Origin of the sequence: Arthrobacter sp. NQ7 (assembly GCF_029581595.2) — a bacterium.
Taxonomy (GTDB): Bacteria; Actinomycetota; Actinomycetes; order Actinomycetales; family Micrococcaceae; genus Arthrobacter; species Arthrobacter phenanthrenivorans_B.
Genome location: NZ_JARFXU020000010.1, coordinates 55,905 through 146,834, shown reverse-complemented (window position 1 = coordinate 146,834; position 90,930 = coordinate 55,905). Strand labels below are relative to the sequence as shown.

The 90,930-nt window shown below is 64.1% G+C and carries 85 protein-coding genes and 3 pseudogenes; 38 read left to right on the top strand and 50 right to left on the bottom strand.

What is annotated here, in order from left to right:
• Positions 1-575: 575 nt before the first annotated feature.
• Complete coding sequence (locus PUN71_RS23175) at positions 576-764, bottom strand: SDR family NAD(P)-dependent oxidoreductase (RefSeq protein WP_502860623.1); 189 nt, start codon at positions 762-764, stop codon at positions 576-578.
• Positions 765-1,256: 492 nt separating this feature from the next.
• A complete protein-coding gene (locus PUN71_RS12675) occupies positions 1,257-2,075 on the bottom strand; it encodes an SDR family oxidoreductase (protein WP_277798707.1) in 819 nt (272 codons plus the stop codon).
• Between the two features lie 334 nt (positions 2,076-2,409).
• Here PUN71_RS12675 and PUN71_RS12670 point away from each other — a divergent pair, with 334 nt between their 5' ends.
• From PUN71_RS12670 to PUN71_RS12655, 4 genes are all read left to right on the top strand, one after another.
• A complete protein-coding gene (locus tag PUN71_RS12670) occupies positions 2,410-2,877 on the top strand; it encodes an SRPBCC domain-containing protein (protein WP_277798706.1) in 468 nt (155 codons plus the stop codon).
• 76 nt (positions 2,878-2,953) lie between these two features.
• On the top strand, positions 2,954-3,691 hold the full coding sequence (locus PUN71_RS12665) for an alpha/beta fold hydrolase (RefSeq protein ID WP_277798705.1): 738 nt from the start codon (positions 2,954-2,956) through the stop codon (positions 3,689-3,691).
• Positions 3,692-3,775: 84 nt separating this feature from the next.
• Positions 3,776-3,904: a hypothetical protein gene (locus tag PUN71_RS12660; RefSeq protein WP_277798704.1), complete on the top strand. Its 129-nt coding sequence runs from the start codon at positions 3,776-3,778 to the stop codon at positions 3,902-3,904.
• Positions 3,904-4,062, top strand: coding sequence for a hypothetical protein (locus PUN71_RS12655; RefSeq protein ID WP_277798703.1), 159 nt, complete (start codon positions 3,904-3,906; stop codon positions 4,060-4,062). Before PUN71_RS12660 ends, PUN71_RS12655 begins: the two co-directional genes overlap by 1 nt.
• 241 nt (positions 4,063-4,303) lie before the next feature.
• Here the strand turns inward: PUN71_RS12655 and PUN71_RS12650 are convergent.
• Positions 4,304-5,451, bottom strand: a protein-coding gene (locus PUN71_RS12650) for an IS3 family transposase (protein ID WP_277798702.1) whose coding sequence is annotated in 2 segments (ribosomal slippage) — positions 4,304-5,190 and positions 5,190-5,451 — 1,149 coding nt in all. Because the reading frame shifts where the segments join, the coding sequence is not laid out codon by codon here.
• A gap of 5 nt (positions 5,452-5,456) precedes the next feature.
• Here PUN71_RS12650 and PUN71_RS12645 point away from each other — a divergent pair.
• Positions 5,457-6,086 carry an Abi family protein gene (locus PUN71_RS12645; protein ID WP_277798701.1) on the top strand — a complete coding sequence of 210 codons (630 nt, stop codon included), beginning with the start codon at positions 5,457-5,459 and terminating at the stop codon, positions 6,084-6,086.
• Positions 6,087-6,345: 259 nt separating this feature from the next.
• On the opposite strand, the gene PUN71_RS12640 is transcribed toward PUN71_RS12645, so the two are convergent.
• From PUN71_RS12640 to PUN71_RS12625, 4 genes are all read right to left on the bottom strand, one after another.
• Complete coding sequence (locus PUN71_RS12640) at positions 6,346-6,654, bottom strand: alpha/beta hydrolase (RefSeq protein ID WP_277798700.1); 309 nt, start codon at positions 6,652-6,654, stop codon at positions 6,346-6,348.
• Positions 6,655-7,241: 587 nt separating this feature from the next.
• Positions 7,242-8,159: a hydroxymethylglutaryl-CoA lyase gene (locus PUN71_RS12635; protein ID WP_277798698.1), complete on the bottom strand. Its 918-nt coding sequence runs from the start codon at positions 8,157-8,159 to the stop codon at positions 7,242-7,244.
• Positions 8,159-9,478 carry a CaiB/BaiF CoA transferase family protein gene (locus PUN71_RS12630; protein ID WP_277798697.1) on the bottom strand — a complete coding sequence of 440 codons (1,320 nt, stop codon included), beginning with the start codon at positions 9,476-9,478 and terminating at the stop codon, positions 8,159-8,161. The genes PUN71_RS12635 and PUN71_RS12630 overlap by 1 nt, the downstream gene beginning before the upstream one ends.
• Positions 9,479-9,599: 121 nt before the next feature.
• The gene (locus tag PUN71_RS12625) at positions 9,600-10,391 is read right to left on the bottom strand and encodes an IclR family transcriptional regulator (RefSeq protein ID WP_277798696.1); all 792 of its coding nucleotides are present in this window, start codon (positions 10,389-10,391) and stop codon (positions 9,600-9,602) included.
• Positions 10,392-10,530: 139 nt separating this feature from the next.
• On the opposite strand from PUN71_RS12625, the gene PUN71_RS12620 reads away from it, so the two are divergent.
• The 5 genes from PUN71_RS12620 to PUN71_RS12600 all read left to right on the top strand — a co-directional run bounded on the left by PUN71_RS12620 (position 10,531) and on the right by PUN71_RS12600 (position 16,625).
• The gene (locus PUN71_RS12620) at positions 10,531-11,376 is read left to right on the top strand and encodes an ABC transporter ATP-binding protein (RefSeq protein WP_277798695.1); all 846 of its coding nucleotides are present in this window, start codon (positions 10,531-10,533) and stop codon (positions 11,374-11,376) included.
• The gene (locus PUN71_RS12615) at positions 11,373-12,236 is read left to right on the top strand and encodes an ABC transporter permease (RefSeq protein WP_277798694.1); all 864 of its coding nucleotides are present in this window, start codon (positions 11,373-11,375) and stop codon (positions 12,234-12,236) included. The genes PUN71_RS12620 and PUN71_RS12615 overlap by 4 nt, the downstream gene beginning before the upstream one ends.
• Positions 12,237-12,268: 32 nt before the next feature.
• Positions 12,269-13,348, top strand: coding sequence for an ABC transporter substrate-binding protein (locus PUN71_RS12610; RefSeq protein ID WP_277798693.1), 1,080 nt, complete (start codon positions 12,269-12,271; stop codon positions 13,346-13,348).
• Between the two features lie 71 nt (positions 13,349-13,419).
• Positions 13,420-15,417 carry an aconitate hydratase gene (locus PUN71_RS12605; protein WP_277798692.1) on the top strand — a complete coding sequence of 666 codons (1,998 nt, stop codon included), beginning with the start codon at positions 13,420-13,422 and terminating at the stop codon, positions 15,415-15,417.
• A gap of 20 nt (positions 15,418-15,437) precedes the next feature.
• Positions 15,438-16,625 carry an MFS transporter gene (locus tag PUN71_RS12600; protein WP_277798691.1) on the top strand — a complete coding sequence of 396 codons (1,188 nt, stop codon included), beginning with the start codon at positions 15,438-15,440 and terminating at the stop codon, positions 16,623-16,625.
• A 4-nt stretch (positions 16,626-16,629) separates the two neighbouring features.
• On the opposite strand, the gene PUN71_RS12595 is transcribed toward PUN71_RS12600, so the two are convergent.
• Complete coding sequence (locus PUN71_RS12595; protein WP_277798690.1) at positions 16,630-17,682, bottom strand: isocitrate/isopropylmalate family dehydrogenase; 1,053 nt, start codon at positions 17,680-17,682, stop codon at positions 16,630-16,632.
• Between the two features lie 147 nt (positions 17,683-17,829).
• Here PUN71_RS12595 and PUN71_RS12590 point away from each other — a divergent pair.
• Positions 17,830-17,983 (top strand): annotated as a pseudogene (locus PUN71_RS12590) (CsbD family protein).
• Positions 17,984-18,454: 471 nt separating this feature from the next.
• On the opposite strand, the gene PUN71_RS12585 reads toward PUN71_RS12590, so the two are convergent.
• Positions 18,455-19,096 carry a biotin transporter BioY gene (locus PUN71_RS12585; protein WP_277798689.1) on the bottom strand — a complete coding sequence of 214 codons (642 nt, stop codon included), beginning with the start codon at positions 19,094-19,096 and terminating at the stop codon, positions 18,455-18,457.
• 164 nt (positions 19,097-19,260) lie between these two features.
• On the opposite strand from PUN71_RS12585, the gene PUN71_RS12580 reads away from it, so the two are divergent.
• Positions 19,261-19,641 carry a YbhB/YbcL family Raf kinase inhibitor-like protein gene (locus PUN71_RS12580; RefSeq protein ID WP_349361811.1) on the top strand — a complete coding sequence of 127 codons (381 nt, stop codon included), beginning with the start codon at positions 19,261-19,263 and terminating at the stop codon, positions 19,639-19,641.
• Positions 19,642-19,797: 156 nt separating this feature from the next.
• Here PUN71_RS12580 and PUN71_RS12575 read toward each other — a convergent pair whose 3' ends face one another.
• Both PUN71_RS12575 and PUN71_RS12570 read right to left on the bottom strand, forming a co-directional pair.
• Positions 19,798-20,010 carry a YbdD/YjiX family protein gene (locus tag PUN71_RS12575; RefSeq protein WP_277798688.1) on the bottom strand — a complete coding sequence of 71 codons (213 nt, stop codon included), beginning with the start codon at positions 20,008-20,010 and terminating at the stop codon, positions 19,798-19,800.
• Positions 20,010-22,295: a carbon starvation CstA family protein gene (locus PUN71_RS12570; protein WP_277798687.1), complete on the bottom strand. Its 2,286-nt coding sequence runs from the start codon at positions 22,293-22,295 to the stop codon at positions 20,010-20,012. Before PUN71_RS12570 ends, PUN71_RS12575 begins: the two co-directional genes overlap by 1 nt.
• Before the next feature lie 184 nt (positions 22,296-22,479).
• Between PUN71_RS12570 and PUN71_RS12565 the strand changes: the two genes are divergently transcribed.
• The 4 genes from PUN71_RS12565 (at position 22,480) to PUN71_RS12550 (ending at position 28,379) form a co-directional block, all read left to right on the top strand.
• Complete coding sequence (locus tag PUN71_RS12565) at positions 22,480-24,225, top strand: L-lactate permease (protein ID WP_277798686.1); 1,746 nt, start codon at positions 22,480-22,482, stop codon at positions 24,223-24,225.
• A 51-nt stretch (positions 24,226-24,276) separates the two neighbouring features.
• Positions 24,277-25,677: an FAD-binding oxidoreductase gene (locus PUN71_RS12560; RefSeq protein WP_277798685.1), complete on the top strand. Its 1,401-nt coding sequence runs from the start codon at positions 24,277-24,279 to the stop codon at positions 25,675-25,677.
• A 93-nt stretch (positions 25,678-25,770) separates the two neighbouring features.
• On the top strand, positions 25,771-27,954 hold the full coding sequence (locus tag PUN71_RS12555) for a malate synthase G (protein WP_277798684.1): 2,184 nt from the start codon (positions 25,771-25,773) through the stop codon (positions 27,952-27,954).
• Entirely contained in the window at positions 27,951-28,379 is a 429-nt protein-coding gene (locus PUN71_RS12550) for a GlcG/HbpS family heme-binding protein (RefSeq protein WP_277798683.1), read from the top strand. Before PUN71_RS12555 ends, PUN71_RS12550 begins: the two co-directional genes overlap by 4 nt.
• 69 nt (positions 28,380-28,448) lie before the next feature.
• On the opposite strand, the gene PUN71_RS12545 is transcribed toward PUN71_RS12550, so the two are convergent.
• Positions 28,449-29,153, bottom strand: a complete 705-nt coding sequence (locus tag PUN71_RS12545; RefSeq protein WP_277798682.1) for a FadR/GntR family transcriptional regulator — start codon at positions 29,151-29,153, stop codon at positions 28,449-28,451.
• 458 nt (positions 29,154-29,611) lie between these two features.
• Positions 29,612-30,133 (bottom strand): annotated as a pseudogene (locus PUN71_RS12540) (acetyl-CoA hydrolase/transferase C-terminal domain-containing protein); the annotation flags it as partial.
• On the opposite strand from PUN71_RS12540, the gene PUN71_RS12535 reads away from it, so the two are divergent.
• Together PUN71_RS12535 and PUN71_RS12530 are read left to right on the top strand one after the other, a co-directional pair.
• On the top strand, positions 30,057-30,746 hold the full coding sequence (locus PUN71_RS12535; protein ID WP_277798710.1) for an alpha/beta hydrolase family protein: 690 nt from the start codon (positions 30,057-30,059) through the stop codon (positions 30,744-30,746). The pseudogene PUN71_RS12540 and the gene PUN71_RS12535 overlap by 77 nt on opposite strands.
• 168 nt (positions 30,747-30,914) lie before the next feature.
• On the top strand, positions 30,915-31,793 hold the full coding sequence (locus tag PUN71_RS12530) for an alcohol dehydrogenase catalytic domain-containing protein (RefSeq protein ID WP_277798681.1): 879 nt from the start codon (positions 30,915-30,917) through the stop codon (positions 31,791-31,793).
• A gap of 452 nt (positions 31,794-32,245) precedes the next feature.
• On the opposite strand, the gene PUN71_RS12525 is transcribed toward PUN71_RS12530, so the two are convergent.
• From PUN71_RS12525 to PUN71_RS12505, 5 genes are all read right to left on the bottom strand, one after another.
• Positions 32,246-33,727 carry an NAD-dependent succinate-semialdehyde dehydrogenase gene (locus PUN71_RS12525; protein ID WP_277798680.1) on the bottom strand — a complete coding sequence of 494 codons (1,482 nt, stop codon included), beginning with the start codon at positions 33,725-33,727 and terminating at the stop codon, positions 32,246-32,248.
• Between the two features lie 47 nt (positions 33,728-33,774).
• A complete protein-coding gene (locus PUN71_RS12520; RefSeq protein WP_277798679.1) occupies positions 33,775-34,092 on the bottom strand; it encodes an NIPSNAP family protein in 318 nt (105 codons plus the stop codon).
• Between the two features lie 109 nt (positions 34,093-34,201).
• A complete protein-coding gene (locus PUN71_RS12515) occupies positions 34,202-35,329 on the bottom strand; it encodes an alcohol dehydrogenase catalytic domain-containing protein (RefSeq protein ID WP_277798678.1) in 1,128 nt (375 codons plus the stop codon).
• Positions 35,326-35,775 carry an FmdB family zinc ribbon protein gene (locus PUN71_RS12510; RefSeq protein ID WP_277798677.1) on the bottom strand — a complete coding sequence of 150 codons (450 nt, stop codon included), beginning with the start codon at positions 35,773-35,775 and terminating at the stop codon, positions 35,326-35,328. Before PUN71_RS12510 ends, PUN71_RS12515 begins: the two co-directional genes overlap by 4 nt.
• Before the next feature lie 9 nt (positions 35,776-35,784).
• Entirely contained in the window at positions 35,785-36,600 is an 816-nt protein-coding gene (locus tag PUN71_RS12505) for an N-acyl homoserine lactonase family protein (protein ID WP_277798676.1), read from the bottom strand.
• Positions 36,601-36,747: 147 nt separating this feature from the next.
• Here PUN71_RS12505 and PUN71_RS12500 point away from each other — a divergent pair, with 147 nt between their 5' ends.
• Entirely contained in the window at positions 36,748-38,664 is a 1,917-nt protein-coding gene (locus tag PUN71_RS12500) for a helix-turn-helix domain-containing protein (protein WP_277798675.1), read from the top strand.
• 282 nt (positions 38,665-38,946) lie between these two features.
• Here the strand turns inward: PUN71_RS12500 and PUN71_RS12495 are convergent, their stop codons facing one another.
• On the bottom strand, positions 38,947-40,008 hold the full coding sequence (locus tag PUN71_RS12495; protein WP_277798674.1) for a substrate-binding domain-containing protein: 1,062 nt from the start codon (positions 40,006-40,008) through the stop codon (positions 38,947-38,949).
• Positions 40,009-40,117: 109 nt separating this feature from the next.
• On the opposite strand from PUN71_RS12495, the gene PUN71_RS12490 reads away from it, so the two are divergent.
• The 5 genes from PUN71_RS12490 (at position 40,118) to acs (ending at position 47,053) form a co-directional block, all read left to right on the top strand.
• A complete protein-coding gene (locus PUN71_RS12490; protein ID WP_277798673.1) occupies positions 40,118-40,504 on the top strand; it encodes a MarR family transcriptional regulator in 387 nt (128 codons plus the stop codon).
• A 467-nt stretch (positions 40,505-40,971) separates the two neighbouring features.
• The gene (locus tag PUN71_RS12485) at positions 40,972-42,642 is read left to right on the top strand and encodes a purine-cytosine permease family protein (RefSeq protein WP_277798672.1); all 1,671 of its coding nucleotides are present in this window, start codon (positions 40,972-40,974) and stop codon (positions 42,640-42,642) included.
• Between the two features lie 78 nt (positions 42,643-42,720).
• Entirely contained in the window at positions 42,721-43,758 is a 1,038-nt protein-coding gene (locus PUN71_RS12480; protein ID WP_277798671.1) for an aliphatic amidase, read from the top strand.
• A 23-nt stretch (positions 43,759-43,781) separates the two neighbouring features.
• Positions 43,782-44,927, top strand: coding sequence for an AAA family ATPase (locus PUN71_RS12475; protein ID WP_277798670.1), 1,146 nt, complete (start codon positions 43,782-43,784; stop codon positions 44,925-44,927).
• A 104-nt stretch (positions 44,928-45,031) separates the two neighbouring features.
• On the top strand, positions 45,032-47,053 hold the full coding sequence (gene acs, locus PUN71_RS12470) for an acetate--CoA ligase (RefSeq protein WP_277798669.1): 2,022 nt from the start codon (positions 45,032-45,034) through the stop codon (positions 47,051-47,053).
• Between the two features lie 77 nt (positions 47,054-47,130).
• Here acs and PUN71_RS12465 read toward each other — a convergent pair whose 3' ends face one another.
• Complete coding sequence (locus PUN71_RS12465) at positions 47,131-47,991, bottom strand: alpha/beta fold hydrolase (protein ID WP_277798668.1); 861 nt, start codon at positions 47,989-47,991, stop codon at positions 47,131-47,133.
• Positions 47,992-48,009: 18 nt separating this feature from the next.
• On the bottom strand, positions 48,010-48,417 hold the full coding sequence (locus PUN71_RS12460) for a hypothetical protein (RefSeq protein WP_277798667.1): 408 nt from the start codon (positions 48,415-48,417) through the stop codon (positions 48,010-48,012).
• Positions 48,418-48,635: 218 nt separating this feature from the next.
• Between PUN71_RS12460 and PUN71_RS12455 the strand changes: the two genes are divergently transcribed.
• Positions 48,636-49,598, top strand: a complete 963-nt coding sequence (locus PUN71_RS12455; protein ID WP_277798666.1) for a LysR family transcriptional regulator — start codon at positions 48,636-48,638, stop codon at positions 49,596-49,598.
• A gap of 451 nt (positions 49,599-50,049) precedes the next feature.
• Positions 50,050-51,144 carry an ATP-binding protein gene (locus tag PUN71_RS12450; RefSeq protein WP_277798665.1) on the top strand — a complete coding sequence of 365 codons (1,095 nt, stop codon included), beginning with the start codon at positions 50,050-50,052 and terminating at the stop codon, positions 51,142-51,144.
• A 210-nt stretch (positions 51,145-51,354) separates the two neighbouring features.
• On the opposite strand, the gene PUN71_RS12445 is transcribed toward PUN71_RS12450, so the two are convergent.
• On the bottom strand, positions 51,355-51,636 hold the full coding sequence (locus PUN71_RS12445; RefSeq protein WP_277798664.1) for a hypothetical protein: 282 nt from the start codon (positions 51,634-51,636) through the stop codon (positions 51,355-51,357).
• A 248-nt stretch (positions 51,637-51,884) separates the two neighbouring features.
• Here PUN71_RS12445 and PUN71_RS12440 point away from each other — a divergent pair, with 248 nt between their 5' ends.
• Positions 51,885-52,028, top strand: coding sequence for a hypothetical protein (locus PUN71_RS12440; RefSeq protein ID WP_277798663.1), 144 nt, complete (start codon positions 51,885-51,887; stop codon positions 52,026-52,028).
• Between the two features lie 138 nt (positions 52,029-52,166).
• On the opposite strand, the gene PUN71_RS12435 is transcribed toward PUN71_RS12440, so the two are convergent.
• The 14 genes from PUN71_RS12435 to PUN71_RS12370 all read right to left on the bottom strand — a co-directional run bounded on the left by PUN71_RS12435 (position 52,167) and on the right by PUN71_RS12370 (position 63,249).
• A complete protein-coding gene (locus PUN71_RS12435) occupies positions 52,167-52,919 on the bottom strand; it encodes a DUF427 domain-containing protein (protein ID WP_277798662.1) in 753 nt (250 codons plus the stop codon).
• Positions 52,920-53,170: 251 nt separating this feature from the next.
• Positions 53,171-53,497, bottom strand: coding sequence for a thioredoxin (trxA, locus tag PUN71_RS12430; RefSeq protein WP_277798661.1), 327 nt, complete (start codon positions 53,495-53,497; stop codon positions 53,171-53,173).
• Between the two features lie 61 nt (positions 53,498-53,558).
• The gene (locus PUN71_RS12425; protein ID WP_277798660.1) at positions 53,559-54,107 is read right to left on the bottom strand and encodes a carboxymuconolactone decarboxylase family protein; all 549 of its coding nucleotides are present in this window, start codon (positions 54,105-54,107) and stop codon (positions 53,559-53,561) included.
• Between the two features lie 97 nt (positions 54,108-54,204).
• Positions 54,205-54,495: an antibiotic biosynthesis monooxygenase family protein gene (locus tag PUN71_RS12420; protein WP_277798659.1), complete on the bottom strand. Its 291-nt coding sequence runs from the start codon at positions 54,493-54,495 to the stop codon at positions 54,205-54,207.
• 242 nt (positions 54,496-54,737) lie between these two features.
• Positions 54,738-55,730, bottom strand: a complete 993-nt coding sequence (egtD, locus tag PUN71_RS12415; protein WP_277798658.1) for an L-histidine N(alpha)-methyltransferase — start codon at positions 55,728-55,730, stop codon at positions 54,738-54,740.
• Complete coding sequence (gene egtC / locus PUN71_RS12410; RefSeq protein ID WP_277798657.1) at positions 55,727-56,485, bottom strand: ergothioneine biosynthesis protein EgtC; 759 nt, start codon at positions 56,483-56,485, stop codon at positions 55,727-55,729. Before egtC ends, egtD begins: the two co-directional genes overlap by 4 nt.
• A 2-nt stretch (positions 56,486-56,487) precedes the next feature.
• The gene (gene egtB, locus PUN71_RS12405) at positions 56,488-57,846 is read right to left on the bottom strand and encodes an ergothioneine biosynthesis protein EgtB (RefSeq protein ID WP_277798656.1); all 1,359 of its coding nucleotides are present in this window, start codon (positions 57,844-57,846) and stop codon (positions 56,488-56,490) included.
• Positions 57,843-59,216 (bottom strand): ergothioneine biosynthesis glutamate--cysteine ligase EgtA, encoded by a 1,374-nt coding sequence (gene egtA / locus PUN71_RS12400; RefSeq protein WP_277798655.1) that lies wholly within the window; start codon positions 59,214-59,216, stop codon positions 57,843-57,845. Before egtA ends, egtB begins: the two co-directional genes overlap by 4 nt.
• A gap of 204 nt (positions 59,217-59,420) precedes the next feature.
• Positions 59,421-59,738, bottom strand: coding sequence for an NIPSNAP family protein (locus tag PUN71_RS12395; RefSeq protein ID WP_277798654.1), 318 nt, complete (start codon positions 59,736-59,738; stop codon positions 59,421-59,423).
• 72 nt (positions 59,739-59,810) lie between these two features.
• Positions 59,811-60,752, bottom strand: coding sequence for an ABC transporter substrate-binding protein (locus PUN71_RS12390; protein ID WP_277798653.1), 942 nt, complete (start codon positions 60,750-60,752; stop codon positions 59,811-59,813).
• Between the two features lie 129 nt (positions 60,753-60,881).
• Positions 60,882-61,430, bottom strand: a complete 549-nt coding sequence (locus PUN71_RS12385) for a carboxymuconolactone decarboxylase family protein (protein ID WP_277798652.1) — start codon at positions 61,428-61,430, stop codon at positions 60,882-60,884.
• A 216-nt stretch (positions 61,431-61,646) separates the two neighbouring features.
• Entirely contained in the window at positions 61,647-62,003 is a 357-nt protein-coding gene (locus PUN71_RS12380; protein ID WP_277798651.1) for a DUF427 domain-containing protein, read from the bottom strand.
• The gene (locus PUN71_RS12375; RefSeq protein WP_277798650.1) at positions 62,000-62,794 is read right to left on the bottom strand and encodes a Crp/Fnr family transcriptional regulator; all 795 of its coding nucleotides are present in this window, start codon (positions 62,792-62,794) and stop codon (positions 62,000-62,002) included. The genes PUN71_RS12380 and PUN71_RS12375 overlap by 4 nt, the downstream gene beginning before the upstream one ends.
• Positions 62,791-63,249, bottom strand: coding sequence for a hypothetical protein (locus PUN71_RS12370; protein WP_277798649.1), 459 nt, complete (start codon positions 63,247-63,249; stop codon positions 62,791-62,793). The genes PUN71_RS12375 and PUN71_RS12370 overlap by 4 nt, the downstream gene beginning before the upstream one ends.
• 685 nt (positions 63,250-63,934) lie before the next feature.
• On the opposite strand from PUN71_RS12370, the gene PUN71_RS12365 reads away from it, so the two are divergent.
• Positions 63,935-64,135: a YegP family protein gene (locus tag PUN71_RS12365; protein WP_277798648.1), complete on the top strand. Its 201-nt coding sequence runs from the start codon at positions 63,935-63,937 to the stop codon at positions 64,133-64,135.
• A 16-nt stretch (positions 64,136-64,151) separates the two neighbouring features.
• Here PUN71_RS12365 and PUN71_RS12360 read toward each other — a convergent pair whose 3' ends face one another.
• Entirely contained in the window at positions 64,152-65,522 is a 1,371-nt protein-coding gene (locus tag PUN71_RS12360) for an FAD-dependent oxidoreductase (protein ID WP_277798647.1), read from the bottom strand.
• A gap of 125 nt (positions 65,523-65,647) precedes the next feature.
• Between PUN71_RS12360 and PUN71_RS12355 the strand changes: the two genes are divergently transcribed.
• The gene (locus PUN71_RS12355; protein ID WP_277798646.1) at positions 65,648-66,382 is read left to right on the top strand and encodes a mycothiol-dependent nitroreductase Rv2466c family protein; all 735 of its coding nucleotides are present in this window, start codon (positions 65,648-65,650) and stop codon (positions 66,380-66,382) included.
• A gap of 51 nt (positions 66,383-66,433) precedes the next feature.
• Positions 66,434-67,599: pseudogene (locus PUN71_RS23170) on the top strand (aminotransferase class V-fold PLP-dependent enzyme).
• A gap of 11 nt (positions 67,600-67,610) precedes the next feature.
• Here PUN71_RS23170 and PUN71_RS12340 read toward each other — a convergent pair.
• Positions 67,611-68,423 carry an alpha/beta fold hydrolase gene (locus PUN71_RS12340; protein ID WP_277798644.1) on the bottom strand — a complete coding sequence of 271 codons (813 nt, stop codon included), beginning with the start codon at positions 68,421-68,423 and terminating at the stop codon, positions 67,611-67,613.
• Between the two features lie 117 nt (positions 68,424-68,540).
• Here PUN71_RS12340 and PUN71_RS12335 point away from each other — a divergent pair, with 117 nt between their 5' ends.
• The 5 genes from PUN71_RS12335 to PUN71_RS12315 all read left to right on the top strand — a co-directional run bounded on the left by PUN71_RS12335 (position 68,541) and on the right by PUN71_RS12315 (position 73,588).
• Positions 68,541-68,948, top strand: a complete 408-nt coding sequence (locus PUN71_RS12335) for a DUF427 domain-containing protein (protein ID WP_277798643.1) — start codon at positions 68,541-68,543, stop codon at positions 68,946-68,948.
• 216 nt (positions 68,949-69,164) lie between these two features.
• Positions 69,165-70,610, top strand: coding sequence for a mercury(II) reductase (merA, locus tag PUN71_RS12330; protein WP_277798642.1), 1,446 nt, complete (start codon positions 69,165-69,167; stop codon positions 70,608-70,610).
• 45 nt (positions 70,611-70,655) lie between these two features.
• A complete protein-coding gene (locus PUN71_RS12325; protein ID WP_277798641.1) occupies positions 70,656-72,017 on the top strand; it encodes a dihydrolipoyl dehydrogenase family protein in 1,362 nt (453 codons plus the stop codon).
• 46 nt (positions 72,018-72,063) lie between these two features.
• On the top strand, positions 72,064-72,732 hold the full coding sequence (locus tag PUN71_RS12320; RefSeq protein WP_277798640.1) for a haloacid dehalogenase type II: 669 nt from the start codon (positions 72,064-72,066) through the stop codon (positions 72,730-72,732).
• A gap of 37 nt (positions 72,733-72,769) precedes the next feature.
• Positions 72,770-73,588: an alpha/beta fold hydrolase gene (locus tag PUN71_RS12315; protein ID WP_277798639.1), complete on the top strand. Its 819-nt coding sequence runs from the start codon at positions 72,770-72,772 to the stop codon at positions 73,586-73,588.
• Between the two features lie 78 nt (positions 73,589-73,666).
• Here the strand turns inward: PUN71_RS12315 and PUN71_RS12310 are convergent, their stop codons facing one another.
• From PUN71_RS12310 to PUN71_RS12285, 6 genes are all read right to left on the bottom strand, one after another.
• Positions 73,667-74,761 carry an ABC transporter ATP-binding protein gene (locus tag PUN71_RS12310; RefSeq protein ID WP_277798638.1) on the bottom strand — a complete coding sequence of 365 codons (1,095 nt, stop codon included), beginning with the start codon at positions 74,759-74,761 and terminating at the stop codon, positions 73,667-73,669.
• Positions 74,758-75,624, bottom strand: coding sequence for an ABC transporter permease (locus PUN71_RS12305; RefSeq protein ID WP_277798637.1), 867 nt, complete (start codon positions 75,622-75,624; stop codon positions 74,758-74,760). Before PUN71_RS12305 ends, PUN71_RS12310 begins: the two co-directional genes overlap by 4 nt.
• Positions 75,615-76,430: an ABC transporter permease gene (locus PUN71_RS12300; RefSeq protein WP_283532404.1), complete on the bottom strand. Its 816-nt coding sequence runs from the start codon at positions 76,428-76,430 to the stop codon at positions 75,615-75,617. Before PUN71_RS12300 ends, PUN71_RS12305 begins: the two co-directional genes overlap by 10 nt.
• Before the next feature lie 67 nt (positions 76,431-76,497).
• Positions 76,498-77,709 (bottom strand): ABC transporter substrate-binding protein, encoded by a 1,212-nt coding sequence (locus PUN71_RS12295; RefSeq protein WP_277798635.1) that lies wholly within the window; start codon positions 77,707-77,709, stop codon positions 76,498-76,500.
• 35 nt (positions 77,710-77,744) lie between these two features.
• Positions 77,745-79,202, bottom strand: a complete 1,458-nt coding sequence (locus PUN71_RS12290; RefSeq protein ID WP_277798634.1) for a hypothetical protein — start codon at positions 79,200-79,202, stop codon at positions 77,745-77,747.
• A gap of 605 nt (positions 79,203-79,807) precedes the next feature.
• Positions 79,808-80,557, bottom strand: coding sequence for a class I SAM-dependent methyltransferase (locus PUN71_RS12285; protein WP_277798633.1), 750 nt, complete (start codon positions 80,555-80,557; stop codon positions 79,808-79,810).
• Position 80,558: 1 nt separating this feature from the next.
• Between PUN71_RS12285 and PUN71_RS12280 the strand changes: the two genes are divergently transcribed.
• On the top strand, positions 80,559-82,007 hold the full coding sequence (locus PUN71_RS12280) for a dihydrolipoyl dehydrogenase family protein (RefSeq protein WP_277798632.1): 1,449 nt from the start codon (positions 80,559-80,561) through the stop codon (positions 82,005-82,007).
• On the opposite strand, the gene PUN71_RS12275 is transcribed toward PUN71_RS12280, so the two are convergent.
• The 4 genes from PUN71_RS12275 to PUN71_RS12260 form a co-directional block, all read right to left on the bottom strand.
• The gene (locus tag PUN71_RS12275) at positions 81,961-82,587 is read right to left on the bottom strand and encodes a CDP-alcohol phosphatidyltransferase family protein (RefSeq protein WP_277798631.1); all 627 of its coding nucleotides are present in this window, start codon (positions 82,585-82,587) and stop codon (positions 81,961-81,963) included. The two genes, PUN71_RS12280 and PUN71_RS12275, sit on opposite strands and share 47 nt — an antisense overlap.
• Positions 82,580-83,050: a TVP38/TMEM64 family protein gene (locus PUN71_RS12270; protein ID WP_283532403.1), complete on the bottom strand. Its 471-nt coding sequence runs from the start codon at positions 83,048-83,050 to the stop codon at positions 82,580-82,582. The genes PUN71_RS12275 and PUN71_RS12270 overlap by 8 nt, the downstream gene beginning before the upstream one ends.
• A gap of 198 nt (positions 83,051-83,248) precedes the next feature.
• Positions 83,249-85,102, bottom strand: coding sequence for a glycoside hydrolase family 15 protein (locus PUN71_RS12265; protein WP_277798629.1), 1,854 nt, complete (start codon positions 85,100-85,102; stop codon positions 83,249-83,251).
• Between the two features lie 73 nt (positions 85,103-85,175).
• Positions 85,176-85,832: an isochorismatase family protein gene (locus PUN71_RS12260; protein ID WP_277798628.1), complete on the bottom strand. Its 657-nt coding sequence runs from the start codon at positions 85,830-85,832 to the stop codon at positions 85,176-85,178.
• Between the two features lie 1,278 nt (positions 85,833-87,110).
• On the opposite strand from PUN71_RS12260, the gene PUN71_RS12255 reads away from it, so the two are divergent.
• Entirely contained in the window at positions 87,111-87,689 is a 579-nt protein-coding gene (locus tag PUN71_RS12255; RefSeq protein WP_277798627.1) for an NADPH-dependent FMN reductase, read from the top strand.
• A gap of 255 nt (positions 87,690-87,944) precedes the next feature.
• Here the strand turns inward: PUN71_RS12255 and PUN71_RS12250 are convergent, their stop codons facing one another.
• Together PUN71_RS12250 and merT are read right to left on the bottom strand one after the other, a co-directional pair.
• A complete protein-coding gene (locus tag PUN71_RS12250) occupies positions 87,945-88,217 on the bottom strand; it encodes a hypothetical protein (protein ID WP_277798626.1) in 273 nt (90 codons plus the stop codon).
• Between the two features lie 314 nt (positions 88,218-88,531).
• The gene (gene merT / locus PUN71_RS12245) at positions 88,532-88,921 is read right to left on the bottom strand and encodes a mercuric ion transporter MerT (RefSeq protein WP_277798625.1); all 390 of its coding nucleotides are present in this window, start codon (positions 88,919-88,921) and stop codon (positions 88,532-88,534) included.
• Positions 88,922-89,408: 487 nt separating this feature from the next.
• On the opposite strand from merT, the gene PUN71_RS12240 reads away from it, so the two are divergent.
• Positions 89,409-90,467: a sulfite exporter TauE/SafE family protein gene (locus PUN71_RS12240; protein ID WP_277798624.1), complete on the top strand. Its 1,059-nt coding sequence runs from the start codon at positions 89,409-89,411 to the stop codon at positions 90,465-90,467.
• Positions 90,468-90,930: the final 463 nt, after the last annotated feature.

Below are 90,930 nucleotides of genomic sequence, written 5' to 3'. Positions count from 1 at the left end.
GTGGTTCCCGCCTCTCGGGGTCCATCCCCACTTACAAAGTGCAGAGAAGTAGGAGACGCAAGGGGCCGCGAACGAAGCCATCGCATTGCACGACGGGTTGCGGAGCGTTTGGGTGTGGCCCCGGCTCAAGTGGCCTTGGGCTGGGTCAGCGCCCGGGGCGAACGTTTGGGGTTCCTGTCGTCCCGATTCCCGGCACGAAGCGGGTCCGCTGGCTGGAGCAAAGCGTGGCAGTCCTTGACGTGGTTCTCGATCCGGAAGCCTTCGCTGAGCTTGACCCCGTCGGCGAGAAGCTTTCAGGCGTTCCTGGCGCCACGCTTCGAAGCCAGTGGCGACAACTCGCCCATTGTGTCCGTCTGCAGCTTCTTCCGAGGCCAACCACTCCACCGGTGCCGCCATGACCTCCGGGTCAAGCAGCTGCAATGACACAGGCTCCGTTCCGGAGGGCACCATCCCTGTCCTGGTGGCCCGGCCGGTTAAAAGCATGTTGACTCTGACTCCCGTGCCGGCCAGATCCGCGGCCATGATCCGGGAGAGGCTTCAGCCCCGGCCCGGGAATTGAATGAAACCCCTGCCGTTCATCGTGGAAGGTTCATCGAAATATTTACGATCCGCCCGCGCCCGGCGGCCGACATCCTCGGCGTAATTTCCCGTGCCATTAGAAAATAACCAGTGAGATTCGTGTCAACTACCGCACGGAACCCATCCACCGGTACATCCCAGAAACCTTGAGGACGTGTCTTGAACTCAGTGCTGACTGTCTTCATACCGAGCCCGGCGCGTTGTTGACCAGCATGTCGACGCCGCCGAAAGTGATCCCCACGGAATCGACAAGCCCGGTTACGGAAGCCTGATCAGGGACGTCGGCAACAAAACCAGTTGCCCCCCGGAATCCCTGAAGCCACCTCCCTGACCCTGTCCGCCGACCTGCCGGTCAAAACAACAGTGGCGCCGGCGCCCGCCAACGCCCTGACCATAGCTAGTCCCAAACCACTCGTACCACCGTGACAAGCACCCGCACGCCCGCCAAAACTGTAATCCACCGCCACCATCGGTCCTCCAAACCCTCCCATCGGCACAACACCCAGCCCAGCCACTCCAGGGCCTTGGCGCCTGCAGTCGGTGTTCTATGCATGGTGCATGGCCCGGCACGTCTCCATACGGGAACAATCGAGTCCATACGCGAACAATCGAGCGGCGCCCGGCGAGAACCGGGCGCCGCTCATCGATTTCTGGGGGCTGGACTCTGGCTTAGAGACTTAGTTGCCGTGGGCTTCGATTGACACCGGCTGCCATTCGTTCCACGTGGCCAGCCGGGACTCGTAATCCTTCGTGGCGATGTCCAGGGGCGCGTTGCCGAAAAAAATGCGCAGGGGCGGGTTCTCGGCGTCCACCACCTTGAGGATTGCGCCTCGGGTGGCCGCGGGGTTGCCCTTGTTGTTTGCAGAGGGCCGGCTTGCTGCGGCCTTGCGGACCTCGGCATACACGTCCATCTGCTCACTGTGCGAGGCGGACGGCCCTGACCAGTCGGTCGAGAAACCGCCGGGTTCCACGAGCGTCACCTTGATGTTGAAGCCCGCGACTTCCTGGGCGAGTGACTGGGAGAAGCCCTCCAGGGCCCATTTCGACGCATGGTAGGCGCCGACCGTTGGGAAGGCGCTGATTCCACCGATGCTTGATACCTGGATGATGTGCCCCGAGCCTTGTTTCCGCATGATGGGAAGTGCCGCCTGGGTGACCCACAGCGCACCGAACAGGTTCGTCTCCAGTTGCGCCCGGACTTCGTTTTCGGCGAGTTCTTCAATCATGCCGAAATGTCCGTAGCCGGCGTTGTTCACAACGACGTCGAGCCGCCCGAAGTGCTCTGCGGCTTTCTGGACGGCCGCGATGTCGCCAGCCCGTTCGGTGACGTCGAGCTGGATTGGCAGGAAGGTGTCCCGATACTTCCCGGCGAGGTCGTCAAGCGTCCCGGGCTTCCGCGCGCTGCCTGCCACGTTGTCCCCGCGCTCCAGGGCAGCTTCGGCCCACTCGCGGCCAAAACCCTTGGACGCGCCGGTGATAAACCAGGTCTTACTCATGAGTACGTTCCTTTCGATCGTGTACACGGACAACTAACGCCCAGCGGCCGCAAACCCTTCCCCAAGGCATAATCCACCGGTATGACGGCACCCGGCGGCGCCGGTTCCTGGGCTTGCTGGGCCCGGACCTGGATAATGACCTTCTCGAGAAAGTCGTGAATGTAGCGAGCTGGGCGGTGACGGTCCGGTTAATGAAGACGACCGAGGATGGCGCCGAGCGATAGCAGCGGCTCTCTACAATATAAGTGAACTCTAATGACTAGGAGAGCCCTCACCCCTGGACGACAGGGAGCGACCAGGAATCATTCAATCAACTAAAAAGAAAGCAAATGAGATGAGCGACGAACTCAGCCACAGCTATTCGGTCTTCATCAGGGCAACACCACAGCAGGTCTGGGAGGCCTTGACCGACCCTGACTTGACCGTCCAGTACAACTTCGGCTCAGCGGCGAAGAGCGATTGGCGAACAGGCTCCCACTACGCCATGACAAGTGCCGACGGATCTTCCGTAATGTACGACGGCAGGGTTCTCCTGTCCAACGAGCCGCGACAGCTTGTCCAGACCGTCAACATCAAGTTCGACCGGGCCCACATCGGCCACAAGGAAATGACTATCAGCTGGGACATCGAGCAGTTCGGCGAAACGTGCCAGGTGACCATTAGCCATCGAGGCCCGGACTCTGAGGCCCAGCTATTCGAAGTGCTCACCAGCCACTGCCCGAATCTCATGTCCGGCCTAAAGACCCTCCTCGAGACAGGAAAACCACTCCACATCGGCCAGTCCGCAACGGCCCTAGCCTGAGGGCGATGCAGCCCTGGCCTCGGACCTGCCCGCCGCAGGCGATATTCGGTTCTTCCGGAAACACTGGGAGGTAGTAGTGACCACTTTCTTATTGGTCCATCCAGCCTGGTTCGGAGGCTGGTGCTGGAACAAACTGGCGCCGCAACTCCGTGCCCATGGACACCAAGTCCACACGCCGACGCTAACCGGACTATCGGAGCGCGCCCACCTGGCCAGCCTCAACGTGGGCTTGGCGACCCACGTCGAGGACATCACCGCCGTCGTGCTCTTCGATGACCTGCGCGACGTGGTGCTGGTCGGATCCAGTTCCTCCGGCACGGTCATCACCGGTGTGGCGGCTCGTATACCCGACCGAATTGCCTCGCTCGTCTACTTGGACGCCTTCGTCCCGGCCGATGGCCAGTGTACCCGCGACCTGCTCCCGCTCGAACGACGAGCGGCCCTCGACTCGCTCGTGGAGACCGAAGGCGACCGCTGGCTGCTGCCACGTTTTGCAGCGCCTCCCTGGCTCACAATCGTGCGCGACATGTGGGAAATCACCGATGAGGTCGATATCGAACGGGTTTTGCCCCGGCTGCGGCCGACGCCGTACCGGCATTTCACAGACCCCGTACAGCTTGGCGGCACCAACCTTGAGGGCATTGACCGGCTCTACGTTCGGTGCCCCCGCCAACCGGCGCCTTTCGACGCCTTCGCCGAGGCGGCGCGCTCGAGCAGGGCGTGGAGATACGAGGAGCTGGACACTCCACACCTGCCGTTCATCACTCACCCGGACCTGGTCACTGCCCTACTCCTCGACACCGCGTCGCGGTAAGAGCCCTGCCACCCTACCCGGAGATTGCCGACCGCGGACCAATCAAGGATATCCCGGCCGAATACCAGCACCTACAAAATCCCCGTGGACAAGAGCCACGACATTTTTGCTAAGTCCGGCACCACCGATGGAAACACCATGACCTGGACCGTCGGGGACTCGGCGAACTCCACCGCGTCCTGGTTCGGCAGCTACCAAGGCATCGGCGCCTAATGGGAAACCAGAACATCACGATCAACGGCAAGTTCTATCCCGGCCTGGACGGAGCCGACATCGCCGGCAACCAATGGGCCCGCCTCATGAACGCTGCCGGGCCAAAGTACCAGGGCGCCCGATGTTGCCTGGACGTATTCCGGGCAATCGGTGAATAGGTCGATGTCATGATGTGATGCCGAATTTTCATGCAGAACCGGCCCCACTCTGCTGGCCGCTGGCGACTGGGCTTAGGCCGCACAGGGATCCTTGATGCCCGGGGATTTCCCTGTATTGCGGGTGTATCGAAAATCGCATACGCCATCGCAACAATCTTCTGTCTTCAATGGAGGCATGGACCACAGCGCATCATTGTCTACTCCAGCCCGACTGGTTGGGCCCCCGTTAGCAGTCCAGCGTTTATGCGATAGCTAATTGGTTTTCTTGCGTCCAGTTTTCCCAGTAGCGTTTCGGCGTCATGCCGTCCAGGGATCCGTGGGGCCGTTCATGATTGTAGATAGCCTTCCATTCCTCGGCCAAATACCTGGCTTCGGCCATGGTGTCCATGATTTCTCCGGAGAGTTGTTCCCTTTTGAATTGGGCGTTGAAGGATTCGATGAAGCCGTTTTGCCAGGGTGATCCCGGGTCGATGAAGGCAGTGTCGACGCCGGCGGTGTTGCACCACCCGATCAGTGCGGCGGCCGTGAATTCCGGCCCGTTGTCACGCCTGAGGTAGGCCGGGACGGTGCCGGTTTCGGCAATGATCTTCTCCAGTACCGCGACCACGTCCGTGGCTTTGAACGACCGGCGCGGGATGATGGCCAGCGCGGTGCGGGTGTACTCATCGATGACGTTGAAGAAGCGGATATGCCGCCCGCAGGAGGTCACGTCCGACTGGAAGTCGAAGCTGACCACATGCATCGGATACTGGGCGGTGAGGCGTTTCTGTTCCCCGGCGCCGGGCCCGGTTCGGCGCTTTTTCCGTGCCCTGGGTTTACAGACCAGGCCTTCATCGCGCCAGAGCCGGCACACCCGCTTCCTGTTCAGCGGCACGCCGTCCCACTCAAGCTGGGCCAGCAGGTGCCAGCGCGCTTTCCGCCAGCCCCACGCGGGGTGCTGCCCGGCGACGGTGCGCAGGGCCGCGCGGAGCCGGGCCTCCTCAAAGCCCATGTCGGGCTTCTTCTTGCGGAACGCAGACCGGTTCTGCCCCAGAAGCGCGCAGGCGAAGCGTTCGGACGCCCCGGACTTCTCCACCGCCATGCGTACGGCACGGCGGCGGGGTTCGGGGCTCAGAATTTTCCCTTTGCCACCTCGTTCAGAATGTCGATGGCCAGTTCCTTCTCCGCCAGCAGCCGCTTGAGCCGGGCGTTCTCCTTCTCAAGCTCCTTTGTCCGCTTGGACGCTTCGGCGTTCTTCTCGGACCCGTACTGGTTCAGCCACCGGTACCACGTCGCCTCGGTGACCTGGAGTTCCTTGATGACCTCGACCATCGGGCGCCCGTCATTAAGCATCTTTTGGCCCTGGCGGACCTTGGCAATGACCTGCTCCGGGGTGTGTCTGCGTGCCATGATTCGTGAATTTCCTCCTGTGTCCATTCTCGGACACGAAACTCACACAAACACTGGACTTCTACCTGGGGACCCAACCAAACTTCCTTGTCCGCGTCGGCTATTTCCGTTCTGGTGCATACCGTTACGTTTTCCGGCAATTGCTTCCCGCGGACCAGGTGAACGAGGATCTGCATCAGTATCGTTCAGACGACTACATCCCTGGTGCAACCATCGACCATGTCATGAAGCTGGAAGCCTTCGACTTTAAGCTGGCCAGAGTCTGCCAGGAACGACTTCTGGAATTTGAGGTGCGTTTGAGGGCTGCCATTGCCCACACGCTCGCCTCAAATGACGTCGCCGCCCACGCGTCCAAGGAATTTTTGGATACGCGAACCTGCGACAAGGTGATCGGCGACCGCACGAAATTTGAGGCGTGGACGAAGACCTGGCGCGATGCCGTTGCGTCCGGATCGAAGGACGAAGACTTCATCGAGCACCACCTCTTGAAGTACCCAGATCTGCGCCCTGAAGCTGGTGAACCGATACCGCTAACGCGCCCGGCCTGCCTATTGGAGCCTGAGTCATTAGTTGACGGAATCACGGCTATCGGCTCTTTAAAATGGGCGGGGAAGTGGCTGGTCATCTCGGACTGAACGCGGTGTTTCTAGCCCTGCTCGTCGGGCTTTCTGCCAACCTCATTTTGGGGCGTTTGAGAATCGGCAAACGCGAAGAGAACTATGCCAAGCCACCAGCATTGAGATGTGGCACGTGGCCTACGCCTTTTATTGGAAGAGTGAGGAACAAATCTGGCGAAAGCAGTACCGCCAGAAGGTTGACGCCGTAAAGCTCGCACGTGCGGGTTTGCGTCTCGTGGCACGGTGCTCCCGGTTGTTCACCTCGTCCATGAACGCCTCAGACCTTCTCCAGCTCGGCGAACGTGGAGTACTCGGCCCGCAGATTCGTAGCTCGTCCGAGGGAATGTGCCACGACGACGGTCGCCGCATCCGGCGTTCCCAGCGCCACACTGACGGCATCCTCCCACGAGGCCTTGTCAGGATTTTCCGGGTCGGGAAGCGGAACGACTGCCATGGCTATCCCTTCAGTCTCCACAGCAGTTTGAAGCCGGGGGAACCAATTCGCATCCGGTGAAGATTCGTACCCGTGGACGATGACGACCCGCTGGACAGGACGAACCAGGACACTGTCGTCTCTGACTTCCATAGGAAAGGTTTCTCCTGCTACTGGTTCATAGGAAGACCCTGACCGTCGAAGCAAAACGACACTAGCTCCCCATGTCGAGAGAGTCTGCGGTCAGTGGGCGGGGCACCTGCTCCCCGTTGATGAAAATTTGCCGGAGCGGCCAAAGGGCCCGACTTCCCTTGTTCCTGGCGTTGCCTATCCATCCTGCTGTTCAGTTAGGAATGAGGTTATGGCGGTCTGGAGCTCGGCGAGTTCCTCGTCGGACATCGTCCAGACTCTGCTAACGCGGGCGTCCTTTCGGAATGTGATTCTCACGTCGTCCGTGGAGAATATTTTGTCCGGATTATCCTCGACTTGGAAGTGGCATCCGTTCATTTCTTCCTTCGTGAGATGCGGTCCTTCAACCGGCAAGCTGTCTGTATTGTGTGGATGTTGTGCTGTGAGTGGGCTGTACGGGCTCGTCGGCTGTCACCCAGGAGGCCGAAGTCGGCGTTGTATTCAGATCCACGTTTAGCCCGCCCCTTGTCGGCTGAGGGAGCGTGTTCGATCGCCCTGACTTCATGGTTGAACTAGTCAGGCCGGGCGTCGCGCAGGGCAGATGTTTGACTTTATGCTCCCGCGGGGAACGGTCCTGCTCCTGCCAGCCCGGAACGGGGATTCGTGCCGACCAAGGCGCAAATCCAGCGACCGAGTTCCGTTGCTATCTGCGTATCGATGCCGGTCGGAAAGCCGGCGCGTTCGAGCATCCAGACGAGGTCCTCCGTGGAGCTGTTTCCGGCTGCTCCGGGAGCGAAGGGGCATCCTCCGAGGCCGCCGACGCTGCTGTCGAACACGTCGACACCCGCCGCCATCGCCGCATAGGTGTTCGCCAGGGCGGTGTGCCGGGTCTCGTGCAGGTGGGCCCTTAACTGCAGGTCGGTTTCCTCGCGCAGCTTGGCGAAGGTCTCGCCTACCTGCCATGGAACGGCGCAGCCGATCGTGTCGGCCAACGCCATTTCGGCTAGGTTCGCGAGGCTCATCGCATTTCGGACGACGTCGAGGGTCTGTTCGATCGGGACGTCGCCTTGGTAGGGGCAACCGAAGGCGACGGCGGCGGTGACGCTGAGCGGGATGGAGGCCGACGAAGCGATCGCCGACACCTCTTCCAAGGTGTTGAGCGCTGCAGCAACTGTGGTGTTTTGGTTGGCTGTGGCGAACGCATCGGTCACCGGGAGGACGTAGTTCATCTCGTCCATCCCGGCGTCGACGGCCCTGTGGGCGCCACGGGTGTTCAGCACCAAGCCGATGTAGCTGACGTCGCCGGTGCGCGGGACGGCCGCCATCACGGCGTCGGCGTCGGCCATCTGGGGAACTGCCTTGGGATTGACGAAGCTGACGGCTTCGATCCGCTTGGCTCCCATCCTGACCAGCTCTTCGATCAGCCGGACCTTGTCTTCGGTGCTGACGGGGGTCTTCTCGTTCTGCAGGCCGTCGCGCGGGCTGACGTCCACGATCGATACCGGCCGGGTGTCCTGGGCGAACGCCATCAGATTGCTCCTTCGCTGTGGGCCTTTTGCACGTCTTCATCGGTGAGGTTGAGCAGGCCCTGGTACACGTCGGCGTTGTGCGAGCCGTGAACCAGGGGCCCGTTCCAGCTGATCCTGCCGGCGGAGCGCGTGAGCTTGGGGACGATTCCGGGCTGGACCACGGCTCCGAGCTCGTCGTCCGCCACTTCCACGAGCATGTCCCGGGCCTTGAGCTGCGGGTCCTCGAAGATATCTTCAACGGTGCTCACCGTGCTGTTCGGAACACCGTGTTGGTCGAGCAGGCTGACCAGCTCACCGGCGGTGTAGTGCGCCGCCCAGTCGGCAATGAGGCCTTCCAGTTCCTCCTGGTTGTGGCCCCGCTGCGCATGGTCGCGGTATTTCGGATCCGCCGCCAGGGCGGGCATTCCCATCGCGTTGGCCAGGCGCACGAAGACCGAGTCTTGGTTGGCCGCGATGACAACCCACTTTCCGTCGCTGGACCGGAAGATGTTCGACGGCGCGATCCCCTTCAGTCCCGAACCGCTGGGTCCCGGGACAATGCCGGTAGCGGCATAGTCCGGCACGGCGCTCTCCAGGAGCGAAAAACACGCCTCGACGAGCGAGACGTCGACCACCTGGCCGGTGCCCCCGTGCGCATCCCGCCAGTACAACGCCAGCAGGATCCCCTGCAGGGCATACAGCGAGCCGAGGCTGTCCCCCAGGGAGATGCCGGTGCGGGGCGGCGGCTGGTCGGGGTAGCCGTTGAGGTGCCGCAGCCCGCTCCGGGCCTCGGCCACGGAGGCATAGCCGGGCTTTGACGCTTCCGGGCCGGTCTGTCCGTAACCGGAGACCCGGGCGATGATGAGGCCGGGATTGACCTTCCACAGCTCTTCCGGGCTGAGGCCAAGCTTTTCCATGGTGCCCGGGCGGAAGTTCTCCAGGATGACGTCGGTTTCCTTGCAGAGCTCGAGGAAGAGCTCCCGGCCGCGGGGGGCCTTGAGGTCCATGGTGACGCACTTCTTGCCGCGGGACTGCACCGACCACCACAGGGTGTGGTCGTTGACCCGCGCCCGGCCCCATTCGCGCATGGGGTCCGGCCGGTTCGGGGATTCGATCTTGATGACTTCGGCTCCGAAGTCCGCCATCTGCCGTCCTGCGAACGGTCCGGCGATCAGGGATCCAAGTTCGAGGACGCGCACGCCGGACAGGGGTCCGGCAGCGTCGCCGGCAGCCTGGGTCGCGCCTGCAGGGGCCGACGAGGTGTCGGCGACGGTTCCGGGGCGGTCCCAGTCGCCGGCGCCCTTGTCCCGTTCGGCTGTGCCGGTTTCGAAAACCTTCATGAAATCTCAACTCCTGGTTCCTGATGCGGACCCGTGGGCGCCGTACACGCCCGTGGGGTCGGTGGAGCATCGTCCTACATGAACCAGTATGCATGCAGCTCTTCATATTGTGAACAGAAAATCACGATATGGGTATTTCTTCGGAGGGAAGGCTCCCGCCGATCAGCCGGGTGCCTTCAGCAGCTGCAGCGATGACAGGCTCGATCCAGGAAGCGCACACGTCATAGGGCATCCGCATGGTGGGCCCCATGACAGTAAGTGCACCGTAGAGCTCGGCCTGGGGTCCGAAGATCGGAGCGGACAGGCCACTGGCCCCGGATACCCGCTCCCCGGTAGTGATGGCAAAACCGTCCGCGCGGGTCTTCGCCACCGCGGCATCAAGGTTTGCCGCGTCGGTGATGGTGCGGTCCGTCATGGACTGCAGGCCCGAGCCGTAGACCTTCTCCGCCAGGTCGGTATTCCAGGCGAGCAGTACCCGGCCCGCGGAGCCGGCATGGAGCGGCATGATGTCGCCCACCTCCACCGCCCGTCGAAGGACCCGCCGGGTTTCGGCCACCGCGATGCAGACCCTGCTGCCCCGGGACTCCCGGAAGATGCAGACCGTTTCGCCCAGCTCATCGCGCAGCCGCCGGAGGACGGGCGTGAGCAGTTCGAGGAAGTCGAGGCCCTGCCGGGCGGGGGCCGCCCAGTGGGTCATGCGCAACCCAATCCGGAAGTGGTCACCGCGCCGGTCCAGCATTCCTTCGTGCACCAGGTTAGTGACAAGCCGCTGCACCGTGGAGTGCGGCAGCCCCGTCTCGTTCCGGATTTCGGCGAGGCTCATCTCGGGCCGCCCCAGCGAGAAGGCGTCCAGGATGGACGTGATCTTCTTCAGCACCAGCAATGGGGCGGCTGCGTTTTCGGTTGCGCTCATGGATGGATTCCAGATTCCTTCTACTCTCAGGGCTCTAGGACGGTTGTTTGTAACCTCTTGTAGTGTGACAGACGTTACTGTTAGCCTTATGCCCACTATATGACTATCAACTCATAATGTGGTTAACGGGAGAACAGCAATGACGCAGCCCTATCAGCCCAACTCTTCGAAGTTCGCGGTTGAGCTCAACGGATGCACCAAAGAGTTTGCAACTCCGGGCGGTGGATCGTACTTCGCGGTCCGGGACATCGACCTCAAGGTGGAACCCGGACGCTTTGTCTCTATCGTTGGACCGACGGGTTCAGGCAAGTCCACCATCCTCAACATGGCGGCCGGCCTCCTGAATCCTTCGTCCGGCACGGTCCACAGCTTCGGCGAGCCCGTCCACGGCGTGAACCGCCGGGCCTCCTACATGTTCCAGCAGGATGCCCTGCTGCCGTGGAAGTCGGTCATCGACAACGTCAGCCTGGGCCTCACCCTGGCCGGGGCCTCCAAGGCGGACGCCTATGACGAGTCACGCCGCTGGCTGGAGAAAGTGGGGCTGAAGAACTTCGCTGACCGGTACCCGCACCAGCTCTCCGGCGGCATGCGCAAGCGCACCGCGGTTGCCCAGGCCTGGATCGTCAACCCGGACATCCTGCTGATGGACGAGCCCTTCTCCGCGCTCGACGTCCAGACCCGGCAGATCATGGAGAACGAACTGCTCCAGCTCTGGCAGGAGTCGAACAAGGCCGTCGTGTTCATCACCCACGACCTGGACGAGGCCATTGCCCTCTCCGACGAAGTGGTCATCCTGGGTGCCGGCCCGGGCAGCACCGTCGTCGGCAGCTACGAGATCGACATCCCCCGTCCCCGCGACCTCCTCGATATCCGCGACGATCCAAAGTTCGTCGAACTCCACAGGGAAATCTGGGGACGCCTCAAGGTCGAGGTATCCAAGACGTACGAATCAGCACGGGAAGAGGAAGAGAGCGACGCGGCATGACAGTGGCACCAGCTTCCAAGAACACACAACGGTTTCCCCTCCGGAAGGACCGGAGCCCGGCGGCAGTCCACGGCCCCAAGCGCAGGCGGGGCGAAGCCTCCAACCTGTCCATCCGGATGGGACAGCTGGCCCTCGCCGCCGTCGTCCTCGGCGCCTGGGAACTGCTGGGACGCGTCGGCGTCATCGACCCGTTCTTCTTCCCCCTCCCCTCCGACATCCTGGTGACGGTGTGGCTCTGGATCTCCAGCGGCTTCGTCTTCCCGCACCTGTGGATCACCCTGCAGGAATCGATCCTGGCCTTCCTGACGGGCGCGGCAGCCGGCCTGGTCCTGGGCTTCCTCATGGCGCGGGTCCGGTTCCTGGAGCGGCTCCTGGATCCATTCCTGCAGATTTTCAACGCCCTTCCCCGAGTGGTGCTCGCCCCGATCTTCCTGCTGTGGTTCGGGCTGGGAATCTGGTCCAAGGTCGCGTTCGGCTTCACCCTGGTGTTCTTCATCGTCTTCTTCAACACCCTCGAAGGCGTCAAGAGCGTGGACCGGGTCCTCGTGGACAACGCGAAGATGCTCGGCGCCAGCGAGAAGCAGCTCCTGCGCCACGTGTTCATCCCCAGCGCCCTGACATGGATCTTCTCCAGCCTGCACATCAGCGTAGGTTTTGCGATCACCGGCGCGGTGGTGGGTGAATACCTCGGCGCCTCCGCCGGCGTGGGCTACGCCATCGCCCAGGCCCAGGGTGTCTTCGATACCAGGGGGGTCTTCGCAGGCATGTTCATCCTGATGTTCGTGGTCCTGATCATTGACCTCCTCGTCAACCGCCTCGAACGGCACCTTCTCAGGTGGCGTCCGGTCCGCTCCTCGTAACCAATTTCCATCACCGCTGAAAGGGAACTCCCATGACACAGAATGAAACCCGGCACCGGCGCCGCGGCCTCCTTCGTCCCCTGACCGTCCTTGCCTCCGTTGCCCTGGCGCTCTCCGCCTGTGGCGCCCCTTCGGCGGCGCCTCCCAGCCAGGGCGGCACAGCCGGCGCCGGCGGCGGCGACAGCGCCAAGGTGATTCTCGGCGTCGGCGGCCAGACGCTCCTGACCTACCTGCCCACCACGCTGGCCCAGGAACTTGGCTACTACAAGGAAGCTGGCCTGAACGTCGAAATCCAGGACCTGCAGGGCGGCTCGAAGGCGCTCACCGCGATGGTGGGCGGCAGCACGAATGTCACCAGCGGCTACTACGAGCACACCATCCAGATGCAGGCCAAAAACCAGCCCATCAAGGCGTTCGTGGACATGGGCCGGTCGTCGGGCCTGGCCCTTCTGGTGGCGCCCAAGAATGAAGGCAAGATCAAGTCCATCGCGGACCTCAAGGGCAAGAACGTCGGCGTAACCGCGCCGGGCTCCTCCACGGACATGTTCGTGAAGTTCCTGCTGGCCAAGAACGGCATGCAGCCCACCGATGCCTCTGTATCCGCCATCGGCGCCGGATCCTCCGCCGTGGCTGCCATGGAGCAGAACCAGGTGGATGCCGCGGTGATGCTGGAGCCGGACATCTCCGTGCTCACCAAGCGGATCGGCCACGACCCCGTGATCCTGGAGGACGTCCGGACCGAAGAAGGGCTGAAGGAAGTCTTCGACACCGATTCATGGCCGTCCGCATCCCTGTACGCCAAGACCGACTGGCTGGAGCAGAACAAGGACACCGCGGGCAAGCTCGCCAAGGCGATCAAGCGCACGCTGGAGTTCATCGACAGCCACTCCGGCGAGGAGATCGCCGCAAAAATGCCGGAGAAGTTCGCCGGCGGGGACAAGGAGCAGTACGCCAAGGTCATTGAGGACCTGAAGAAGACGCTCAGCAAGGACGGACAGTTCACCCAGGACGGCGTCAAGGCGGTCCTGAAGACCCAGCAGGTGGCCAACCCGGAGGTCGGGAACAAGGACATCAAGCTGGAGGACACCTACACCAACGAGTTCGTCAAGTAATTACCCTCCCTGCGGCCCGCCGATCCACGGCGGGCCGCAGTTGTCTGTACACACAGCGCTAAGGAATCCCAATGGCCCAGAACCTGACCCAGAAGCTCCTCGCCAGCCACCTCGCGTCCGGCGAGCTGACTCCCGGGAGCGACATCACCATCGCCGTTGACCAGATCCTCATCGAGGACGCCACCGGCACCATGACCGCCATGCAGTTTGAAATGCTCGGCGTGGATTCCATCGCGGTTCCGCTCGCGGTCATGTATGTGGACCACAATGTCCTGCAGATCGACGACAAGAACATGCAGGACCACCATTACCTCCGCACCTTCTCCGCCCGCTACGGACTGCGCTACTCCCCCGCCGGGCACGGCATCTCCCACTACATCCACCTGGAGCATTTCTCCCGGCCGGGCCAGGTCCTCGTGGGCGCGGACTCGCACACCTCGACGGCGGGCGCCCAGGGTATGTTCGCACTCGGCGCCGGCGGGCTCGAGGTGGCCGTGGCGATGGCGGGCTACGGGTTCGACTTCGTGTGCCCCGCCGTCGTGGGCGTGGAACTGACGGGCACGCTCGGGCCGAATGCCGAAGCGAAGGACGTGGTGCTGGAGCTGCTGCGCCGGTACGGCGTGCGCGGCGGCCGCGGAAAGGTGTTCGAATTCTACGGCGAGGGCGCGGCGTCGCTGTCGGTCTCCGCGCGCGCCACCATCTGCAACATGATCATCGAAACAGGTGCCGCCACCGCCGTCTTCCCCTCCGATGACCAGACCCGCGCGTGGCTTCAGGCCCAGCGCCGGGAGGACCAGTTCATCCCCCTGGCGGCGGACGCAGGGGCAACGTACGACGACGATGAGCGCCTTGATCTCTCGGCCCTCGTTCCGCTCGTGGCGCTTCCGCACTCGCCGGGCAACGTCCGTCCGGTCGCCGAGCTGCCGCGCACCGAGGTGGTCCAGGTCTGCGTCGGTTCCTCGGTGAACAGTTCCTATGAGGACCTGGCCACCGTGGCGGCGATCCTCAAGGGACACACCGTCCATCCGTCCGTCCAGCTCACAGTGACCCCGGGATCGCGGCAGATCCTGCAGACGATCATCGCGTCCGGGGTCTATGAAGACCTCATGGAGGCCGGGGCGCGGATGCTTGAGCCGGTATGCGGCCCCTGCGTGGGCATCGGACAGGCACCCACGGAAGGTGCACCGTCGCTGCGTACCTTCAACCGCAACTTCCCGGGCCGCAGCGGTACCGCGGAGGACAGCGTCTACCTGTGTTCGCCGTCGACCGCTGCTGCCAGTGCGCTGGAAGGCGCGATCGTCGACGCGTCCACCGTCAGCCGCGGCGAGCTCCGCCCCGCTGCGCCGCCGCACCCGGAGGTCCACGACCTGCACATCGCCGGCGTCCTGCCGCTAGAGACGCGCCGGAGCATCGAGATCGAGCGGGGCAGCAACCTGGTACCGCCGCCACAGCCCACCCCGCTGCCTGCCGATCTGGACGCCCGCGTGCTGATCGTCGTTGGGGATGACATCTCCACTGGTGACATGGCTCCGGACGGCGCGATCGCCATGTCGGTGTGGTCCAACATCGCCGTCTGCGCGCGTTTCATGTTCCGCCGCCTGGACCCTGGCTTCCACGACCGTGCGCTCGAGTGGGGCGGCGGGATCATTGTGGGCGGGGAGAACTACGGTCAGGGCTCGTCGCGGGAGCATGCCGCCCTGATCCCGCTGTACCTGGGCGTGCGTGTGGTCGCTGCCCGCAGCTACGCCCGGATCCACCGCCGCAACCTCATCGCGACCGGAATCGTGCCGCTGGTCCTCCCGCCGGATGCGCAGAGTTCAACCGGGCAGCGGTGGGTCATCGAGGGGCTGGCTGACGCCCTGGCCAGTGGCGCGAACTCTGTCACCGCCCGGGTGGACGGGGACGCGGAACTGACGATGGGTCTCGACTTCTCGCCTGCCGAACGCGCCGTCCTCACGGCCGGCGGGCTGCTCGCCCAGGTGCGGACAGGTGGCCGCTCCATGCTGGCCAGCGACAGCGTCATACAGGACGACGCGGCAGGCATCGCGCCCGGCCGCTCCGCACGGTGAGGCAGGCCGCCGCCGGACCTGTGCGAACACCGGCGCGCCGGCCGGGGCAGCGGGCCACGGCCATCGCTGCGCTGACCACTGTGGTAGCGGTGCTGCCGGTCTTCCTGGTGGGCGGACTGGGGGTCCAGCTCGAGCAGGACCTGGGCATGACGGCGTCGGCACTGGGTGTCGCGGTGGCCACCTTCTGGGCTGTGTCGGCACTGCTCTCCGCCCCTGCCGGACTTGTGGCGAGCGGGCTGGGGCTCCGCCGCGGGGTGCCGCTCGCCGTCGGGCTGGGGTTTGTTGCGCTGGCGGGCATCGCGTTTGTTACCCCGCACTGGGCGTGGCTTATTGTCTGGCTCAGTTTCGCCGGCGCAGCGAACGCGCTGATCCATCCGCTGTCCAACGGCCTGATCGTGGACCAGGTGGCGGTTCACAACCGCGCCTTCTCGTTTGGCCTCAAGCAGGCGGCCATTCCGACGGCGACGCTCACCGCCGGCTTGTCGGTTCCGGTGTTCGCCCTCACCGTGGGGTGGAACTGGACGTTTGCGCTGGCGGCGCTGCTGGCGGCGTCCCTGGTCCCGGTGCTGCTCCGCACCCTGCCACGCGGCGCCCCTGTCCCGCGACGCTCGGGTAAAACTTCCAGGGAGCCGCTGCCGCGGAAGCTGAAGCAGTTCCTTTTCGCGACGGCGGGGGCCAGCGCCTTGGGGGCCGGGCAGGCCAATGTAGTGGGTGCTTTCACCGTCACCATGGCCGTGCAGGCGGGCTTCTCCGCCGGCGGGGCGGGCTTGCTGCTGGGCGCCGCGAGCGTGGCCGGGATCCTGGCCCGCCCGCTGGTGGGGATCGCCGCGGACCGGGGCATCGGCGGTTCGATGGCCACGGTGGCCCTGATGATGGGGGCCGGCAGCCTGGGTCTGCTCGGGATGGCGTCGGGTTTCCCGGTCGTCTACGCGGCCGGGGCCGTCGTCGCGTTCGGACTGGGCTGGGGGTGGAACGGCCTGGCCCACTACGTGGTTTCACGCACCGCACATCCGTTCACCATCCAAGCCACGGGGATCACTCAGAGCGGAACCTACGTCGGCGGAACCCTGGGGCCGTTGCTGTTCGGGATCGTGTTCTCCCAGTCCAGTCCGGCGGTGGGTTGGACGCTGGCAGCGGTGGTCGCAGCAGCCGGAGCGGCAGCCTCGCTGGTCGCGTTCCGTTTGGAGAAGCGCCTGCGCACCAGCTAGCTGCCTAGGACAGGCGCGACACCACTGCGGCGGCGAACTCGGCCGTGGTGGCCGTGCCCTTCAGATCCGGCGTCGCAGTTCCGTCCGCGATCGTGCCCTCAAAGGCCAAGGTCAGGGACCGGGCGGCCTCGGCTTCACCGAGATGGTCGAGCATCATCGCCGCGGCCCACAGAGCGCCGACCGGGTTGGCGATACCCTTGCCCGCAATATCCGGAGCAGAACCGTGCACGGGTTCGAACATCGAAGGGTGCCGCCGCTCCGGGTTGAGGTTGGCACTGGGTGCAATGCCGATGGATCCGGCAATACCGGCTGCCAGGTCCGAGAGAATATCTCCGAACAAGTTCGACGCAACGATGGTCCGGACACTCGTCGGCTTCATCACCAACCGGGCCGCCAGCGCGTCAATGAGCACCTTTTCGACGACGACGCCGGGGAACGCCTCCACCGTCTCTGCCACCACTTCGTCCCAGAACGGCATGGTGTGGATGATGCCGTTGGACTTTGTTGCCGAGACGAGCCGTCCCCCGCGTTCGGCGGCGATGTTGGCGGCATAGTGAGCCGCCCGGGCGATACCGCGCCTGGTGAAGACGCTCTCCTGAACGGCGAATTCACCCTCGGTGCCAGTGCCGAACCGTCCTCCGATCTGGGAGTATTCGCCTTCAACATTCTCCCGCACCACCACGATATCCAGGTCCTCGATGCCGGCCATGGCACCGACGATGCCGGGCAGCAAGCGCATTGGCCGGAGGTTGATGTACTGGTCAAACTCCCGGCGGATGGGAATGAGGAGCCCCCAGAGGGTGACGTCGTCGGGCACGTCCGGTGTCCCCACGGCTCCCAGGAAAATGCCATCGCCGCTGCTCAGCTGCTCTATCCCGTCAACAGGCATCATGCGGCCGGTCTGGCGGTAAAGGTCGCTGTTCCAGCCGCGGACCCGCCACTGGACATCGAACCCGTAGCTGCCGGCGACCGCGTCGACGCACTGCATCGCGACGTCGGTGACGTCCACGCCAATGCCGTCGCCGGGAATCGCATCGATGACATAGCGGCCGCTCATCTGGATCCAATCGTTCGTAGTATTTGAACACCATATGCGGATGTCGAGGTCTTCGACCTCAACAAACCACGGCTCTGTCCAAATCAGGGGTTCTTCGGCTGGAACTGTACAGCGGCGGTTTCCAGGGCACTCCCCCGTCCGAATGGGATTGAAAACGCAGCCGAGAAGGCCGGCGGCAAGGGCAAGGAAGCGGCAGGCGCCGCCACGGGCGAGAGCCTGCGGACCGAGGGAGGCAGACCAGGCCAAGGGCGATCTGAAGCAGGCAGGCGAAAAGGTCAAGGACGCTTTCAAGAAGGACTGACCTCTGCACGGAAGGGGGCGCACCCAGCGAACGGGGTGCGCCCCCTTCTTGTGCCTAGGGAAACACTTTCCTTGCCGCTTCCCAGCCTTACAGAATCTTCACTATCGGCGCAGGAAGCGCGGTTGCAGGACAGCTTGCGGGCATGTACTTCCTTGCAGCCGGAAGACATATGAATCTGCGCGCTGGACTACGTGAGTCCAGCCCCTTTTTGGTAGTCGGCAGGCAGGTTCCGCTCAGGTCGTCTGAAAGTAAAGGTGCGCGTGGGCGGCGCACCGTTCGTTGAGACGAGCACTGCAGTTTGGGCAGGATGTGGTGGCCTGATAAGCGTGGATGGACATCTCGCCTTTGCAGACGCCGCACAGAACTGCTGGCTCCGTCCACTGATTCCTTGGCCATGTTTGGTGTGGTAGTGAATGCAGCGTGTTTCGTCGTCCACGGTTCTGCCGAAGATCCTCATGGCACTGGGCTCGCTTACTTCACGCGGCGCACGAGGATGTCCGGGAAAGCCCGGTGGGCCGCAACCGCCGCAACGGATGCCACCGCGTCCTTCACGATATCGCCTGGGTAAAAGATCAGGTCACTGGCGAAGGCAGTCTGCCAGGAGAGCTTGAGGTTGATCATCATCCCGAGGACGCCGAGCAAGTGTGATGCGACCACGGTAACCACGACTGCAGCGAGGAAGAACCACAGACCGCGCCGCTTGGCCGGGACGCGCCGGATGATCTGCTCCGCGGCGATGCCAACGAGGAAAGCGGCCAGGAGGAAACCCACGATGTATCCGGCAGACCCGCCGGCGAGGACGGCCACGCCGGCCCGGCCGCCCGAGAATATCGGCAGCCCAGCGAACGCAACGACAAGGTAGAGCGCCACCGCGGCAGCGGCACGCGATCCGCCAAGGACAAGGCCGGTCACCATGACGGCGAGCGTCTGCAGCGTGATAGGCACCCCGAAACTACCGACAGGGACCCCTGGGACGATCGCCGAGGCCGCGATTAAGGCGGCGAAAACGGCAACGAGGGACAGCGACTGGGCGTCCCACAACATTCGGGGCCGCCGGGAGCTGGTCTGGGCCGGTCCGGGGGGTGCCGGGGTCGGGGTCGTCGGATGGCTCATGGTTCCTCCAGGTGATCCGGGCAGCGTTCTGCAAGAAGACTACGCAGCCGCGCCCGGAGCCGTTTTGTAGCGAACCCACCACCGCCCCGATGAGCGATAGCCCGATCACTACAAAAGTGACGTTTTCTGGACACCGGCGATTCGGCACGAGACCCCTACAGTAGGTGGGGGCCGGCACCAGCCGACCTTCGCCAATTGCAGAGATCTCTTGGTCGGGGTTTCCGGCCGAGACCCAGAGCTTCGCGGTTACCGTGCTGGATCCTGACGCCCCGACCGGAAGCGGATTCTGGCACTGGGCTGTCTTCAACCTGCCGGCATCGACCACCTCCCTGTCCTCCGGGGCGGCGGATCATGGCCTGCCTGAAGGTGCACGACAATTGGCGAACGACGCGGGTTTCCTTGGTTTCGTCGGCGCGGCGCCCCCACATGTCACGGCGTGCACCATTATCACTTGGTGGTCCACCCGCTGGACGTGGAAAAGCTGGACATCCCGGTCGAGTCCAGCCCGGCCTACCTGCGTTTCAATCTTTTCTCACACGCCATAACCGCGCACGCCTCGTCGCGGTCTTCGAACCTGACTCCGCCGGCCGCTGCTACACCCGGCTGTTATCTGTTCCTCGATTCAGCGACACATTTGGATGCATTTCTGGGGTGCGCGGGTTGCCCGGGCGCCCGAAGCCCGGGGCACCCTTCCGGGAGGGTTAGCAGCAGCGTCCTTGGGGGTTGTTTTCCTGGCGGTCTGTTTTGTCGCGCCAGAATTCCCGTTCAGTCATCAGGGGATGGCTGGCGTCGGTGGCGGGGGGGAGGGTTTGGTGGTGGGCCTTGTATTTTTCGTAGGCGTCTTCGCCCATGATGCCCTTGAAAAACCAGTTGAAACCCGCAAGGCCCTTGCGGGCGGACTCGAGGATGGTCATCAGTGGCCTGTTCGGAGGGGTGTGTTGTGTGCGGGGAGGGCGTCCCATTCTTTCTGGAGGTCTTTTTCTGCCGGGGTGGGGATGAACCCGGCGGGGGCGAAGATCCGGGACGGGACGGCGGGGTCTTCGCTGCTGGCGTTGGCCCCGGTTTTGTAGGCCTTCCAGGTCGCGAGGGTCGCGGCGGCGATGACGATGATGGAGAGTGTGACGAACAGGATGGAGAGCACGCCCTGGATCATGGTGTTGCGGATGACGGCTTCGATCGCGGCGACGGTTTTGGCTGTTCCGAAGCTGGTTTTACCGTCGGCAAGTGCTTTGGAGAACTGCTGGTTCTGCGCGAAGTAGCCTACTGCCGGGACGTTGGAGAAGATTTTGTAGAACGAGGCGGTTATGGTCACGACGGCGGCGAATGCCAGGGGCAGCGCGATGATCCAGATGTGCCGGAAATTCCCGCGTCTGGCTACGATCGCCATGCAGACGGACAGGGCGATCGCGGCGAGGAGCTGGTTGGCGATCCCGAAGAGCGGGAACAGGGTGTTGATGCCGCCGAGGGGGTCGGTGACGCCCATGATCAGCACAGAACCCCACGCGGCGACCATGATCGCTGTCGTCATCCAGGCCCCGGCACGCCAGGAGGTGTCTTTGAATTTCGGGACGAAGTTCCCCAGGCTGTCCTGGAGCATGAACCGGGCGACCCTCGTGCCGGCGTCGACGGCGGTCAGGATGAAGAGGGCTTCGAACATGATCGCGAAGTGATACCAGAAGGCCATCATGGCGTTGCCGCCGATGAACTGTTGCATGATGTGGGCCAGGCCCACGGAGAGGGTCGGGGCCCCGCCAGTGCGGGAGATGATGGTGCTTTCGCCGACGTCCCGGGCGGTTTGGGTGAGCATGTCCGGGGTCAGGTTTACGCCTTGGAGCCCGAGGCTGTTCACGAATGCGACGGCGCCCTCGACTGTCCCGCCGGTCGCGGCCGGGGAGGCGTTCATGGCGAAGTAGATGCCCCGGTCAATGGAAAGCGCTGCCACGAGGGCCATGATCGCGACGAAGGACTCCATGAGCATCCCGCCGTAGCCGATCATGCGGCTCTGGCGTTCCTTTTCGATGAGCTTGGGTGTGGTTCCGGAAGAGATCAGGGCGTGGAAGCCCGAGAGCGCCCCGCAGGCGATGGTGACGAATAGGAACGGGAAGAGGGAGCCGCTGACTACTGGGCCATTGTCCCCGGAGGCGAATTCGCTGAACGCGGGGACGTTGATTTCGGGCCTGACGATGATGATCGCGACGGCGAGCATCACGATGGTTCCGACCTTCATGAAGGTCGAGAGGTAGTCCCGTGGTGCCAGGAGCAGCCAGACGGGCAGGATCGCGGCGATGAAGCCGTAGATGATGATGCCGACGGCGATGGTGACCTTGTCCAGGTGGAAGAACGCTGCGCCCCAGCCGGTCCCGGCGATCGCGCCGCCGCCGATGATCGCGCCGATGAGGAGAATGAAACCGATGATGGAGATTTCGGTGACTTTCCCGGGGCGGAAGAATCTGAGGTAGCAGCCCATGAACAGGGCGATCGGGATGGTCATGGAGACGGAGAAGACGCCCCAGGAGCTTTCGGCGAGGGCGTTGACGACGACCAGGGCCAGGATGGCCACGATGATGATCATGATGACGAGGGTCGCGATCAGGGCAGCGGTGCCGCCGATGACGCCGAGTTCATCGCGGGCCATCTGGCCCAGGGACCGGCCGCCGCGGCGCATGGAGAAGAACATCACCACATAGTCCTGGACCGCGCCGGCGAAAACGGCGCCGACGATGATCCAGATCGTCCCGGGCAGATACCCCATCTGGGCTGCCAGGACGGGACCGACCAGCGGGCCGGCGCCGGCGATCGCAGCGAAATGGTGCCCGTAAAGGACACGTCGGTCCGTGACGGCGAAGTCTTTACCGTCCGCCTTGTATTCGGCCGGGGTGGCCCGCCGGTCATCGGGCTTCAGCAAATACTTTTCGATGTACTTGGAGTAAAACCGGTAGCCAATGAAATACGTGCTCACCGACGCAAAGACGAACCACATGGCGTTCACAGTCTCCCCCCGGACCACCGCGAGAACAACCCACGCGACACCTCCCAGGAGGGCGATCGCTACCCAGAGAGCGATCTTTGCAGGAGTCCACCGCGGCCCCTTTGCCGTGGGGAGACCCTCCTCCACCGCTACAAGGGGCAGCCCCGGGTCCGGATTCGGGACCCCTGCCGGACAGGTTGTCGGGTTTGAACCCAGCGGCGTTGCACCCATGGCTCCTCCTTGAGATTATGCGCGGACGTGATTTTAGCTACCCGAGAGTAACACCCGGGTGTGTGGACTGACCAGTGTGGTCGGACCATTGACCGCTGATTGCACAGCATCTAATATTCAAACCACACGCTTTCCGTGAAGTGGAAAAGCCATTCCATTCATGTTGTAGACAAAGGAGTCTCTTGTGCCAGCGTTCCAGCAGATCGTCGACCCTCTTGGGTCCCTCGCCTTGGGGGCCGGGCTCGCCGCCCTTCCCCTTATTCTTCTGTTCATCCTGCTGGGCGTCTTCAGGGCAAAGGCCTGGAAGGCGGCCCTTGCGAGTCTGGCACTGTCCATCGTGCTGGCCGTTACGTTTTGGAGGATGCCTGTCGGCCAGGCTTTAAGCGCGACGGCTGAGGGCGCTTTCTATGGCTTTTTCCCGATTCTGTGGATCCTGATCAATGCGCTGTGGGTCTATAAACTGACCACGGAAACCCGCTGGTTCGCTGTGCTCGGCGCCACAATCCGGTCGGTCTCGGGCGATCTGCGGATCCTGACGATCCTGATCGCTTTCTGCTTCGGGGCGCTCCTGGAGGCCTTGGCGGGGTTCGGCGCACCGGTGGCGATCACCGCGGGCATGCTGATGGCGGCGGGCATGAAGCCCCTCAAATCCGCAGCGGTCTCGCTTCTGGCGAACACCGCCCCGGTTGCTTTCGGCGCCATGGGATCGCCCGTCATCGCCCTTAGCGGCGTTACGGGTATTCCGCTCGCAACCGTCTCATCCATGGCCGGACGGCAGACGCCGTTCCTGGCACTCATTGTCCCGCTTTTGCTGGTGTTCATTGTGGACGGCAAGCGCGGCGTGCGGCAGACGTGGCCTGCTGCAGTTGTAGGCGGCGTCGTGTTCGCCATCGTCCAGTTCCTCGTGTCGAACTTCTTCACTGTCGAGCTTACGGACGTTCTCGCCGGCATCGCCGCCATTGCAGCCGTCTTGTTGCTACTCCGGGTGTGGAAGCCCGCGCAGACGATGACGAGTGACGGCATTCCCGTGGCCGGGGAACCCGAATTCATTGCGCTGAGCCCCGATTCCGGCGGTGCCAGTCAGAGGGGCGGAGCGACAACGCTAAGCGGCGGGAAGGACCGCGGTGTGGCGCGGCTAACCCAACCCAGCCACGTGGCAGTAGGGGTACCTGATGGTGCAACCCGTCCGGCGCCTCGGGAGATCTGGATGGCGGTAGCACCCTACCTCGTTATCATTGCCGTCTTCTCAGTGTCTCAAATTCCGGCTGTCAAGTCCTGGCTCACCGCCGCAGGGGGCTTCTCGTTCAGCTGGCCCGGGCTTGATGTTGTTGGGTCCAACGGCAAACCCGTCTCCTCGCAAATCATGCGCTTCGACCATCTCAAGGCCACCGGGACCCTCCTGCTCATCTCTGGACTCATTACCCTCGCCCTGTACCGTATACCGGTTGGTGCGGGCGTAAGGATCTACCTCAAGACTCTTTCGATGCTCCGGTGGACGATCCTGACCGTGTGCTCCGTCCTGGCCCTTTCGTTCGTCATGAACCTCTCGGGTGAGACCGGAACCCTGGGCGTGGCCCTCGCATCGGCCGGCGGGATTTTTGTCCTCATCTCCCCGGTTCTGGGATGGATCGGCGTTGCGCTGACTGGCTCCGACACCTCGTCCAATTCGCTTTTCGGCCAACTCCAAGTGACTGCAGCTTCGCACGCCGGCCTTTCGCCCGTATTGATGGCAGCGACAAACTCTTCAGCCGGGGTCCTGGGCAAGATGCTCTCCCTCCAGAACCTTGCCGTGGCGGCAGCCGCTGTCGGCATCGAGGGATTGGAAAGCACGCTGTTCCGCCGGCTTCTGGGTTGGAGCCTTGGCCTGCTCGCGCTCCTTACCATCCTCGTCGTACTCCAGACCAACGTCCTCGCATGGATGGTGCCCTAAGCACCCTCACGGCACCATCTATTCACTGTAAAACTACCCGGAAAGCCCACCATGACCGCTAATTCAGCCTCCGCAGCCGCGCCGCCCGCAGCGCCCTTCCCGCCGTCGACCGCCGCGGTGCTGGCAGCCCACCCCAGGGCGACAAACGCTGCCGATGCCCGCAAAGCTGCGGCGACGGACCGCTCCGGTTACATCCCCTCCACCCTTCCCGATGGCGTGGTCCTCGCCCAAGACGTCGACGACGTCGTCGAAGCGCTACGCCTCGCCCAAGCCCACCGCGTGCCCGTGGTCCCGCGCGGAGCCGGCACCGGCCTGGCCGGCGGCTCCAGCGCCCATGCCGGCGAGATCGTCCTCGATGTCTCCCGGATGAACCGCATTCTTGCCATCGATCCCGTGGAGATGACCGCCGTCGTCGAACCCGGCGTGCTCAACGCCGAGGTCAATGCCGCGGCAGCGCAGTATGGGCTGTTCTACGCCCCCGATCCTGCAAGCACGGCCATATGCTCGATCGGCGGTAACATCGCCACGAACGCTGGGGGCATGTGGTGTGCAAAGTATGGCGTCACGCGGGAATCGGTACTGGGACTGGTTGTTGTGCTGGCAGACGGACGCGTTCTTCGAACCGGCAGGAAGACCATTAAGGGCGTCACGGGCTACGATCTCAACGCGCTCTTCATCGGCTCCGAGGGGACCCTAGGCGTGGTCGTTGAGGCTACCCTTCGCCTGCGTCCCAAGCCGGTGCGGACGGAGACCCTGGCAGCATACTTTGCGGACATCGAGGCGGCCGGCCGGGCCGCCTCCGCAATCACAGCGGCACGCATTCAGCCATCGATCCTGGAGCTCATGGACGGCCCCACTCTTGAGGCTGTGGACCAGGCTGAGGGCACGAGGCACCGTCAGCTCGGCGGAGCCTTCCTCCTTGCCCAGACTGACGGCTACGGCGCCCACCTCGAACTCGATGAAATCGTACAGGCCATCAGCCCATTCGCCACTTCGGTCCACCGCGCCGGAGATGCCGAGGAGGCCGAAGCCCTGGTCAAAGCCCGGCGCGACGCGATCCCAGCCCTGGAAAAGCTCGGACGCGTCTCAATCGGAGACATTGCCGTACCGCGGAACCGCCTCGCCGAAGCTTTCGCCGGGCTCGAAGACATCGCGGTCAGGACGGGGGTGCAGATTTTCAGCGTTGCACACGCCGCCGACGGCAACCTCCACCCCATGCTTGTCGTCGACCCTGACGAGTCGATCACTGAGGGGCCTGCGAAAGCCGCGCTCGGGGACATGTTCCACCTCGCCCAGCGCCTCGGGGGTACCCTGACCGGCGAACACGGCGTGGGACTGTTGAAACGGGACTGGGTGGGCGAGGAAATCGGCGAAACCTCCCAGTCCCTGCAGCAGGCAATCAAGGGCGTCATTGATCCCGCAGGGATCCTCAACCCCGGCAAAGCCATCTGAAACGACATGCCCTGAGCAGTGGCCAAGCACACCCCAACTGGCCCGGCACACAAATTTCCTTGACATCGAACTTTCTACGAGGAGCAACATATTATGTCGTCGCATGTGAAGACAAACGGACTCAGCGTCGCGGAAGGACTCTATTCCTTTGTCCAGGATGAAGCACTTCCCGGCACCGGGATCGAACCGGAGGCCTTCTGGGCCGGAGCGGCAGCCCTTATCGAGGAGTTCTCCCCACAGGTTCGGGAGCTGCTGGAAACACGGGACCGGCTGCAGGAGCAAATTGATGAGTTCCACCGCGCCCAGCCCGGTCCGGTGGACCCCGAGGCGTACCAGGCGTTCCTCCGCTCGATCGGCTACCTGGTCGACGAACCGGAAGACTTCAAAATCACCACCGCGCGGGTGGACCCTGAGATTGCCACGGTCTCCGGACCGCAATTGGTCGTGCCCCTGCTGAACGCACGCTTCGCCGCGAACGCGGCCAACGCCCGCTGGGGTTCCCTGTACGACGCGCTCTACGGCACAGACGTCATCGACGAAGCCGAGGGCCGCGGGCAGACCGGCAGCTACAACCCCGTCAGGGGAGCCGCCGTCGTCGCGTTCGGACGCAGCTTCCTGGACGAACACACTCCGCTGGCCCGCGGATCCCACGCCGCTGTCACCGCTTACCGGATCACGGACGGCGCTCTCGTCGCCGAAACCCCGGACGGCGAGCTTGGCCTGACGGACCCGGCCCAGTTCGCAGGCTACCGGGGCGAGGCCGGCATGCCCGAGGCCGTCCTGCTGGTCCACCATGGCCTGCACGTGGAAATACAGGTTGACCGCAGCCACCGGATCGGTTCCGGCGACCAGGCCGGCGTCAAGGACATCGTCCTGGAATCCGCGCTGACCACCATCATGGACCTCGAGGACTCGGTCGCCGCGGTGGACGGCGGAGACAAGGTGGAGGGATACCGCAACTGGCTCCAGCTCATGCAAGGCACGCTGACGGCCGATGTGACCAAGGGCGGCCGCACGCACACCCGCCGGCTCGACCCGGATCGGACCTACACCAAAGGCGACGGCTCCGAGCTGACGCTGCCCGGGCGGTCATTGCTGCTGATCCGCCAGGTGGGCCACCTGATGACCAGTGACGCCGTCCTGGACGCTGACGGCAACACGGTGCCCGAAGAAATCCTCGACGCGCTGTTCACGGGCCTCGGCTCGGTCCACGACCTGCGCGGGGCCCACGCCGGGCACAACTCCCGGGCCGGCTCGGTCTATATCGTCAAGCCCAAGATGCACGGCCCCGCCGAAGTCGCCGTCGCCTGCGAGCTGCTGGCCGGCACCGAGAAGGTACTCGGACTCGACCCGCTGACGCTCAAAATCGGAATTATGGATGAGGAACGCCGCACATCGGCGAACTTGAAGGCCTGCATCTACGAGGCACGTGATCGGGTTGCGTTTATCAACACCGGCTTCCTGGACCGCACCGGAGATGAGATCCACACCTCCATGCTCGCTGGCCCCATGGTCCGCAAAGCAGACATGCGGAACTCCAGGTGGATCAAGGCTTACGAGGACGCCAATGTCGACATCGGGCTTGCCTGCGGGTTCAGCGGACGCGCCCAGATCGGCAAGGGCATGTGGGCCGCACCGGACAACATGGCAGAAATGCTGGTCCAGAAGGCAGGCCACCCGCTTGCCGGCGCGGACTGCGCCTGGGTCCCCTCACCTACCGCCGCAACGCTGCACGCCATCCACTACCACCAGGTGGATGTCGACGCCCGGCAGTCCGAGCTCGCCGGGAAGAGCCGCTCCACCCTGACGCAATTGCTCACCATTCCACTGGGAAATCCCTCAGACTGGTCCGCTGAGGACCGGCGCAACGAACTGGACAACAACGTCCAGAGCACCCTGGGCTACGTCGTGCGCTGGGTCAACGCCGGCATCGGCTGCTCCAAGGTCCCCGACATCCACGGCACCGCCCTGATGGAGGACCGCGCTACCTGCCGGATCAGCTCCCAGCACGTCTCAAACTGGCTCCTCCACAAGATCATCACGGCGGAGCAAGTGGAGGACTCGCTGCGACGGATGGCCATCGTGGTGGACGCGCAGAACGCCGCCGACCCGGAGTATCTGCCGCTGTCCCCCTCGTTCGATGGCGAGGCATTCCTGGCAGCCCGCGAACTCGTACTCGAAGGAGCCGCCCAGCCCTCCGGCTACACCGAACCAATCCTGCACCGGCGCCGCGAAGCGCAGAAGCACACCAACCACCTTGCCAGGAGCGCCTCATGAGTCTGAACCTCGACACCGCGCAGTCCATCATCGCCGAAGCCCTCGCAGCGGCACAGCAGCACGGCTTCAAGCCGCTGACCGTCGTCGTGCTTGACCCCGGCGGGCACCTTCTCGCCGCCGCACGGCAAGACGGCGCTTCGAACAACCGCTTCGAAATCGCCAACGGCAAGGCATACGGTGCCCTCGCCCTCGGCATGGGCTCGCGGGCCCTGATGGAACGGGCCGAGCAGCAGGCCTACTTCATTGCCGCCGCAGCTGCTGCCATCGGCGGACGTCTTATCCCAGTCCCGGGCGGGGTACTCGTCCGCGGCGGCGACGGCGCCATCCAAGGCGCGGTAGGCATCAGCGGCGACAGCTCGGACAACGATGAGATGGCGGCATCCAAAGCCATTCAGGCGGCAGGCCTCACGGCACAAGTCGCCTGACCTGGACGGTACCCCACAGGTCCAGCCCCGTGGAGACCGCCTCTCCCGGGGGCTGGACCGTGTCCGGGGTCAAATAGCTTGGCCGTAGAACCACTCGATGTGCTCACGGACGAGACGCGCTGCCAAAGGCCCGTCGCGAGACTCGACAGCGTCGAAGATCCCGTGGTGGTGCGCCCGCAGGACATGCACCACTTCCTCCCATGCGCCCTGCTGAACCACCACGTCACTGATGTAGTCCCGGATTGCCTCGCGCATTGACTCCATCATCGTGCTCACGACAACGTTGCCCGCCAAGGTGCTCAGCGCGACATGAAATTGGGCGTCGAGGAGCGTGAAGATTTGAGAGGGCAGCCCGTCATCGTCCATCGCCTCGAGCAGACGGCGCGCGTCGTCGATTTGCTCAAGCGTCCATGGTGCGGCTGCGGCGTGCTCAAGTGCCCAAGTCTCGGTCATGGTCCGGGCCTCGACGATGTCCTTGAGGGGGAGTTGATGACTCGCCACGTGCATGCGCAAGGCCCCGCCGAGGGCCGAAGACGGGTTCGAGACCACAATCGTTCCTGAATTGGGCCCGGAGCCTGTCCCCGAGCGGACGACGCCCATCACCTCGAGCGACCGGATAGCGTCCCGCACCGACGCACGCGAAATACCGAATTGCTCCGCAAGGGCTCGTTCGGCGGGCAGCCTGTCGCCGAGCTTGATGACCCCCGAACGGAGGCTCTCCTCCACATGACGCAGCACGACATCATGCGCCCGGACTGCAGTGAATTCAGACATAAACCAATCATGCCGCAGCAAAGCCGGAACACGCCTCCGCGGTCCGCCCGCCGGGTCCGCCACGGCGCCACCTGGCCTCAACCTACCACCGCCAGAGAACGCGGTGGTGGTCAGCATCGGCGAGAAGACCCAGATCCAGTCCCTGGACCGCACCCATGAGAATCAGCCGCTGTCCCCGGGGGCGCGCGTCCCGGCAGACGCACGATTACAAGTGCAACGGGCCTGTCCCCCTGTTCGCGGACCTGGACGTGTTCACCGGCAAGGTCAGTGCCAATGCCTTCCACAGCAATACACCAACACCGGGTTGGTGGACTTCCTGGACCATGTTGGGGCGGCCCGTCCGGTCGTTGGACTGCACGTCATCTGCGATAACTACGCCACGCACAAGCACCAAAACGTCAAGGACGGGACAAAGGGTTCCGACGCTAACGTCTTGCCCGGGCTCAGACAGCCATGTGTCAGGAGAGTGCGCCGGCTGGTTGTCGGTCCGGGAGCGTGGACATGTTGCCGGTTTGGACGAACCTGTCGTGCCAGGAGAGTGCTTCGGCGAGGAGGTGGGGTGTGTGCTGTCCGTAGCTCTCGCGCCGGGCGCGGTCGTAGTAGTCCTGAAGCATGGGCCGGTAGTCGGGGTGTGGGCAACGGTCGATGATCATTTGGGCGCGCTGCTTGGGCGCGAGTCCGCGCAGGTCGGCGAGGCCTTGTTCCGTGACGATGATCATCGTGTCGTGCTCGGTGTGGTCAACGTGGCTGACCATGGGAACGATCCCTGAGATGCTCCCGTTTTTTGCGGTGCTGGGTGACATGAAGACCGAGAGGGAACCGTTTCGGGCGAAGTCCCCGGAGCCGCCGATTCCGTTCATGACTTTGCTGCCGGCGATGTGGGTGGAATTGACGTTGCCGTAGATGTCGGCCTCGATCATCCCGTTCATCGCGATCACGCCCAGACGCCGGATGAGTTCGGGGTGGTTGGAAATTTCCTGGGTGGGCTCTCCTCCACTGTGGGGAACACAAACTGAACGTCGTGGGTCACATTTCGGGGGCTTTGGTGTCGGGCTGGCAGCCAACGGACGACGGATTAACCGGCTGCTTACAGTCGGCGCCCAGCACGCTTATTGGCGCGACTACCGGCCCGGGCAACGGCTCAGGCTGTGGTGGCGCTGGCACGCCCTGATGCCTGCCCTGGCCTGCTGGAACGGCTACTTTCCCGGCAAACATCTGGGATGGCTGGAGGATTTACCCCAAGGGGTAGCGATGGACTGGGCACGAGGCCGCAAAGATTTCACGGCGCGCCGAGCCGGCCCTCTCCGCCAGCAGATCCAGGCACACCAAGCTTCATTCACGGCGCCGACCCTGGCAGTGGCAGCCACAGATGATCCGTTCGCCACAGATGTCGCGGTTGCCCGCGCCTTGAGTTACTACCCCAACAGCCCGGCCACTATAGTGCTGCTGAAACCGCAGGATTTCGACCGAGCAGAGATCGGGCACTTCTCCCTGTTCCACAGCAGCTTTCGCCACACCTTTTGGCCGGGAACGCTGCAGTGGCTGCGCGAGGGGGTGAATCCCTGGCCACAACACCAAGCCCGGATCGATTGATACCAAACAGTACAACAAGAGATAGTTTGGCAGCGGCGCCAACCGACAGTGACGCCAGCAGGCCGGCGAAAGCGGCAGAAAAGCGGCGCACGCACCAACTTCTTTACCGCAGGCGAACGTGTGCCTCGACGACCGGATCAAAAGTAGGACCCTCTACCCAGGAGAATCATGACCAACCTGACCTACCGCGCTTACCAGGTGACTGCACCCAGACAGGAAGCGGAGCTCGTCAGCCTCACAGAGGCCTCCCTGCCGGAGGGCGACCTCACGGTGCGCGTGACGCATTCGTCGCTCAACTACAAGGACGGGCTCGCCATGACCGGCAAGCCCGGCGTTGTCCGCGCCTTCCCCCTCACGTGCGGCATCGACCTCGCAGGTAGGGTCATCGAGGCGGGCGGGGGGTTTGCCAACGGTGACGAGGTCGTGCTCACAGGCGCGAACCTGTCCGAAACCCGGCCTGGCGGTTACTCCGGCTACCAGCGGATTGAGGCCGGATCCGTCGTCAAAGCCCCCACAGGGCTCGGCACCTGGGGGACGATGGCCGTCGGCACAGCCGGTCTGACGGCCATGCTCTGCATCCTGCGCCTCCGCACAGCCGGCATTGAGCCCGGATCAGGCCCAGTGCTGGTCACCGGAGCGACCGGCGGTGTGGGTAGCTTCGCCGTCGGCGCTCTGTCCCGTCTCGGATACGAGGTCCACGCCTCCACAGGCAAGGCCGCGGAGGAGCCCTACCTCAAGGAACTGGGAGCGACCGAAGTCATAGCGCGCGGCACCCTGGCTGCGGAGACCCCCCGCGCTCGGCAAGCAGCGCTGGATCGGATGCGTCGACAGTGTGGGCGGCGCAACCCTCGCCAACGTGCTGAGCCAGATCAAGTACTCAGGTGCCGTCGCCTCGTGCGGGCTCGCAGGTGGGTTGAAGTTGCCGACGACCGTGATGCCGTTCATCCTGCGCAACGTCTCACTCCTGGGCGTCGACTCGGTCAGTGCTTCCTTGGAGTTGCGCCGCGAGGCATGGAGGGAACTCGAGCACCTCTTCAGCGCCGATGACCTGCGTGCGATTACAACCGACGCAGGCTGGGAACAGCTCCCCGACCTGAGCCATAAGATCCTCACAGGTACCATCCGCGGTCGCGTGGTTGTAGACATTACGGGCATGGCAAACTGAGGCCGCCGTAACTATCTCAGCCCAGCAGTCATGCCCGGCTAACCGCCAACCCTCTCTTGCAACCCATGCCCTTCGAGACCGCACCTCAACCATTGTCAGGATGGACTATACCCAAACCTGACAACGAAATGTCGGGTTCTTGACTCTCTTCCAGATGGGTTACGGACAAAGCCTCCGGCAGGGACGCTTGTCCCCGTTGCGGGCGAACCCAGCATTTCTGTGAGCTATGGCCATGCACCGTGGTGTGTGGCCAGCATGGAGGGCTTGGCCGGAACTTCCACGACTTACGTGCTCTCGTTCAGGGTCTGCCCGGTAAGGTTCGTGCGCACTACTGCTAGCTGGCGTAGGGGTCGGCGATGCCGATGTACTGGGTGTAGAGGTATTCCTCGATGCCCTCCAGGCCACCTTCGCGGCCCAGGCCGGACTGCTTGACGCCGCCGAAAGGTGCGGCGGCGTTGGAGATGACGCCGGCGTTCAGGCCGAGCATGCCGGTTTCGAGCTTTTCGCCCATCCGGATACCGCGGTTGATGTCCTTGGTGAATACGTACGCCACCAGCCCGTACTCGGTGTTGTTGGCCAGACGCACAGCCTCGTCCTCACTGCTGAAGGTGATGATCGGGGCAACAGGACCGAAGATCTCCTCGGACAGGATACGGCTTCCCTCGGAGACGCCGGACAGGATCGTGGGCTGGTAGAAGTACCCCGGCCCCTCCACGGGAGCACCGCCCAGGACCGCCTTGGCACCCGATGCAACAGCGTCGGACACCAGCTCGTGGACCTTGTCACGGCTCTTTGCATCGATCAGCGGGCCAACCTTGGACTCCGGCTCGGTACCACGGGCCGTGGTCATTTCCTTCATCTTCGCGGCGAACTTCTCCGCGAACTCACCCGCCACGGACTCGTGGACGATGAACCGGTTGGCAGCGGTGCAGGCCTCGCCCATGTTCCGCAGCTTGGCGGCCATTGCGCCGGTGACTGCGGCGTCGAGGTCCGCATCCTCGAACACCAGGAAGGGGGCATTGCCGCCCAGCTCCATGGAGGTCCGGAGCACGTTTTCGGACGCGTCGGCGAGCAGGCGGCGTCCCACTTCCGTGGAGCCGGTGAAGGACAGCTTGCGCAGCCGGGAGTCCTTGACCAGGGGTCCGGTGGTGGCGCCTGCCGTTGAGGTGGGGATGACGTTGAGGACGCCGGCGGGCAGCCCTGCTTCCTGCATGACGGCTGCGAACAGCTGGGACGTCAGGGGTGTCAGGTTTGCCGACTTCAGGACCATGGTGCAGCCGGCGGCTACGGCCGGGGCGATCTTGCGGGTGGCCATGGCCAGCGGGAAGTTCCAGGGGGTGATCAGCAGGCAGGGGCCCACCGGCTTCTTGGTCACGAGGAGGCGGGACTTGCCGTCCGGCGAGACGGAGTAGCGGCCGAAGGCCCGGACTGCTTCCTCCGAGAACCAGCGCAGGAATTCGGCGCCGTACGTCACTTCGCCGCGGGCTTCGGCCAGCGGCTTGCCCATTTCCAGGGTCATCAGCAGGGCGAAGTCTTCCGCCCGTTCGGTCACCAGGTCGAAGGCGCGGCGGAGGATCTCCCCGCGTTCGCGCGGCGGCACCTTAGCCCAGGAGTCCTGGGCAGCGGCGGCAGCGTCCAGGGCCGCGGCGCCGTCCTCGGGGCCGGCGTCGGCAATGCTCAGCAGCACCTTTCCCGTGGCGGGATCCTCGACGTCGAACGTCTTGCCGGAGGCGACATCGCGCCACTCACCATTGATGAGCAGCCCGGTGGGAACGGAGGCAAGCAGTTCGGTTTCTTGCTGGGTGGTGGTTGTCATTTTTGTCTCCGAAGTTCTTGATGGGCGGGTGTGCAGCCGTCCCGCTGTCAGGGGCCGAGCGGCGAGAAGTCAGTGGCGGTCAGGTAGACCGATGAGATAGTCAGTGTGAGTTCACCATTGGCGACGGATGCGGAGCGCGCAGCCACCCATCGGGGATCGTTTTTGAACTCTTTCCAGTTTGATTCAGGGTCTCCCTCATGTCTCACCAGGTAGATGAGTGTGTCCGGGTCTTCAGCGGATAGCCAGTAGCCGATGTCGTGGATACCGTGGTCCGGGAAAAGCTTGGTGGTGTGATTGCGGAAGCGCTCCAGGAGCTCCTCCATCTTTCCCGCTGCGGCGGTGTAGGTCCGTAGCTCGAATGTCACGGTTGTTTCCTGTCGTTGATGGCGGTAGCGAGCACCGCGGTGTCGGACACAACGGTCGCCGGCAGGGGGAGCTGCCGGTGACCGGTACCGTGTCTGCCGGCGCGGTTCTTTAGCTGGTGCGTTCGTGATCGGTGTCGAACATGATGACCTGTCGGACTGCTTTCCCGTCGGCCAGCTGGTCCATGGCCTGGTTGATATCGGCCAGATTGATGCGGGTGGTGATCAGTTCTTCGACGGGGAGCTTACCTTCGCGCCAGAGCTGGGCGTACTTGGGGATGTCACGGGCGGGCACGGCGGATCCGAGGTAGCTGCCGATGATCGTCCGGGCTTCGGCCGTGATGGTCATGGGCGGGATTTGGGCGCGGGCGTCGGGGGAAGGCAGCCCTGCGGTGATGGTCGTTCCACCTACCGCGGTTGCGGCGAAGGCGGTTTCGAAGGCCCTGGGGTTCCCCGCGCATTCGATGACGTACTTGGCCTTTATACCCTGCTCAATCACCTGCTGCGGTGTGTAGGTTTCGTGGGCGCCGAGGCGCCGGGCATGCTCGAGCTTCTCATCGAGTGTGTCTACAGCCACGATGCGGGAAACGTTCTGGGAGATGGCCGTGATCAGTGCGGCCATTCCTACGCCGCCGAGCCCGACGATCATGATGCTGTCTTCTGGTTTGGGGCGGGCTGCGTTCAGGACTGCGCCCCCGCCGGTCAGGACAGCGCAGCCGAGGACGGCGGCGACATCCGGGGGTACGTCATCATCGATGGGCACAGCCGAGGCCCTGTCGACGACGGCGTGGGTGGCGAAGCCTGACACGCCCAGGTGGTGGAAGACTCTCTCCCCGGCGCGGCTGAGGTGCCCGGGTCCGTGCAGCAGGACGCCTTCGCCGTTTGTTTTGGATCCTGCCGTGCAGGGCAGCCGGCCGTCCTCGGCACAGTTCTCGCACTCCTCGCATCGGGGAAGGAACGACATGACCACCCGCTGGCCGGGCTGGACGTCGGATACGTCTGAGCCGACTTCCACGACCCGGCCGGCCGCTTCGTGTCCGAGCAGCATCGGTACCGGCCGTACCCGGTTCCCGTCGACAACGCTCAAATCCGAGTGGCAGATGCCGGCGGCTTCGAGCCGGACCAGAATTTCGGTGGGCCCGGGCTCCCCCAGCTCAAGCTCGGAGATGGTGATGGGCCGGGATTCAGCGAAGGGCCGGGAACGGCCGATTTCTTCAAGAACTGCACCGGTGATTTTCATTTGTCCGTTTCTTTTCCGTGTCGCTCTTTAGTCTGTGGCGCCTCTGCCTTGCCAGGCTGCGCCGGTTTAAAGGTTGCTTCCGCCACCTTGTCTGCCAGCGGGTCCCCGGCGCGCAGCGGGGCGTTTTCGAAGATCCCTTCGTGGGCGAGGACGGGCCTGCGGTCCCCGGCAAGTTCCGGGTATTTCTCTTCGAGCTTTTCCCGTTTGGACATCAGCCCGTGCCAGCCCCGCACCGTTTCCGGGTCTCCCCGCCGGATCCCGTGCCAGGTGTTGGGCATCTGCTCGCGGGAGGGACCAGGATCTGCAGTGCCGGAGAGCCTGATGGCGGCAGGAATCCTGCCCGTAGGGGCGCCGCATTCACGGCAGGCCGGCGTGTCATCGAACATTGACTTCAGAGCTGCCTCGAAGCGGTGGCCGGCAGCGCATTTCACATCGTAAAGGATCATGGTCCGCCCCTAGGAGTAGTATCCGTCGGGTGCGAGCCGGAGCGTTTTACGTTGCTCCGGATCGTGACCGAAGATGACGTGCGCGTTGGTGCGTTCGGCGATGCCGCGCAGCTTTTCTACGGATTCGAGCCACTTCAGGTTGTCCCACACGATTGCCGCGCCAACAGCGGGCGGACCCCAACTCGCTCCGAGATAGACCGCGTCCGAGGTGAAGATCTTGGTCCCGTCGTTGGGAAGATCAACCTGCAGCGACATCGTGCCCCAGGTATGTCCGGGAGTCGCGATCACGCTCACGCCCGGAAGGATCTCGGCGTCACCGGCGACCGGTTCGAGGTTGAGGCCCTCGAAGTCCGAAACCAGGTGGGCGCCTTGGAAAGCCCCGGAAATGCTCTTGACACCCTCGATTTCATCAGTGCTTGCAATGATCCGGGTCTTGCCGTTGTCGAACATTTTCGCGTTGGCCGCGTGATCGAAATGGAGGTGGGAGAGGACCAGGATATCGATATCACTTGGTTCCAGCTCCAACTCCGCCAGCGCTGAATCCAGGTAGCCCGGGCCCGAGGGGTCTTCCTTGACCGGGAAGAAATCCTGGAACCCGGTAGGCGCCCAACGGCTCTCCCAATCCCGTGGTACCCCCGTATCCCAGAGCACGCGGCCTTCGGGATGCTCGATCAGTACGGCATGGGTGGGGCAGTCACCCCACGCCGGAGGCGCAGTCTTGTGGCTCCGATCCATGATCGTTGTTCCGCCCTTGAGCAACAGCCAGGTGTGGTCACACTCCATGACTCCACTGGAGAGTACGTGCAGCTTCATATCGTCACCCATGACGATCCTTCCCGTAGATAACCTCTCCGTCGAGGTTATGCCCCACCTCACACCGCGCCTATGTCACTTGTAGCCATTATCTGCGCTTCTGGCGGGGCGATTTGCACTCCAGTGGGGTAATTTTGGCAGGACAGTAAGGAGGCAGGCATGGAAACCACGGGTCTGTGGCTGGAACGCATCGAGGCCGGCATCACCGACGAGGACTTGTCCAAGGCGTTAGATGAGGCACTGGGGCGCCATGAAATCACAGCCCGGGCCGCTCAGGCCGCCCGCAGCATTAATGCGCTCCTGCGGGAACGGCGGCAACGCGAGGACCTGCTCAGGGCACTCCATGACACCGCTACGGACCTGACGGGCATTAGGGACGTCGAGGCGGTATTGCTGGCAATCGTCAAGCGCACCCGCATCCTCGCCGGAAGCGACATGGCCTACATCAGTCTCAACGATTACGGACGAAACGAGACGTACATCAGAAAATCTGAGGGCGTCTCTACCGAGGATTACCGGACCATCCGGATGCCGATTGGAACCGGCGTGCTGGGTAAAGCCGCCGCCGGGCTCTCGCCCTTCCAGACAGCTGATTACCTCACCGATGACGCCCTCTCACACCTGCCGGATATCGACGATATTGTCGGGAAGGAGGGAGTTCGGGCCATACTCGGTGTTCCGCTGCACCTCTACGGCAAAGTCATCGGTGCACTTCTGATCGCCGACAGGAGGCCCCGGACGTACCCGCCGGAGCTTGTGGATCTAGTGGATACAATCGGAAAGCATGCCGCTGTGGCCATCGACAACGCCCAGAGCTTTGCGGAGGCCACCTCGGCGCTTCAACGTCTGGGAAATGAAAACCGCACCAGGCTCGAGGAGATGGGCGTCCTTCAAGGACTCGTCGACCTCGATGAACGGTTCATCGAGGTCGTGGTCCACGGAAGCGGTCTGGAAGGCTTTGCTGCCCTTTCCCGGCAGATTCTCGGCACGGACATCCTGATATTAGACGCCGCGAACGGGGCCCTTCACGAAGAACCCCTGGAGTCCCTGCACCAGGGCTCTGCCCCGCTCAGTTCCCTCATCACGCGGGAGGATGACCTGTCGGCTTTCACATCAAGCGTGGCCCAAGCCCTGGCGACCGGACGCGTACATATCTTCTCCACACCTCAGGAAGAACTTGTCCTGGTCCCAGCCCAAGCCGGCCCGAAACATCTGGCCACCCTCGTGGCCCGGGGCCCACTCACCGGAAGCCAACGTACGATCGTCGAACGGTTGGCCGTTTTCCTGACGGTTCTGCGACTTTTTGATCAAGCAACACAGGACTCTGCGCAACGGCTTCAGTACGAGGTCCTCGATGACCTTCTTTCTGACCGGGATGTTCCTCTGGACCTCATCCAGCAAAGAGCAGCACGCTTCGGCGTCCCGCCGACCGGGGAAATGACAGTGGCAGTCTTAGATTCCGCCGGCGCAGACTATGCCCGGGTTGAAAAAATCATCCGTGAAGGGCTGGGGCAGGTGAAAGCACTTATCGCCCGCCGCGGCTCCCGCACATACGTACTCGCATCAGGAAGCAAAAACATCATCGATGCCGTGGTGACGAAACTAAGGGAATCCAGAATCCCTACCACCACCGGACACGCCAGCACAGCCATGGGACTTGCCGGTATAAAAAAGGCACATCGCCAGGCCGAACTCGCCCTCTCCAGCCTCCTGGTTCTCGAACGACACGGCGAAATCCTGGACGGAAACCACCTCGGACACCTGGGACTGCTACTCGACGCAGTGCACACTAACGGGGAGCAGGAAAGCCTTTACTCCCAGATCCAGCCACTCATAAACCACGATGCCCAGCACAACACCGATCTGACCCGTACGGCCTGGACCTTCCTGGAAACAAACCACAACCTCGCCCGCGCAGCGGAAAACCTCTTCATCCACCGCAACACCGTCAAACAACGCCTCGAACGCATCTGCCTGCTAATCGGAGAAGACTGGCTCGACCCCACCCGTCAGCTGGACAACCACCTTGCCCTGAGGATCTGGCACCTGAAAACAAGCCACAATGGATCCCACTAATAATGCGCCAGCCTGCGCTTCCTGCTAGGCGGCAGATAACGGCACTGAAATGAAGAGGCCACCCCCCCCGCTGACGCAGCTGCCACTCCACCGGTGGACAACCCGGACAACAAAAGGCGCGAAACGCCGCCAGGCGATTACACGAGATGGTCTGGACTGGGTGCAGCTCGAAGCTGACGGCAGAGCCTACTTGTCTCCAACAAAAAGCACTCTCTACAACGAGCGCTCACGGGGATGGCAATTGGGCTTCGGTGTCCAGGGATGCCGACCCGGCCCCTGTGCTCACAGGGTGGCGATTATGTCGAAGTCGTGTCCTGAGGCCATTGCTAGGTGGATTGGCTGCACCGCCCTACCTTCGATGAAGTTTACGGTCCCCCGGGGTCCTTCGTAGGAGGCTTGGCTGGTGTTCTGAATGATCCGCTCGGCTTTGGTGCTGCGGGTGCGGGTTGCGGCGTCGGCCAGGAACCGAATCCCCTCGTAGCAGGATTCGGCCATGTTGTTCAGTGGGGGCGCCCAGCTGCCGTGCATCCTGCTGTAAGCGGAGACCAGGTCCATGGCTTCGTTTGTCCGTAGAGACCTGAAGTATGAGGCTGATACGTACAAGTTTTCGGTTGCCCCGGCACCGCTGGCCAGCAGCATGGTTTCTTCCATGAGAGGGCTGTAGCGGGCGATGCGGGAGGAGAGGCCTCTGCGGGCGAATTCGCGGTTGAAGTCGACGGCATGTTGACCAACCAGGAGCATCAGAACTCCGTCGCAGTTGCTGTGCTCTGCGAGGTCCACCAACTGGCGGATACGCCCTCCGCCGTAGGGCACAAAATGCTCCCCCACGATTGAGATGCCCAGCTCCTGGCTCTGGCTCCGAATTGCCTCGCTGGAAAGGCGCGGCCACACGTAGTCGTCTCCGACAACGAGCCAGCGTCTCAGCCCGGCCTGTTTGCGAAGCCATTCAAGGGCGGGCGCAATTTGCATGGAGGGCGTTTCGCCAAGACAGACCACACCCGCACTGTCTTCTCCGCCTTCATAGAGAGAGGTGTAGACGTAGGGTAGTTTTCCGGCAGTTTCCCGGGCGATGGCGAGACGGACAGAGGAAATGTGCCAGCCCGTGACGGCGTCGATGCGTTGCTCACGGATCAGGTCCCGGATCGTGGCGGCGACAGCCTCCGGCTTGGCGCCGCCGTCGACAAGCTCCACAGTGACCGGCCGGCCTCCAACGCCGGACGTTGCGTTGAGCTCGGCAACAGCCAGTTCCGTTACGGCTTCGCAGGACGGGCCGAACATCCCGGCGGGTCCCTGAAACGGGACGACCATGGCCAGGCGCCAGCTCTCATCGTACGATTGAGCCATTGTCATCTGTGTCTTCCGGGAATAACTTCCTGCGCAGCGTCTGGTGACGGGGGATAAACCAGCTGCCGTATATTATCATGGCCAGTACCGGCGAAATAAGGAGCTGTCAATGACGATCGACCTCGAAACGTCAACCGCGCCGGGCTCCTTCATTCGGGAAAATCAGCGGATCATGCACTTGCTGCGGAAAAAAGCCACCGAAGCCCTGTCGGCCGAAGGGCTGAGCTTGGACGAATGGCTTGTTATTGATGCGTTGACCAGCGCCCCCCAGACCATGACCGACCTCGCTGATTATCTGTGCATCACAGGACCGACGCTAACCCGGATCATCGACCGGCTGGTGTCCAAGGCCTTCGTTTACCGGGAGGTCGAACCCGGGGACCGCCGGAAGGTCCGCGTTCACATCGCCTCCAGGGGAAAAGCGGCACACTCGAAAACCGCGGAGGAACTGGCCCACATCGAAGATGCGGTCAAAACCGCGCACGCAGACGCCTAAACGCCAACCCACCCTCAGCCCATGTCCGCGTGGGTCCACTCTGCCGGTTCGACTGCCACTCCACCAGGCCTGATCCCATCGCGGTCAGGGCGCGGACCTGGCTAATGGCAGGGGCCGGAAGTTCAGGCGGCCTCGAACGGCGACACTCCCGCAGGCGCCCGCACCCCAAGGCACTGTCTCGAAATGCCGACACGGCCCCGAGCCCACTGACGATTACGTCAGCGTGACTCTTGACGTGATCCGGATCACGAAGTACTTTCATATGAAACATCTTTGAATGAATCCATCGGCGCCCCCTGCGAAGTGACCCTTCGACGGTGGGCGCCGATGAGTAAGCCCGTTTGCTAATTCCTAGGGCCCCAGCATCTCTCCTGCTGCCCACGGCCTTTACATCCTGAGCCAACTCGGCTTGCAGGATCGGGCCAGGTTTACCTCCGTTTTTATGAACCATGGAAAGGCATATCCCTATGTCTACAGACGTTGAACGTCCGGCCCCCGTCGAGGGCCATAGTGCCGGGATCAGCGCGAATAAGGAGTCCCTGGAGGACTACACCCTTCGGTTCGCTCCCCGGTCCTACCGCAAATGGACCGCCGGGGTCATCGCGACGGGCGCCTTGGGCGGTATTGCTTACCTGGCGGACTTCTCCATCGGCGCATCGATCGGCATGGCCCATGGCACTACTAACGCGCTCCTTGGCATCATGGTCGCTGCAGCCGCTATCTTCGTTACCGGTGTGCCTCTTGGTTACTACGCGGCCCGGTACAACATCGATCTGGACCTGATCACCCGGGGCGCCGGATTCGGGTACTACGGCTCGATCATCACCAACATCATTTTCGCCACCTATACCTTCATTTTCTTCGCCCTTGAAGGCTCCATCATGGCGCAAGGGCTGTCCCTGGGTCTTGGCGTGCCTAAACCCCTCGGCTACGCGGTCTCGACCCTTATCGTCATTCCCTTGGTCGTCTACGGGATGAAAACACTGTCAAAACTGCAGGTCTGGACCACCCCGCTGTGGCTGCTGCTGATGGTCGTCCCCATGGGGTACCTGATCATTACCCACCCAGGCTCTGTGGATACCTTCTTTAACTATCAGGGAGCGGACGGCGCCGGAGGTCCCAGCTTCGCCGCTGTCATGCTGGCAGCGGGCGTCTGTCTCTCGCTCATTGTCCAGATCGCCGAACAAATCGATTACCTGCGCTTCATGCCTCCCAAGACAGCGGCCAACAACACCGCCTGGTGGCGGGCCGTCATCCTGGCCGGCCCGGGCTGGGTCATCTTCGGCGCCATCAAACAGTCCATCGGACTGTTCATCACGGTCTACATCATCGCCAAACTCGACCCAGCCGCCGCCAGCATGACAACGGAACCGGTCCACCAGTTCCTCGGGGTCTACTCAGAAATGATGCCCGCATGGCTGGCCATGACCCTGGCCGTCGTCCTCGTCGTCATCTCCCAGATCAAGATCAACGTCACCAATGCGTATTCCGGTTCGCTGGCCTGGACCAACTCCTACACCCGCATCACCCGCCACTACCCCGGCCGACTGGTATTCGTTATCGTCAACGTCGCCATTGCGCTGCTGCTGATGGAACTGAACATGTTCGAGTTCCTCAATACCATCCTCGGTTTTTACGCCAACATCGGCATCGCATGGATCGTTACGGTGGCCACCGACATCGCAATCAACAAATACGTGCTCAAGCTCTCCCCCATGTACCCGGAATTCCGGCGCGGGATGCTCCACGCCGTCAACCCGGTCGGTTTTGTCTCGCTGATCCTCTCTGCAGGTATCTCCATCGCAATGTTCTTCGGAGCCTTTGGAAGTGCCGTACAACCGTTCTCCCCGATCTTCGCGGTCATCATCGCAGTCCTGGCCACTCCTGCCATGGCCATCATTACCAAGGGCAAGTACTACCTTCGCCGGACGGACGACGGAATCGACCTGCCCATGCTTGACGACGACGGGAACCCCTCGGATGTCCTGCTCCGCTGTCACGTCAGCGGCATCGAATTCGAACGTCCCGACATGATCGCCTCCGCGGTCCCTGCCGCGGACGGGTCCCCCCAATACGTCAGCTCCCTCATGCTCGCAACAGACAAGAACGCCGACCTCGTCCTGCCGGCACAGAAGTAACCCAGGCACCAACCAGCGGCATGTGCTTCACAGCCCTCCCAGAAACCGTTCAACCCTTCACAGATCAAGGACATCACAATGCGTCACGGTGACATCTCCTCCAGCCCCGATACCGTCGGTGTGGCAGTCGTCAACTACAAAATGCCCCGCCTGCACACGAAAGGCGAAGTACTCCAAAACGCCCGGAACATCGCGGACATGATCCGTGGCATGAAGAGAGGGCTCCCGGGGATGGACCTGGTCATCTTCCCCGAGTACTCGACCATGGGCATCATGTACGACAACGACGAAATGTACGCCACGGCGGCCACCGTCCCCGGCGAAGAAACAGACATCTTCGCTGCAGCATGCCGGGAAAGCAAAACCTGGGGAGTTTTCTCCATCACCGGTGAACAGCATGAGGAACACCCGAAAAAACCCCCGTACAACACCCTCATCCTGATCAATGACAAGGGTGAGATCGTCCAGAAATACCGCAAGATTCTCCCGTGGACGCCCATCGAGGGCTGGTACCCGGGAGAGGCCACCTATGTCACTGAAGGCCCCAAAGGCATGAAGATGTCCCTGATCATCTGCGATGACGGGAACTACCCCGAGATTTGGCGCGACTGCGCCATGAAGGGGGCAGAACTGATCATTCGCTGCCAGGGCTACATGTACCCGGCCAAGGACCAGCAGGTCCTCATGTCCAAGGCCATGGCCTGGAGCAACAACTGCTACGTAGCCGTCGCCAACGCCGCCGGCTTCGACGGTGTCTATTCCTACTTTGGCCACTCTTCCATCATCGGATTTGACGGCCGCACCCTGGGAGAAACGGGCGAGGAGGAAAACGGGATCCAATACGCCCAGCTCTCCGTCTCCGCGATCCGCGACGCGCGGGAAAACGACCAGTCCCAGAACCACATGTTCAAATTGCTGCACCGCGGCTACACAGGAATCCACGCTGCCGGTGACGGGGACAAGGGCGTGGCTGAATGCCCGTTCGACTTCTACAAAACCTGGGTCACTGACGCCGAACAGGCCCAGAAAAATGTCGAAGCGATCACGCGGAGCACTGTTGGGGTTGCCGGTTGCCGCGTCGGTGATCTTCCTGTCGAACAGGTCATGGAACTCTGACACCCGTACGGAAGGAAAATGTAATGCCCTACCTCAACGACATGTTAAACGCCCAGAACGCCAAGCGCCTCGAAGAAGAAGCGGTCGTTGAGGACCAGGCAGCATTGCAGGGGGCGGCGGAGCCTTTCAAGAAGAGTCCGCCGCCGCCAGGTGTTTTCGATCTATCCGGCTTCACGGACCGCCTAGGGCGCCGCATCCTTGGCCAGGACAATGCAATCAATGCCGTCTCGCGCGCCGTCAGCCTCGCTTCCATCGGGGTGACGGACCCACATCGGCCCCTGGCGAACATCCTCCTGGTCGGGCCCACCGGCGTCGGCAAAACCGAACTCGTCCGCCAAATTGCTTCCGAACTACGGTCAGGTCCGGATGACCTCTGCCGCGTCGACATGAACGCCCTCGCCCAGGAACACTACGCCGCGTCCCTCTCCGGAGCGCCCCCAGGCTACGCCGGAAGCAAGGAAAACTTCTCCCTCTTCGACCGCAGCAAGATCGAGGGCAACCCATACACGCCAGGCATCGTTTTGTTCGATGAAGTGGAAAAAGCCCACCCGACTGTCATCCGAACCCTGCTGCAGATCATGGACAACGGCGTCCTTCGCCTGGCCAGCGGACAGGAAACGATCTCCTTCCGGAACTGCTACGTCTTCATGACATCCAACCTGGGCTCCACGAAAGTGGCACGGAGAAGGACAAGTAAACGGCACGCCGTCACGCGGTACCTCCAGTCCCATGCCCCTGGCATGGCCGCCATGGCGGGACAGCAAACCGAGAAAGAAATATTCCAGGCTTCCGTCAAGGACTTCTTCGACATCGAACTGCTTAACAGGATCGATGAGACCGTTGTTTTCTCCCATCTGGACGACAAGACAGCGCACCAAATAGCAGACAAGGAACTTGAAATTCTGCGGGCACGCTTACGCCGGAAGTCCATCGAGATCAGTATCGACGACGACGTCATCAAGCAGTTGATAGCCAAGGGATTCGACCCAGTATTCGGTGCGCGGAGCCTTCGCAGAATAATCCGCACCCACGTAGCAGCAACGGTCGCCGACTGCATCCTTGGCGCTTCAGCTCAGGCACGCAAACACCCATTCACGGTCCTCGTGCACACAGCTGACGGACAAATCCGTGCCCGGCTTCATCACCAGGAAAAGGCCCTGCAGCAGTGAACAAAATAGTCGCCGCGTTTAGGGCCGGCACCACGGAAATCAGACAGCAGTCGGCTTTCGTTTCCCCTGATGGGCGGCAGCAACAGATGAATGATGAGGTTCACATGTCCCAGGACACTCCCAGCTCCACGGCCACCGTTCCGTCCGCTTCCGCCCAGGCCGCAGATCAGCAAGGCCATCAGGGCGACGCCTTTGCGAACCTCCTGCACGAGACACGCGCCTTCCCGCCCAGCCCCGAATTCGCGGCCAACGCGGTTGTCACCGAAGCAGAGTATGGGGAAGCCAATGCCGACCGCCCGGCCTTTTGGGCCAAGAAGGCCCGGGAGCTGCTGACCTGGAGCAAGGACTTCACGCAGGCCCTGGACTGGTCCGATCCGCCGTTCGCCAAGTGGTTCGTGGGCGGTGAGCTCAACGCCGCCTACAACGCCCTGGACCGGCACGTTGAGGCCGGTAACGGGGACCGCGTCGCCATTTACTTCGAGGGCGAGCCAGGCGACACCCGGACCTACACGTACGCGGAGCTGACCACGGAGGTGAAGAAGGCCGCCAACGCCTTCGAATCCCTGGGCGTCGCCAAGGGCGACCGCGTGGCCGTATACCTGCCCATGATCCCCGAGGCCGTCATCACCATGCTGGCCTGCGCCCGCATCGGCGCGGTCCACTCCGTGGTGTTCGGCGGGTTCTCCGCAGAAGCCCTGCGTTCGCGCATCGACGACGCGGAGGCCAAGCTGGTGGTCACCGCCGACGGCACCTACCGCCGTGGCAAGCCAAGCCCCCTTAAGCCCGCTGTCGACGACGCGCTTGCCCACGACGGCCACACCGTGCAGAACGTCGTGGTGGTCAAGCGCAACGGCCAGGACGTGGCATGGCAGGAGGGCCGGGACCACTGGTGGGCTGACACGGTGGGCACGGCATCGGCCGAGCACACCGCGGTGGGCCACGATTCCGAGCACCCGCTCTACATCCTCTACACCTCCGGCACCACCGGGAAGCCCAAGGGCATCCTGCACACCACCGGCGGCTACCTCACCCAGACCGCCTACACCCACCGGGCAGTCTTCGACCTGCACCCGGAAACGGACGTGTACTGGTGCACGGCCGACGTCGGCTGGGTCACCGGCCACTCCTACGTCACCTATGCGCCACTCATCAACGGCGCCACGCAGGTGATGTACGAAGGCACCCCGGACTCCCCGCACCAGGGCCGTTGGTGGGAGATTGTGGAGAAGTACAAGGTCTCCATCCTGTACACGGCCCCCACCGCCATCCGCACCTTCATGAAGTGGGGCTCGGACATCCCGGCCAAGTACGATCTCACCTCGCTCCGCGTGCTGGGCTCGGTCGGCGAGCCGATCAACCCCGAAGCCTGGATGTGGTACCGCAAGGTCATCGGCGGGGACAAGGCCCCCATCGTTGACACCTGGTGGCAGACCGAAACCGGCGCCCAGATGATCGCCCCTCTGCCCGGCGTCACCGCCACCAAGCCCGGCTCGGCGCAGGTGCCGCTGCCCGGCATCGCCGTGGACGTGGTGGACGAGATGGGTGAATCGGTCCCCAACGGCCACGGCGGCTTCCTGGTGATCCGCGAGCCCTGGCCCTCCATGCTCCGCGGCATCTGGGGCGACCCCGAGCGGTTCAAGGACACCTACTGGTCCCGGTTCGAGAACATGTACTTCGCCGGGGACGGCGCCAAGAAGGACGAGGACGGCGACATCTGGCTGCTCGGCCGGGTGGATGACGTCATGAACGTCTCCGGGCACCGCCTCTCCACCACTGAGATCGAATCCGCCCTGGTGAGCCACCCGGCCGTGGCGGAGGCCGCCGTCGTGGGCGCCACGGACGAAACCACCGGCCAGGCCGTCGTCGCCTTCGTCATCCTCCGGGGCGATGCCGCAAACAACGGCGACGAAACGGTGCAGGAACTGCGCAACCACGTGGGCAAGGAAATCGGGCCTATCGCCAAACCCAAGAACATCCTGGTGGTCCCTGAACTGCCCAAGACCCGGTCCGGCAAGATCATGCGCCGCCTCCTCAAGGACGTCGCCGAAGGCCGGGATCCGGGCGACGCCACCACCCTGTCCGACCCCACGATCATGCAACACATCGCGGTAAGCCTCAGGAAATAGGGGCCATGAGGACGCCAGGTCTCATGCAGTGGTTCGTCACTATGGAGGTCGGCGCCGGCCCTCAGGGTGCGGATCGGCTAAACCCGGGCGCTGGTCTTGGTGCGGATCATCTCCAGGGCCTGAACGAGGTAACCCTTGAAAACCGGGTAGTTCTCGCTCATCGGGAAATGGCCGATGTCCTTCATTTCGATGAATTCGCCGTTGCGGATCTGACTGGCCGTACGGGCGCTGTCCTCAGGGGTGGTGAGGTAGTCGTAATCGCCGGTCATGAGCACGACGGCGCACTTGTCCGTGTCGATCTCGCCCAGCTTGCCACGAAGGTCGTGGTCGACCGAGTAGAAGTACAGGTCACCCTTGAAGGCTTCCGAACCCTGGCTGTAGTAGAACCAGGTCTTCCACCGGTCTGCTTCCGGTGACTGGGGGGCCATGAGATCCCAGGTGCCGCTGGCGCACACCTGGGCGGCATTGGCATGCGGGTGCTGCCACCAGTCCAGATAAAAGCCCGGTGAATAGTCCGCTCCCTCTACCGGGATGACGGCGTCGAACCTCTCCGGGAAGCGGTGGGCGAGCTGCAGTGCGATATTTCCTCCGAAGGAGGATCCCATGAAGATGGGATCCTCCAGTTCCAGCGCATCGACGAGGGCGATGATGAAGTTGGCGTAGTGGTCCGCGCTGAGCTGGTACTCCTCGGTCCACCACTGGGTATTTTCCGGCGGGTCTGACTTGCCGTGACGGGGCAGGTCGTAGGCGATGACCCGGTAGCTGGCGGTGATCTCCGGGTCCTCCAGCAGCCCGCGCCATTGGTGGTTGTGGGCTCCGGCGGTGTGCTGGCAGACCAGGGGCTGGCCCTGGCCATTCTCCAAGTAGAAGACCTTGTATTCGAGGCCGTCAACGTCAACGGTGACGTAGTGGCCGGTGACGGGTGAAATTTTACTCATGTCAGGAACTCCTATGGTCTAGACGGGTGCGCCGGTTGAGCGCAGCAGTTCGATCTGGCGGGTCATACAGCGCAGATTCTGCATCAGGATCAGGACGTCACCCTCCAGCTTCATGTCGCGCTGGAACGTGGCTGCCCAAATGCCGTGGTACATGGGAGCCGGGACGGGCTTACCGAATTCAGCCCATGTGTGGGCGCTGGCCCGGATGGCGAACTGGTAGGGCACGTCGATGGGGCCCGGGTCCACGGAAATCTGGGCGATACTGCCGGACACCACCCGGACAACAAAGGTGTGCTCCTCCATGTCCAGCAGGTAAGAGCAGGTGAAGTACTTTCCATGGGCCTGGATTTCCGGGTCCTGGTTGTTGGCTTCGGTGAAGCTCTGAACCCAGGCGTCTACCGAAGGGGCACGTGTTGCGACCGTCATCTCGTTGTTCCTCTCAGTGGGATTCGCGGAGGAGCGGACTTCTCTGTCCGAACCTCCAAAGCGGGGTTCCTGAAGCGCCTTTCGGGCTGTCTCCGTTGGCAACCTTTCGCTGCTCCCATTCCAGCCCGGGGGGCACGCACGGTCCAATACCTGTCCCCTAACCGGCGATAGGCTCAAACTATTGGACCCGCGATTGTGGCGGGCCTTACAGTTGACGGATGCAGCAGCCACAGCTCGACCTGCGCGTCCTGCAGTACTTCGTCGCCGTCGCGGAAGAACTGCACTTCGGTCGAGCCGCTGCCCGGCTTCACATCGCCCAGCCCTCCCTCAGCGTCCAAATACGGAAGCTTGAACACTCGCTGGGCACTCCCCTGCTGATCCGGACCAGCCGCAGTGTAGCGCTGACAGGCGCCGGGGATGTCCTGCTGAGCGAAGCCAAGCGCCTCTTATCCGCCGCGCAGCGCGCCGTTTCCTTGACAAGGGAGGCTGCCAGCGGTGTGAGGGGAACCCTGATTGTCGGTTTCCAGGCCAACGCTGCTGCTGAACTGACGCCGCGGATCCTCACCGCTTTCAAGAACAATCACCCGGAAATCCACGTCCAGATGAGGTCTTTCGATTTCGCCGACCCCACCGCGGGGCTTGGAGACGGAAGCGCCGACGTGGCATTTGTGCGTCCACCCTTGCCGGCAGCGGACTGGCTCGCCATGGAAACACTGTTCGTCGAGCCGCGGGTCCTCGTCGTTGCCAGCAGTTCCCGCTTTGCCGGGTTGTCCGAGGTCTCGGTGGAACAGGTCGTTGATGAGCCCTTCGTCGCCCGCAAGGCTCCGGAGAAATGGAGGGATTTCTGGCTCGCAACCCAGGCCCGCGACGGCCAGCCGGTCCGTCTGGGCACTCAGGTAGCCACGGTCGATGAGTGTTTCGAAGCCATCCTGGGCGAGCGGGGCATAGCATTCACCCAGGCCTCCACCCAGCGTTTCTATGACCGTCCCGGACTCTCCTTCATCCCGGTCAACGATGTCCCGCCCTCTCCGCTATCTATCGCATGGCGCACCGACGTCAATGACGGGCTGGCACGCGAATTCGTCGAGACCGCCCGGACCCTCGCCTCCTTCGGAGGCGTCCCCAACCTCATTGATCCCCATATGCCGGGCGCGCTACCTTCTTCGCTCCATCTCAACTAGCGCCACCGCAATGCAGCTGCCACCCGCGCATCACCTTTGAACCACACCTCAACTTGACGGGAATACCGTCTGACGTGGCAGGAGTCAGCCAGTGCGCAGAACTCCCACTCGTACTTCAACGCCCGCCCCGTCAAAACATGTGACATAAGCACCCTCTGCGCAAGTGGACTTCGTCAGGGCCGGAATCGTTGGACTGTTTCGATGATTCTCGAGCTTGCTCAAACCGGATTCCTTTCCCCACTGTCAGGGTGAGATCCGAGAAGAGCATGAGCGCATTGTCTAGAAACCGGAAGTCCGCCACATTCTGATGCCACGCCTAGGCAAGCGGCATCTGGACGCACAAGACGTTCCTCCTGCAGCGACACGGTTAAAGTGGTCATCTTGAACGACGCCCGAAGCGTAGACTCACAGGTGCTCACAAGACTCACAGAGACTCACAGGAGGTTTTGCGGTGAGGAATCCTTTCCGTCCGACGGCGGGCGCCACTCCCCCGGAACTGATAGGACGCGAGGGCATGCTCGACGAGTTCGAGTACGGCCTGCAGCTCGGCTCGGGGGCACCTGGATTGCTGACCATCATCACCGGTGCCCGAGGAATCGGCAAGACCGCCCTGCTGAGCGCAGCCCAGGATAAAGCACGTGAGCAAGGGTGGATCGTCATCTCCGAAACCGCCACGCGCGGCTTCGTCGGGAGGATCGGCGAGACCATGCGGCTTCGTGTGGAGGAACTCGGCTCCGGCCCCAGCAGCCGGAGAATCACCGCCCTGGGTGCGGCAGGCTTCACCGTGACCACGCAGCTGCCGCCCGAGCGCCAGGTCGATTGGCGACGGTTGGGCGGACAGCTACTGAGCCTGCTCGCGGAGAAAAGGACCGGGCTGCTCTTTACCGTTGATGAGATCCACTCGGCGGACCGCACGGAACTGTCCCAGCTTGCCGCGGACGTCCAGCATTTCATCCGGGACGGCCTCCCGATAGGTCTGATCTTCGCCGGACTTCCGGCAGCGGTGCCGGACCTGTTGAACGAGGGAGTCGCCACCTTCCTCCGCCGGGCGGACCGAATCGATCTCCATGCCGCCGCCGTCAAAGAAGTCGAGCGCTCCTTCACCCACACTTTCGCCCAGGCCGGAATCAAGATCAGCGACGAAGGGATCCGGCACGCGGCACAGGCAACCGGGGGCTACCCCTTCCTGATCCAACTCATCGGCTACCAGCTCTGGCGTCAAGCCGAAATCAACGACCTTGCCCTCGAAGAGGACAACGTCACCCAAGCGATCAGTGCTGCCACCAGGCGACACGAAATGACAGTTATTGAAGCCGCCCTCTCCACGGCCTCGGAGAAGGACAAAGACTTCCTCCATGCCATGGCACAAGACGAGGGGCCTGTTGCCGCCGGCGACATCGGAAAAAGGCTCAATGCCAAGAGCAACGTCGTAGCAAACTACCGGGCTCGGCTCATCGCCGCCGGACTTATCGAAGCGCCGGCATACGGCAAGGTCGACTTCGCCATCCCGGGCCTTCGCGAGTACCTCCGCAAAATACGAACGTAGCCCTCCCCTACCCAGCAAAGAGTACGCCGGCCAACCCGACAGAATCTTCACTATCGGCCTTCAAATTTGGCCGGGGGAGAGGTCCACAGAGGGCCGGTTTCGCTTGCGGATCAGGTCCTGTGTGATGGGTGGCGCGCGTATCCCGTGGCAGCGTTGCAGCCAGAACTGGACTCTGTTTGCTGCCCTTCGGGTCTGGTTCCAAGGGTGAAGTTAGAGCGCACCGAACTTTTTACGCAGCCCCTCGAGCTTTTCATCGAGCGTGATCAGGTTCAGTTCCAACACCATGATGTCGCTATTGAGTGGCTCGAATCCGATTTCACTCCAAACGCTACTGAGTTTGGACTCGGCTCTCTTCCTCGCCAGCCCTTCTGAATCGTCCATGGGAGCCGGGTAAGTCGCAACGAAGCCGACTCCCGGGCTCAGGGTATTGATGACTTCAGCGGCGAACCAGCGGCCAATACCTCTCCCCCTAGACCCTTTTGCAATCTGCACCCTATTGAGGATAAGAAAATCCTGGCAAGGTTCCGCGGCCCGGGGGACAGTTCCTCAGGCTCAGCCGACTCTACTATTGCCTGTGGAGCCGCCAAAGGGACGCTACGCCACCTGCAGGTGACCCCGGCCATGAAGGATCCTTCGTGGGGACGGGCACGACCCGTGTCTGTGCTGCCCGGGAACGTCAGTAGCGTTGGTGCGGCCGCGGACCATGATGATTTACAAAGGGCACCCTAAAAGGATTAGCAGTGGGCTTCTATCGCCGCCGTTACCGGATCGAGCAGCGGTTCCAGCTGTCCTGGGAGAAGTGGAATGCTTGTCCCGAGGTCGCGCTTGTCTATCGCATGGACCAGCACCTGGTGGACGTACTGCAGGTCAGCCAACATCCATGACCGCAGTCGTTCATCGGTTGCCGCCTCCGCCGCCCGGATGTATCTTTGCGCCCTGGATGGTGGCAGGAACTGCCGCCAGGAACGCCATCGCGCTCCGGTAGTAGTGGCTTTTCCCCTGTCCCGTTCAGTTGGAGGCGTTCAGCCGAGGTTATGTATGTCCGTGCGTTTGTCATAGAAGGCGATGAGGCCTTTGATCGGGTTCGCGTCAGGAAGGGGTTCCTCGTAACTCCACGCGATGTTCCTGCCCTTGGGGCCGGCATTGCGGACCGACCAGTAGGAGGCGTGACCCTTGTACGGGCAAATGCTCTGCCTGTCCGAGGGCTCCAGGAGTGAGAAGTCCACGTCGGAGCGGGGGAAGTAGGCCCGGACCGGCAGCATCGTCTCGTATACCAGGACAGGTTGCTGCGCCTCAGCGATGACCCGGCCTTCGAACTCAACTTTCATCCGTTGTCCCGAGGCGCGCGCATCTACGCGGTGAAACGGGTCCCTCGGGTGGCCGTCGACTGGTTCCTCGTCTTCGCGCCAACGGTCAAAAGCACCGTATTCGAGCAGCACATAGGCGGACAGCTCAGGATCATCGGCGACGAAGGCGGCGGCCGGGAGTTCGCCCCCCGGGGTCCTGAGCGTGAATTCCTGCCCGGCGCCATGGCCTCGGTGGAAGGCCGAACCGCGGCGGGAATTTTCGGCCGCCACGGGCAGCAGCTCAGCGGTGATGTCAGCGGCGGGAACGGCATAGACCGGCACAAGGGTCCCGGCTTCCCAGACGAGCACCGTACGTCGGGAGTCCACGATGAGATCGCCCAACGCCTCACCGCGGATTCTCTTCGCTGTCGGTTCATACCGCAGATGCTCGCGGAGCGTGCTGATCTGGTCCTGCATTCGAAGTGCCATGGTCATCTTTGTCCTTTCCGGCACGGCGGACACCGTGTCCCTCCTCCGCCCGTTGGGGCCAACGTAGCCCACGGCCCCGGAGCCGGTCTGTGATCTGCATTGCAGAGGAGGACTCCGGGGTCTGGTCGTGCCGGGTCCGCGTCCCGGATGGACCTGGAGACGCTGTCCGCTGAGGTGCGAGGACAGGGAACCCCGGGGAAGCGCCTGTCGCCTCCCCGGGGGTTCCTTATTCATCGGCCCGCTTTTACGGTTTACTGCAGGTATTCGGAGAATTCTTTTTCGAAGAATTGTTTCGGGCGTGCTCCGATAACCCAAGCCTTCTGTTCGCCGTCTTTGAACAGATACACGGATGGTATTGATGTGATTCCGTATCTGCTGGACGTTTCAGGATTCTCGTCCACGTTTACTTTGACGACATCGATTTTATCACCGTATTCCTCGGCGAGTTCTTCGAGGATCGGGGATAGTTTGGTACAAGGGCCGCACCACTCGGCCCAGAAGTCCACTACGGTGGGTTTCGAGGCGCCCAGAACGTCGGTATTAAACGTGGCGTCGGTGACTTCCCTGGTTTTGCCCATGGTTCCTTTCCTTTCCTTCGGTGTGCCGCTGGGGAGGGAGCGAATGCCCCCTTCCCACGGCTCAGGCAGCGATTTCAGGGGCCGCGGGCAGGTCCAGGTCGGTGCGGGCGTAGTGGTTGAAGTAGTTGGTGAAGAGATTCTCCGCGATGTAGGCGAAGGCCTCAGCAAGCTGCTCGGTGGTCCAGCCCGCGTCCACCGCCGCTTGCCAGACGGGGTCCGAGACGTATCCGGTGTTGGCTGCCGCTTCACGGGCGACAGCGGTGATAGCTTCCAGCTTGGGATCGAAGTCGACTTCGCCCGAGCGTACGGCGAGGATCTGGTCTTCGCTGAGTCCCGCGGCCCGGCCCGAAAGGGTGTGCGCCGACTGGCAGTACCCGCAGTCGTTCTGGTTCCCCACGGCCAGTGCGATGGCTTCCTTGGTGCGGGCATCGAAAGTCCCGTGCTCGGCAATTGCGGCAGAGAATCCGTCATAGGCGCCGATCACGGCCGGGGAGGAAGCCATTCCCGCGTGGATGTTAAGCAGTTTGCCGATTTTCTTCTTCAGTTTGCCGGCAATTTCACGTGAGCCCTGGGGTGCAGTCTCAACGGTTTGGACGGGAATGCGTGGCATGTTTTTCCTCTTTCGCTTCGCTACTATTTGCGGGTGATTTATTACGGCCCGCACAGGGTGTTAATGCGCTGGGGCCTGGAATAATTCCCGGCGGTTCTCAGAGCGTTGTTTCCTCGAAATGAATCAGGTCTGATGATGCGACATAGGGGCCGATCGCTTCACGTACCTGGCGGCTCTGCTCGGTCCCCGGGAAGCGCTCTGTGTGATCAGCCAGCGTGTCCCACCCGACGCGCAGGAGGTAAACCCCGGGCCGGTCGGCGCTGCGGTGGAGGGCTACGCTTTGGCATCCGGGGGCGTGCAGCAGGGCCTCACGAACGGAGGGGTAGGCGCTCTCAAAACCCTCGTCCATGCCCTCGTGGACAGTGAAGTGTGCGTGTTCAAAAACCATGGTTCAGTACTCCTCCTTGAGCCCGGCGCTTCCGGGCCCGTTGCTTGGCTGGCTGTTATTCAAGAAGCGGCATCGTCATCAGCTGGTGGGCCCGGTCCGGGAACGCCCCGATGGGTGACGGGCCGGCAGAATGCCGTGCTGTGGGGGGACCGCCGGGGTGGTGTTGCCATCCCATCCTTATCCTTCCCCTTAGGGGAAGGTCAAGGCTGGTGAGGCCTCCGTGCGGTGGCCGGACCGGGTGCTTACAGGGCCTGCCCGAGGGTCAAGGCGAAGCGTTCCTGGGGGTCTGTCCATTGGCCTGCCAGGGTAAAGCCTGCCCCGGCGAGTTCGGCTGCCACGGCTTGGGGACGGAATTTCGCTGATATTTCGGTGCGCAGTTCCTCGCCTTCTTCGAAGTGGATGTCTATGCCTGCCCCGGGCAGCCGCACGAACATGGGATGTTTGGCGCGCAGGCGCATCTCGATCCATTCGTTCTCGGCGTTCCAGAGGGCCACATGTTCGAAGGCATCGACATCGAAATCCGCGTCCAGGCTGTTGTTCAGGACCCGCAGGACGTTGCGGTTGAATTCTGCCGTGACCCCGGCGGAATCGTCGTAGGCCGGGACCAGCACCGAGGGGGCTTTCACCAGGTCGGTGCCAAGCAGCAGTGAGCCGCCTCCACTGCCCAGCAGTTCGCGGACCTTGGCCAGGAACGCTGCCCGTTGATGTGGTTCGAAGTTTCCGATGGTGCCCCCCAGAAACGCGACGAGCCGGTGTCCGTGCCGGGGCAGGAGGTGCAGCTGTGTTTCGAAGTCCGCGAGCAGCGCATGTTGTTCAAGGTCCGGGAAGATGGCCGCCAGCCCGTCCCGGGCGCCGGCCAGGGCCGTGTCGCTGACGTCTACAGCAACGTAGCGTTCCAGGTGTCCGGTGTCGAGCAGTGCCTGGAGCAGCAGCGGTGTTTTCCGGGACGATCCTGACCCCAGTTCGATCAGGGTGCCGGCCGGGACAGCGGCAGCGATGTGCGCTGCGTGCTCTTGAAGGGCTTCGCGTTCAGCCCGGGAAGGATAGTACTCGGGCAGTTCGGTGATGCGGTCGAAGAGTTCGCTGCCAACCTCGTCGTAGAACCACTTCGGCGGAAGGGTACGTGGGCGGCTGCCCAGACCGGCCCGCACGTCCGCACGCAGTGTCCGGGCCAGATGGTCCTGGGGCAGGTGGCGGATGATCGTGTCCATGCTGTCGGCTGATCCCGTTGTCATGCGCTGTCCTTCCATGGCGCCGGGAGGGGACGCAGCGCGACCTCTCCGCCGGCGGCGGTCAGTATGGTGTTTCCGGGCACGCTGCGCCAGCCGGGCCCGTCGTCGAAGGGTTCGCTGGCCACGGCCACCCCGTCCGGCCCGGCCCGCCAGAAGAGGGTGTCTCCACAGGCGGTCGCGGCAATCCGGTGACCGTCGGTGAGCAGGAAGTTATACCTGCCTCCTGCCGCCGCGGATGCGTCCGCCGCGGTCTGGCCCAGCGCGTTCCCGGGTTCCTCGCCGCGCTCAAGCCGTTCCAGGACCAGCGCCCAGAGCAACGCCGAATCCACGGGCGCTTCCATCTCCAGCAGCCTTGATGCCGGGAGGCCGGCGGCGAGGTGTTTGACGCTGCCCGGCCAGCCGTTGACGCGGCCGTTGTGGCTGAAAAGCCAGGGCCCGGAGCTGAAGGGAGCTGCGGCAGATTCATCCGGGGCCATCGTTTCCGTGGCAGAACGCACCGCGGCCAGGATGCAGTGGCTGCGGCTCACCCGTGCCACGTCCGCGAAGGAACGGTCGGCCCAGATCGGCACCGCCCGCCGGTAGCGGGCGGGTACGACGTCGTCCTCCGCGTACCAGCCGGCCCCGAAGCCGTCGGCGTTGATGGTGCCATACTGCTGCTGACGCGGTGCCCAGGATTGCCGGAACAACCCGAACGCCGGCGCGATGAGCAGGTCGGCCAGGGACAGGGAGTTGCCGAGGTAGGCGATGTGGCGGCACATCCCTACCCTCTTTCGTCCGGGCTGGCGTCCCTGGCGGTGCGGAAGCCGGAGAAGATCTGGCGCCGGATCGGGTAGTCCCAGTTACGGAAGGTTCCCCGGCAGGCCGCCGCGTCCGTAGCCCAGGAACCACCACGCAGTACCTTGTACTCGGTCCCGAAGAAAACGTCGCTGTATTCCGGGTAGGGGAAAGCGCGGAAGCCCGGGTAAGGGCGGAAATCACTGGCAACCCATTCCCACACATCCCCGATGAGCTGACGCGCACCGGTTGCCGAGGCTCCTGCCGGGTAGGAGCCCGCCACTGCGGGCCGGAGCGTCTTCCCACCCAGGTTCGCCTGGCCCGGCGTGGGGTCCCCATCCCCCCAGGGATAGCGGTGCGACCGGCCGCTGCCCGGATCCCACCTGGCGGCTTTCTCCCACTCCGCTTCGGTGGGCAATCGGCGCCCGGACCACCGGGCGTAGGCCTCGGCCTCATACCAGCACACGTGCTGCACAGGTTCGGCATCAGGAACCGGTTCGAAGACACCGAAGCGGCGCCGGTACCACCCCTGGCCGTCGCGCACCCAATACAAGGGAGCTTCCAACCCGGCCGCCATCCGGTGCTGCCACCCTGGCCCGGACCACCATTGCGGATCCTGGTACCCGCCGGCGTCGATAAACCGGCGGTACGCACCATTGGTGACAGGGACGGTGTCGATCCAGAACGCCGGCAGGTCCACCTGGTGCGCCGGGCGCTCGTTATCGAGGGCCCAGGGCTCCAACGATGTCCCCATCGTGAAGGGCCCGGCGGGTACCGGCACTTCGTGCGGGAGATGCTCTGCAGAGGAAGGCCCGATCCCGGCCGCGAACGGGCCGGGTGCCAGGACCGGGGGGCCTTCCCTGAGCTGGTGCGTGGCGAGCATCGTCTCATCGTGCTGGTGCTCGTGCTGGATGATCATGCCGAAGGCGAACCCGTTCTCGATCAGCGCCGAACCTTCCAGCACCGACTGTTCGAGCACGTCCAGCGCTTTGTCCCGGACTTCGCCGATGTACTGGCGCGAGTGCTCCGGTGACAGCAGCGGCAACGATGGACGGGAACTGCGCGGGTGCTCAAAGGCGTCATACATCCGGTCGATGTCAGGGCGCAAAGCCTCCCGGCCGCCGACGTCGCGCACGAGCCAGAGTTCCTCCTGGCTGCCCACATGGGCCAGATCCCACACCAGCGGAGACATCAGAGGCGAGTGCTGTTTTACCAGCTCGGCGTCATCGCAGGATGTCAGCGCGTGGGTTCTGGCCCGGACCTTCTCCAAAGCACCGGCAATGCAGGCCCGGAGCAGGTCCGGCGAACCGGCCGCGGCAGATACTGGTTCACTGGATGCGTTCATGACTGCTCCTGACTGGAGGGAAGGAAAAAACTGCCCGTTCTGTGCCAATGATCGAGCCGCTCATCAGCCGGAGACCGGCCGCGCAGGGTGTACTTTTCAAGGAATCCACCCACCCGGTCGATTGTGGCCCGGTCGGCCCCGAACCGGGGCAGCGCGGCCAGTACCGCGTCGGCACAAGCCCGTGCCGCAGCCGCCAGCATGGGATTCTCCAGGCCGTCCCGGGCCGCACCCTCAGCGATCCCGGCCCTGCCCTCCAACGCTGCGCATGCCACATCGGCGGCCTCCGCCGCCTGCGGATCTTCCATCAGCGCTGTGACCACCGCGGTGGCGGCCTCCCAGTCGGCCCCTTCCTGGGCGTCGATGACCCGCAGTTCCAGGTATCCCCGGGGCCGCACCGGCGGGAACAAGGTGGTCAAGTGGTATTCCAGGTCCCCCATGGTCACCGGCCTGGGTCCGCGACCGTTGAGCCAGTCGCGCATTGTGAGCCCGCGGGGTGCGTCCCAGTCCGCTCCTGCCGACCGGATGCACAGAACGTTCGCCTCCAGGGCATAACGTGCCCACGCCAACGCCGGATCAGACTCCCGGGCCGGGCCCGTGACAGGGGTGGTCCGCGTCGGGTCGATCGCAGCCCACACCCTGTGCCGCGTACTTTTCCATCCACTGGGAGCCCGGTGCCGGAACGGGGAATTAGCGAACATGGCCACGAGAACCGGTGCTAGCCGGTGCAGCCGGTTCCACCGTTCGACGGCGCTTTGGGGTCCCTCCCCGGGGTGGCCTGCTTCCACGGAGATCTGTACGGCGGCCGTCGAACACATCATGACAAGCCCTTCGCGGCCGGCCCGGTCGAAGTGCCGTTCCATCGCCGCATACCGCGGATGGTCCAGAGAACGGGTCGGCGCACGCAAAGGATCAAGAGCCAACGGGCCTGGATAAAGTCCATCGGCGGCCAGGAGATCATTTACCGTCCGGTAATCCGCCCGGGTTGCTGCCAGCAGTGAGGCCAAGTCCGCCGCACAGGCCGAACTGATCTCCACCTGCCCGCCGGGTTCGAAACTGATGACCCCTCCCCCGGGCAGCAACCCGCCCGCCGGTGCCAGGGCCGACCGGACCCTCCCGGCAGTGACAGGCAAGCCGGGATCGTGCCGGTCATGGACAACCTGCTCAATCTCCACCCCCACAGGACCGGGAGGGCCTGTTTTGAAACACACCGACGCCACATACGTCTCCGCGTCCGCCACCGACAAGGTCCGGCAACGCTCCGGTACCCGCGCCGCCGTGGACCAACCGGGGCCGGTCTGTGCTTCGGCGTCCCGGGCGGGAACGGGCCTGCCGGTCACGGACGCCCCTGCCGCCGTTGTGTCTCTGGTCATTTCAGCCCGCCGGTCCGGGGCGGGGCGTTTACTTCTTTGCCGACCGCCGTGTTGGAGGTGCTGTCTCCGCCGGCAGCTGCGGCAGTGCGCACCGTTACCGGCCGGGGACGTCGCATCATGATGGTTCCCTTTCTCTGTGGATTCTTTTGCCTGCCGGGTTGTTGTCTCTGGGCCCGCGCCTCGGCCGGGCCGACCGGGGGTGGTTCAGGGCTGAAGCGGCGAAAAATCAACCGCTTCCAGGAACACCGACTCGATGCGGGTCACCAATTCCCCGTGGCGCACTGATTCGGTCTTCGCTTTTACCCACTCGGGGTCCGCGCTGAACTGCGCCCAGTTTTCCGCGGGTGTCCCCTGATGCCGGAGCAGGTACACGAGGGTATCGGCGTCCGCGACCGGTACCCAGTAGCCGAGGCTGAGCATTCCGTGGCGTTCCAGCAGCGCGACCGTGTGATCGCGAAATCGTTGCAGCAGATCCTCCATCCTGCCGGGAGCCGAGGTGTAAGTGCGCAGTTCAAACGTCATCGCATCGTCCTTGTTCGTTGTTCTTGCCGGCGAATCCCGCCGGTTCCCACGCTCAATGCCTGGTGCAGGTGTTTACTGGATGAGGCCTTTGTCTTTGAGCCATGCGGCGGCCGCGTCTTCCGGGTTTTGTTTGCTGCTGCCGGAGACCTGGTCGTTGAGCTTGACCAAGTCCCCGGTGGTCAGGGAGGCGGAGACCTTGTTCAGTACCTCGGCGGCTTTACTGTCGACTCTGTCGGTGCGGACCAGAGGCACGACCTGCTGGGCGGCGAAGTTGTTCGCCGGGTCCTCCAGCGTGAGCAGGTGGTTCTGGGCGATCAGCGGGGAGGTGGTGAACACGTCAGCTGCCTGGATCTTGTCATCAAGAAGTGCCTTCACAGTGACCGGGCCCCCGCCGTCGCTGAAGGGCAGGAACTGCCCCGGCACGCACCCATATTTGGCCTTCAGCCCGGGGAGGCCTTGAGGGCGTCCCTGCGCTTCGGGGGGCATGCCGAGCGTGATTTTGTCGCAGACCTTTCCCAGGTCTGCGAGGGTTTTAAGGCCGTATTTGGCGGCGGTGGCTTCGGTGACGACGATGGAATCCTTGTCCTCGGCCGTGGAGGCGTTCAGAACCTTCAACCCTTGGGGGAGCTTTCCTGGCAGGTCCTTCATCACATCTTCCGCGCTGACGGCGGTGGCGTTCTTGTCCACGTATCGCAGCAGGTTCCCGCTGTAGTCCGGGACCAGGTCGATGGATCCGTCCTGGAGCGCCCTGACATACACCTCACGCGATCCGATGTTCGGTTTGGTCGAGGCACTGATGCCGGCCGCGTTCAGGGCTCCGGAATAGATGTCGGCCAGGATCTGGCTCTCCGGGAAGTTCGCCGATCCCACGACCAGCGGGGCGCCCGTCCCCGGGCTGCCCGAGGACGGCTTTGCCAACGGTTCGGCTCCCGAACTGCAGGCGCCCAGTCCCAGGGTGAGGGCGGCGCCGGCAGCCAACGCCGCCAGACGGGAGGGTTTGAACGGGAATCCCATGGTGTTCCTTTCGGGCGCGGCGACGCTGGGGCCGCTTCTGGTGATCGTGGATGCGTGGCCGTTTCCGGGACCCGCCGGACCGAATGCAACGGGAAGTAGCCGGCACTGCAGAATTCAGTCCTTCAGGGTTCAGTCGTTCAGGGGAGCCGCTGCCGGGAGGTCCAGGTCCGTGCGGGCGTAGTGGTTGAAGTAGTTGGTGAAGAGGTTCGCAGCGATGTGGGCGAAGGCTTCGGCCAGTTCGGTTGCCGTCCAGCCTGCCTCCAGAGCGGCCTCCCATAGAGCGTCAGAGACGTCGCCGGTGTTGGCTGCGGCTGCCCGGGCCACCTCGGTGATGGTCTGGAGTTTGGCGTCGAAATCGATCTCCCCGGCCCGGATGGCGAGGATTTGATCGTCCGTGAATCCGGCTTTGCGGCCGGAGAGCGTATGGGCGGCCTGGCAGTAATCACATCCGTTCTGGTTCCCGACGGCCAGGGCGATGGCTTCCTTGGTCCGCGCATCGAAGCTCCCGTTCTCAGCGATGGCCTTGGCCATGCTGTGGTAGGCCGCGATCACCACGGGTGAATGGGCCATCGCCGCGTGGATGTTCAGGAGTTTTCCCATGCGTTTTTCCAGATTGCCGGCGATCTCCTTTGACTCCTTGGGGGCGGAGGCAACAGTGTGAACAGGAATACGGGCCATTGTGGTTCCTTCTGTGAACTTATTGGCTACCGCCGTTGTCCGGCAGCTGCCTTGCTTGCTTGTTTCCGGATACTACGCACCCTGGCGTTTGTCTTGCAGCCGGACTCGCCCGGATGCAGCAAATCCGTGTGGAGCATTCCCCAAGACCCCTGGACCGCGCGGCGGCGGGCCGTCACGGGATCCTTCAGTGAGCGCACCTGGCGCATCCCGTGGGCCTTAGGGGCTGCCCGGCCGGCCTGGCTGTTCTTGAACGAGGATGCCCGTTCCGGTGTCGAAAGCGACCATGTTCCTGATCCTCCACGCCAGCGGTGACGGTAGAGGGTAGGCCCAGGCTGCGTTGGTGATCCGGTGTCCTCCTGCCTGGACGTGGTAGTAGCGCGCTATGCCTTTCCAGTAGCACAGCGTGCGCAGCCAGCTCTTTTCCAGTGCGTCTTCGTCCACGGTTTCGCGGGGGAAGTAGTGGTTTCCTTCCAGGAACACCGTTCGCTCAGCCCGGGCCAGGACCGTCCCTGCGTAGGTTGCGGTGACCGTCGTGGGCATCGGGGCGGACCCGCCTGGTTTCGTACCTGTCATTGGGTGCTCCGGGCCATGGTCCTCAACGCCGCCGTGTCCTGAAGGCTGATCCTTCCCCTGCCCTGCCTGATGATCCCTTGGGCGGACATGTCTGCAAGGATCCGGCTGGTCGCTTCCCGGGTCGCCCCGAGCAGCCCGGCGATTTGCTCGTGGGTCAGCCGGATCTGCCGTCCATGGCTGAACCGTCCTGTCGGGGCGGTTTCAGCGAGGCCAAGGAGGGTGGAGGCGACGCGGGCAGCCAACGGCCGCAGGGCCAGATCCGTGAGGCGTTCCTCGAGTCGGGCTACCTGTTCGCCAAGAAGACGTGAGATGCGGATCGCGATCCGCGGGTCCGAGAGCAGGAAATGCTCGACATCGATCGAGTCAAGCCGGCAGATCGCCGAGTCCTCAATCGCTTCGGCGTAATTGTCATACATTTGCTGGCCCACCAGTGTCATCTCCCCGAACACCGCACCGGGTTCCAGAATTGCCATGGTCATGGCCTTGCCGTCCTCGGCGACCCGGAAGATGCGGACCCGTCCGGTCTTGAGGATGAACAGTGCCGTCACGGGTTGCGCTTGGCTGAACACCAGTTCCCCCCGGTGGAACATCCGGGCCGGGGCCATCAGGTCCATCGCCTGGATTTCAGCCACGCTGAGATCGGCGAACAGGTCCACCTCGTTCAGGCAGCTGAATCCGTGCGAGGAATCGAAACCCGGGCTCAGTGGAGAAACCTCCCGCTGGTCCGGGGACCAGGGACGGCGCTGACCTGTCAGGGCAGCGGCCACGTCCTCACCGCACTCTTCGTTCATGCCCGTCCCTTCAGGATCCGTACCGCGACAAGTGCCAGGATCACGCCGTACATCATGTGTCCCATCAACGACAGCATCACCGTCAGGTTAAACGTGAACAACGGCATACCCAGCATCATCGGCATGATCAGCAACGGGCCGATGATCCACAGCACGACCCCGTAGACCAGGCCAGTGAGGGTGCCCCGGCCGTAGGAGGTCAGGAACCGGGTGGCGAAGAACAGCGTCAACACCAGGCCGTAAACAATGGAGATCATCAGGTGGATCCCGAAACCGACCCAGGGCGACTGCGAACCCATCATCGAAGCAATGGTGACCAGCATGCCCATCATGGCCATGAGTATCCCGAACACGATGCCGCCGGCCAAACCGCCGGTGAGACCGGCAGTAACCCGCCGTCCCAGAGGGGTCGAAACCGCCGACGGGCGGTGTGCTGCGCTGGATGAAGTGGACATCGGAAGTCCTGCCTTTCCTTGAAGAAATTATTGCCTACCACTGAAACGTAGAGGCCCTCGCGCAATGATTCTGTGAACCAGCGCACAGAACGCCAGACCAAAAAGAAAAGCGGGCTGGTGCTCGAAGACAGGAACCGGCGGGACTTTGCGGAAAGTGGAATTGGCGGGGAGCGGTCCGGGCGCCTTCATCGCCGGGCCCCATCCCCGCCTGGCGTGCAGCACGGCCAAACCCCATCGGCTCCATCTGCTGGGAATAAGCAACAGGCATGGACCGGGTCGTTCCCCGGCCTGCATGCGCAGTTCGCGGAAGAGCCTCCTTAACAACGGGAGCCGGCCGCATGACAGTGCCGGCCAGTCTCGCGATTGACCCTCAGGAGCCCCTGGAGGTCCTCGTGACAGCCAAAAACCCGCCACGCACAAACGAAATAAGGGAGGCAGCAGACCAGGGATCCAAGCAGGGACAAGGACGACGTCATCACCAAAGGACCTCTACTGGCCGGTATCACATTCCGCGCGTAGGTTTATCGGCAGGCATGTGTCCGGCCTCACAGCTTTAGCTGTTATGGGGGCGCACGCCTTCACAGGACCATCGGGGCGGCAGCCCAGCGCCGTGTTGGCGCCCCGATGCGGAAGCGTCGACGGCGACGTGGCGGGGGCCTTCGTCGGGAGGAGAAGAATGGCAGGCATGTTCGAACTCTTCAATGATGAAGAGTCGGGCTTCAGATTCAGAATCACAGCTCCCGACGGGACGGTGATGGCCGTTTCCCGTTCTTTTCCGGACAAACCCTCAGCGGTTGCGGGAATCAAGGCGGTCCGGGAGTACGCCGGAATGGGTCACATCGCGGATCTGTGCCGGAAGTTACCGGGCACACCTACGTTCAGCTGACCCGGCAGGCGGCCCGCTACCTGGTGGCGGCGACTTTGTCCCAGGCTTTCCGGGCCGCGATGAGCACCGGATCCCACAAGGGTGAGAACGGGGGCGCGTAGGCGAGGTCCATGTTGATCAGTTCCTCCACTGTGGTCCCGTGCCAGAGCGCGACCGAGAGGACGTCAATGCGCTTCGCGGCGCCTTCTTCCCCGACGATCTGGGCCCCGAGCAGCCGGCCGCTGCCGCGCTCGGCTATCAGTTTTGTACGGATCGGCCGGGCCCCGGGGTAGTACCCGGCGCGGGTCGTGGATTCAACGACGGCGCAGACGGGCTCAAGGCCGGCATCGCGGGCCTCCCACTCCCCCAGCCCTGTGCGGGCGACTTCCGTGCTGCAGATCTTCATGGCTGCCGTTCCGACGACCCCCGGGAAGGTTGCGTAACCGCCGCCGATATTGATCCCTGCGGTGCGGCCTTCCTTGTTCGCGTACGTGCCCAGTGGAAGCCGGACAGGCCGGCGGGAGATGCGGTGGAACTTCTCCACGCAGTCCCCTGCCGCCCACACCCCCTCCGCGCTTGCCCGCATCCGGCCATCGACCGCTATGGCACCGGAGGGGCCAAGCCGGATTCCGGCGTCCAGGGCCAGGGCGGTGTTGGGCTGCACACCCAGGCCAAGGACCACCACATCAGCGGGTATGCTCCCCTGACCGGTAAGAACGGCGGACACGCGGCCAGCGCGCGTTTCAAACCCGGTGACTGATTCACCAAGGACGATGGTCATTCCGAAACCTCGGACCGCGTCAGTGACCAGACCAGCCATGTCCGGGTCCAGGGCCGGCAGCATCGGCCCGGCTCCTCGCCCGACTATGGTGACCTCAAGCCCCCAGGCGCACATCGCCTCCGCCAGTTCCAGCCCGATGTAGCCGGCGCCCACGATGACAGCACGGCGCGGCTGCCTCTCAAGGGCCGCGCGGAGCACGAGACCGTCATCGAGAGTCTGGACCCCGTAGATGCCCTCGGCATCGATCCCGGGCAAGGAAGGGCGGACAGGGCTAGCCCCGGTTCCAATCATCAACTGGTCAAAACCTTCCCAGGCTTCGCCGCCCGTGTCGAGGTTGCGGACCAGTACCGCGCGGCGGTCCAGGTCGATACGGCGCACCTCGTGCCGAATGCGGGCGTCGATATGGTGCTTGCGGGAAAACTCCTCCGGCGTCCGCGCAATCAGGCTCTCAGCGTCGGCCACGTCCCTCCCAATGAAGTACGGGATGCCGCAGGCCGAGTAGGAGGTATGGTTGCCGCGTTCGAACGCCACGATCTCCAAGTCCTCGGGACCACGGCCCCGGCGGGCGGCGGACGCCGCGCTCATCCCGGCCGCGTCGCCACCGATCACGACCAAACGTTCCCTCATTGCCGTCCCCGTTCCATGCGTCCACTATGCCCCACCTGCGACGGAACACCGCATATCAGGAATGCTTCAGCGCCTGCAGGAGTTGTGCTGTGAAAGCATCCCTGAAGTCCCAGGACAGGAGAACCATGAGCGAGGCCAACATCAACTTCTATTTCGATCCGGTATGTCCGTTTGCCTGGATGACCAGTAAATGGGTCCGGATGGTGATGGAAGAGCGCGACTACACGGTCCAGTGGCGGTTCATTTCTTTGCGTCTGCTCAACGCCTCGGTCGATTACGACGCCCAGTTCCCGGAGGGTTACGAGGCCGGCCACACCGCAGGCCTGAGATTGCTGCGGGTGGCCTCCAAGGCCCGCTCCGAGCACGGGCCCGAGTCCGTTGATGCCCTCTATGCCCGCCTGGGTGCGAACATCTTCGATTCCGTGGAGGACGATAATCTTGTGGGCCCCGACGGACTCGACCGCCGCGGAACAAAGGCTTTCCTCGAGCCGATCCTCACCGAAGCGGGACTGCCAACGTCGCTGGCGGATGCCCTCGAGGATGCGTCCCTGGACGCAGGGATCCAGGCAGAGACAAACGAGGCCCTGTCACTGACAGGCAAGGACGTGGGGACCCCCATCATCCATTTCGAACCACCCCGCGGGGTGGCCTTCTTCGGCCCGGTGATCAGCCGGCTGCCGGCCAGGGCCGACGCCGCCGGGCTGTGGGACCACGTTGTGGGCCTGGCCCGGTTCCCCGGATTCGCCGAGCTCAAGCGCAGCCTGCGCGAACGGCCACAGCTGCGCAGTTTCGGCCTCACCGGTGAAGAAACCGGGCTGACAGAGGACTGGCACGGCGGCAGCCGCCGTGCCAGGAAATAGACCCCGAAAGGACCGGGCAACGCCCACGCACTCGTTTGGCATGATGGGGCCATGCCACTGAACATCGATGCGCTGCGCGCAGACACCCTCGGCGCCGGGACCGTCACCCACCTGAACAATGCCGGCAGCTCGTTGATGCCTCAGCCGGTGACGGCCGCCGTCGTGGGCCACCTGCGGAGGGAAGAACAGGTCGGCGGGTATGAAGCTGCCGCGGAAGCCGCCGCCGGTCTGGAAGACGTGTACTCATCCATCGCAAGCCTGGTGGGAGGACATCCGGATGAGATCGCACTCATGGAAAGCGGGACGACGGCGTGGGCCCTCGCGGTAGCCCTCCTGCCCGTGCACGGACGGCGCATCCTGGTCGCGCGCACCGAGTACCGCAGTAACATCCTGGTCCTGATCCAGCTCGCGACGCGGCTTGGGCTCAAACTCGCGGTTCTGGAGGAGGACACCCACGGCAACATCAACCTGGCGCACCTTCGCCGGGAACTGGTCCGCGGCGACGTCGCCCTCGTAGCGCTCACGCACGTCCCGATGACAGGTGGCCTGGTCAACCCGGCGCCGGCTGCCGGCCGGCTCTGCGCCGACGCCGGGGTGCCGTTTATCCTGGACGCCTGCAATCAGTGGGGCAACTGCCCCTGGATGTGGCCCAACTGTCGTGTGACATCCTCATTGGAACCGGCAGAAAATTCCTCCGCGGTCCGCGCGGTACCGCATTCGCTTACGTACGGGCCAGTGTCCTGGAGCAGGCCGCCGCAGCGCCCCGTTCCCGGCTGCCGCTGCTCCGGGACAACGGAGAAGAGAGGCTGCAGGCGCGGCTCCTGGAAAGCAGGGAGGCGAGCATGGCCCTGCGTATCGGCCTCGGCCGCGCAGTCGACTACGCCCTGGACCTCGGCATCCACCCGATCAGGGAACGGGTTTTGCCGCTCGCGCAGACCCTGCGGTCCCACCTGGCCGACCTCCCCCGGGTCCGGGTCCACGGGCAGGAACATCCCGGCAGCGGCATCGTGACATTCTCAGTGCCCGGCAAAACGGCCCGGCAGGTCAAGGAACACCTCGCCCGTCAACACATCAACGTCTCCACCGTGGCACTGCCACCTTCCGGCACGGACGACCTGCTGCCCCTGACAGCGGCCACCCCCACGGCCGTCCGCGCATCGGTGCACTACTACAACACCGAAGAGGAAATCCAGCAACTCATATCGGCCCTGCGCTGAGACCTGATGCGCTAGGAACCGGACAGGAGGGAGTTGATGGCAGCAGCGACCGTTTCAGGGTGGTCTTCGGGGGTGAAGTGCCTGCCCTGAGGGATCCTGGTGAGGTCGCAGCCGAGTTCCTCGGCCAGACGTTCACCGTACTGGACCTGCTGGAACCTGTCTGCTTCGCCCCACACCACCCGCGCCGGAAGTCCGAGTGCGTGCAGCTGCCCGGAAACGTTGTCCGTGTCGTGCGGGGTGAGCGGAACCACCTGGCGCATCAGTGCCCGCGATGCTCCATGGGTGACATAGGGCGCCCAGTGCTCCCCTATCGATTCGAGAGCCACCTGTGGATTGTCGTGGCCGCGGTGGAGCAGTTGAACCAGCATGGGGTAGATCAGGGTCGCGGGAAGTCTGGCCAGAAAAGGTGCCATGCGCTGCATGATTTTCACGCTGGGGATCGGCCAGGAATCGTAGGCAACAGAGTTGGTCAGCATCAGCCCGGCGAAGGCATCCGGCTGCCTGACGGCCGCGATCTGAGCTACTCCCCCGCCCAGGTCGTGGCCGGCCAGTACCGGTTTCGCGTCGAGTGCCAGGGAGCCCAACCACTCAAGAAGGTAGCCTGCCTGCGCCGAAAGGCTGAGATCATCCCGCGACCCACGCGGGATGCTTGAGCCGTAGCCTGGCATCTCCCATGCCAGGCTTCGGCCCTGAACCAGCGGCATGACGTGGCGCCAGAGGCGCGGCGAGGTGGGGATGCCGTGGACAAGGATGACCGGAGCGCCGGTGCCGTGTTCGGCCCACCTTCCATATTCGTTCTCCCGCAACGGCTGCCGTTCAGTCATGTCCGTCTCCTTGAGCTTGCGTGCATCATGGCCTAACCACGGTAGCCCGCACCGCCGCCCCCTGTCTGCAGGGAGATAACTTCACCCCTCGGCCCTAATGTGCTCCAGGTTGCAGACGTGCGCCATCAGCTCCGGCTACCGTCGGGGACACGGCGCAAGCAGCAGTTGGTGAACCGGGCTTTGACTTCCTCAACGCACGGGCGGGCGCAATTCGAATGTGAAAACTCGGAGGATGAAGACATGGTCAAGGCAGTCTGGAACGGAAAAGTCATCGCCGAATCCGAAGACACCGTGGTGGTGGAGGGCAATCACTATTTTCCACGCGACGCGGTGAATCCGGTGTACCTGAAAGAGAGCGACATGCATTCCGTGTGCCCCTGGAAGGGGCAGGCGGCGTACTACAGCCTCGACGTTGACGGCAAAGTCAACGAGGATGCCGCCTGGTACTACAGTGAACCCAAAAAGCGGGCGCAGCCCATCAAGGACCGCATCGCCTTCTGGCGCGGCGTCAGGATTGAAGGATAAAACCCGGGGGTGAGCCAGGTGCGGGCCGAGGCCGGACCTGGTTTTCCCCGGCGCCGCGGCAGGAAGAAACAGCGAACAGTCTCCTTGACCTTCCCCCGGGAGGAAGGTGCAGGTTGGAAGGAGTCATGGGGGATCCATCCAGGCTTCCCCCGTTCAACTCAGGCAGGGATCCTGGTCAGACAGGAATGGTGTTCCCTGCCGCTTTAGGGAGGTTTCATGGCCGTACCGCAGGGGTTTGACTTCGATCTGGCGATTATCGGCTCAGGCGCAGGCGCGTTCGCTGCCGCGATCCGGGCCACCAACCTGGGCAAGAGCGTGGTGATGATCGAACGGTCCACGCTCGGCGGGACCTGCGTGAACACCGGCTGCGTCCCCTCCAAGGCGCTGCTGGCCGCGGCCGAGGCCCGGCACGTTGCTTTGGATGCCGGCGGGAGGTTCCCCGGAATTACGGCGTCTGCGGACGCGGTGGACATGCCTGCCCTGATCGCTGGCAAGCGCGCTCTGGTGGAGGGGATGCGCTCAGAGAAATACGTTGACCTGATCGCTGATTATGGTTGGGACCTTCGGCAGGGGACTGCATCTTTTGCCGGGACACCGGAGGAACCTGCGCTGGAGGTCACCACCTCCGACGGGGTGCCGGAATCAGTGACCGCTGCCCATTACCTGGTGGCCACCGGCTCGGCCCCGTGGACTCCCCCGGTGCCGGGACTGCGGGAAACAAACTATGTGACTTCGACCACCGCGATGGAACTGGAGGAGGTCCCGGAGTCCTTGCTGGTGGTCGGTGGCGGCTACGTGGCGATGGAGCAGGCCCAGCTGTTCGCCCGGCTGGGATCCAAGGTGACGATGTTGGTCCGCTCCAGGCTCGCCTCGGCGGAAGAACCTGAGGTGTCGCTGGCATTGATGAGCGTTTTCGCTGACGAGGGCATCCGGGTTCTGCGCCGCGCGACCCTGTCCTCCGTGAACCGCGACCCGGCTACGGGACGGGTCAGAGCAGTGGCAGATGTTGCCGGCGGCCAAGAGGAGTTCCAGGCCGAACGCCTGCTGATGGCCACCGGACGCCGCGCGATCACTGACGGTCTGAATCTGGACGCTGTCGGGGTGAAAACCGGTGACCGGGGTGAAGTCCTCGTGCAAAAGACCATGGGCAGCACCAACCCCCGGATCTGGGCTGCAGGGGATGTGACCGGGCACCGGGAATTCGTCTACGTCGCCTCCGCCCACGGCGCCCTCGCCGTGGAAAATGCCTTCAACGGCGCAGCCCGCGAAGTTGACTACCGGCACCTGCCCCGAGTGGCCTTTACCAGCCCGTCCATGGCCGCCGTGGGCCTGACCGACGAGCAAGCCAACGGCGGAGGGATCAGCTGCGAATGCCGGGTGCTGCCGCTGGAATACGTTCCGCGCGCCCTGGTGAACCGGGACACCCGCGGCTTCATCAAGCTCGTGGCCGAGAACGGCACCGGGAAGATCCTGGGACTGACCGCGGTCGGGAAAGAGGCGGGCGATATTGCCGCCGCGGGCGTGTACATCCTGGCTGCCGGGATGACCGTGGAGCAGGTCGCGAACCTGTGGAGCCCCTACCTGACGATGGCGGAGGGCATCAAAATCGCCGCGCAGTCCTACACCACCGACATTTCCCGGCTCTCCTGCTGCGCCACCTGACCACGCCTGCAGCGATACCTGTACACCACGAAAGGGAATGAACTGATGGAAGAACACTTTGACGTAGCCGTCCTCGGCATGGGCCCCGGAGGCGAAGTCGCGGCCAGCCAGCTTCTGAAGGCCGGCAAAAAAGTTGCCGTGATAGAGCGCGAACTGATCGGAGGCGAATGCGCCTACTGGGCCTGCGTGCCCTCCAAAACCCTCCTGCGGCCCCCCGAAGCGAAAACAGGAGCCGCCCGGGCGCCCGGAGTGACCGGGGCGGAACTGGAGTGGGCAGCGGCCAGTGACTACCGGGACTATATGATCCGCCACCTCGATGACAAAGCCCAGGTTGACAGCTATACGGGGCAGGGCGCCACCGTGATCAAGGCCGAAGCCAGGATCACCGGGCCCGGGACCCTGCAGGCCGGGGACAGGACGATCACCGCCGACCACATCATCATCGCCACCGGATCCGAGGCCGTCGTCCCCGACCTCGAGGGCGCCGGAAACGTGACCACCTGGACCAACCGGGAAACCTTCACCACCACGAGGCTGCCCGGCCGCGCGGTGGTCATCGGGGGCAGTGCGGTGGGCACCGAAACCGCGACGTTCCTGGCACGCTTCGGCGTTGACGTTACCCTGGTGCACCGCGGCAAACACCTCCTGGAGCGCGAGGATCCCCGCGTCGGGGAACTGGCACAACATTATCTCCGGGAGGCCGGCGTGAAGGTGCGGCTGGAGACGAACGCTCTCAAGGCCACGCGCGAGGGCAACGGGAGCCTGCTGGAGCTCGATGACGGCACATCGGTCGATACCGACGTCGTCATTTTCGCCACCGGCCGCAGGCCACGCAGCAAGGAACTCGGTTTTGAGGCGGCGGGGGTGACACTTGGTGCCAGCGGTGCGGTGGAGATTGACCAGCATTGCCGGGCCGCAGGGAACGTCTGGGCCATCGGGGACGTCACCGGTGTGATGCCCTTCACCCATGTCGCCAAGTATCAGGGCCGGATCGTCGCCGACGCGATCCTCGGCCAACCCAGGGCCGCCACCTACGAGGGGATCCCGAGGGTGGTGTTCGGCGATCCAGAGATCGCCGCTGCCGGGATCACCCAGGCCCAGGCCGACGAACAGGGACTCTCCACCGCCTTCGCAGAACTGGACCTGGCCGCATCACTCGCCCGCCCCTGGACCTACGAGCGGGAGCCCCGCGGCCACCTGGGCCTGCTCACCGACACCAACAAGGGAGTCCTGATCGGGGCGTGGGCTGTGTCCCCGCTGGCCGGGGAATGGATCCACCAGGCTTCCCTCGCGATCCGGGCCCGGATCCCGATCAGCGTCCTGCACGACCAGGTCGCCCAGTTCCCCACCTACAGCGAGGCCTTCCAGGGCGCCCTCGACAAACTCAAGTACCGCAAGGAAGACTGATTCCGGCGGCCGCCGGGCTGCCCTGTTTGGAGAAGGAGAAACACGGTTGAAACCTTCAGTCATTGTTTTTGACGTCAACGAGACCCTGTCCGACATGTCCCCGCTTGGCCACCGGTTCGTCGAGGTCGGCGCGCCTGCCCATCTGGCAAAATTATGGTTTGCCACACTGTTGCGGGACGGTTTTGCCTTGACGGCCGCCGGAGACAACGGAAGCTTCGCCGCGATCGGAGCCGACGCTCTGCGGGGCCTGTTCACCGGCGCTGAACTGAACCGCGATGCCGACTCGGCCGTGAAGCACGTCATGGCCGGCTTCGCCGGTCTCGGGGTGCACCCGGATGTCCCCGACGGCGTCAAAGCCCTCGATGCCGCCGGCTACCGGCTTGTCACACTGACCAACGGCTCAACGCAGGTGGCCGAGAAACTGTTCGCCGACGCCGGCATCCGGGACAGGTTCGAACGGCTGCTCTCCGTCGAGGACGCACCGGCCTGGAAACCAGCCAAAGCATCGTACGACTACGCCGCTTCGGTCTGCGGCGTTACACCCGAGCAGATCCTCCTCGTGGCCGTGCATCCCTGGGACACCCACGGCGCCGCCCGCGCCGGCCTCGCCACGGCCTGGATCAACCGGACGGGCGCAACGTATCCGAACTATTTCCAGGCGCCCGACTACACCATCTCCGCCCTGCCCGAGCTTTCCGAAGTCCTGGCCCGGTAACAGCCGTGTTGTGTGCCGGAGAAAGGAATGATGCCGGATGAGTGACTACCCGGTCCAGCGGAAGACTGTCCAGGTCAACGGAACCGCCTTGTCATATCTTCAAGCCGGTGATGAAGGCCCTCCCCTGCTCCTGCTCCATGGCACGTTCTGGAGCAGGGTGTGGCTCCCCGTCCTCCCGGAACTGGGCACCCGGGCCCGGTGCGTCGCCCTCGACCTGCCGGGGTTCGGCGGCAGCGGCGGTGAACTCGGCCCCCGCACAGCCACCGTGCCGGAGCTGGCCCGGACGGTGCTGGCGGCAGCGGATGCGCTGGGCCTGGGGACGTTCGATCTGGCCGGTCATGACATCGGCGGCGGGATCGCCCAGCATGTGGCCGCCAGGTCCGGACGGGTGGAGAGGCTGATCCTGATGAACTCGGTCACGTTCGACTCCTGGCCGGTCCCGGCTGTCGAACGCTTCCGCGACCCGGACGTGCGAGCCTCCGTGGGCGTTGAAGAGATGATGGCGGCCCGGGCTGAGACCACACGCAGGGCTGTGGCCAGGACCCTGACGGAGGAGGAAGTCGCCGACTACATCTCGCCTTGGAAGGATCCGGCCAGGGTCAGGTCCTGGATGGCGATGGCTGCAGCCGCTGACGCCAGATACACCCTGGAGCTTGTCCCGGCCCTGATTAAAGCTGCGGTTCCCACGCGGCTGGTCTGGGGCACGGAGGATGATTTCCAGAAAGTCGCGTTTGCCCGCCGCTACGTGGCCGAGATCCCGGCAACGGACCTGGTGGAGGTTCCGGGTAAACACATCCCCACCGAGGACAGTCCCCAACAGGTCACCGCGGCCATCCTCGACCACCTCGCCCCGTAAGTCCTCCCAGCAGCCGCTTCAGAGGGCCGTGTTCAGCCGGCGCGGTGCCCGGACCGCCGGGGCAGTTCCGGTGGCGTTTCATGCCGGAACCTTCGGGGTTGGTGAAATCAGGGCAGAGGTCTCCGCTGTGGGCTGCGGGGCCACTGCTGCCAAAGCTGAAGTGGGGAGTTGGAGCCGGACCGTGTCCCCGGGTGCGGGGTGCGGGCAGGTGGTTTCTTCCGCATTGAGCGTCACACCTGCGGCTTCGACCGTCATCAGCCGCCGGGGGCCCCTGGCCCGGATCCGGGTGATTACCGCCGGCAGTCCCGGGTTGTGGTCCTCCAGGACGATGATGCGTTCGGGCCGGATGAGCAACGTGGCTGGTCCTTCGGCCCACGGGTGGTCCGCGGGCAATGCATGGGCGCCCAAAGCGGAGTAGTGGACGCCGCCGCGGATCGTCCCCGGCACTTCATTGGTGCCTCCCATGAGGCGGCTGACCTGAAGGGAAACGGGCCGGGTGTACATTGCTTCAACGGAACTGTGCTGGAGCAGTGTTCCTTCGCTGATCAGTGCCAGCTGATCGGCTACAGCTGATGCTTCGTCCCTGTCGTGGGTGACCATGAGCACCATGGGGTTTAGTTGCTCTCGCACGTGTGAGAGCAGTTCGTGCATGGCTGAGCGGAGCTCTGGGTCCAGGGCGCTGAAGGGTTCATCCAGCAGCAGCACCGCCGGCCGCGCGGCCAGGCCGCGGGCGATGGCCACCCGCTGTTGCTGGCCTCCGGACAGACCGGAGACGGCCCGTCTGCCTGTTCCTTGCATCTGGACCAGCTCGAGAAAGGATTCAGCATCCGCCCGGGCACGCCGGCGCGGAACGCCGCGGATCCTGGCGGCGAAAGCGACATTGTCAAGGACGTTCAGGTGCGGGAAGAGCAACGGCCGCTGAAAAACCATCGCCATCCCCCGGCGCTCAGGCCGGACCGTTGCGAGGTCCCGGCCCTCGAGCAGGACACTGCCGCGGTCAGGTATTTCCAGGCCCGCGGCCGTCCGCAGGAGGGTGCTTTTGCCGGACCCGGATGGGCCCAGTACCGCTGTGCAGGAACCGGGCGCCAGCGACAGGCTGAACTCCTCAAGGGCCGGATGGGGGGCGCCCTTGAACGACTTGGACAGCCCCTGCACTACCAGTCCCTGCCTCATGGCCGGGCTCCCGGACGTCGTCGCCCTGTCATCCCCGCGAAAAGCAGCAGCGCCAGCGGCGGTGCCAGCGCGATGAGTGACAGCACCGCAACGATCCCGTCGTTGCCGGTCCCTGACGCGGCGGACGCCACCAGCAGCGGTACCGTCACCAGCGAGCCGCCGCCGATGAGGACAGTGACCAGGTAGTCGCTCCATCCCACCAGGAACGCCAGGAAAGCCGCCCGGGCCAGGGCAGGTGCGATCAGGGGCAGCTGGATCCTAAGGAACACCTGGCCACGGGTGGCCCCCAGGGTGCAGGCCTCTTCCTCGAAACCGATGTCATGGGCTGCATACGCCAGCCGCATGACGTAGGTCGTGTAGGGCAGGGCATAGACCGTCAGGACAAGGACTACGCCGGCGTAGGAGGGGACCTGCAGGCGGACCAGCAGGACATTCAGCCCGAAGACCGCGACGAAGGCTGGCAATGCCAGCGGAGCGAACAACACGGCGCTGATCATGGTGGACCACCGGGACGGGTGGAACGCCAGGCTCCTGGCTGCCAGAACGCCCAGCGGCGTGGCTATGGCACTGACCACAAGCCCCAGGCCCAGTGAGCCGGCGAACGCCGAGGCCGCGCCTCGGGACAAGGCTGACTCAACGTTCTGCAGTCCCCAGTCCTGGGGCAGCGGTGCCGGATAGGACCAGCGGTCCGCGAAGACCCAGAGGCCCAGGGGTACCAGCGGCAGCACAAACCACACCGCAAGGGCCGCGGCAGTTGCCGACCTCAGGATCCGGCCGCTAGCACGGGAACGCGTCAGCCCGTTCTGCGCCGCGTCTTTCGGTAAGGTCTGCTGGTTGAGCCCAGGCGGCAGGGTTATCGCCACAGCGGGATCTTTCGAAGGCAGGCCAGTGCCATGAGAACTGCGCCCAGGGACACCGCTGCGGTAACCACGGCGACGGCGGCCGCCTCAGGCCGTGAGGTGAGCGTCACGGAATTGTACAGGCGCAGGGCCATGACGGGCAGCGGCTCAGGATACGGCCGGCCCAGAAGCCATGCAACCTCATAGGAGCCGAAGCTGTAGATGAACGCTATGGTCCCGGAAGTCATCAGGGCGGGCAGGCTCAACGGCAGCAGCACGTGGCGGAGCCGCCCGAGCCGCCCGGCGCCCAGGAGGGCCGCTGTTTCCTCATAGTCAACGGACCGGGTCGCCAGCGTCCCGGCGAGGACGAGTCCTACGAACGCTGACTCCTTCCAGGCGTACTCAAAAATGACAGCGGCCCACCACGGACCTCCCACAAGGGGCGGCCAACGCTCTGCCGTCCCAAAGACCCTGGCCAGCAGCCCGGAATCGGCCAGGAGCAGACCCGTCGCTGCCGCGCCTACAATATGTGGAAGAGGGATGGACAGTGAGCTCATGGCCGCCAGGAGCTTCCCGCACCACCTGCCCTGCATCATGATCAGCGCTGCCATGAATCCGGTCAGGCAGGCCAGGAGCGTGGACGTGCCGGCGATGGCCAGGGAGAGCCCCCCGCCCACCAGGAGGTCACCGGCATGGGCCGTGTAGGCGGCAGCGGACAACTCCGGACGGCCAACCAGCGGCATCAGCCCCAGACTCTGTGCTGTCACCATGGCTGATCCGCCAACGACGACGAAGGCGACAATCACGACAGCGGGGACTGCCAGAAGCACCCCCCGGACGCGGGGCTTCAGTCGGCGCCCCACCGCGGTCCGCGGCCGGGAGCGGGTTGTCAGGACCTCAGTTTCCGGCAAGAACATGCCTCCGCCAGGCCTCATCCAGAGCGGGCACCCAGGCAGCGGCGAGCTCCGGATTCGCGTTCTTCGACAACACCTCATAGCCGGGCACCACAGGTGAGGACGGGAGGTGGTCGAACAGGGCGCGCCCTTCGGGGCTGAGCGCACCCGGGTACAGGACCGGGAATTGTCCCCAGATCGCGGGGTCGGCTTTTTGGGCCTGCTGCTCTTCGGACAAGGCCAGGTTGGCTACGACCATTGCGGCGGACCGGTGAGCGGACGTTGAGGGTATGGCGAGGAAGCTGGCGTTTCCCACCGTTCCCTCCTCCAGGGTGAGGACTTTGGTCGTGGCCGGATATGTTCCCTCCGTTACCAGTTTCGTTAGTTCCGCCGGGCCGTAGGTCATCGTGAAATCCACCTGCCCTCCCGCGTAGAGAGCGTTCAGTTCGCTGGAGGATTTCGGGTACGTTGATCCTTCCCGCCACAGCGAGGGCTTCAGGTCCTGAAGTTCCGTCAGGAGGGCGGGGGTGAGCCTGTCAAACGCGGCCTGGTCAAAGGCCGGCGGCACTTTCGCGTAGCCCCCGGAAACGCTGTAGAGCACTTCGCGGGTAAAGACCGAGCCGGTGAAGTCCGGCGGCGCCGGGTACGTGAACCGGCCCGGGTGGGCTTTGACCCAGTCCAGCAGGCCGGCGAGGGTTTTCGGAGGATCGGGGACGGCGGCGGAGTTGTAGGCGATGGTGAACTGCGCTTTGCTCCACGGGGCTTCGCAGCCCTCCACCGGGGTGCCGAAGTCCTCTGAGAGCAGCGGGTCTGCCGGGTCGGTGAGGCTCATGTTCGGCAGCAGGGAAGTCCACCCGCAGGCCCACGCCCCGGCTTCCTTTCCGGTTCCGAAGTTGTCGCCGTTGACCCAGACGAGGTCCACTTGGCCAGCGGTGGTGCCGGACTGCTTCTCGGTCAGAACGCGGTTGAGGGCGTCTTTGGTGTCGGCTACCGGCACGCGTTCGAGCGTGACGCCTTCCTTTGCCGCGGCAGGGATGAGGTGTTCGTCCACGTAGGCGTTGCCTTGGGTGTCCCCGCCATACATCCACAGTTTGACTGTTTGTCCCTTCGCTTCGGAGGTGATCTGCTCCCAGCTCTCCGCTCCGGGCGGTTGCGCCGGGGCCGGCGGGGGCGCGGCGCAGCTGCTGAGGAACAACACCCCTGTTACGGCTGCCATAATGAGAGCCCGGCTGCCCACGGCGCGGGGTGATTTCACCGGTCGGTCCTGACTTTGGGGGTGAGGGGGAGCAGCTTGCGCAGGCCGGCGTTCTCGGCCGGGTCCAGCACGGAATGCTGGACGCATGCGGGGACCAGCTGGCCGGTTTCGGGATGGCTCATGGTGTACATGCACGCACCCAGACGTTCCTGGACCTCGCGGGTCTTCGGGTCCTCACTGGTGATGCCCTTGCCCATCAGGTCCCAGGCGGGTGCTACGTCCGCTGCATCCATGAAGTTATGGACCACGAAGGTCCGGAACGATAGTTTTCCCGCCCGTAAGGCGGCGAAGACGTGGCGCAGGCCGCCGGCGCGCGTGGCAAGACGGAACCCGAAACCAAGAATCAGGGGGATGTCGCGGGGGTGGGCCAGCAGGGCCCTGATGACTTTCAGAGCAACGATCCAGTGTGGCGTCCCGCCGAAAAACATTCCACCGAAATGGGCCAGCACCCGGTCCCGGGCGGCGAGATCCTTCGGGTCGGCCGGGTCCAGCAGCGGTGCCATCGTGTCCCCGGCCCGCAGGACCACAGCGCTGCGGTTGCAGCGCGGGTCCCCGAACTGGGCGCCCTGCCAGGGGATGGGCTGCCCGGCGCCCGCCTCGATCCGGTCCCACACCGCATCAATGGTGATGTCGGAGAAGTCCTTGCCCCATCGCCTGTCATCGCCAATGTACGCGGCGGGCTGGAAGGACAGCATGTCGAACGGCATCTTCAGTACCGCTCCGGTCACCCCGGCCACCTGATCGATATTCGCGGGGGTGACCGTCATGTTGTGGGCGAGGTAGGACCTGACGCGGTGCTCCCGGCGCAGGGCTGCGAACATCGCGGCGAACCGTTCACGGAAAGGGTTCAGTTCCTCCTCCGTCCTCGGACGGGGCGCTCCCCTGCGGCCACGCATGAGCGAATCAAAATGGGCGGCGAACGATACTTTCCGGAACCGCGGCTGTCCAGTGCGGTCCAGGGCGACGTCGAGAAGGTACTGATAGTCGAAGTCGCCATGGGTCATGGACATCGGTTCCCGCCCTGCGGCCTGCATGGCAAGCAGCGCGGCAGCGTGGTCTTCTGCTGGCAGCAGGCTCACTTCCCCGCCGATAAGCTGGGCGTGGGCGCGGGGTCCGCGGACCCGGCGGAGGAATCCGAGCTGGTCCTTCACCGCCCGCACGGTATGGCCGCCGTCGATCCGTACTTTATTCGCGTCTGCTGAGTGGTAGCACGGGGTGCAGGTCAGGTTGCACTTGGGAAAAACCCCGTGGGTTCCTTCGCATCCCACCGCGGCCCTGCCCAGCAGTTGAGCCGGGGTTTTGACCTGCCCGGGCAACCCGGACCAGCGCCGGTCCAGGGCCTCCCGGCTCTCGGGGTGGATGGGCCGGGTCGCCAGTTCCAGGCGGCGGAATGCCGCGGCGATCTTCCCCGCAGGCCTTCCTCTCCACACCCCGGCGCCCGTACGGCCGGGCATCGGAACGCTCCCACTGTCTGAGGCACGGGCTCCCGGACCCATTGGGCCGCCTTTCATCCTGCACGAAGATAGTCGTTGATACCGGACAACCCTACGGCCCAAGGCCGGGGCGGTTAAGTAACCTGGGGCACACAGGGACCGCGTATTTTTCCCCTTGCCGCTGAGCGGACAGGAGGCCAACCAGAACGGCCCCGGCAGCTCAACTCTCTGATGACACGCCGTGCAGCCGCGCCTGTCCCGCCCACGCACCGCGCACCTGGCCCCTTTCGTGGGGCGGACATGCTGCTGAGCCTCACCCCCGCAAGCAGGGTGAGTTGGTTTTGTGCCGGTCACCATGGACGTTCTTACCTCACCGGCGCAGTAGTGTTCGCCGTGCTCTTCCTTCGCCCCTTAGCCGCGTCTGACGAAGTTCATTCGTGCCTCCAGCCTCCTTCCTGCATGCTCGGTGGAAACATGCATGCTTGGTCGAAAGAGGGCCGCCGCAGGCGCAGGCCCTGGACCGAACGCACTTCTTCGGGATCTGGCATCCGGCGGAGCTGGCATGGGGTGTTCGCAGCCATCCCCGCTCGCGGGCTGGGCGGGCGTGGTCATCACGGGTCCGGTGTTTAGGTTCCGCTGCCGCCGCGCTGCACTTTCCGGCGCCGGCCAATCCCTGGCAGCGTTCCGGCGCGGATCTGCAGATGTCCTGACCGGGCGGAGGCCCGGATGACGTCGGTGCAGTCCTCCTCGACGGCCTGCCACGGATGCGCTGTGATGTCCGCGCCGGCCACGGCGCAGGCCGCCCGGGCCAAGGGAGCGAGCAGCCTGGCCCAACTGACCGGGTCCTGCATGTCTACCACGGCGACCCGGGCATCATCGCGCAGCAGCTCCGCCGTGTTGGCCCAGGCTTTCCGCCATTCCGGCATCAATGAGAGCGCGTAGGTGGCCAGGGCGGCGTCAGAGAGCCCCTTTCCGCCCTGGCTTTGCATGACGGCACGGATGGTTGCGGGGTCCATTTCGACGGCGTCCGCCTGGATGAGAATGATGTTGTCCCATCCGGCCTTTGCGGCCCGGCGGCGCGCCTGGTCCAGCATGCGGTCGCTCCGGTCGATTCCGACAATGGTCCCCGAGGGACCTATTCTTTGCTGGAGCAGCGGAAAGTTAAGCCCGGTCCCGCAGCCCAGGTCCAGGACCTGCTGCCCGGCCGCCGGGGCCAAGCCGTTGATCCCGCGGACCCTTCCGGCCCGGTACACCGGATATTCTCCGGAAAGGGCATCGTAAAACGGCGCGAATGCTGTGTACTTGTCTGGGATAACCCACTCCTTGGCTGAATGAATGCGCAGGAAGCAGCCGGCAACGAACGTAAGGATCTTCATCATGGCATCCAGCGACGGAATGATCGACTTCCTGGTCCTCGGCGGAGGAACAGCAGGAATTGTCGGCGCCAAGACGGCCGCCGGTTTCGGTGCCAGCACCGTCCTGGTGGAGCAGGGACGCACCGGAGGGGACTGCCTCTGGACCGGCTGCGTTCCCTCCAAAACGCTCCTCTCCGCCGCCGCGCAGGCCAAAACGCTGCGGGAGCACACCGGCCGGGAAGCTGACTTCCCGGCCGTCCGGGACCGCATCGCCAACGCCATTCGCACGATCGAACCCGTAGACACGCCGCAGGCCCTGGAACAGGCAGGCGTCGAAGTCCTGTCCGGCCGGATCACCTTCACCGGAGCCGGAACCGCAGCACTGGACGGACGCCCCTTACGGTTCCGGCAGGCGTTGATAGCCACCGGCGCCCAGCCTGCGGACCCCGGCGTGCCCGGGCTGGACCCGGCCCGGACCGTCACCTCCGAAACAATCTGGGACCTGACACGGCTGCCGGCCCGCCTCGCGATTCTGGGCGGCGGCCCGATTGCCTGTGAACTCGGTCAGGCCTTCGCCCGGCTCGGCTCCGAGGTCACGATGATCGTCCGCTCCCGGATCCTGGCGAAAGAAATACCGGAAGCTGTTGACATTGTGCGGGAAAGCCTCACGGCCGATGGGGTGACCATCCTGGAAAACTCCAGCATTACCCATGCAACCAGCCCCGGGGATATACAGCTTCAATTGGCGGACGGAACGGTCGTTGGCGCCTCCACCGTGCTGCTGGCGACAGGCCGCACTCCACGGACCACGGCCCTTGGGCTCGAGCACGTCGGCGTCCGCGTGGACGGGCGCGGGCACGTGATCACTGATGCACGCATGAGGACCTCCAACCCCTTGATCTGGGCGGCAGGTGATGTCACCGCGCATCCGCAGTTCACCCATCTGGCCGGCGTCCACGCCAGCGTGGCTGCAGCCAACGCGGTGCTCGGCCTCCGGCGCCGGATCAGCACCGCGGTCCCCCGGGTCACCTACACCTCACCGGAAATCGCCACCGTCAACAGCACCGACGGCGGTGAGACCGGGAGGTCCCGGACTCTGTGGCATTCACACCTGGACCGGGCCGTCACGGAGGACAGGACCGAGGGTTTCACACGCCTGCTGGTGGGCGCGGGCGGCCGTGTTACCGGGGGCACCATCGTGGGCCCCAGGGCAGGGGAATCCCTCGCCGAGCTGTCCCTGGCTGTGCACAAGAAGCTGCGGACCTCAGACATCGCCGGTGCCACCCACGCCTACCCCACGTACTCGGACGGTGTGTGGAACGCCGCCGTGGCGGATGTCCGCGAACGCCTGGCTTCCCCGCTGACCGGTACTGCCATCAAGGTGTTGGCCAGGATCCGGCGGCTGGCCATTGACGGGGGCCGGATCAGCTCAGGGCCCGGTACCCTGCCAGGATCCGGTGGGCGGCGCTGACCCCTACCAAAACGGCCCAGACGCTCGCGGTCAGCCAGGCGATCCCGGGGAAGATCAGCCACACGCTGTGCACCACAATGGTCTCAGCCCCCTCGGCCAGTCCGCCGAGGAAGGACAGCGACCGTCCGTCATCGAGCTGGCGTCCGGTTTTCTCCGCAATGGAGGAAAACGCGAGGAACACGGCACCGTTGATGTAGTAGGCGAAGAGGACCAACAGGAACGGCAGCCACGGGGCGGCGAAGGCCGACGTGGCACCCAGCGCCACCCCGACGACAGTGGCGCCGTAGACGACGAAGTCAGCGCTGATGTCCCAGAATCCGCCCCGGCCGGGATCCTCCTGCCCTGACCGGTGGCGCCTGAGGCGCGCCAGCGGCCCGTCCAGGCCGTCGGCCAGCCTGCTCAGGAGCCACGCGGCCAGCGCCGGAAGCCACCATTGGGCCGCGGCCAGCCCCGCGCTGGCCAGACCCAGGACCAGGTTCAGGCCGGTCAGACGGTCAGGGGTGACCCAGGTCCGGTCCGCTGCCGAAGCCATCCGGTCAAGGACGGGCCCGGTGTGGTGGCGCAGCAGGGCGTCAAACATTCCCTGCCCCTTTCTGCCGCCGCGTGCGTGCGGCCACGACCAACCCGGCGATGGTCAGCAGGCCCAGAGCGGCCGCCGCGGCCTGAACCTGCCATCCCAGCTGCGCGCCGAAGGCGCCCAGGGTCACGTAACTGAGAGTGCCCGGCAGGATTCCCAGCGCTGTGCCCAGGAGATAGGGCCACCAGGAAACGGACGTCAACCCGGCCAGATAATTGATCGCGGTAAAGGGAAGCACCGGCACCAGCCGTACCCCGACTACCGCGGCGAAGCCTCTCCGTCGAAGAAGACCGTCCAGTTTCTCCACTCCCGCTCCCGTGAAAGCCTCCACGGCGTCCCGCCCCAACCAGCGTCCCAGCCAGAAAGCAGCCGTCGCTCCCAGCAGCGCCGCGGACAACACCACCCCCGTTCCGCCGGCGAAACCAAAAACCACGCCGGCACCAATAGACAACACATTCTTAGGCACTGGGGAAAGCGTCAGGGCGGCATAGCCCAGGACAAAAACTCCCGCACCCCACGGCGTGCCCGTGAAATACCGCTGCAGATCATCCACCGACGGGAGGGGGAACAAAAGCAGGGCCGCAGCAGCAGCGGCAATGAAAACCAGCAACCACACCAGACGGATCAAGGCCCGGTGACGGCCCGGCAGGGACCGTGCCACCGGTTAGCCCTGCGTCCCGCTGTTGGCCGGGGTTGCAGGCCCCCCACTTTTTTCTTCTGCCCGGCTGATCGCCCAGGCAGCGTTGACCAGGCCGATATGACTGAAGGCCTGCGGGAAGTTGCCCAGCAATTCCCCGCTGCCCGGGGCCACTTCTTCCGAAAGCAGGCCAAGATCGGTCGCGAAACCCGCCGCGGATTCGAAAACACCCCGGGCACGTTCAACGGACCCGGCAAGGGCCAGGGCGTGGGCGAGCCAGAACGTGCACAGCAAAAAAGTCCCTTCGGCCCCCGGCAACCCGTCTTCACCCCCATACCGGTACACCAGGCCCCGCGCATCCGTCAGATGCTCCTGGACCGCATCAATGGTTGCCAGCATCCGGGGATCATCCCCCGGCAGGAAACCAACAATGGACAGCATCAGGGCCGAGGCATCCAGGTGGTCTGAACCAAACGCCTGCGTAAACGCGTTTGCAGTTTCGCTCCAGCCCTCGCTGGTTATGGCTGCGGCAATCTCTTCCCGGGCCTCCCGCCAACGCGGAACCCTGTCAGTGGCATCCAACAGGGCGGCAAGGCTGATTGCCCGGTCCACGGCCACCCAGCACATGAGTTTCGAGTACAGGTAATGGCGGGGTGCACGGCGGAGCTCCCAGATCCCGTGATCCCGGGACTGCCACCGGTCAGCGGCGGCATCCGCGGCGTCTGCAAGGAACCTGCGGGTGTCGGAGTCCATGCCGGCGAGGTATTCGGGCAGGGTCGCCGCAGCGTCCAGCAGTTCCCCGTACACATCCAGCTGGCGTTGGCGCCATGCACCGTTGCCGACCCTGACAGGGGTGCTTGAACGCCACCCCGGCAGGTGCGGCAGTTCCCGTTCTGACAGGTCACGTTCCCCGCCGATCCCGTACATGATCTGCAGGTCATCGCCTCCACCCAGTTGGCCGGAACCGGCCGTGGCCAGGAAGCGGAAGAACTTTCCGGCCTCGTCCGGGCAGGCGGCAACCCAAAGGGCCTGCAGCGTCATGCTTGCATCCCGTATCCAGCTGTAACGGTAGTCCCAGTTGCGCGGGCCTCCAACGACTTCCGGCAGGGACGTCGTGGGAGCGGCGACAATCGCCCCCGTGGGGTAGAAGGTCAGCGCCTGCAGGACCCGGCCGCTGAGCGCGACCAGGTCCTGCCACGGACCGGTGTAGTTCTGGTGCATCCCCGACCAGCTCGCCCAGCCTTCGACGGTGTCCGCGAGCCGGCCCCTGATCTCCTCCTGCCCCCAGAAAGCCGGCGCAGCCTCCGAGCTCGTGGCGTGGTCCAAGGCGAAGCCACAGGTGTCACCTTTCTCCATGACGAGGCGGGACCGGGCGACGTCGCCGTCGACCGCGAACAGGACAGGCGCGGAAAGCGCGAGCACCGCCGCCCCTCCCCGCACCAGCAACCCGCCTGATTCGGGCCGGACCAACGGGCGTATGGACCCGTATTCCGGCCGGGCCACGAAGACCACGTCAAGCTCCACCGTTCCCCGCGTGCAGGAAACCACCCGCAACAGGGCCCCGGGCGACCCGGAACCTAGATCATGGCCCCTGTCCCCATCCCCAAGAGCCAGAGCATCGGTCAGGATTATTTCCCCCTCACCGGCATGAAAAGTGGTCTCGAGGACCATGCTCGGACCGACGTACCGGCGGGAGGAGGTAAAGTCGCCAACCGGACGGATCGACCAGAATCCGGCCTCCTCACCCAGAAGCCGGCCCAACACCGACGGGCTGTCGAACCGCGGAAGGCACAGCCAGTCCACCGACCCTTCAGCGCTGACCAGTGCCGCTGACCGGCAGTCAGAGAGCAGCCCGTAGGCTGCGATCGGCGTGCTCGTCATTCGGCCGCCCCCGTGGACACTGTCGTGCCCGGCAGGGCATCCCTGCAGGGCCGCCGGCCCCGCGCGTCCGCCCTCATGGCTGTGCAGCGAACTGTTCAACGGCGTCCCCGGTGGAAAGTACTGCCCCGGCAATATAGTTGAAGTTCGTCAGGGCCGCTTCATAACCGTCTCCGAGTTCGGGATGCTGCGCCGCGGCTGTCGCGTCGGCCACAACGGCAACCTCAAAGCCCTGTTCGAGCAGTTCACGCAGGTGACTTTCGACGCAGAGATTCGCTGACATGCCGGCCAGGACGATCTTAGTGATCCCCCGTTTACGGAGCTGGAGCACCAGGTCATTCTGCTCCGGCCCGTAGACCTTGTGCGGGCTGCAAATCACCGTCCTGCCATCGTCCAGGAAAGGCTTGAACCGGTCCAGCCAATCCGCACCGGATTCCCTGAACCCGGCCAGCTCCAGCGGCCCGGAGCGGTCAAACATCCCAATCTCATGCATCTTCTTCTCCAGCGTCCCGCCGAACTCCCATTGGTGATCGTGCGGAAAATAATAGTGCGGAGACACGAACACCCCGTAGCCGCCTGATTTAGCGGATGCCAGTAATTGCTCAATGTGGTCGACGGTATGGTTTTTCTCCACGCTCTTTCCTACCAGTTCCCATGCCACACCGTCGGGGCTGAGGAAATCATTCTGTGGATCGGTCAGGACAAGTGCGGTCGTTGCGCTGTCAAACTGCATCGAATTTCTCCTCCGTCAAGTCGGATACGTGCACAGCACGCCTGCCTGATCAACCTAGGCCCCCAACTACACCCGGTCTGTAATCTGCCGCACAAAGCAATCGGCCACTCGTGCCAAAGCATCCCATCAAGGGTTGCCTTCGTGGCCGCGGCGGCCCTTTCAGCGGCCAGGCGCCGCAAAAGGGGGACCCATGCACGGGCCCTTCGTGCGTCAGGAGTATCATCGCCACCCCGGCGGGGACGGCGTGCGAAGTTCCCTGCCCGCAGTTACTGCAGGAATAGCTCGCCGAGGCCGCCCTCAGCCCTGCACGACCAGCGGGGTAATGAGCCGGGACAAACACTGTGAAGGTCAGGAACGCATCAGTGCCGCAACCCGCGCAGGTCGGGATCCGAGGGGTCAGACCCGTGACGAGGTCCCGTTGGGGTTTGCCGGGGAGCGCGTGGACTTCAGTCGACATTACAGGTGCACATCCTCTTCGGATGAAAGGTTAGGTGGGTGGGTGTTTAGACAGGACTTGCAGATCAACTGCACGGGAGCCTCAGCCCAGGAATCCCGGAGGTTCCCTGGCTTCCCGGAAGATCCACCGGTCCCTCCGGCTGCGGCAGCACAACGGTGGACCCGGCGGCCAACGGAAACTCAGCTCATGCAGATGACCGCTGTGGGAGGGGCCAAAGGGAATGGGTGCGCCAGATAACCCGTTGCCGCACCCATTCGAAGCCACCTGCATCCTGATCCTGCTAAAAATTGCCTCCATAAACACAGTCTTGACCTTGCCCTGTGGAGCAAGGTCAAGAACGAATTTCCTGAGCTGAACAGGCCGCCGGCGCCCGCCCGGTATCGGCTGCGGACATGAGCATCATCCCAATCAGATGAACATGGGCGGCAATCGATGGCGCGACGGCCAGTCGTACGGTAGCCCTCAGCACACCGGAGCACATCGCTAAGCGCTCTTCCTCGACCCCGGCACGAGGACTCTCATCAGCAACGGCCCTTAAGCCACCGGAACGTAACCTCACGGAAACCGCTCCTGTCCCGCAGGAACCGGCCGGGAGAGGCTCTTGACCTTCCCCCAAGGGCAGGGACCACGATAGGCGCGAGAACAAGAACAACAGAATCCCGTTGAGCGGCCCACATCGAAAGGCGCAGCAGTGAAGCAAACGGTCATGAATCACCACCGTACCGTTGCTGCTGCGGGCCTCCCGTTTCCGGAGCGGGTGCCTTTTTCGGGGAAGGGGCAGCCCCTAACTGACAGGTCAGGAACTTAAAGGAAAGGACGCCATGATGAAGGCGAAGATCGGCATCATTGCCGGAAGTACGCGCCCGGGCCGGGCAGGCCGGGCCGTAGCCGACTGGGTATACCAGCAGGCCTCCGAATGCGCAGGGGATGCGGCGTTCGAACTTATCGACGTAGCCGACTACGGGCTGCCGCTGCTCGACGAGCCGCTGCCGCCGTCGCTGGGCCAGTACAGCAATGAACACACCAAGACCTGGGCGGAAGCCATCACGGCATTTGACGGCTACATCTTCGTCACCGGCGAATACAACCATTCCGTACCGGGGGCACTGAAAAACGCCATCGACTTCCTCTATTCAGAATGGAACAACAAGTCCGCAGGTTTCGTCAGCTACGGCAGCGCTGGCGGCATCCGGGCCGTGGAACACCTGCGCCTGATCGCCGCTGACCTTCAAATGGCCGATGTCCGCGCCCAGGTCGCCCTGCCCCTGGCCAGTGAGTTCACCAACTACACCGACTTCGCCCCGACTGAACAGGCCACCCAGGCGCTCGGCCCGCTCCTTGACCAAGTGGAAGCCTGGGCCCGTGCGCTCAAGACCCTCAGGACCAAGCCGGGCGCCTGAGGGCTCCCGCTCCCGGGTTTCCCGTCCGGGGGCTTCCGTTCCCCCGAGAGGCATACCAGGTACAGGGAAAGGCTCATGAAACGGCGGATACGCCCCGGAGTCTGTGGCCAGAGCCAGCTGCAGAGGCCGGGGATCCTCGCGCCCAGGCACCGACCGGCACTGTCGGCGTGGTTCGCTGAACAGGGCGTCCCACCGCTCAGGAAATCGTTCGCACCCGTCAAAGGGGACCTGACTTGTGAACGCGCCTGCAAAAGGTCATGAAGGCGCTGTCTCCCTGTGCCAGCGGTCATTTTCCAGCGTCGTACCGTAGGGAACATCCCTGCTGGCTTCAACGGTGAACAAGGACCTGCTCCGGCGGGTGATGAGTATTCCCCGACGGTCCCCGGCCACAGCGGCCGCACGCAGCTGCTGAACGGCGTCATCCAGGCCGTTCTGCAAGGATTCCGCGTCCTGGGCGACTACGTGGAGGACTTCGGGGGCCGGCCAGTGGGGCAGCCCGGAGTTGGGGGCGGCTGCGGTTATCGGCAACGTCTTCCTCAATCTGTTAACGTGCAGGGCCTGGCCCGCACGGCCACTACAGGTCATCCATTTCCGGCATGCGGTGGGCCGACCCTGCGCCGGACGAACCATACCGGGCCTTTGCGGCCGGGAAGCGCACAGCCCAAAACCTCCAACAGGATAAACCCTTTCCGGGAATCATTCCCCGAAATTCCCCGTACGGCCCGTTTCCCTTGACAAGGGCCCCACCTGTGCGGATGTTCATCACCGGAAGCTCCTAAAGGGCCGGGAGACCTTTAGGGACTGTGCGGGTGCGCCCTTGACAGGTAGAGGCGCCAGGATGCTCACGGGCGGGCGGTCCTGTCCTGGTTCAAGGGCGTGCCGCCGGGGTGTTTCCCGGATTGTGTGAGGTCGGGCGTGGACGTGGCGCAGGAGTCGTTGACACCCGGTGTGCCGTCTACCGGTCCGGCTGCCTCAGCCGCGGCGCCCGAGGGACCACGGGCCCGGCTTCTGGCGCGGGCGCGTCGGCGCAGCGTGTAGAGGACCGCGCCGGCCAGGACCAGAAAAGCGATGGCCAGGACAACAGGGGTGGCCAGGACCCCGCCGAGAAGTACGAGACCGCTTCCGGCGAGCAGCGCCGGGCCCGCGCAGCAGGTGACCGCCAGGAACACAGCCCCGATGGTGAGCAGGATCCCGCCCGGGCCCTGCCCGGGATTCAAAGGACGTTCAGACATTAAAATCTCCTAAAAACGGGTGCCGGACGTTGCCCAGGTTCCGTGGTCGCCGCCCCGCGCTCGATACCGGCGGTGCCGGCACGGGTGTGGGCGGGATTTTTCGTGAGAGGACCTTCCCGGGAGCGTGTGAGGGAGGGACCCATCCGCACACTGCGCCCGTGTGTTGCGGCGCCGCCGCCCAGGAGTGCAACCAGGACAAGACCGGCCGCCACAGCCTCGGCCCCAGTCACCGCCACTGGATCCGCCAGCAATGCACCGATCCACCCTAAGGCCCCGAAAACGGCCCACGCGATCAGCAGCGGCGCCCCGCAGCAGGCCAGCTGCCGCAGGACAAGAACCCAGGGCGCTCGGGGACCGGGTGCGGCCCCTGTCACAAAGGTCGGCATATTCATTCCTTACCCTTCGTCCGCACGGAGTCGGCCATGGACCGGTGGCCAGCGGCTTGACCACCGGTCTAGTGCCAGTGTCATCCTTTCCCTATGGGTCAATGTCAAATTTCCCGGGCTGTCCGCGCCTGCCCGTGGCGGGTATTGACACGGTCGCCGCTCATGCTGTGTTCGGCGAAACCTTAAAATATTTCACTTCACAAGCACGGGTTGGTGGGGGATATGTTTGGGGCATGGATTGGGGTGTGTATTGGTTCATGTTTCCCGGATGCATCCTGATCGCGGCAGTGGCGACCTTCAGCGGGATCAGCGGCGCGGCGCTGCTGACGCCGGTTTTCCTGATTGGGTTCCCGCTGATGCGTGTGCCCGAGCTGGGTACGGCGGCGGCGATTGGGACGTCGCTGTTTTTGGAAGCCGCCGGTTTCGGGGCTGGGGTGTTCAGGTATCTGCGGCTGCGGCTGGCTGATTTGTCAGCCGTCCGGTCCCTCGTAGCGCTGACGCTGCCCGCAGGTGTTCTCGGTGCGGTGCTGGGCGAGCACGTGCCGGGGCAGTGGTTGCGTATCGGCTACGGCGCGGCCATGTTGGGCGTGGCCTGGCTGATAGGTTCGACCGGCAGGAAAACCGTTGTTCGCCGCCCTGACCGGCCCTGCCCATGCCTGGTCTGTGAATCTGAATGTTCGGACCCGGAATGCGCTGGCCCGGACCGGCGCTCGGTGCGGGCCGCTGACGGTCAACGGTATGACTATTGCGCTTCCGGGATGGGTTGGCAGCGGGTTTTCTCCGGAGCCGGAGCCGTGTTGGCCGGGATGATTTCTACCGGTGTCGGCGAAGCGACGCTGCCCACGCTGGTGCGTCGGTCCCGGTTCCCGGTACCGGTCGCGGCCGCCACGTCGACCCTGGTGGTGGCCGGGACGGTGGTGGGGGCCGCCGCGACCCATTTGATCCAGCTCACCGCTTCCGGAGGCCTGGCGGCGATTCCCTGGAACCTGATTGTCTGGGCGGTTCCGGGAGCTGTTCTGGGCGCCCTGGCCGGAACCCGTCTCCAGGGGCGCGTCAGTGAAAAGCTCACGCGCCGGTTCTTCTCCCTGCTGTTTGTCGGTATCGGCCTGGCATTCCTGATGGCCTTCACGGTCTTCAACGGCGCTTTCAACGCCCGCTGATCAACCTCGGCCTGGCCGTAATTCCTTGGCCCCGATGATTTTATTCATCAGGTGAAAGCCGGCAGCAGCTAAGGAAAGCCTTTCGCTGCCGCCGGCTTAGCTAAGCCTGACTGCAGGCAGGTCTTAGCCGACCTTGTCCATCGCGTGTCCGCAGCAGCATGTCGGTGCGTTCTGCCCGGCGTCACTGTCAACGGCGCCCTTGGTCACTGTCATCTCACACCCGCACCCGGAATCGGGGCAACGGTACTGTTCACCTTCCTGCAAACCCATCTGACATCACCTTTCCTTTTCTCAGCATGGCGGCCGCGTTGTCACGGCCGTTGTTACATCTCCACCCTTACACCTTCCCCTGCAAGGAGAGTCAAGGGGTGTCCGGGGGCGGATAAAGGGTTGGGGAGGCCGCACGGCCTCGTGGCGGGCTGGAGAGTCCCGGTTCACCTGCCGGTAGGGGCGCTGGTGAACG

What these genes read in the sequence shown, in the direction of transcription:
- PUN71_RS23175 (WP_502860623.1), bottom strand. Translation starts at nt 764, where the DNA reads ATGAAGACAGTCAGCACTGAGTTCAAGACACGTCCTCAAGGTTTCTGG.
- PUN71_RS12675 (WP_277798707.1), bottom strand. Translation starts at nt 2,075, where the DNA reads ATGAGTAAGACCTGGTTTATCACCGGCGCGTCCAAGGGTTTTGGCCGC.
- PUN71_RS12670 (WP_277798706.1), top strand. Translation starts at nt 2,410, where the DNA reads ATGAGCGACGAACTCAGCCACAGCTATTCGGTCTTCATCAGGGCAACA.
- PUN71_RS12655 (WP_277798703.1), top strand. Translation starts at nt 3,904, where the DNA reads ATGGGAAACCAGAACATCACGATCAACGGCAAGTTCTATCCCGGCCTG.
- PUN71_RS12640 (WP_277798700.1), bottom strand. Translation starts at nt 6,654, where the DNA reads ATGGAAGTCAGAGACGACAGTGTCCTGGTTCGTCCTGTCCAGCGGGTC.
- PUN71_RS12635 (WP_277798698.1), bottom strand. Translation starts at nt 8,159, where the DNA reads ATGGCGTTCGCCCAGGACACCCGGCCGGTATCGATCGTGGACGTCAGC.
- PUN71_RS12630 (WP_277798697.1), bottom strand. Translation starts at nt 9,478, where the DNA reads ATGAAGGTTTTCGAAACCGGCACAGCCGAACGGGACAAGGGCGCCGGC.
- PUN71_RS12625 (WP_277798696.1), bottom strand. Translation starts at nt 10,391, where the DNA reads ATGAGCGCAACCGAAAACGCAGCCGCCCCATTGCTGGTGCTGAAGAAG.
- PUN71_RS12620 (WP_277798695.1), top strand. Translation starts at nt 10,531, where the DNA reads ATGACGCAGCCCTATCAGCCCAACTCTTCGAAGTTCGCGGTTGAGCTC.
- PUN71_RS12615 (WP_277798694.1), top strand. Translation starts at nt 11,373, where the DNA reads ATGACAGTGGCACCAGCTTCCAAGAACACACAACGGTTTCCCCTCCGG.
- PUN71_RS12610 (WP_277798693.1), top strand. Translation starts at nt 12,269, where the DNA reads ATGACACAGAATGAAACCCGGCACCGGCGCCGCGGCCTCCTTCGTCCC.
- PUN71_RS12605 (WP_277798692.1), top strand. Translation starts at nt 13,420, where the DNA reads ATGGCCCAGAACCTGACCCAGAAGCTCCTCGCCAGCCACCTCGCGTCC.
- PUN71_RS12595 (WP_277798690.1), bottom strand. Translation starts at nt 17,682, where the DNA reads ATGAGCGGCCGCTATGTCATCGATGCGATTCCCGGCGACGGCATTGGC.
- PUN71_RS12585 (WP_277798689.1), bottom strand. Translation starts at nt 19,096, where the DNA reads ATGAGCCATCCGACGACCCCGACCCCGGCACCCCCCGGACCGGCCCAG.
- PUN71_RS12575 (WP_277798688.1), bottom strand. Translation starts at nt 20,010, where the DNA reads ATGACCATCCTCGAGTCCGCCCGCAAGGGCCTTGCGGGTTTCAACTGG.
- PUN71_RS12570 (WP_277798687.1), bottom strand. Translation starts at nt 22,295, where the DNA reads ATGGGTGCAACGCCGCTGGGTTCAAACCCGACAACCTGTCCGGCAGGG.
- PUN71_RS12560 (WP_277798685.1), top strand. Translation starts at nt 24,277, where the DNA reads ATGACCGCTAATTCAGCCTCCGCAGCCGCGCCGCCCGCAGCGCCCTTC.
- PUN71_RS12555 (WP_277798684.1), top strand. Translation starts at nt 25,771, where the DNA reads ATGTCGTCGCATGTGAAGACAAACGGACTCAGCGTCGCGGAAGGACTC.
- PUN71_RS12550 (WP_277798683.1), top strand. Translation starts at nt 27,951, where the DNA reads ATGAGTCTGAACCTCGACACCGCGCAGTCCATCATCGCCGAAGCCCTC.
- PUN71_RS12545 (WP_277798682.1), bottom strand. Translation starts at nt 29,153, where the DNA reads ATGTCTGAATTCACTGCAGTCCGGGCGCATGATGTCGTGCTGCGTCAT.
- PUN71_RS12535 (WP_277798710.1), top strand. Translation starts at nt 30,057, where the DNA reads ATGTCGGCCTCGATCATCCCGTTCATCGCGATCACGCCCAGACGCCGG.
- PUN71_RS12530 (WP_277798681.1), top strand. Translation starts at nt 30,915, where the DNA reads ATGACCAACCTGACCTACCGCGCTTACCAGGTGACTGCACCCAGACAG.
- PUN71_RS12525 (WP_277798680.1), bottom strand. Translation starts at nt 33,727, where the DNA reads ATGACAACCACCACCCAGCAAGAAACCGAACTGCTTGCCTCCGTTCCC.
- PUN71_RS12515 (WP_277798678.1), bottom strand. Translation starts at nt 35,329, where the DNA reads ATGAAAATCACCGGTGCAGTTCTTGAAGAAATCGGCCGTTCCCGGCCC.
- PUN71_RS12510 (WP_277798677.1), bottom strand. Translation starts at nt 35,775, where the DNA reads ATGATCCTTTACGATGTGAAATGCGCTGCCGGCCACCGCTTCGAGGCA.
- PUN71_RS12505 (WP_277798676.1), bottom strand. Translation starts at nt 36,600, where the DNA reads ATGGGTGACGATATGAAGCTGCACGTACTCTCCAGTGGAGTCATGGAG.
- PUN71_RS12500 (WP_277798675.1), top strand. Translation starts at nt 36,748, where the DNA reads ATGGAAACCACGGGTCTGTGGCTGGAACGCATCGAGGCCGGCATCACC.
- PUN71_RS12495 (WP_277798674.1), bottom strand. Translation starts at nt 40,008, where the DNA reads ATGGCTCAATCGTACGATGAGAGCTGGCGCCTGGCCATGGTCGTCCCG.
- PUN71_RS12490 (WP_277798673.1), top strand. Translation starts at nt 40,118, where the DNA reads ATGACGATCGACCTCGAAACGTCAACCGCGCCGGGCTCCTTCATTCGG.
- PUN71_RS12485 (WP_277798672.1), top strand. Translation starts at nt 40,972, where the DNA reads ATGTCTACAGACGTTGAACGTCCGGCCCCCGTCGAGGGCCATAGTGCC.
- PUN71_RS12480 (WP_277798671.1), top strand. Translation starts at nt 42,721, where the DNA reads ATGCGTCACGGTGACATCTCCTCCAGCCCCGATACCGTCGGTGTGGCA.
- PUN71_RS12475 (WP_277798670.1), top strand. Translation starts at nt 43,782, where the DNA reads ATGCCCTACCTCAACGACATGTTAAACGCCCAGAACGCCAAGCGCCTC.
- acs (WP_277798669.1), top strand. Translation starts at nt 45,032, where the DNA reads ATGTCCCAGGACACTCCCAGCTCCACGGCCACCGTTCCGTCCGCTTCC.
- PUN71_RS12465 (WP_277798668.1), bottom strand. Translation starts at nt 47,991, where the DNA reads ATGAGTAAAATTTCACCCGTCACCGGCCACTACGTCACCGTTGACGTT.
- PUN71_RS12460 (WP_277798667.1), bottom strand. Translation starts at nt 48,417, where the DNA reads ATGACGGTCGCAACACGTGCCCCTTCGGTAGACGCCTGGGTTCAGAGC.
- PUN71_RS12455 (WP_277798666.1), top strand. Translation starts at nt 48,636, where the DNA reads ATGCAGCAGCCACAGCTCGACCTGCGCGTCCTGCAGTACTTCGTCGCC.
- PUN71_RS12435 (WP_277798662.1), bottom strand. Translation starts at nt 52,919, where the DNA reads ATGGCACTTCGAATGCAGGACCAGATCAGCACGCTCCGCGAGCATCTG.
- trxA (WP_277798661.1), bottom strand. Translation starts at nt 53,497, where the DNA reads ATGGGCAAAACCAGGGAAGTCACCGACGCCACGTTTAATACCGACGTT.
- PUN71_RS12425 (WP_277798660.1), bottom strand. Translation starts at nt 54,107, where the DNA reads ATGCCACGCATTCCCGTCCAAACCGTTGAGACTGCACCCCAGGGCTCA.
- PUN71_RS12420 (WP_277798659.1), bottom strand. Translation starts at nt 54,495, where the DNA reads ATGGTTTTTGAACACGCACACTTCACTGTCCACGAGGGCATGGACGAG.
- egtD (WP_277798658.1), bottom strand. Translation starts at nt 55,730, where the DNA reads ATGACAACGGGATCAGCCGACAGCATGGACACGATCATCCGCCACCTG.
- egtC (WP_277798657.1), bottom strand. Translation starts at nt 56,485, where the DNA reads ATGTGCCGCCACATCGCCTACCTCGGCAACTCCCTGTCCCTGGCCGAC.
- egtB (WP_277798656.1), bottom strand. Translation starts at nt 57,846, where the DNA reads ATGAACGCATCCAGTGAACCAGTATCTGCCGCGGCCGGTTCGCCGGAC.
- egtA (WP_277798655.1), bottom strand. Translation starts at nt 59,216, where the DNA reads ATGACCAGAGACACAACGGCGGCAGGGGCGTCCGTGACCGGCAGGCCC.
- PUN71_RS12395 (WP_277798654.1), bottom strand. Translation starts at nt 59,738, where the DNA reads ATGACGTTTGAACTGCGCACTTACACCTCGGCTCCCGGCAGGATGGAG.
- PUN71_RS12390 (WP_277798653.1), bottom strand. Translation starts at nt 60,752, where the DNA reads ATGGGATTCCCGTTCAAACCCTCCCGTCTGGCGGCGTTGGCTGCCGGC.
- PUN71_RS12385 (WP_277798652.1), bottom strand. Translation starts at nt 61,430, where the DNA reads ATGGCCCGTATTCCTGTTCACACTGTTGCCTCCGCCCCCAAGGAGTCA.
- PUN71_RS12380 (WP_277798651.1), bottom strand. Translation starts at nt 62,003, where the DNA reads ATGACAGGTACGAAACCAGGCGGGTCCGCCCCGATGCCCACGACGGTC.
- PUN71_RS12375 (WP_277798650.1), bottom strand. Translation starts at nt 62,794, where the DNA reads ATGAACGAAGAGTGCGGTGAGGACGTGGCCGCTGCCCTGACAGGTCAG.
- PUN71_RS12370 (WP_277798649.1), bottom strand. Translation starts at nt 63,249, where the DNA reads ATGTCCACTTCATCCAGCGCAGCACACCGCCCGTCGGCGGTTTCGACC.
- PUN71_RS12365 (WP_277798648.1), top strand. Translation starts at nt 63,935, where the DNA reads ATGTTCGAACTCTTCAATGATGAAGAGTCGGGCTTCAGATTCAGAATC.
- PUN71_RS12360 (WP_277798647.1), bottom strand. Translation starts at nt 65,522, where the DNA reads ATGAGGGAACGTTTGGTCGTGATCGGTGGCGACGCGGCCGGGATGAGC.
- PUN71_RS12355 (WP_277798646.1), top strand. Translation starts at nt 65,648, where the DNA reads ATGAGCGAGGCCAACATCAACTTCTATTTCGATCCGGTATGTCCGTTT.
- PUN71_RS12340 (WP_277798644.1), bottom strand. Translation starts at nt 68,423, where the DNA reads ATGACTGAACGGCAGCCGTTGCGGGAGAACGAATATGGAAGGTGGGCC.
- merA (WP_277798642.1), top strand. Translation starts at nt 69,165, where the DNA reads ATGGCCGTACCGCAGGGGTTTGACTTCGATCTGGCGATTATCGGCTCA.
- PUN71_RS12325 (WP_277798641.1), top strand. Translation starts at nt 70,656, where the DNA reads ATGGAAGAACACTTTGACGTAGCCGTCCTCGGCATGGGCCCCGGAGGC.
- PUN71_RS12315 (WP_277798639.1), top strand. Translation starts at nt 72,770, where the DNA reads ATGAGTGACTACCCGGTCCAGCGGAAGACTGTCCAGGTCAACGGAACC.
- PUN71_RS12310 (WP_277798638.1), bottom strand. Translation starts at nt 74,761, where the DNA reads ATGAGGCAGGGACTGGTAGTGCAGGGGCTGTCCAAGTCGTTCAAGGGC.
- PUN71_RS12295 (WP_277798635.1), bottom strand. Translation starts at nt 77,709, where the DNA reads ATGGCAGCCGTAACAGGGGTGTTGTTCCTCAGCAGCTGCGCCGCGCCC.
- PUN71_RS12290 (WP_277798634.1), bottom strand. Translation starts at nt 79,202, where the DNA reads ATGCCCGGCCGTACGGGCGCCGGGGTGTGGAGAGGAAGGCCTGCGGGG.
- PUN71_RS12285 (WP_277798633.1), bottom strand. Translation starts at nt 80,557, where the DNA reads ATGAAGATCCTTACGTTCGTTGCCGGCTGCTTCCTGCGCATTCATTCA.
- PUN71_RS12280 (WP_277798632.1), top strand. Translation starts at nt 80,559, where the DNA reads ATGGCATCCAGCGACGGAATGATCGACTTCCTGGTCCTCGGCGGAGGA.
- PUN71_RS12275 (WP_277798631.1), bottom strand. Translation starts at nt 82,587, where the DNA reads ATGTTTGACGCCCTGCTGCGCCACCACACCGGGCCCGTCCTTGACCGG.
- PUN71_RS12265 (WP_277798629.1), bottom strand. Translation starts at nt 85,102, where the DNA reads ATGACGAGCACGCCGATCGCAGCCTACGGGCTGCTCTCTGACTGCCGG.
- PUN71_RS12260 (WP_277798628.1), bottom strand. Translation starts at nt 85,832, where the DNA reads ATGCAGTTTGACAGCGCAACGACCGCACTTGTCCTGACCGATCCACAG.
- PUN71_RS12255 (WP_277798627.1), top strand. Translation starts at nt 87,111, where the DNA reads ATGATGAAGGCGAAGATCGGCATCATTGCCGGAAGTACGCGCCCGGGC.
- merT (WP_277798625.1), bottom strand. Translation starts at nt 88,921, where the DNA reads ATGTCTGAACGTCCTTTGAATCCCGGGCAGGGCCCGGGCGGGATCCTG.
- PUN71_RS12240 (WP_277798624.1), top strand. Translation starts at nt 89,409, where the DNA reads ATGTCAAATTTCCCGGGCTGTCCGCGCCTGCCCGTGGCGGGTATTGAC.